Source organism: Pseudomonas sp. PF05, assembly GCF_056521845.1.
Map to the genome: position 1 here is coordinate 401,782 of NZ_JBWLPW010000002.1, position 112,774 is coordinate 514,555.

Consider the following 112,774-nt stretch of genomic DNA (forward strand, 5'->3'; position numbering starts at 1 on the left):
GTCCCGTGGTTCGGCCTTCACTTGCTCACGCAACTCGGCCACGGCCACTTGGGGCTCGGCCCCGGCGATTTGCAGCAAGGCCCGGAAGCAACTGGCGTAGGCGCTTTCACGCTCGTCCAGGCGCGCCGCGAGCAAGGCCAGCAGGTGCTCTACATCGGCCAGTCCCTCGCGGGCCTCGATGTCTTCGCGGGTGGAAAGAAACTCCAGGTACAGCGGGATGTAGTCGGGCAGTTCCTTGACGCCGATGGCGAAACCGGCCTCTTCGTACTGGGCCATCATGTCGACCATGGCCTGGCCACGGTCGCGGGATTCGCCATGGACATGTTCAAACAACAGCAGCGACAGCGAACGGCCGCGGCCGAACAGCGCACCGTAGTGTTCCTGGCCGTCCATCAGGTCCTTGCCACAGATCACCTCGAGCAGTTCGAACAGCCCGGCGCGCTGGTTGGGGCTGATTTCCCGCGTTTGGAGAATCGCTTGTTCCAGCTCATCCCGACCGGCCACCAGGGTCTCGGTCGGGTAGTCGAGCAGCAACGAAATCACCTTGAGAATGCGCATGCTCATTCCTCCCACAACTGCACGGTTTTGATCACGTCGCGGCGGTTGGCCTTCTTGCCACCGAACATGTTGGTGTCGGAGCTGCCACTGCAACCGCTGCCGAAACTGAAACCACAACCGGAGCGCTCGGCGAACGCATCGCTCATGGCGTCTTCGCGGTGGGCGCTTGGCACGACGAAACGATCCTCGTAGTTGGCGATGGCCAGGTAGCGGTACATCTCTTCCACCTGGTTCACGCTCAAGCCGACGTCGGCCAGCACTTGCAGGTCCTGCACGCCGTCGACCTGCTCGGAACGCTTGTAGGCACGCATCGCCAACAGGCGCTTGAGGGCACGTTTGACCGGTTTTTCATCGCCAGCGGTGAGCATGTTCGCCAGGTAGCGCAGCGGGATGCGCAGGCTGTCGACATCCGGGATCACCCCGTTCATGCCCACGGTGCCGGCCGTGGCAGCGTTCTGGATCGGCGACAGTGGCGGCACGTACCAGACCATTGGCAAAGTGCGGTATTCCGGGTGCAGCGGCAGCGCGAGTTTCCAGTCGACGGCCATTTTGTAGACCGGCGAGCGTTGCGCCGAGTCGATCACCGACTGCGGCACGCCATCGGCCAGGGCCTGGCGGATCACCGCCGGGTCGTTCGGGTCGAGGAAGATCTCCAGTTGTTTCTCGTACAGGTCCTGCTCATTGGCGGTGCTCGCCACTTCGCTGATGCGATCGGCGTCATACAGCAATACGCCGAGGTAACGGATGCGGCCAACGCAGGTTTCAGCGCAGACGGTCGGCATCCCGGCCTCGATGCGTGGGTAGCAGAAGATGCATTTTTCCGACTTGCCGCTCTTCCAGTTGAAGTAGATCTTCTTGTACGGGCAGCCGCTGATGCACATGCGCCAGCCGCGGCATTTCTCCTGGTCGATCAGGACGATACCGTCCTCCTCGCGCTTGTAGATCGCCCCGCTCGGGCACGACGCCGCGCACGTCGGGTTCAGGCAGTGCTCGCACAGGCGCGGCAGGTACATCATGAAAGTGTTTTCGTACTCGCCATAGATGTCCGCCTGGATCTTGTCGAAGTTCTTGTCCTTGCGCCGCTTGGCGAATTCGGTGCCGAGGATTTCCTCCCAGTTCGGGCCCCATTCGATTTTCTCCATGCGCTTGCCGGACACCACCGAGCGTGGTCGCGCGGTGGGCTGGTGCTCGCCCAGCGGTGCGGTGTGCAGGTGCTGGTAGTCGAAGTCGAACGGCTCGTAGTAATCGTCCAGGCTTGGCAGGTCCGGGTTGGCGAAGATGTTCGCCAGCACGCGGAACTTACCGCCGATGCGCGGGTTGATCGAACCGTCAGCGTTGCGGATCCAGCCGCCTTTCCACTTGTCCTGGTTCTCCCATTCCTTGGGATAGCCGATGCCGGGCTTGGATTCGACGTTGTTGAACCAGGCGTATTCCATGCCTTCGCGGCTGGTCCAGACGTTCTTGCAGGTAATCGAGCAGGTGTGGCAGCCGATGCATTTGTCCAGGTTCAGGACCATGCCGATTTGTGAGCGAATTTTCATCTCAGTTCTCCTCGATATCAGTCGGCAGTGGACGCGGCAAATCATCGCCACTGGAACCATCGAGCCAATCGACCTTGACCATCTTGCGCACCACGACGAATTCGTCGCGGTTGCAACCGACCGTGCCGTAATAGTTGAAGCCGTAGGCCTGTTGGGCGTAGCCGCCAATCATGTGGGTGGGCTTGAGCACCACGCGGGTCACCGAGTTGTGGTGGCCGCCACGGGTCTTGGTGGTTTCCGAACCCGGCACGTTCACGATCCGTTCCTGGGCGTGATACATCATCACCATGCCTTCCTTGACCCGTTGGCTGACCACCGCACGGGCTGTCAGCGCGCCGTTGACGTTGAAGCATTCGATCCAGTCGTTGTCCTCGATACCGGCGCGCTTGGCGTCGATTTCCGAGAGCCAGACAATCGGTCCGCCACGGCTCAAGGTGAGCATCAGCAGGTTGTCGCTGTAGGTGCTGTGGATGCCCCACTTCTGGTGCGGGGTGATCCAGTTCAGGACGATCTCGGTCTCGCCATTGCTGCGCTTGCCCTTCACGCCGGCGATGGTGCGGGTGTTGACCGGTGGCCGATAGCTCATCAGTTGCTCGCCGAACGCCTGCATCCATGGGTGATCCTGGTAGAACTGCTGGCGACCGGTGATGGTGCGCCATGGGATCGACTCGTGGACGTTGGTGTAGCCGGCGTTGTAGCTCACGTGATCGTCTTCCAGGCCAGACCAGGTCGGGCTGGAAATGATCTTGCGCGGCTGGGCCTGGATGTCACGGAAGCGAATCGCCTCGTGCTCCTTGGAGACGGCCAGGTGGCTGTGGTCGATGCCAGTGAATTCCGACAGCGCTGCCCAGGCTTTCACCGCGACATGGCCGTTGGTTTCCGGCGCCAGGGACAGGATCACTTCGGCAGCGTCGATGGCGCTGTCGATCTTCGGCCGCCCTTGGCTGATACCTGCCTCGACTTCCTTGTGGTTCAGCTCGCCAAGGAATTTAACTTCAGTGTCGGTGTTCCAGTTGATGCCCTTGCCGCCGTTGCCGAGTTTTTCCAGCATCGGGCCCAGGGAGGTGAACTGTTTGTAGATGTTCGGGTAGTCGCGTTCCACCACTTGCAGGTTCGGCGCGTTCTTGCCCGGGATCGGCGCCACACCGGCGCTTTTCCAGTCGGTGCCGCCGAATGGCTGGGCCAACTCGCCGACGCTGTCGTGCATCAGCGGTACGGTGACCAGGTCTTTCTCGACACCCAGGTGGCCGACCGACATGGCGGAGAACGCCTTGGCGATACCCTTGTAGATTTCCCAGTCCGAACGCGATTCCCAGGCCGGATCGATGGCGGCCGACAGTGGGTGAATGAACGGGTGCATGTCCGAAGTGTTCATGTCGTCTTTTTCGTACCAGGTGGCGGTCGGCAAGACGATGTCGGAATACACGCAGGTCGAGGACATGCGGAAGTCCAGGGTGGTCACCAGGTCGAGCTTGCCAATGGCGCCCTCGTCGACCCATTCGGCTTCGGTGGGCTTGCACTCGGTGCCATGGCCAATGTCTTCGTTCATCACGCCGTTCTTGGTGCCCAGCAGGTACTTGAGCATGTACTCGTGGCCCTTGCCCGAGGAGCCCAGCAGGTTGGAACGCCAGATAAACATGTTGCGCGGGAAGTTCACCGGGCTGTCCGGTTGCTCGCAGGCAAAGCGCAGGGAACCGTCCTGCAGCGACTTGACCACGTAGTCCTTGGGCTCCATGCCCGCGGCGGCGGCATCGCGGCAGATGTGCAGCGGGTTGGTGTTGAGCTGCGGTGCGCTCGGCAACCAGCCGGCCCGTTCGGCGCGGATGTTGTAGTCCAGGGCGTGCTCGGGAAATTGCGATTTGTCGGCCAGGGGCGAGAGCACATCGTGCATGCTCATCTTCTCGTGGCGCCATTGCGAACTGTGCCCGTAGAAGAAGCTGGTGCCGTTCATCTGCCGTGGCGGACGGTTCCAGTCCAGGCCAAAGGCCAGGGGCAGCCAGCCGCATTGCGGACGGAGTTTTTCCTGGCCGACATAGTGGGCCCAGCCGCCGCCGGTCTGGCCGACGCAACCGCAGAGCATGAGCATGTTGATCAGCCCGCGGTAGTTCATGTCCATGTGGTACCAGTGGTTCATCGCCGCACCGACGATGATCATCGAGCGTCCACGGGTCTTGTCGGCGTTGTCGGCGAACTCGCGGGCGATCTGGATCGCCTTCTCGCGACTCACACCGGTGATCTGCTCCTGCCAGGCCGGGGTGCCGGGTACCGAAGCGTCGTCATAGTCCTTGGCAACGTTGGCGCCGCCCAGGCCACGGTCGATCGCCAGGTTGGCCGCCGACAGGTCGAACACGGTGGCGACTTTCGCCACGCTGCCATCGGCCAGCACCACGCTGTGCACCGGCACCCGCCGGAACTGCACCGCGTCACCGGCCACGTGCTGGAAGTACTCCTGGGCTTCGCCGGCGAAGTACGGGAACGCCACTTCGGCGACGTCGCCGCCGATCAGGCTCAGCTTGAGGTCGATCTCACGCCCCTCGCCGCCTTCACGGGGCAGGATGTTCCACTTGCCCTTCTCGCCCCAGCGATAGCCGATGGAGCCTTGGGGCGAAACCAGTTCGCCGGCGGCGTCCATGGCGATGGTTTTCCATTCCGGGTTGTTGTCCTGGCCGAGGTTGTCGGTCAGGTCGCTGGCCCGCAGGAAACGGTCCGGCTGGTAACCCGCACCCGGCGCCGCGCCGAGCATTGGCTTGAGCATCACCAGTACCGGCAGGTCGGTGTAGCGCTTGGCGTATTCGGTGAAATAGGCGCTGGGCTTGTCCAGGTGGAACTCTTTGAAGATCACATGGTTGAAGGCCTGGGCCAGCGCGGCGTCGGTGCCCTGCTTGGGGTTGAGCCACAAGTCGGTGAGCTTGGCGACTTCCGAATAGTCCGGGGTGATCGCCACGGTCTTGGTGCCCTTGTAGCGCACCTCGGTGAAGAAGTGGGCGTCAGGGGTACGGGTCTGCGGGACGTTGGAGCCCCAGGCAATGATGTAGTTGGAGTTGTACCAGTCGGCCGATTCCGGCACGTCGGTCTGCTCGCCCCACACCATCGGCGATGCTGGCGGCAAGTCGCAATACCAGTCATAGAAGCTCAGGCACACGCCACCGATCAGCGACAGGTAACGCGAGCCGGCGGCATAGCTGACCATCGACATGGCCGGGATCGGCGAGAAGCCCACCACCCGGTCCGGGCCGTGTTCCTTGACGGTGTAGACGTTGGCTGCGGCGATGATCTCGTTGACTTCTTCCCAGTTGGAACGGATGAAGCCGCCCATGCCGCGCTTGCTTTTATAGGAGTCGGCCTTGGCCTTGTCCTCGACGATGCTGGCCCAGGCTTCCACTGGCGGCAGGGTCTGCCGGGCTTCGCGCCACAGCTTGAGCAATGGCTTGCGGATCTTCGGGTACTTGAGCCGGTTGGCGCTGTAGATGTACCAGCTGTAGCTGGCGCCGCGAGGGCAGCCGCGTGGCTCGTGGTTGGGCAGGTCGTTACGGGTGCGCGGATAGTCGGTCTGCTGGGTTTCCCAGGTGATCAGGCCGTTCTTGACGTAGATCTTCCACGAACACGAACCGGTGCAGTTCACCCCATGGGTGGACCGCACGATCTTGTCGTACTGCCAGCGCGAACGGTAGACGTTCTCCCAGTCCCGGGACTCCTTGCGGGTCTCGCCGTGACCATCGGAAAACTCGCCTTGCTTGCGGTTGAAAAACCGCAGTTGATCCAATAAATGACTCACAGTGTGTTCCTCTCAGGCTTGCTCCGCGGGGTCTGCGCCCCGCCCACGCAGGTTTAGGTTCGGCTTAGCAAGGTGTCGCGGCGCCCTTGCGGGCATACCACCACCAGGTCACCACGATGCAGCTCAGGTAGAAGCCGACGAACATGTAGAAGGCCATCTCCGGGCCGCCGGTCAGGGCCATCGAGGTGCCGAATGATTTGGGAATGAAGAAGGCCCCGAAGGCGCCCATGGCCGAGCTGAAACCCAGCACCGCGGCCGATTCCTTGCCGGCGTTCTTGATCGCTTGTTCACGCAGCTCCGGCTTTTTGCCCAGGGCAGCCTTCTCATGCAGGGTGCGGAAGATCACCGGGATCATGCGGAAGGTCGAACCGTTGCCCACCCCAGTGGTGATGAACAGCAACATGAACATGCCCAGGAAGCCGTAGAAGCTGCCGCCCTGACCGTTCTGCGGAAGAAAGTGCAGGACGCCGAACACCATCACGATCATCAACACGAAGTTCCACAAGGTGACCTTCGCGCCACCGAGCTTGTCCGCCAGCCAGCCGCCCAGCGGCCGTACCAGCGCGCCCACCAGCGGGCCGAGGAAGGCGAATTTCAGGGCGATGACGTCCGGGAACGAGGTCTTGATCAGCAGCGGAAACGCGGCGGAGAAACCGATGAACGAACCGAAGGTGGCCAGGTACAGCCAGCACATCAGCCAGTTGTGCTTGCGCTTGAAGATCACCGCCTGTTCGCTGAACGAAGCGCGGGCGCTGGACAGGTCATTCATGCCGAACCAGGCAATCAGGGTCACGGCGAGGATGAACGGCACCCAAATGAAGCCGGCGTTCTGCAGCCACAGCGAGCTGCCATCAGCCAAGACTTGCGGTTGGCCGCCCATGAAGCCGAACACACCAAAGGAGATCACCAGCGGCACGCTGAACTGCATCACCGACACGCCCAGGTTACCCAGGCCGGCGTTCAAGCCCAGGGCGGTGCCCTGCTGGGACTTGGGGTAGAAGAAGCTGATGTTGGACATGCTCGAGGCGAAGTTGCCGCCACCAAAACCGCACAACAGTGCGATCAGCACGAACACGCTGTAGGGCGTGGCCGGATCCTGCACGGCGAAGCCCATCCACAACGCCGGTATCAGCAACGACGCCGTGCTCAGCGCAGTCCAACGACGCCCGCCGAAGATCGGCACCATGAACGAGTAGAAGATGCGCAAGGTCGCGCCGGACAGCCCCGGCAATGCCGCCAGCCAGAACAACTGGTCGGTGGTGAAGCTGAAGCCGATGGCATTGAGGCGCACGATCACCGTGCTCCAGACCATCCACACCGCGAAGGCCAACAGCAGCGCAGGAATCGAAATCCACAAATTGCGCCGGGCAGTCTGTTTGCCACTTTTGCCCCAGAACGCAGGGTCTTCCGGGCGCCAGTCATGAATGACCGGGCCCTTTTCAGGCGTTTGCAGAACGGACATGTTCTTCTCCTTGGGCAATGCTGGAAAACGGGGATTGAGTGGCCGGCGGCTGTTTACCCAGCAGCGGGCGCTTGCGCATTTCGCTGAAGTACATCCAGGCCAGGGACACCCAGACCACGCCGTACATCAACATGAAGCAGGACGAGCGCACGCCGGTGAGGTCCACCAGGGCGCCGAACATGATCGGCAGCACGAACCCGCCCAGGCCGCCGGCGAGGCCGACGATGCCGGACACCGCGCCCATGTTCTTCGGGTAGTCGTTGGCGATGTACTTGAAGACCGAGGCCTTGCCGAACGCGAAGGCGATGCCCATCACGAACAGCAGCACGGTGAACAGCGTGGGGCTGAGGCCGATGTGGAAATCGACGATGCCGTTGACGGTCTGCACTTGCAGCTGCGTCTGGGGATAGGAGAGCAGGAACAGGCAGATCCAGCTGACCCACAACACCCACCAGGTCACGCTCTGGGCTCCCCAACGGTCGGACATCCAGCCACCGACGGCCCGCAGCACGCCACCGGGCAAGGAGAAACACGCCGCCAGCAGCGCCGCGCTTTGCAGGCTGAAGCCGTATTCCTGCACGTAGTACTTGGTCATCCACAATGCCAGGGCCACGTAGCCGCCGAACACGATCGAGTAGTACTGGCAGTAGCGCCACACGGCGGGCTCTTTCAGGGTTTTCAATTGCTCGCGCAACGTCGCGCCGCCCTTGCCGCTGTGTTCCTTTTTCTCGGTGGTGAGAAACCAGAACAGCAACGCGGTGATGAATAGGATGGCGCTGAACACTTTCGGCACCAGGTGCCAGCTGCCGAACGCGATCAGCGCCGGAGCGAGGAATTTGGTCAGCGCCGCACCGGCGTTGCCGGCGCCGAACACGCCCATGGCGAAACCCTGGTTTTGTTTGTCGAACCACTTGGCGACGTAGGCGATGCCCACCGAGAACGAGCCACCGGCCAGGCCGACGAACAGGCCCAGCACCAGGAACTGCCAGAAGGCCGTGGCGAGGGTGATCAGGTACAGCGGCAATACGCAGCCCAGCATCAGCAGGAAAAACACGATCCGTCCGCCAAAGCGGTCGGTCAGAAGCCCCAGGGGCAGACGCACCAGCGAACCGGTCAGTACCGGCGTGGCGGCCAGCAGGCCAAACTGGGTTTCATTGAGGGCCAGCAGTTCCTTGATCGGAACCCCCAGCACGGCAAACATCATCCAGACCATGAAGCACACGGTGAAGGCCAGGGTACTCATCCCTAGTACCAGCCCTTGTTGCACTTGCGCTCGCATCACGATGCACTCCGTCAGTTCGATTGAGCGCAGCCTAGTGATACGAACCCCGCGAAAACTTGACTTGGGTCAACGTGCCCCGGGGCGGTCCAGGCCTATGCTTGGCCCGTCTACCTCCAAGGAGGTATATCTGGATATTGATACAACCCTTTATTTATCAATACCTTGAACAAGTCTGCCGAAGCTTTTATGGAAATGGAGCGGCCGACAACTCTTTAGAGGTAGTGCGCCCAGGATTGGCTGCTACACCCCCAGGTCCAGGGCGCTACCTATGCTCGCTTCACCGTTTTACCCCGCAGGCCCGCGTCGATGATGCGTTGGCTGCGCAGTTCCCTGCCCGCCCGCGCCGGGCTGGCGGTGATCCTGATCGCCATCCTGGCCCTGGCCAGCTCCTTGAGTGCCGGGTTGATCGCCTGGTTCAGCCAGGGCGACGCTGCCGCCATCAATACCGCTGGTTCCGTGCGCATGGAGACCTACCACCTGAGCTGGAAACTGGCGGCGGGGGCTGACGACGACATCCCGGCGATCATCGCCAGCCTGCAACAACGCCTCGACAGCCCTGCCCTGCGTGCCGTGCTGGAAGATGGGCCGGAAACCTCCCTGCACAAGAGCTATCGCGATCTTGTGCAACGCTGGAACCAGACGTTGCGCCCTGCCATCGAGCGTGGTGACTCGGCATTTTTCCAGGCCAGCGCCAACACCTTCGTCGAGCAACTGGACCAGTTCGTCACCCTGTTGCAACGCCAGAGCGAGCACAAGCAAGGCTGGCAGCAGGTGATCCAGGGCGCGGCGCTGTTCAGCACCATGATCATCCTGCTGATCGGCCTGTATGAATTGCAGTACGGCGTGGTCACGCCCTTGCAGGAGTTGGTGGACGCCACCCAGCGCTTTCGCCGTGGCGAGTTCCAGGTGCGGGTCAATCACCAGTCCGAAGATGAACTGGGCCAGTTGGCGACCAGTTTCAACACCATGGCCGAGACCATCGAGCAATCGCACCGCACCCTGGAAAACCAGGTCCGGCAAAAGACCCTGAACCTGCAACAGGCCAACGCCGCCCTGGAGCTGCTGTACCAGAGCAGTCGCAGCCTGGCGACCCGCCAGGCCAATGCCGAAGGGCTGGATGAATTGATCCGACGCTTCCAGCAGCGCCTGCCAGGCCTGCGCCTGACGTTGTGCCTGCAAGGGCAATTGCAGGCACCGGCCAGGCACTTGCTGGCGTTGCATGGCGCCGACAGCCGCCAGGTCTGCGCCAGCAGCGATTGCGCCAGTTGCCACAAACACAACGCCGCACGCCCGCAGGCCTTCAGCATCAGCAACCAGGGCACCGAACTGGGTGAGCTCAAGGCGCATTTTGTCGATGGCCACACGGCGCAGCCCTGGGAAACCGCATTGATCCAGGCCCTGGCCAACTTGATCGGCACCTCGCTGTCCCTCAAGCGCCAGCGCGAACAGGACCATCGCCTGCTGCTGCTCGATGAACGCACGATCATTGCCCGCGAGCTGCACGATTCCCTGGCCCAGGCCTTGTCGTACATGAAGCTGCAAGTCAGCCGCATGCAGACCCTGATGCGTCGAGGCGAGCCGGTGCAAACCCTGGAGACCGTCACCGGCGAGCTGCGTGAAGGGCTGAACAATGCCTATCGCCAACTGCGCGAATTGCTGACCACTTTCCGCCTGCAGATCCACGACGATGGCCTGGTCGAAGAACTCAAAGACACCGCCGAGGAATTCTCCAACCGAGGGGACTTCAAGGTGCATCTGTTCGTCGACACCCTGGCCTTCGAGCTGTCGGCCAGCGAGCAGATCCACATCCTGCAGATCACTCGTGAGGCCCTGTCCAACTGCCTGCGCCATGCCCATGCCGAAAACGCCTGGCTCGAACTGCGCCAGGAAGGCGAGACCGTGCGGCTGTCGATCGAAGACGATGGTCGCGGCTTCAGCGGCGAGGTGGACCAGCGCGAACACCATGGCCTGAACATCATGAACGAACGAGCCCGCAGCCTGCGCGGCCAATTGCAGATTCTCTCCCGAAGACCCCAGGGCACCCGCATCCAAGTGCATTTCCAACCGGAATTCCTGGGCCAACACACCGAAGGCCTCGCAACATGAACGCCCCCCTGCGCCACACCCTGCTACTGGTCGACGATCATCCGATGATGCGTCGTGGCATCCGCCAGATGCTTGAACTCGAAGACGATTTGCAGATCGTTGGCGAAGCCAGCCACGGCGAAGAAGCCTTGACCCTGATCGAACCGCTCAAGCCCGACCTGGTGCTGCTGGACAACAACATGCCGCAGATGAACGGCATCGAGACCCTGCGCCGGCTGCGCGCCATGCACTACACCGGCAAGGTGCTGCTGTTCACCGTGTCCGATGCCGAGGACGACATCCGCGATGCCTTGCGCCTGGACGCCAACGGTTATCTGCTCAAGGACATGGAGCCGGAGCTGCTGATCCAGTACATCCGCGACGCCCTCAACGGCGCCCTGGTGATCAGCCCCGGCCTGACCCGCGTCATGGCCCAGGCGCTGCGCTCGCCACCGCGCCAGGCCGATGTGGAACTGACCGAGCGCGAACGCCAGGTACTCAAGACGATCGCCGGCGGCTACAGCAACAAGGTCATCGGGCACAAGCTGGGCATCACCGAAGGCACGGTCAAGGTCCACGTGAAGAACCTGCTGCACAAGCTCGGCTTGCGCTCACGGGTCGAAGCCGCCGTGTGGGCGATGGAGCATTTGCGCGGGGCGGGTTAGCCCAGCAAAACACACCAACTGTGAGCAGAGACTGCAGGAAAAAAACCTGTGGGAGCAAAGCTTGCTCGCGATAGCAGTGGTTCAGCTTGCGGAAATGTTGAGCGTGCTGCCGCCATCGCGAGCAAGCTTTGCTCCCACAGGGGATTGGCAGCAGATCTGGATTTCGTCCCCCACAGGATTTGTGTCTTGATCGCGCAGCCCATCCCTCTTCCGAGGTAGGCCTGCCGAGGCATAGGCCGGCGGCGATTTGGGCTCTACCATGACGACACGCGGAGGTACGCCATGCTGACCCACCCTTCCATCGTTTTACTGTTGCGTCGTCATCACCTGTTCAGCCAACTGCCGGAGCGGGTCTTTGAAGATGTCTGCAGCCTGGCCGTCCTCAGGCGCCTGGACTGCAACAGCACGCTCATGCACCAGGGCGACCCGGCCAAGCGGTTTTTCTTGCTGGTCAGTGGCCAGATCAAGCTGTTCCGGGTGACCGGTGAGGGCCAGGAGAACCTGGTGGAAATCATCCAGCCCGGACAGACCTTCGCCGAGGCGCTGCTGTTCAGCCAGGCCCGTTGCTACCCGGTCAGTGCGTCGGCGATCAAGGACAGCGTGCTGGTGAGTATCGAGGGCACCCATTACCGCAAGGCCCTGGAGGACCAGCCCAAGGTCTGCCTGGCGATCCTGGCGAGCATGAGCATCCATCTGCACCAGCGCCTCAAGGACATCGACAACCTGACCTTGGCCAGTGCCAGTCGGCGGGTGATCAATTTCCTGTTGCAGGAGCGGGATCCGCGGGATGGTCAGTTGGTGTTGCAGGTGTCCAAGCGTCTGGTGGCTTCCAAGCTGGGGATTCAGCCGGAGACGTTTTCGCGGATTCTTCATCGGTTGGTGGATGGGGGGTTGATTGCTATGGAGCGGCGTAACATTCGGATCCTAGCTGAAGAAGAGCTTGCTGCTTACCAACAGTAGCCGAGCCAGTCTCGGATTTGACCATGGTCAAGGCGTACTACTGCCGGCCTCGCACACTGGCAGAGTCCATCAGTGGAGAACCCTCATGTCCAATTCAAGCCTTCCCTTGGTCTACTCCTGCTCCGGCTGCTCGAATGTCGCGCAGCTGGCCAATACCCTGGCCCTGCGCCTGGATCGCAGCGGTCTGGCCGAGATGTCCTGCATCGTCGGGGTCGGCGGGCATGTGGCTGCGCTGGTCAATAAAGCGCGCTCGGGACGGAGAATCCTGGCGCTGGACGGCTGCCCGCTGCAATGCGTCGAAGGCTGCCTGAACCAGCACGACCTACATGCCGATGTGCATCTGATCTTGAGCCACCACGGTTTGCGCAAACGCAACGGCGAGGATTGCACCGAGGAGCAGAGTGACGAGTTGTTTGAGGAGATCAAGCGGCTGATTGAAAGCCAGATGATCGAAGCCACCGAGACGGCTTGAGAAGGCTCGAACACCAAAACCTGTGGCGAGGGAGCTTGCTCCCGCTGGACCGCGAAGCGGTCCTAAAACCTGTCTCCGCGGTATGTCAGTTAGAACGCACTTGCTTTTATTCAGTTTTTTTGAAGTCAGCTCAACCGATACTGCAAATCTAATCTTGAGACAACGCGCCAAGAACTTAAAGATTACGGAAATTACTTACAGAAATTTCCAAGACCCATCCTACGACAGCAATATACCTATCCTAAGAGTCAGTAAGCTCATTCCTACAACCAGCACGAACTAACATTTCAGAAAACTCGCCACCTCTCCGCGATAATGCAAAGTCGCAACATCCTGAAATTAATTTTCAGTTGGCGTAATCTCAATCAGCTGCAAATCTCATTGGTGTTGCGCAACAAATTTTCTCAACGCAATATTACGGACAGGATAAATGAAATGGACTCTATAGTTAACGATGCAAACTTCGAGCTTGAACTGGACGCAGAAACCGCGGAGAAGTTTTCCGTCATTCTGAACGATGAAAGCCTGATGCACGCCGGTTTTGTGGCACATCAGTCGAACAACAACGTCTTGACGCTGGCTCTGGCTGAAGACGTTAAAGTTAAAGTCGCAGCCTAAAAAAAACGGGAGGGAAGTCATTCCCTCCCGTTTCTTATTGCGTCAAACATGATGCTTGCTTATACCTTCATCAGTTAAAGGTGGCCAATTATGCAAAGGCTTAGTTCAAGCCTTCGTCGCCGCAGTGCCGAAGAAACATTAAAAAATATCGTCAACAATATGGCCCCGCGCTTGGGCATTACCCGAGTAACCGACACAACTTGGCTGGACCGTATTGGAATTCCGGTATTTGCCAGTATACGACCCGATGCATTGAAGGGTTCGCTGTGCGTAAATGCTGGCAAAGGCCTCAGATCAGCAGAAGCCAAAATAGGCGCGTACATGGAAGCCATCGAGTTCAGCCTTGCGCAATACAACACGGCGCAACTGAAGCTGTTAAAGACCACGCCGAGGCAACTCATTGAAAGCCACGAAGGACGAATAGTTTTCAATCAGTTCTGCATGTTGTATGGCTTCTCTGCCGATGCTGATTCGCTCATCATGGCCATCGAAGTTGAGGATGTATTGCGCAAGCAAAAGGTGCTTGCACCCGCCGAACTGGTGTTCATTCCCTACCCCGAAAACCCCGGGCAACAACTCTTCGGGGAAAGCTCCAGTGGCTTGGCTTCAGGCAATGACTTGGTGGAAGCCTCGGTACACGCTGTTTGCGAACTCATGGAGCGCGATGTCCAAGCCTTTAATCACCTGCATGACCGCTCCTGCCTCGTCAATCTGGACCGCTACAGCGCAGAAACCGACTCCCTCATCAATAAAATCAATGACGCGGGATTAAGCCTGTCGGTTCGTTACACCGAGAACTGTTTTGGCCTGGCCTACTTTCAGGCTTTTATCATGGAAGAATCCTCCCAGGCGCCCATCTCTGTGGCCACCGGTTCAGGGTTACATCCCATCAAGGAAATCGCCTTGATCCGGGCTATCTGCGAGGCGGCCCAAAGCCGTTTAAGCCACATCCACGGGGGCCGGGACGACATCATCGAGCGCGTCAAATACTTCGAGAAGAAGGGCCGTTCGGTCGAACTTCACGCCATCTCACGGTTGCGTACCGTGGCCACTTCCCGGGACCAGATGATTGATTACTCCTCCATCGACTGCCAGGAAGCCGCGATCCCAACGATCGAATCGGCCTGGGAGTTGCTCATTGAGCGGTTGCAAAGTGTCGGGCTCAGTACCGTGCTAAGGGTTTTGCTCAGTAAAGCGACGGACGACATTACTGTGATCAGAATCATAATTCCGGGGCTTGAAGCCTTTGAACCCGGTTTAAAAAGGGTCGGTCCGAGGTTACTTACGTATGTCAAACAATGCGCTTGAGACATGTACGCTGTTTGCGGGCCCCTCCCTGCAAGGAATAGACAATCAGTTACTGTGCGGTGGTGGCTTGGTGTTACGCCCGCCCGTCAAGCGTGGCGATATCGAACGCCTGGTGGCGCAATCGCCCCCTTCGAACCTCGCCATAGTCGATGGCGTGTTCCATGCTCACCCTGCCGTCGGCCATGCCGAGATACTCGACGCCCTGAGTGCGGGTTGGCGCATTTGGGGATTATCCTCCATGGGTGCCATTCGCGCCTGTGAAATGGATACGCTGGGAATGACAGGCTTTGGTGAAGTGTATCGACAATTCGCCAGCGATCCGGACATGTCCGACGACGAAGTGACCCTAATACATCAAGCACAAGAGCCATTTCTTTCGCTCAGCGAACCACTTATTCATATCAGGCAGTTTTTAAGACAGTGGACGACTGAACGGATCATTACGCCGGCACAAGAGCAACACATACTTCATTACCTGAAAAACATGTGGTACGGACATCGAACATTAAATTGCTTGAAAGAAGCCTTGCTGGCACTCCCTGTCGCGGAGAAACAAATAGACAACGCCTTGGCCAATTTTTCCGGCTACAGAATAAAGAGTCTGGACTTGATCGATTTTCTCAAATTACAACCATGGACAAGGACGGTGAAACAGAATGTCGCCATCAGAGATACTGTGTGAAATAAATGGTTTACCCTTTGTGCACCCCATGTTCAATAGCACAAAACTTTTAACGCTCGTCGCCGTTGTACGTAAAAATATCGAGGGAGGCGAGTTGCCTTTAACCACCTATTTGCAACCAGATTTTGCCACCACCCTGTATACTCGGCACGTCGAAGGTTCGCCCTCGTTCCCACCCCATCAAGCCCTCGGTAACGCCGAGCAGATCATGTTGGCCGAAGCGAAGAGCAACCTCAAAGCCTTGCTGCCGGAATGGACCAAATTATTGGACCTGCCGGTGAATATACATAAGTTGCTGACTCAACAAGTCAGTCTGACCAATCCGGTGCTGCCGCAACAAATGTTTCTGGGCGAAGCCGCATTTACCAGCATGACGGACCTTGAAGAGTTACTGGTGCATGAACTGTCCCATATCTGGTCCAGTTTGATCGCTGAGATTTACGACTTCCAGCTCAAGGACAGTTCGAACGACTACATATTGCCATCAGGAACCGGAGGCAAGAACCCTAGGGGTGTCTTGCTGGCTTGCCTGTTTGCGGTCGGCGCCGTGAACTACCACCAGCGGTTGCTGGTCAGCGGTTCCGGGCGAGCTCGTCCCGAACGACTCGACTACTTGCACCAGTACTTCCTCAAAAGTCTGGCCACTCTCCAGGCCTCGGCCGAATTGTCCGAAATCGGAAAACTGATCACCTCCAGGCTGGATGCGTTTTCCAGCGACCTGACAACTAACACCGCTCAAGGATGACCTATGGCCGTCGTACACTTTCCCCGGCAGTTCATGTTTTACACCGAACAGCATAAAACATACGTCACTGAGGGCTTGTGTGTCAGCGATGTACTGAACAATCTGACCGCACGGTTTCCCGACCTGATTGGCCCGGTCTTCTCTGAGGACCTGTACCCGCTGCCGTTCGTGGGGTTGTTCGTCGACGGCATGCCCGTGACCAGTGAGCATGATCGCCGTTGTCCCCTGGACAGCAATGCGCAATTGATTCTGATCAACGCAGTGGCAGGTGGCTGACATGCAATGCAACCTGAAGACAGACACCTCCCGTTACGCCCGCCAAATCATCCTCAGCGAAGTCGGCGCTCAGGGGCAACAGCGTCTCAAAGACAGCAAGGTGCTGGTGGTCGGCGCCGGGGGACTGGGCTGCCCGGTACTCTTGTACCTGGCAGGTGCTGGCGTCGGGACGATCGGCATCGTTGATAACGACATTGTCGACGTGAGCAATCTGCACCGACAAATTCTCTATGCGATTGCCGATGTAGGTGACCTGAAAGTAGTGGCAGCCAAACGTCGCATCAATCAGTTGAACCCCGACATCGTAGTCCACACCGTTGCCACCACGCTGAACCCGGACAACGTCCTTTCGCTGCTGGCGGAATACGACATCATCGTCGACGCTACTGATAACTTCGACGCCAAATACCTCATCAGTGACGCCTGTATCGAGTGTGAAAAACCGATGGTTTACGCCTCAATCAGTCAGTTCGAGGGGCAGGTGTCGGTATTTAATTATTACAACCGGCACACTCAACAACGGGGGCCGTGCTTCCGGGATCTGTTCAAAACACCGCCGCCACCGCACTTGACACAAAACTGTTCGGAAGCGGGCGTTCTTGGCGTCATACCTGGCTTGCTCGGTTGCTTTCAGGCCAACGAAGTACTCAAGCTCATCCTTCGTGCCGGGGAGCCATTGAGCGGGCAATTGTTGTCTATCGACTGCCTGGACAACACCTTCCACCTGTTGAACATCAACAAAAAAACAAGGGACCGTCCCCCTGCGAGAACGCTTGGCGCTACGACCACGCCTGCGTGGCGCGATAGCGACTGGCTATCACCCGACACCCTGCATGACTGGATAGCGACACAAGCGCCATTTCAATTGGTCGATGTGCGCGATGTCAGCGAGCATCAGCAAGGTTCGCTAGGCGGCAGACCGATTCCGCTCAAAGACATCATCAAGCGCCAGGAAGAACTCGATACCGCCCGCCGTATCGTTTTCTATTGCAAATCCGGCATCAGGAGCAAGGCGGCCCTTCTGGCAATTCGTACCGTCAGTCAGGAAGCAGAACTCTATAGCCTTGAGGGTGGCATCGAGCGGTATCTGGAGATTTACCCTAATGAACGTACCTCGTCTTTTTTTGAACACCCCTGATTGCGCAGCCACCTTATCCGGATCAAAGGTACGTCAATGAGTGCAAATTTTTCAGGCATTACGTGGGGCTTTCCCGGCATCGACCGGCGTCTTCTGAAAGTGCAATTCAGCTTTTTGTTGATGGTTCTGGGGGGACGTTGCAATCAACTGGCGGTGGCCTGGTGGGCCTTGCAGGAAACAGGCTCAGCGCTCTATTTCGCCAACATGATTGCCTGTTCCATCGCGACGGAGGTGTTAGCCAAACCCCTGCTGGGATGGCTGGGGGACAAGTACAACAAAATCCTGATCATCAAGCTGGCCTCATGGATTAGCCTGCTGACAGCGCTGTTGATGGTGGTACTGTCCGCCACGGGGTCGTTCAACCCCTGGACGGTGGGCGCGCTGATGATGATCAGCAGTGCGATCGTCGGCGTACGCGACCCTCTCCAGGCTTCGATCATTCCTTTGTTTGCAGACGACGATAAAGTCTCCCTGGCCTTTCGGACCAAAAGCGTGATGTCGTCCTTTTCCATTCTGCTGGGACCGGTACTGGCCAGCGGGTTGATTTACGGATTCGGTATCACGTTCGCCTTTGCCGCCGATTTTTTTGCAATTCTCATCGCCGGGGCGTTGATCGCGACCATCCCGAGCCCCATCGGCGCCACTGACCAAGGCGAAAAAGCCCCGGGTGCCAGCGGCTTTAGCATGATCTATTCCGGCTTCAAAGTAGTTTACGGAGTGAAAGTCGAATTTTACCTGGCCATCATTGCAATGCTGATCAACTTTGCCCTGTTTCCGTTCTTCACCATCCTGATCCCATTGTATGTAAAGGACGTCATCCAATACCCGGTCACTTACATCGGTCTTCTGGATTCGTGCTTCGGACTGGGCATTCTGGCGGGGAGTTACAAGATCATCGGCTGGTTATCCGACCGGGTCCCCCGTGACATGTGTGTGTCCGCAGGTTTCGCATTGCTGGGGTGCAACCTTGTAGTGGTCGGGACCGTTTCATCGTCGTTCATCGTGCCCGCGGCCTTTTTCTGCGGCGGCGTCGGCCTGATGTTGATTAACATCCCCACTTCCGCTGTGAGGTTGCTGGCAACGCCAAAGCTCCATCGCAACCGGATTTTTGCAACGGTTTCATTTCTGTCTGCGGCGGCCAGCCCCTTGGGCAGTTTCGCGATGAACACCCTGATCGCCTCTTTGGGGGTTGCACTGACAATCACGCTGCTGGGCGCCATGGTACTGCTGTTGTCTTTGCTGGTCTTTCTGGTACCCGACTTTAAAACTTTCATGCGCTCCCAGGATACCCAGCTCAATGATGCCTATCTGGACAAATACCCTAAAGCGTTTGCGCACTGACGCGCCTCGCCGTACCCCAGCCTCTTACAAACGGAGTTGCCTTTCAATATGCTGGAATTCAAGGATCGACCTGAATCTGCTCGACATGAACAGATCTTCTGTGGCCAATATTATGACGACATGGGCTGTACCGGTTTTCTGGGCGACCCGTCCAAGGATCGAATCTCGGTGCTGATGCTGGGGCTTTCGGACGGTGTGGCGCTGGCGCCGATCGCAGCCAGCACCAGAGTGGCCAGTCTGTTGGCCGTTGATCTGGACGAGACCTCACTTGTGCGCAGCCTCGACAACCGGAACCGACTTTCAGCGCATATCGACTTTGACAGCGTGGTCGCCGATGCCGCGCACTTCCTGGTCGTCACCCCCGACCGGTACGACGTCATTATTGTCGACCTCTACACCCAGAGCGGTTATGCCCCGATCGTGTTTGATCATGGATTCCACCAACTATTGAAGAGCCGCCTCAACCCTCTTGGTCACGTGGTGTTCAACGGTTTTGGCGTTCCCATGAACCTGGATCCGTTCAACGGCCCTACGCCCCAGGCTTGGCTCGCCCACTGCCTGAACGACAGCTGGGGCGATATTCATCACCTGCCCCATCGACGCAATGCGACGTTCATTATCGGCCCACCGCCATCAACCACACCGCGCACCGCACCTACCGCGGAGGTTTTATGCGCCAGTGACCGGCTCTTTATGGACATCATGAGCCTTCGCCTGCGCTACCTGACACCCACGGTTATCCGTCACGCTCCGATTGCGCCCCCTGCGCTGGACTTCGTCGGGATTGATCTGGAGGTGCAAAAACGCTGGATGGACTCGTTACCGGCCTTGTCTGCGCTGCTTCCGGCCTCACTGAAGCTGAGCAAGCCCAACGATCTTCGAGTGTTACTGGATAACCCGGACGCTTGCCAAGCGCTGCAAGAGCGATTATTGAAGGACAAGTCGTCGCTGCGCACCACCCTGGCGTTACTGATAGCAGGCGAAGTCAATTTCTCGGACCGCGATATGTCATGGCTCCCCGACTGGGTCGTCGCGACACTGGAGAACAGCGTCGAGATCCACCCACGAGACTGGCTGGAGGGTTTATTCCCTTACGCCTATGGCGTCATTACCCACAGAACCCGGGGAGATGTGTCCAAAGTGGAAGGTTTTCGACGAGCGCTAGCCCGATTGTCACCGAGCGTTTCCGTGGGGCGTAGAGATTCAGACTTGATCTGACAGTTACCTAGTGCTCTCTCTGAAATAACTTTCTCACCTAAGTTATGTTTCTGTGGTCAGTCGGTGCTTGGAGTGAACACATGAACTCTCAGGTAAAGGGCTTCGCGCTACCAGGTTATTGCGGGGATACGCGGACAGGTCGGCTGTCAGGCCGCCATCGCGAGCAAGCTCGGCTCCCACATGGATGGGTTACATCCGCAGGAGCCAGGCCGGCTGTGAGGCCACCTATATCGCAGGCAAGCCATACACTGGATCTGCGTCGATCACAGCAACTCAACTTCTCACCCCGCCGCCAACCCCTTCCCTGCCCGCTCCAGATTGCGCCAGAGCCACGGTGGCAGGACGTCCGGATCAAGACTGTCGATCAAATTCTTCAACGCCAACCCCAACTCGGTATCCCCCTCGATCACCAAGCGGCGACGGAAGAACAGCGTGTCAGGGTCTTCCTGACGACTGGCCAGCAACAGGAATTCGCGCCAGTTGCCGCTGATGGTGACCTGGGCCTCGGCCCGTTCGGCAATGCGTAACCCCTCCCGCGCCAAGGTCAGGTACCAGCACAACTTCAGGTCGGGCACGCGCAGGCACAACCAGCGCCCACGCAGCACCTCGAACCCGCCGTCGCGCAGCGGCTCGGCCAGGCAGCGATTGAGCGCCTGCTGCAACGCCAGGCGCTGCACCACAAACGGTACCTTGCCCACCAGCGGCAGCAAGCGGTCGGCACCTTTGAGTGCCCACTTCTTCGGACTCAACACAGGCCCGCCTCCTCTACTTTCAACATGCCGGCATGGCCGTGCCAGTAACCGTTGCAACCGTCCACGAACAGCGGTGGTGCCTCGCCCTGACGCACTTTGTCGAAGGCCGTGACCACCTCGGCCATGCCCTGGGCACGCGGGCTCAGGCGCAGCAGGTCGGCGCCACTGGCCATGAGTGCGTTGTAATCGGCCAGTAGATTCGTCACCTCGCCCGACATCGTCTGGATACCGTTGAGGGTGAACAACTGCTGGCCTTCCTGACTGCTCAACGCCAGGCCGTCGGGGTAGTTGATGCAGCAGAACTGACAGTCGTCCTTGGGGCGGTTTTCGGCTCGGGCGGTAAAGCAGCGCGCCGAGTACGCCAAAGGCAGATGGCCGTAGGCGAATATCTCCACCTCGGGCACCTCGCGGTCCATCTCGCGCACCTGCTCCAGCACATCGCCGATCAGCGCCGCCGAGCACTCCACCGGCGGCACCCAGCGGACCAGGCCGCTGTCGAGCAATTGCCCCAGGGCGTGGCCGTTGTACAGGTTCAACGCCGGGCCTCCCACAAAGGGCAGTTTGCGTTCAGCCATGAACTGCACCGCGCCCATGTCATTGGCTTCCACCATCAACTGGCCGTTGTCGCACAGGCGTCGCAGCGAGGACAGCTCCGAGGCTGCTTCGATCAGCGTCAGGCTCGACAACACAATCTGTGCCTGGCTGCACGCTTGCAGCTCACGCGCCAACCCCAACCATTGATCCAGGGAGAACGCCCGGCGTTTGGAGCACACGGTTTCCCCCAGGTAAATCACGTCCAGCGGCAATGCCGACATCTCGGCATAGAAATTCCCCAGTTGCGCTTTGTCCCAGTAGAACAGGACCGGTCCCAGGCTGAGTTTCATCTGGCCTCCCCTCATTGCCATGATCGATGGTAGGCACCCAGGGTGGTCTGGCTGCCTTCGGACAAGCCAGCCAGCACCTGGCGCCATTCTTCCTGCACCCGGAACCGTTGCGGCGCGACCTGGTGGGCATCCAGTGCCGCGCGCCAGACCCGGGTCACTTGTTCAACGTAGGCTGGGCTGCGTTGGCGACCTTCGATCTTCACCGCTTCGACGCCGATAGCCGCCAGCTCCGGCAGCAGGTCCAGGGTGTCGAGGCTGGTGGGTTCTTCCAGCGCATGGAAACGCTTGCCACCGACCAGGAAGCGGCCTTTGCACAGGGTCGGATATCCGGCCGGTTCTTCGGGGGTGTAGCGGTCGATCAGCACCTCGCTCAGGCGTGCGCTGAGGCCTTGGGCATCCTCGCTCCAGCGCACCGCCTTGGCGGGCGAGCAGACGCCGCACAGGTTCGGTGATTCGCCGGTGATGTAGGAGGACAAGTGGCAACGGCCTTCAGCCATGATGCACAGGCTGCCGAAACCGAAGACTTCGATCGGCACCGGGCTGCCCGCCGCCACCTGTCGCACCTGGGCCAGTGACAGCACCCGTGGCAGCACGGCGCGGCGGATGTCATAGCGCTCGGCGTAAAAAGCCAAAGCCGCGGCGTGTGTCGCCGAGCCTTGTACCGACAGGTGCAACGCCAACTGTGGATGACGCTGGCGGGCGTAGCTGAGCACGCCGGGGTCGGCGGCGATCAGGGCGTCCACGCCGAAATCGGCGGCACGGTCCACCGCCCGTTGCCAGCGCTCCCAACCCTTGGGCTGCGGGTAGGTGTTGACCGCTACGTACAGCTTGCGTTGGTGCTGACGAATGTGTGCGACAGCCGCATCGAACTGTTTGTCGTCCATGTTCAGCCCAGCGAAATGCCGGGCATTGGTGTCATCGCGAAAGCCGACATAGACGGCATCGGCGCCTTGGCGCACCGCCGCTTTGAGGGCAGGCAGATTCCCTGCCGGGCAAACCAGTTGCATGGGGCATCCTCGTGAGAAAACTAAGGGCGCCGCCAGTCTAGCCAGACCTCGGCCGGCCACCTTGACGGCAATCAATTGCCGTCAATGCATCAAGCTCGCGAACGGCAGATACATCACCTTGTCGTGCTTGTGCACTTGCGCCTGGCACTCCACCACGGCCAAGCCATCGGCCCAGCACGCGGCCGCCAACATGGCCGAACTCTGCTGGGGATGCAGCTCGACACACAGCGAGCCATCGGCGCTCGGGGCCAATTTCGCCCGCAGGTACTGCCGTCGCCGGTTGGGCTTTGGCCAGTCGAACCCGGCCGGCAACTGCAACGCCACAGGCAACACGTCCTCCATGCCCTGAGCCCGGAACAGAAACGGGCGCACGATAATCAACATGGTGATCAGCGCCGCCGAAGGGTTACCCGGCAGCCCGATCCAGGGTTTGCCGGCCACCTCGCCAAAGGCCAGGGGTTTGCCCGGCTGGATCGCCAGGCGCCACAGGTCAACGCTACCCAGTGCTTCGATGGCTTGCTTGAGATGATCTTCCTCGCCCACCGACACGCCGCCGGAGGTCAGCAGCAAGTCGCATTCGGCCGCCGCCAGGCTCAAGGCTTGGCGACTGGCGAGCAGTTTGTCGGGCATGACGCCGTAGTCATGTACCTCCAGGCCCCAGCCGCGCAGCAGTGCCGCGAGGCTGTGACGATTGCTGTTGTAGATTTGTCCCGGTGCCAGCGTTTCGCCCGGCTCGCGCAGTTCATCGCCGCTGCTGAGCAGGCCAACCTGCAAGGGTCGATAAACGTCCACCCGCGCAATCCCGGCACCGGCCAGCAACCCCAGCTCCTGGGCCCGCAAGCGTTTTCCGACGGCAAGCAAACGGTCCCCGCGCTGCATTTCCTCGCCTTCCTTGCGCACATGCTCCCCGCCATTGACCGGTGGCAACCAGACCCGCTCCCCTTCCACCCGGCAGCTTTCCTGGGGCACCACGGTGTCGGCCCCCGGTGGCAGCGGCGCGCCGGTGAAAATTCGCACCGCCTGCCCGGCCTGCAACGGTTGGCCCGGTGCCTCTCCGGCGGCAATGCGCCCAACCAAGGTCAGATGCCCCCCGCCGGCCGGCAGGTCGGCGGCCCGCAGGGCATAACCGTCCATGGCGCTGTTGTCCCACGGCGGCAGGTTCATGGGGCTGCGAATGTCTGCCGCCAGCACTCGGCCCAAGGCCTGGTCCAGCGCCACCCGCTGCACCGAAGGCGGCAGCGGTGCCTGATCCAACAGGTAGCGGATAGCTTCATCCACCGGCATCAGCGCGCCGCTGTCACAGGCGCTGCCACACGCGCCGCTGCTCATGAACGCGCCTCACAAGGTTCCAGGGTAATACCGGGTTGCGGCTTGAGGTGGGGTGTGAAATTGCACGGGCCGGTGCGGCTGTCCAGTTGCCCGGCCAGGATCTGCTCCCAACCGGTCCGGCAGGCCCCAGGCGAACCCGGCAAGCAGCACACCAGCACGCCGTTGCTCATGCCCGCCAAGGCGCGCGATTGCAGGGTGGACATGCCGATCTCCGCCAGCGACACCTGGCGGAACAGCTCGCCGAAACCGTCCACGTGTTTGTCCAGCAACGGCGCCACCGCTTGGGGGGTGTTGTCGCGCGGGGTGAACCCGGTGCCGCCGGTCATCAACACCACCTGCACCTTGGGGTCGGCAATCCACTGGGAAACCTGGGCGCGGATCTGGTAGATATCGTCCTTCACCAGCCCACGGTCGATGAGCACATGCCCGGCCGTTTTCAGCAGGTCCGCCAGGGTCTGGCCCGAGGTGTCGGTTTCGAAAGTTCGGGTATCGCTGATGGTGAGCACCGCGATGTTCAGCGGTTGAAAGAGGCGTTGCGTCAGATGGGCCATGATCAGCCGTCCTGTCAGAAAAGATGGCCCAGCCTGAACCGCAATCGTGGCCAGGCCTATTCCTCCTTGGAGGTACCTCCCTCGGCGCCCCATGCAGGAACGATCCTGTCCTGCGTAGGAGCTGCTGTAGGAGCTGCTGTAGGAGCTGTCGAGCGAAGCGAGGCTGCGATCTTTCCCGAGGCACTTGAGTCTCAAGCGAAAGATCAAAAGATCAAAAGATCAAGAGATCGCAGCCTCGCTACGCTCGGCAGCTCCTACAAAAGCATCCATTCAGGGGGCCAGGCGGCTACGTTGCCAGGCACCGTCTTGCAGGCGGTAGTCGAGGCGATCGTGCAAACGGTCGGCGCGGCCCTGCCAGAATTCCAGCCGTTCGGGCCGCAGGCAATAGCCTCCCCAATGGTCGGGGCGTCGCACGGGTTGATCGGCAAAGCGTTTTTCGGTTTGCGCCAGCAAGGTTTCGAGTGCTGCCCTGCCCTCCAGTGGTTGGCTTTGTGGCGACGCCCAGGCGCCCAGGCGACTGGCGACAGAACGGGATTCAAAATAGGCATCCGACAATGCCGGATCGAGTTTGTCGACCGGCCCCTCAATCCGCACTTGCCGCTCCAGCCCTGGCCAGAAAAACGTCATGGCCGCCCAGGAGTTGACCGCCAGATCCTGGCCCTTGCCACTTTGATAATTGCCGAAAAACGAGAAACCTTCGTCGCTGAATCCCTTGAGCAACAAGATCCGGCAATGAGGCCGACCCTGCTCGTCCACCGTCGCCAGGGCCATGCTGTTGGCTTCCACCGGTGGGCTTTCGGTATCGCGGGCCTGTTGCATCCAGAGCCTGAACAAAGCCATGGGGTGGTCGGGTGCCTGGATTTCGTCCAGGCCATCGAGGGTGTACTGACGGCGCATTTTGGCCAGGGAAAGGGGCATGTCGGTGATCTCCACGATGGGTTTGCGCCAGTGTGCGCCTGGCCATCCGGGTCCGACTTGACCACCATCAATGTGGCCTCCCCCTGTAGGAGCTGTCGAGCGCAGCGAGGCTGCGATCTTTAATCTTTCGCTTGAGACTCAAGTGTCCCGGGAAAGATCGCAGCCTCGCTGCGCTCGACAGCTCCTACAGGTCAGGGCCTGACTCAGGAACAGGCGATCAAAGACTCATTTGAGCCCCAACCGCCGCGCCAGCTTGTGCAGGTTGCTCGGGTCAACCTCCAACAGCCGCGCCGCCCCCGCCCAGTTCTGCCCGCAGCGTTCCAGGGCCTTGAGGATCGCCTGTCGCTGGCAACCGTCGACAGCCTCGCTCAAGGGTTGCACGGGTGCATCCAACGCTTGCAGGGCCTGTTCCGGCAGCGCTTGGGCCGAGGCTGCGCTGGCATTGACGTCCAGATCCAGCACCTGCGGTTCCAGGGTCATGATCAGGCTGCGACTGGCGCCGCGGCTCAGTTGCTTGAGCGCCGCGCGACTGATCACGTGTTCCAGCTCCCGCACATTACCAGGCCAGGAGTACGCCAGCAGCGCCTGTTCGGCCGCCGGCGACAGGCGCAACCCACGCAAGCCCAGGCGTGTGCGGTTCAGTTCGAGAAAGTGCCCGGCCAGCATCAACACATCGTGGCCGCGCTCGCGCAGTGGCGGGATCGGCACCGGGTAGACCGAGAGCCGGTGGTACAGGTCGGCGCGAAACAGCCCGTCGCGAATGCTGTCGGGCAGGTGCCGGTTGGTGGCGGCGATGATCCGCACATCGACGTGCAGCGGCTTGTCCGCCCCCAGGCGCTGGATCTCGCCGTTCTGCAGGGTGCGCAGCAGCTTGGCCTGCACGCTCAACGGTAACTCGCCGACCTCATCGAGAAACAGCGTGCCGCCATTGGCCGCATCGAAGCGCCCGGCGCGGTCGCTGGTCGCCCCGGAGAACGCGCCTTTGACGTGGCCGAACAACTCGCTTTCGGCCAGGGACTCGGGCAACGCCGCGCAGTTGACCTGCACCAACGGCTTGTGACCGCGCCGGGACAGGCGATGCAAGCGCCGGGCGAACAACTCCTTGCCGACACCGGTTTCGCCGAGCAACAGCACTGGCAGTTCGGAATCGGCCAATACATCCAGCTCGTTGAGCAACTGCTGCAACCCCTCGCTGCGCCCGAGAATCTCACCCTCCTCTGCGGGCAGGCGCAAGTCCGCCGGATCGCTGCGCGATGCCCGTAAGCTACGGTTTTCCTGCTCGAGCCGAGTGACCCGCACGGCGGCCTCGATCTGCAACGTGCAGCGTTTGAGCTCCTCGCGAGCGCGGCTGTCGAAAGTGCCGGCATGCAACGCATCCAGGGTGATCGCGCCCCAGAGCCGGCCTTCCACGTACAGGCTCACGCCCATGCAGTCATGCACCGGCAGCGGTTCACCGACGTGGTTATCGAGCAAGCCGTCATAAGGGTCCGGCAAACGGCTGTCCGGCTCGAACCAGGTGGGTTCGCGCGACGCCATGATCGCCGCCAGGCGCGGGTGCTGGGCAATCACGAAGCGCCGTCCCAGCGCCTCGTGGACCAGGCCCACGGTGGCCACGGGCCTGAGGCTGTCATCGTCCAGGCGCAGCAGCCCCACGGCGCCACTGTTGAAGTATTCGCGCAGGGTCTGCACCAGGCGCTGCAATCGCACCGCATTGGGCAGCTCGACGATCAGGTCGGCGGCCAGGCTTTCACGCAGCATGGTAGTGATGACCCTCCAGGGTTCGTTTGACCCTTCACAGTCAGGGTGACAATCACCCTGGCAAAAATTTAATGCTTAATTTTCAGTCAGTTACATATGGCACGCTGGCTGCAACGTCCGCTTATCTGTCCCTCCCCGGGATTCAACCCAAGGAAACGTGATGAGCCTCGATCTGCTGGAACAAAGCCTTGGCCAACTGGCCTGCGATATTCCCGGTGCCACGCGCACCTTCCATCATTACAACCTCGACTTCTGCTGTGGTGGGCAAAAATCCTTGCGTGACGCGGCCCTGGGCAAAGGCCTGAACCCGCTGCTGATCGCCGATGCCCTGCGCACGCTGCAAGCTGCCGGCGAACTGGGCCATGACTGGCGCGACGAGCCCCAGGCGACCTTGATTGCCCACATCCTGGAGCGCTACCACGCACGCCATCGCGAACAGCTGCCGGAACTGATCCGCCTGGCCCGGCGCGTCGAGCAGGTCCACGGTGCGCGGCCCAGTTGCCCCAACGGCCTGGCCGATCACCTGCAGGACATGTACCAGGAACTCGAAGGCCACATGCTCAAGGAAGAACAGGTGCTGTTCCCGATGCTGCAACAAGGCCTGGGCGAACGGGCCTCGGCGCCGATCCAGGTGCTGCGCTACGAACACGACCAGCACGGTGAAGCCCTGGAAACCATGCTCGCCCTGACCGACCAGATCACCCCGCCCGCCGACGCCTGCAACACCTGGCGCGCCCTGTATCGCGGGTTGGTGGAGTTTCGTGATGACCTGATGCAGCACATCCACCTGGAAAACAATGTGTTGTTCGTCAATGCGATGAAGCCTGTTCGCTGACCCTCAAACATTGCCCATTACTTCTGTGTTACTCCTGTGGGAGCAAAGCTTGCTCGCGATGGCGTAGTGTCAGTCAATATCAATGTTGACTGATTCACAGCCATCGCGAGCAAGCTTTGCTCCCACAGGCATTTGCAGCTCTCATTTGCACATTTGCAGCTCTAATTTGCCGCCCTCATCCGCAGCTCAAAACTGCCAATAGAACATCGCCTTGGCCAACACCACGATCAGCACCATGTGCCCCAGGATGCTGCGGCGCAACCAGCAGGCGCGGCGCGGCGTCAGGCGACCACTCTTGAGCCAGTACGCCAGCCACAAATAGTGACCGATGATGCTCAGCGCCAGCAGGATCTTCAGGCTCAGCAGCAGGCCAAAGCTGTTGCTCAACGGCTGGCTCAACGCGCCGCGATGCTGCCAGGCCAGGGCCATGCCGGCGCCGTACAGCACCAGCACGACGCCGTGCAGCACGTGCCGCGAGCGCTGGGCAATGGCCTGGTCGGCAGCGTCCCGGGTGCCTTGCGCCAGCGGCCGGCGAGCGCTATGCCAGATAAAGACCTCGAAAAACAGCGTGCCAATGAAGGCGATCGCCGCCAGCAGGTGCGTAACCAGCAAGACCCCGTACATTATCGATTTCCTCCGCCCAACCGGCTCATCCCGGATGCCCATCCACCCGAGCCTTGAGCAGCATCGGCCCATAGCGCCAGGCGTATAGACCGAACGCCAACATCCAGCACAGCGTCGCCAGCCACAGCGCGGCCAACGGCAACAGCAGCACCAACAGCACACGGCTCAGGCACGCCAGGTTCAGCAGGATGAACGCCAGGGTCATGCCCGCTGGCGGCTCAAGGGCGCGCCCGGTATGGCCCAGGCTGACACGGGCGATCATCGCCAGGATCAAACCGGCCATGGCGCCGATGGTCAAGCTGTGCACCGCCAGGCTCGGGTTCACCGGCACGCCGAAGTGCCACAGCGCCATGCCCAGGCACGCCACAGCCAGCCAGGCATAGGCCAGGTGCAACGACCACAGCAGCGGCACTCGCCACAAATCCCGATCATGCCAACGCACCAGTCGAATCCCGTGCCCCACCGCCAACGCGGCGAACAACAGGCCGACCCACACGCTGGCCGCCAGCGCCGGACCGAAGGCATACAGCAACGCCACCAGCGCCGACCCTGCCAGCAACAGGCGATCGAGCCAAGGCCAAGGGGCAACGCCCTCGACCCGACCGAGGCCGCGCTGGGTAAAGAATGGAATCACACGACCGCCGATCAACCCCATCATCGCCGCCACCAGCCACAGGCCGGTGAGCACGCTCTGGCGCTGCAAGCCCTCGTTGTGCTGCACCAGGCCGTATACGGATAACGCATCGGCGGCGGCCAACAGCAGCAATACCAGGACAATCGGGTAATTGCGCTTCTGCCGCACACGCCACAACATCACGCCCATCAACGCCGCGACCGCCAGGGCAAACCCCAACTCCAGCAGCGCCAGTAACGGCCAGGGCGCATCCACCAGCCAGGCCAACCGTGCACCGAGCCACAACGACGCCAGCGCCGCCAAGCGCTTGCCGCTGATCCCCGGGGTACCCGTCCAGGTCTGCACCGCCGTCAGCAGGAACCCGGCGATGATCGCCAGGCCGAAACCGAACAACAGTTCATGCCGGTGCCAGGCCAACCAGCCGCCGGCCGGCTGCCAGGTCGACAACCGTCCGGTGAACGCCGCGAGCCAAAGGGGAACAACCAACAACGCCAATACACACCCGGCCAAAAAGAACGGCCGGAACGCCAGGCGCCACAACGGCAAAATGGCCATGGCCTTGCGACGGTCAAGCACTTGCATACACCACTCCTTTGCCTCGCTGAACCGCCAGCGAGGTACGACAAACCAGGGTTCGAATGATCGGCTATCGACGTCGGCCGGCCTTGTCTCAGATCAAGCCAGCACATCGGCAACCTCCCGCTTCGAACAAGCACTTGCAAGGGGCTTGCCGTTGTGGGAGCAAAGCTTGCTCGCGATGAAGACGCCGCGGTCTACAGCTGGCCCGCGTTATCGTTCATCGCGAGCAAGCTTTGCTCCCACAACGGCTCGCGCCCATAAAGACTGTAGCTGAATGGGGTATTAGTTACCCTTTAATGGTTGTTTTAACCCTAACAGGCCAGGGTCATTTATACCCACATCAGCGCCAGCGCCCAACGAATCAACGCCCGCAGGCCTGGCCCGGCTCTTGCTCAGGCACGGCATCACCTTTCTTGTCGGGGTCATCCATGAAATCTGTCGTCCTACCGCTTACCTGGTTCGTCTTGCTCTCCTGCGTCGTGGCGCTGGCCAGCAGTCTGTCCCTGAACCTGGTCTGACCCCGAACACCTCTTTCGCAATCACAAGGATTCCATGCCATGGTGCTCCACCGCGTCCATCATCAGATTCTGCGCAGCCATCACCTGTTCGAGCCCTTGAACGAAGAAGAGCTCAACGAATTGATGAGTAACAGCCAGTTGCTGAACATCGACAAGGGTGATCCACTGTTCCGCCAGGGAGAACCGGCGCAGGCGTTTTACTTCGTGATTTCCGGGGCGGTGAAAATCTACCGGCTGACCCCGGACGGCCAGGAAAAAGTCTTCGAAGTGATCGGCGAGCGCCAGACCTTCGCCGAAGCCATGATGCTGATGGACACCCCCAACTACGTCGCGTCCGCCGAAGCCGTCGGCCCGACCCAGGTGTATCGGCTGTCCAACGCCACCTACATGCGCCTGCTGCAAAGCAACAGCCGGCTGACCTTCGCCCTGCTCGGCAAGCTCTGCGTGCGCCTGCACCAACGGGTCAACGAGATTGAAACCCTGTCGCTGAAGAACGCCACTCACCGCGTGGTGCGCTACCTGCTGACGCAACTGGTGCGCCTGCAAACCGTGGACAGCCAGTTCGAATTGCCGATGGCCAAGCAATTGATCGCCGGGCACTTGTCGATCCAGCCGGAAACCTTCTCGCGGATCATCCGGCGCCTGATCGATGAAAAAATCATCACTCAGGATGGTCGCCAGATCGCCATTCTCGATCGCCTGCGCCTGGAACAGTTCGAATGACTACACAGCCCACCTGCCTGTATTGCCAACAAGCCAACCCGATACACGAAACCGAATGTCGCCAGTGCGGCATGCCCCTGCCAGTCGAGGCCGCAAAGGCCAGTGAGCGCCGGTTGCGGCGCTTCACCTGGTTTTGTGTCGGCTTGACGATCTTCTGCATCGTCATGTTCTTCTGGCTGCCCCGCGACATCGTCTGAACCCTCAATCCTGAGTCAATTGCCGGTACAACTGCGGTAGACGCAGCGGCAGTTGCTCGGGCTGGCGAATCAAGGTGTAGCCGTTGGCCCCGAACATGTACGGCAGGTAATCCCCCGCTTCGCGATCGATGGTAATGCAGAACGGCGTCAGCCCTTGGCGCCGGGCTTCCAATACCGCCTGGCGGGTGTCTTCCACACCGTAGCGTCCTTCGTAGAGGTCCAGGTCATTGGGCTTGCCGTCACTGAGCAGCAACAACAATTTGCGCCGCCGCTTGCAGCCCGCCAACCGTTGCGTGGCCTGGCGGATCGCCGCGCCCATGCGTGTGTAGTATCCGGGCTTGAGGCCCTGGATGCGTCCGCGGGTGTGGTCGTCATAACGCTGGTTGAACGCCTTGAGTTCATGCATGCGCACCTGCTGGCGGCGCAGGGAAGAGAACCCGTACAAAGCGAAGTCGTCGCCCAACACCGACAGGGTTTCGCCGAACAGCAACAGGCTGTCGCGAATCACATCGATCACACGGTGCTCGTCATTGAGGTGGGCATCGGTGGACATCGACAGGTCCGCCAGCAGCAGGCAGGCCAGGTCGCGGCGGGTCTGGCGCTGGTCCATGAACAGCCCGCGTTCGCTGCACTGCCCGTGCTGGCGCTCGACATGAAAGTCCAGCCAGGCTTGCAGGTCCAGTTCCGAGCCTTGGGTTTGCTGGCGCAACCATTGACGATCGTTGCGCAAGTGTTCGAACTGGCGACGCAAGCGCTGGGCCGAGCTTCGCAGGCGTGCGGGCAACGGCTGGGGCTGGCAATCGCGAGGAGTGAAGGTTTGCAGGCTGACGAAGTCGTCCTGCAACCGTTGCTTGCGGTAGTCCCATTCCGGCAACAGGATGCCTGCGCCCAACGGGATGTCATCCACATCGGCCGGCGGCAGGTCCAGGTGCAGTTTCAAGCCACCGCCCTTGCGCAAGCGGGTGCGCGAAAGCGTCAACTGATCCAAGTCCTCGGCGACACGAGCGGCGTCCGGGTCTTCGCTGTCATCCGCCCAGCGATCCAGGTCCACGTGCTCGGTCCAACTGAAGAGGTTTTCCAGGCGCACGATCAGCAGCCCACCGTCACGGGTAGTGTCGTCGATTCGCTCGGCGCGCTTGCGCCCGCCCTGCTGTTCGCCGGGGGGCGTGGCCAGGTATTGCTCGGACTCCTCAAGGTTGGCGGCCTGGGGATTGGCCAGGTGCTGGGGTGGGTATAGCCACAGCGGCAACGGCCAGGCTGCCCGCTCGCTGCGTGGAAAACGTTCGACACTGCCCGGTTCGCGCAAGGCCTGGCACAACGCCCGCTCCAAGGCGGCTTCGGCCGGGTTGAGCGTGGCCGGATCGGGGCGCAGGGGCAGGTGTGCGTCCACCAGCCGCCGGTAACGAGGGCGCAGCGCCGGGTAGCGTTTCAACAGCGCCAGGGTCCAGCGCTGATTGTCCCGCCCCCAGTGCTTCATCGGCCCCGATTGCGCGGCCAGCAACGCGAGCCAGCGATACAGCTCTTCGTTGAGCCCGACATCGGGGAACGCCGCCAGGCTCGCCGGCAGCCGCAGATTGTCGCCATCGCAACAGGCCAGGGGCACTTGCTTGCAGGTGCCGGCGATCTGCTGCAACAGGTTGCGCCGCAGCAGCAGGTCGCGATCACTGACCGCTTCCACCCCCAGGTGAGGCGCACCGCCGGTGGCGCGAAACAGCACCTGCAACGAGCGTTGCCGGGGGACCAGTTCGACCCGTGCTTCAGGAAAATCGACACTGGCCCGACGGGTGATGAAACGGTGCCAGACACTGCCGACCCATTCTTCCAGCTCGAGGGTGAATGCCATGGTTATCTCCTCTTAAGCCGAACCCATTGTGGCGAGGGGATTTATCCCCGCTGGGCTGCGAAGCAGCCCCAGAAACGTCTGCTACTGCGGTGTTTCAGACAGGATGTAGGGGGCCGCTTCGCGCCCCAGCGGGGATAAACCCCCTCGCCACAAAAGCTCTCTCGCCACGGATTCAGTGGTGACCTGTCAAGAAGGCACCACCGCCGCCGGTGCGCGCAGGGCCGCACGGCCGCGTTGACGGAAGCTGAACAGGTAGCAGAGCAACCCGGCCAGGAAGCCGACGCCGCTGACCAGTCGCGCCCAGAATAGCGGCTTCAAGTGATCCATCGTGGCCATGAACGGCAAGGCACTGCCATCCGTCATCCAGCGTTGCAACCAGACCTGGACGACACCGGCTGCGGTGAGGAACAAGGTGATCATCACCATCGACAAGGTCATCAACCAGAAGCCCCAGATCTCCAGGCGCTGCGAGCGTTCGTCCGCTGCTTCACCCAAGCCGCGCAAGCGTGGCATGGCGTAGCTGATGAGCGTCATCACGATCATGGCGTAGGCACCGTAGAAGGCCAGGTGACCGTGGGCCGCGGTCAGTTGCGAACCGTGGGTGTAGAAGTTGACCGGTGCCAGGGTGTGCAGGAAACCCCAGACGCCCGCGCCGAAGAACGCGGTGACCGTGGTGCCCTTGGCCCACAACGTGGCGGCGCGGTTCGGGTGTTGCCGACGACGGTTTTTCACCATGCTGAAAGCGAAGATCACCATGGCCAGGAACGGTAGCGGTTCCAGCGCCGAGAAGATCGAGCCGACCCACAACCAGACCTCGGGCGCGCCGATCCAGAAGAAGTGGTGGCCGGTGCCGATGATGCCGGTGATCAACGCCATGGCGATAATCACGTAGAGCCACTTCTCGACCACTTCGCGGTCCACGCCGGTGATCTTGATCAGGACAAAGGCAAGCATCGAACCCATGATCAGTTCCCAGACGCCTTCCACCCAAAGATGCACCACCCACCACCAGTAGAACTTGTCACGAGCCAGGTTTTCCGGGTTGTAGAAGGAGAACAGGAAGAACACCGCCAGGCCGATCAGCCCAGTCATCATCACCATGCTGACCGTGGTCTTGCGACCTTTGAGCAGGGTCATGCCGATGTTGTAGAGGAACCCCAGGCACACCACCACGATGCCCATCTTGGTGATGGTCGGCTGCTCCAGGAACTCCCGGCCCATGGTTGGCAGCAAGTCGTTGCCGGTGAATTTCGCCAGCGTCGCATAAGGCACCGAGAGGTAGCCCAGGATCGTCGCCACACCCGCGGCAGCGAACACCCAGAACAGCACGATCGCCAGTTTCGGGCTATGCAGTTCGCGGTCGGCCTCCTCCGGTATCAGGTAATACGCCGCGCCCATGAAGCCGAACAGCAGCCAGACGATCAGCAGGTTGGTGTGGACCATGCGGGCCACGTTGAAAGGGATCAGCGGAAACAGGAAGTCGCCGACCACGTATTGCAGACCCATGATCAAACCGAACAACACCTGCCCCAGGAACAGCATCAAGGCAAACACGAAGTAGGGTTTGGCGACGGCCTGCGAGGCGAATTTCAGATGCGGATTAGCCATGCTCATCTCTCAGCCCTCCTTGTTTGGCGGCCAGCCATTGGTATTGATTTTCGAGCTCCACTTGAGGAACTCAGCGATATCGTCGACTTCCTGCTCGCTCAGGTTGAACTGCGGCATGGCCCGACGGCCCGGAACGTTCAAAGGCTGCATCTTCATCCACGCCTGGAGAAAAGGCTTGAAGGCCTCGTCGCCACCGCGCCGGTTGACCACGTTGCCCAGCTCCGGCGCAAAGTACGCGCCCTCGCCCAGCAGGGTGTGGCAGCCGATGCAGTTGTTGCGCTCCCAGACGCCCTTGCCGCGTATCACCGATTCCGTCAATTGCGCCTGGTTGCTGCGTTCTGGAAAGGTCTGTTCCGTGTGGTAGGTCAGGGCCAGGAATATCAGGAAAAAGAAGATGCTTCCCCCGAAATAAATATTCCTGGCCATGCCTTTGGTGAAGGTATCTGACATGGTCACTTCCTCATTGCTTGGCGTGTTCATTCTAGGAAGCGAGGGGTGTGAAACCGCTTGATGGCGATCAAGAATCTCCGATGGTTTTGGTGGGTTGTTCCAACACAGCCCGAAAGGCGGGTGAGTTTTTGTGGCAAGGGAGCTGCTCCCGCTGGGCCTGTAGGAGCGGTGTAGGAGCTATGTAGGAGCTGACGAGTGCAACGAGGCTGCGATCTTTCCCCAGACACTTGAATCTCAAGCGAAAGATCAAGATCAAGATCAAAAGATCGCAGGCTTCGCCAGCTCCTACAGAGCCCAGCGCGAGTGAGCTCCCTCGCCACAGGGGGTGTGTCGGGATTCAGAGGGCGAACGAGATTACGATCCCTATAACGGTCGCGAGCAGCGCCGCCCAGCTCAACACCAACCGCCGCCACAATCGCGGCGCGTGGCGCAGTTCCATGAAGCCGTCGGCGATCAGCCAGGCCTTGGCTACCGCGACCGCCAGGATGGCGATGGACACCAGCTCGCTAGCCGCGATCTGGCCCAGGGCGACGGTGCCGGTGCTCAGCACGGCCAGCGTCATCCAGCAGGCGATCAAGACACGGGAAGCCGACATGAGCACCTCCGCTCAATCAAGGATGTAGACCACCGGAAACAACACCACCCAGACCAGATCCACCATGTGCCAATACAGCACGCCGGACTCCAGCCCACTGTTGCGCTGCGGCCCATAGCGACGTCGCCGACAACCCTCGGCCAGCCAGGCGAGGATCACCATGCCCAGCAGCACATGCAGGAAGTGGAACGCGGTGAGGATCCAGTACAAGGTAAAGAACGTGTTGTGCTCCATGCCCAGGCCGCTCGCCAACAGATGGGCGTACTCCGTGAGCTTGATCCCCACATAGCCGCAGGCGAGCAACAGCGCCACACACAACAACAGTGCGCCTCGACGCGGCCGGTCCTGCCGGACTTGCTCCTGGGCCAGGGCCGCGAACAGGCCGGCGGTCAGCAGGCTGAGGGTCATCGCCAGGCCCGTGGAGCGGTCCAGCAATTGCCGGCCTTCGCTGAAAGTCTGCGGGTACAACGCTTGGGCGACGGTGAACGCCAGGATCAACAACGCAAACACCGACAGCTCGGCGAGGATGAAAAACCACATCGCCAGGTCCCCGGGCAAACGCCGGGGCACGGCAACGGTTTCAGCCAAAGTGGACATCGACCACATCCATCAACGCAGCGACGGTCTGCGGGTCGTCACTCAATGGCTCGGCCAGGCACGCCAGGCAGGCTTGGCGCGGATCCATGCCGGAGCCGATCATGCGCGCGGCGAAAATCAGCAGGCGCGTCGAGGCGACTTCCTCCAGGTCATGCTGATCGAGCCGGCGCAGCGCCTGTCCCAATCGCACCACCTGGGCCGCCAGGGCCAGATCAACCCCTGCCTCGCGGGCGACGATGCGCTCTTCATCGGCCACCGCCGGATAGCCAAAGCGCATCGCCACGAAACGCTGGCGAGTGCTGGGCTTCATGCCCTTGAGCAGGTTCTGGTAACCGGGGTTGTACGACACCACCAGCATGAAGGACGGCGGCGCCTGCAGCACTTCGCCGGTGCGTTCCAGGTACAGCTGCCGACGATCATCGGCCAGCGGGTGCAATACCACGGCCGTGTCCTGGCGCGCTTCGACCACCTCGTCCAGATAACAGATGCCGCCCTCGCGCACGGCCCGGGTCAAGGGCCCGTCCTGCCACCAGGTGCCCTGGGCGCCGATCAAGTGACGCCCCACCAGGTCGGCCGCGCTCAAGTCGTCGTGGCAGGCCACGGTGTACAGCGGCAGTTTCAGGCGGTGGGCCATGTGCTGGACGAAACGGGTCTTGCCGCAGCCGGTCGGGCCTTTGATCAGCACCGGCATGCCGTGATGCCAGGCCTGTTCGAACATCGCCTGCTCGTTGTCCTGGGGTTGATAAAAGGGTTCGTCGGGGTGCTGCAAAGTGTGGATAGCGTTCATGGCAAGGCCTGATCAGACAACACGATTGCAGGCCACGCTACGGTGCCCTGCGACAACCTGGCAAGGGCTGCGGCCGGCAAACTTGATCGCCGTCAAGCGGCTAACCACCGGCCTGGGCATAGCCTTGCACCGCACCAAGAACCTGCGCGCCGAATGTCAATTACAGCGCAGCGCGGGTCATGCCTGAGGAGAAATGGAATGCTGATCAGCCACAAAAAATCGTGGGCCCTGCGGGTCACAGCGCTGTGTACAGCACTGGCCGCCCCCCACGCCTTCGCCGACCAAACCGCTACGCCGGAACCACCCCGCGTGGTCAAGACCGAAGGCGCGCCAGACCTGAGCCAGGCCGACTTCGACTCGGCCAAGGAGATCTACTTCCAGCGCTGCGCCGGTTGCCACGGTGTGCTACGCAAAGGCGCAACCGGCAAGCCGCTGACCCCCGACATCACCCAATCGCGCGGCCAGGCCTACCTGGAGGCGCTGATCACCTACGGCTCGGCCGCCGGCATGCCGAACTGGGGCACCTCCAATGCCCTGACCAAAGACCAGATCACGGTGATGGCCAAGTTCATCCAGCACACCCCACCGACGCCACCGGAATGGGGCATGGCCGAAACCCTCAAGACCTGGAAAGTACTGGTCAAGCCCGAGGACCGCCCGACCAAACAGCTCAACAACCTCAATCTGCAAAACCTGTTTTCAGTCACCCTGCGCGACGACGGCAAGATTGCCCTGGTCGATGGCGACAGCAAGAAAATCGTCAAGCTGATCGACACCGGGTATGCCGTGCACATCTCGCGCATTTCGGCGTCGGGTCGCTACCTGCTGGTGATCGGCCGGGACGCCAAGATCGACATGATCGACCTGTGGCCGAAAGAGCCGACCAAGGTCGCGCAAATCAAGGTGGGCATCGAAGCCCGCTCGGTGGAAACCTCCAAGTTCAAGGGCTACGAAGACAAGTACACCATCGCCGGTTCCTACTGGCCGCCGCAGTTCACCATCATGGACGGCGAGACCCTGGAACCCAAGCAGATCGTCTCGACCCGGGGCATGACCGTCGACACCCAGCAGTACCATCCTGAGCCACGGGTTGCGGCCATCATCGCCTCCCACGAATGGCCGGAGTTCATCGTCAACGTCAAGGAAACCGGCAAGGTGATGCTGGTCAACTACCAGGACATCAAGAACCTCACCATCACCAGCATCGACGCCGCGCCGTTCCTGCATGACGGCGGTTGGGACAGCAGCCATCGCTATTTCATGACGGCCGCCAACAACTCCAACAAGGTCGCAGTGATCGACTCCAAGGAACGCAAGCTCACCGCCCTGGTGGACGTCGGCAAGACCCCGCACCCGGGACGCGGCGCCAACTTCAACCATCCTCTCTACGGACCAGTCTGGGCCACCAGCCACTTGGGCGATGCCGGGGTTTCGCTGATCGGTACCGACCCGGTCAATCACCCGCAATACGCCTGGAAACAGGTCGACTCGCTCCAGGGCCAGGGTGGCGGCTCGCTGTTCATCAAGACTCACCCCGCGTCTCGTCACCTGTATGTCGACACCACCCTCAACCCCGACGCCAAGCTCAGCCAGTCAGTGGCGGTGTTCAACATCGACAAGCTCGACGCCGGCTACACCGTGCTGCCGATTGCCGAGTACGCCGGTATCAAGAAAGGCGCGTTGCGTGTGGTGCAACCGGAATACAACAAGGCCGGCGACGAGGTCTGGTTCTCGGTCTGGAGTGGCCAGGAAGATGAGTCGGCGCTGGTGGTGATCGACGACAAGACCCTCAAGGTCAAGAACGTGATCAAGGACAAACGCCTGATCACCCCCACTGGAAAATTCAACGTCTACAACACTCAACACGACATCTATTGAGCCCCATCAATAAGAGGAAAAACCATGAAGCCTATTCTGATTGCCTTGGCCTTGACTGCCGCCTCCAGCCTGCCGGCGTTGGCACAAGACGGCCCGACACTGTTCAAGAGCAAGCCCTGCGCGGCCTGCCACTCCATCGACACCAAGGTGGTTGGCCCGGCCCTCAAGGACGTCGCGGCGAAAAACGCCGGCGTCGCCGGAGCACAGGATTTACTCGCCAAGCACATCAAGGAAGGTACGCAAGGCAACTGGGGACCGATGCCGATGCCGGCCAACCCCGTGACGGAAGAAGAAGCCAAGATCCTGGCTGCGTGGGTCTTGACCCTTAAATAACCACCCAAGGGAGCTTGCTCCCGCAGGGCCCTGTAGGAGCTGGCGAAGCCTGCGATCTTTTGATCTTGATCTTGATCTTTCGCTTGATCTTTCGCTTGAGATTCAACTGTCAGGGACAAGATCGCAGCCTCGTTGCACTCGACAGCTCCTACACAGCTCCTACACAGCTCCTACACAGCGTCTACAGGCCCAGCCGCTACAAAGGCAGCACTCTTTCATTCAGGAGGACGTCATGGAACGACACCGCTTTAGCACCGCGATAGCCACCCTCCTCTTCGTTTTCTCTTCCTGCGTGCTGGCCGCTCCCGACAGCCAGCGCCAGGTGCAACTGCAACACCTGCTGGACCAGGATTGTGGCGCCTGCCACGGCCTGTACATGACCGGCGGCCTCGGCCCGCCCCTGACCCACGAAGCCCTGGCCGGAAAATCCCGCGACAGCCTCATCGCCACCGTCACCCTCGGACGGCCCGGCAGCGCCATGCCCGGTTGGGCACCGTTGCTTGCGCCCGCCGACATTCGCTGGCTGGTGGACCGGCTCCTTCAAGGAAAACCCGCCTCATGATCCGTTCTTTCCTGTCCTCCACGGCCATCGCCCTGCTGCTCTGCGGTTGCGCCCAGACACCATTGCGCGGCACCGGCGATCTGGGCGTGGTGGTGGAGCGCGCCACCGGCAGCCTGCAAATCATTGAAAGCGACACCCGCACCGCCCTGGGCCGCGTCGAAGGCCTGGGCGACTTGTCCCACGCCTCGGTGGTGTTCTCCCGCGACCAGCGCTACGCCTACGTGTTCGGCCGCGACGGGGGCCTGAGCAAAGTCGACCTGCTGAGGATGCGCATCGAGCGCCGGATCATCCAGGGCGGCAACAGCATCGGCGGTGCAATCAGCCAGGACGGCAAGCTGATCGCCGTCTCCAACTACGAGCCCGGCGGGGTCAAGGTGTTCGATGCCCAGACCCTGGAACAGGTCGCCGACATCCCGGCCACGCCGTTGCCCGGCGGCCAAAAGCGCTCACGGGTGGTCGGCTTGGTGGACGCGCCCGGACAACGCTTCGTGTTCAGCCTGTTCGACACCGGCGAGATCTGGACCGCCGACTTCAGCCTCGGCCTCACCCCGCGCATCGAGCGTTTCACCGCCATCGGCCAGCAACCCTATGACGCGCTGATCACCCCGGACGGGCGTTATTACATGGCCGGGCTGTTCGGCGAAGACGGCATGGCCCAACTTGACCTGTGGCACCCGGAGCACGGCGTGAAACGGGTGCTGGGGCATTACGGCCGCGGCCAGGAGCGGCTCCCGGTGTACAAGATGCCGCATCTGGAAGGCTGGGCCCTGGCCGACCAGCAAGCCTTCGTGCCTGCCGTCGGGCATCACCAGGTGTTGGTGATGAACGCCCAAAATTGGCAGCAGACCGACGCGATCGCCGTGGCCGGCCAACCGGTGTTCGTCACGGCACGTCCGGACGGTCGGCAGCTGTGGGTCAACTTTGCCTACCCGGACAACGACCGCGTCCAGGTCATCGACACCCAGACCCACGCCATCGTCGCCGACCTGCGGCCCGGCCCAGCGGTGCTGCACATGGAATTCACCGCACGGGGTGACCAGCTGTGGCTGTCCGCCCGGGACGGTGGCCAAGTGCAGGTCTGGGACCCGTATCGACTTGAACGCCTGGGCAGCCTGCCGGCCCTGAGCCCGAGCGGCATTTTCTTCAGCAGTCGCGCGCACAAACCAGGGTACTGACCATGACACACAGCTCACTGGCGCGACGCCTGATCGATCGATTCCAGCACGGCCTGCCGTTGTGCGCCGAGCCCTATCGGGCCATGGCCGAGACCCTGGGCTGCAGCGAAGCCCAGGTCATCGACTGCCTGCAGCACCTGCAAGTGGCCGGGACCTTGTCGCGGGTCGGCCCGGTGTTCGAACACACCCGGGCCGGGGCCAGCACCCTGGCCGCCCTGGCCGTGCCCGAAGACCGCTTGCACCAGGTGGCCGCGCGCATCAGCCAATACCCGGAAGTCAATCACAACTACGCCCGCGAACATCGCTACAACCTGTGGTTCGTGCTGACCGGCCCCAACCGCGCCCACCTGGAAAACATCCTCCAGGAACTGGAGAACGACACCGGTCTCACGCCACTGGACCTGCCCATGCTGACCGCCTACCGCATCGACCTGGGCTTTGCCCTGGAGGCCACCCCATGAAAAACGCCCTGAGCGAACAACAGTCACTGGCACTGCGCCGTCTGCTGGAAACCGGCCTGCCCCTGACTTCGCGTCCCTTCCAGGCCCTGGCCGAGCAGATCGAGGCCAGCGAACAACAGGTGCTCGAGCAGGTGCAGCATTGGCATGGACAGGGGCTGTTCCGCCGTGTCGGCCTGGTGGTCAACCATCGCGCCTTGGGGTTTGCCGCCAACGCCATGCTGGTGCTGGACGTGCCGGACGCCTTGGTCGATGAAGTCGGGCGCCGCCTCGGGCAAGCGCCGGGCATCAGCCTTTGCTACCAACGCCCCAGGCGCCTGCCCCAGTGGCAATACAACCTGTTCTGCATGATCCACGGTCGCCAGCGTGACCGTGTCGAGGCCCATGTCCAGGCGCTGCTTGAAGAGCATCTGCTGGACGACCTGCCCCACCAGTTGCTGTTCAGCACACACCTGTTCAAGCAATGCGGCGGACGTTACGCCGCACCGGTCGGAGCCCGTATCGATGGATGACCTGGACCGCCGCCTGATCAATCGCCTGCAACTGGGCCTGCCGCTGGTGCGTCATCCTTGGCAAGCCCTGGCCCAGGAGCTGGACAGCAGCAGTAGCGAATTGCTCGACCGCCTGCATGAGCTGCTCAACGACGGCGTACTCACCCGTTTCGGCCCGATGTTCGACATCGATCGCCTGGGCGGTGCATTCACCCTGGCGGCGCTGGCGGTGCCCGAGCCGCGCTTCGAGCCCATCGCCGAGTTGCTCGCGGACATGCCCGAGGTCGCCCACAACTACCGCCGCGAGCACACCTGGAACATGTGGTTCGTGCTCGCCTGCCCCAGCGAACAGGCGATCAACGACACCCTGCTGCGCATCGAACACCTGACCGGCCTGGTGCCGCTGAACCTGCCCAAAGAGGAGACCTACCATGTCGGCCTGTATTTCCCCGTCTGAGTCTTTGTGGCAAGCATCGCCACGGCTGGATGAAACACCCTTGGCACTGCGCCTGGTGGAACTGACCCAGGCCGGCCTGCCCTTGCTCGAAGACCCCTGGGCCTGGCTGGCCGAACAACTGGAACTGAGCGTGGAATCGACCCTCGACCTGCTCAAGCGCCTGCAGGCCGAAGGCGCGATCCGCCGCATCGCCGCCGTGCCCAATCATTATCGCCTGGGCTACCGCCACAACGGCATGACGGTGTGGGACGTGGCCGATGCCGACATCTCGCGTCTCGGCACCCTGCTGGGGGCGCAGCCCTTCGTCAGCCACTGCTACCGGCGTCCGCGCCGGCCCGGCTGGCGCTACAACCTGTTTGCCATGGTCCATGGCCGCAGCCGCGAAGAAATCGATAGCTACCGCGAACACCTGCGCTACCTGCTGGGGGACGCCTGCGCCGCCGACGACATGCTGGTGAGCAGCCGCATCCTGAAAAAAACCGGCCTGCGCCTGTCGCCCGTGGGAGCAACGCTTGCTGGCGAAACAGGGGCGTCGGTTTTATGAAGGACCGCATCGGCTTCATCGCGGGCAAGCCTTGCTCGCACCAAGCCTTGCTCCCACAAGGAAGGAGCGCTTTATGTTGAGGATCAGCCACTACCTGCGAGCCCTGGCCGGCCAATGCCCCGCCCCACGTGTCGCGCCACCGGGCAGCAGCCGCCCGCCGGTGGTGATCTGGAACTTGCTCAGGCGTTGCAACCTGACCTGCAAGCACTGCTATGCAACGTCGGCCGACAGCGTGTTTCGCGATGAACTGGACACCGCGGCGGCGCTTAAGGTCATCGATGACCTGCACGATGCCGGCGTGCGCGTGTTGATCCTGTCCGGCGGCGAACCGCTGTTGCGCGAAGACCTGTTCCAACTCAGCGCCTATGCCCGCGACAAAGGTTTTTTCCTCGCCCTCTCCACCAACGGCACGCTGATCGACGCTTCCAATATCGAACAGATTGCGGCGGCGAACTTCGATTACGTGGGCATCAGCATCGACGGCCTGGAAGCGACCCACGATGAGTTCCGGCAGCTCAAGGGCAGTTTCGCCAGTTCCATGGCGGCCATCCGGCTTTGCCGCGAGCAAGGCATCCGGGTCGGGTTGCGCACCACCCTCACCCAGCAAAACCATGCCCAGTTGCCGCGCTTGCTGGACTTGATGAATGAGTACGACGTACAGAAATTCTACCTGTCGCACCTCAACTACAGCGGCCGGGGCAAGCGCAGTCGCAAGCTCGATGCCCATCAGCAGATGAGCCGCGAGGCCATGACCTTGATCTTCGAACGGGCCTGGCGCGACATCGAACAGGGCCATGACAGTGACTTCGTCAGCGGCAACAACGACGCCGACGCGATCCTGTTGCTGCAATGGGTCGCCCGGCGCCTGCCCCAACACTACGGCGCACTGGAGCAGATGCTGCGGGCCTGGGGCGGCAACGCGTCGGGTAGCGGCATCGCCAACATCGACAATACCGGCGAGGTTCATCCCGATACTTACTGGTGGCAGCACTCGGTGGGCAATGTCCGCCAGATGCCATTCAAGACCCTCTGGCTCGATCGCCCCGATGCCCTGCTGCTGAAGCTGCGCGAACACCCAAGGGCCGTGGGCGGCCGCTGCGGGCAATGCCGCTGGCTGGCGATCTGCAACGGCAATACCCGCACCCGGGCCTGGGCCGACGGCGACCTGTGGGGCCAGGACCCCGGCTGCCACCTCAGCGACGAAGAAATCGGCGTGCACGCGATCCCCAGCGTTGCGATGCCCTGCGCCTGATCAACCGACGGCGAACCTGATACCGAACCAAGGAAGTCCCATGCCTGCCTCCATCGTTTTGCCCGCTGCCCTGCAATCTCCTTTCAGACCGGGTGAAGTCGCCCTGGTCGGCGCCGGCCCCGGTGACCCGGGCCTGCTGACATTGCGCGCCTGGAGCCTGTTGATGCAGGCCGACGCGGTGGTCTACGACCGCTTGATCAGCTCGCAATTGCTCGGCCTGATCCCGCTGACCTGCGCCCGGCACTACGTCGGCAAGGCCGCCGGTTGCCACAGCTTGCCCCAGCCACAGATCAACGAACTGCTGGTTGAGCTGGCCGACCAGGGACAACGGGTGGTGCGGCTCAAGGGTGGCGATCCGTTCATCTTCGGTCGCGGCGCCGAGGAGCTGGAGTATCTGCTGGCCCATGGTATCGATTGCCAAGTCGTGCCAGGCATCACCGCCGCGGCCGGTTGCAGCACCTATGCGGGCATTCCCCTGACCCATCGCGACCTGGTCAATTCCTGTCGGTTCATCACCGGTCATTTGCAACGCGAAGGCGACTTGAACCTGCCCTGGCAAAGCCTGGCGGACGACAGCCAGACCCTGGTGTTCTACATGGGCTTGTCGAACCTCGGCACCATCGCCGCACAGCTGATCGCAGCGGGCCTGGCGGCCGATACGCCGGCGGCGCTGATCAGCAACGGCACGCGCCCCGACCAACAGGTCCTGCGCGGCACGCTCGAGCAATTGCCGGACATGGCGCGGGCCTGCGCCGAAGGCCTGCCGACCTTGACGGTGATCGGCAAGGTGGTCGGTTTGTTTGCCCATCAGGTACTGGAGCATCCGGCCCGCCTGCACCCGGCCCTACCGCTCCGGCCAGGTGTCGCGAGGGTGGCCTCATGAGAATCGGCTGGCTTGCCCCATTGCTGTGGATCGGCGCCGTCCACGGCGCCACGGCGCCTGAACCGGACCTGGCGTTGGCCGAACAGAACTACCAGCAACACTGCCAGCAGTGCCACGGGGTGAATCGCATCGGCGGTGCCGGGCCGGCGCTGCTGCCCCAGAGCCTGAGTCGGATCAAGCCCAATGAAATCCGCCAGGTGATCGAAAACGGCCGCCCGGCCAGCCAGATGGCGGCGTTCGGTGCGGTGCTGGCGCCTGCGCAGATCGATGGCCTGACCCACTATCTCCAGCGTCCACCCGCTGTCGAACCGACCTGGAGCGAGGACGACACTCGCCGCAGCCATCGCCTGTTGGCGGATGTCGCCACCCTGCCCGATAAACCCCAGCACAACGCCGACCCGCTGAACCTGTTCGTGGTGGTGGAAGCTGGCGATCATCATATCGATATCGTCGACGGCGATCGCTTCGAGGTCCTGACGCGCTTCGCCTCACACTTTGCGCTGCATGGCGGACCGAAGTTTTCGCCGGACGGACGCTTCGTCTATTTCGCCTCCCGGGACGGCTGGATCAGCCTGTACGACCTGCACAACCTCACGCTCATCGCCGAGGTGCGGGCCGGGCTCAATACCCGCAACCTGGCGGTGAGCAAGGACGGGCGTTGGGTGCTGGTGGGCAACACCCTGCCGGGCAACCTGGTGGTGCTGGATGCCCGCGACCTGTCACTGGTCAAGACGATTGCAACGGTGGGGCTGGACGGCCAGGCGTCGCGGGTCAGTGCGGTCTATACCGCGCCGCCGCGCAACAGCTTCATCGTGGCCTTGAAAGATGTGAAGGAGGTCTGGGAGCTGTCCACCGGCCCGAATCCGGACTTTGTGCCCAGGCGTATCGAGGCCGAGGATTACCTCGATGATTTTTCCTTCTCGCCCGATTACCGACAATTGCTCGCTACCTCGCGCAAGGCCCAGGGCGGCCAGGTGATCGACCTCGACACCGGGCGGATCGTCACCGACATCGCCCTGCCGGGCATGCCGCACCTGGGCTCGGGGACCTATTGGAAACGCGACGGGCGCTGGGTGTTCGCCACGCCCAACATCAGCAAGGGGCTGATCTCGGTGATCGACTTCGACACCTGGAAAGTCATCAAGCAGATCCCCACGCTGGGGCCGGGTTTCTTCCTGCGCAGCCACGCCAACTCGCGCTACGCCTGGACCGACGTGTTCTTCGGCCCGGACAACGATGCCATCCACCTGATCGACAAACAGACCCTGGAAATCGCCCACACCCTGCGGCCGATGCCCGGCAAAACCGCCGCCCACGTCGAGTTCACTCGCGATGGCCGCTACCTGCTGCTGAGCATTTGGGATACCGATGGCGCGCTGATCGTCTACGACAGCAACACCCTCAAGGAAATCAAGCGCCTGCCCATGAACAAGCCTTCGGGCAAGTACAACGTCGGCAACAAGATCGAGTTCGCCGAGGGGACGTCACACTGAAAAAAAGGGGCTGATGCGCAGCCCCCAATAGCAAAGGCCTGTGGGAGCAAGGCTTGCTCCCACAGACGGCGTCGGACCCAAAGGTTCCAACTCTTACCAGGTGAGCACCGCCCCCACCGCAAAGGTATCGGTGTCTTCGTTCTGGGCGCTGGTATCGTGGCCGTTGATTTCGAATTGGTTGTACTCGGCCACGAGCTTGAGGTTGTCGTTGATGTCGTGGAACAGCGCGACGCCACGGGTTTCGTAATCGGCGCCACTGCCCACCACGCCGTTGCCGTCGTCATCGGTCTTGCCGTAGGACAACGCCAGGCGGTTCTTGCCCAGCTTGTAGGAGCCCTGCAACAGGTAGCCCTTGCTGTCGACATTGCGCAGGGTGGCTTCACCGGCATTGTTGGTGAAGAACGGGTTGATACCCTTGGCCTGGAACCCCGAGCCGGTCAGCGACAACCCGCCCATTTTCGCCTGTACACCGTACCCCAGGCCTTTGGAAGTGACCGATTCGACGCTGGCGTCGGTGTTGTCCGAAGTCTGGTAGCTGCCGTTGAGCCAGCTGTAGATCTTCGCCCCGCCCAGGTCGAACTGGTAGGTGATCTCGCTCTCGGTGCGCGGGTTTTCCTGATAGGCCTTGCCCGTGGCGCTGTTGTCGTTGGTGTCCACCGGGTCCATGATCCCCACCGCCACGCGCAAGCCCTCCATCACCGGGGTGCGGTAGGTGATCTGCGAGGTCGGGAACGGATACGGATAACCGCTGCCGATGTTGCCGAACGAGACGCCACCGCCATCCACCAAGCCCAGGGTGTCACTGACCTGGCCGTAACCGGCGAGCAGTTCGTCCAGCAGGATGTTGGAGCGGGCGAACAGGCCGAAGTCCTTGCCGATCAGCACCTCACCCCACTCCGGGTTCGCCACGGTGCCGTAGAACTGGCGCACGTCGATGGCGGTGTCGGTGCCATTGGTTTCACTGTCGTTGATGGTCACCCAGAACGAGGCCCGGGCGCCGAGCTTGAGGTCATCGACCTGCTTGCCCATGTTGAAACCCAGGTAGTTGGGCAAGAAGCCCATCTTGACCCGCGCCTGCCGACGGTCGTACTGCTCACCCGCGCGGTCCACGTCGCTGTTGACGTAAAAGGCGTTGATGTAGCCGTCGGTGGAAAAGGTGGTCTGGTCCTTGTCGTACAGCATGATTTCGGCGTTGGCTCCAGGCATCAGGCCCAGGCTCGAAACACCTACGATGACCGCAGGCAAAAAACGTTGGCGGGTATTTTTATTGTTGTGCATGGCGCGCTCCGCAACAGGGGACGGGATGTCGGAGGCGATTATCGAAAGGCGCCCGGGCGCGTCATACGCTGCCTTGGAGGCAATTGGCGGATGCTTTGGCAGCGCCGGCCCGGCGCGGCAGTTTGGGTGTAAGACTGCGATTGCGACGGGCGCGGTACTTTGGGTGTGGGCCGCAGGGCGGCCTGGGAGGATGTGGGGTTGAGCTTGAATACATTGACCTGTGGCGAGGGGATTTATCCCCGCTGGGCTGCGAAGCAGCCCCTTGGATCTTTCTGGGCGTACCGAGATATCAGGTTTCGGGGCCGCTTCGCGCCCCAGCGGGGATAAATCCCCTCGCCACAACTGCCCCTCGCCTTCGGCTCAGAACCTCGGCTTGACGGTCTTCCAGTCCGGCCGGTAGCGGCGCATCTGGCGCACATCGTCGCGCTGGCGGATGCCGCAACTGAGGAACTGCTCATGCAGCTTGCCCAGTTGATCCCGGTCCAGTTCCAAGCCCAGGCCCGGGGCCCGGGTGATCTTCACGCAACCGTCGACAATCGGCAGCTTGCCGCCCTTGATCACTTCTTCATCCGGCTCCTGCCACGGGTAATGGGTGTCACAGGCGTAGTCCAGGTTCGGCACCGAGGCCGCCACGTGGGCCATGGCCATGAGGCTGATGCCCAGGTGCGAGTTCGAATGCATCGACACGCCCAGGCCGAAGGTGCTGCACATTTTCGCCAAGGCCTGGGTGTCGCGCAGGCCGCCCCAGTAATGGTGGTCGGCCAACACGATCTGCACGCTGTCCAGCGCCACGCTACGACGGAACTCATCGAAGTCGGTGACCACCATATTGGTCGCCAGCGGCAACCCTGTGCGTTTGTGCAGCTCGGCCATGCCTTCCAGTCCTGGCGTCGGGTCTTCGTAATACTGCAGGTCATCCCCCAGCAGCTCGGCCATGCGAATAGAGGTTTCCAGGGACCAGTTGCCATTGGGATCGATGCGCAACGGGTAGCCGGGAAACGCCCGTTTCAGCGCCTTGATGCAGGCAACTTCATGCTCTGGATCGAGGGCGCCGGCCTTGAGCTTGATGCTCTTGAAGCCGTAGTCCTGGATCATCCGCCGGGCCTGGGCAACGATCTGCTGTTCGTCGAGCGCCTCGCCCCAACTGTCGGGCGGATACGGCGAATCGATGTGCTCGGCGTACTTGAAAAACAGATACGCGCTGAACGGAATCTCGTCGCGAATCGCGCCGCCCAGCAAGTCCACCAGCGGTACGTTCAGGTAGTGGGCCTGCAAATCCAGGCAAGCCACTTCGAACGCCGAATAGGCATTGCTCACCGCCTTGCTCGCGTGGGAACCCGGCGCCAGTTCGGCACCGGCAACACTGGCCGGTTTCTGCGCGGCGACGGTCGCCTGGACGATGGCCCGCAACTGGTTGAGGTTGAACGGATCCAGGCCGATCAACTGGCTCTGCAACTGCTGCTGGATCGCCAGGGCTGGCGCATCGCCGTAGCTCTCCCCCAGGCCGATGTAGCCGTTATCGCTCTCGATCTCGATGATCGAGCGCAGCGCGAACGGCTCATGGATGCCACTGGCGTTGAGCAAGGGTGGATCGCGAAAAGCGATGGGGGTGACGGTAACGCGTTTGATCTTCATACAGCGGCTCCTGATAGGCCAGGGGTCAGGCTTGGTTTTTTTCCAGCGGGTCGACGATGATGGACGCGGCGGATTGTTCCCGTCTAATCTAACTTGGCACTTGATTGATACCTGGATTGAATCAATGTTTGAACTGGCCCAGCTACGCTGCTTCACCACCGTGGCGACCGAACTCAACTTCCGTCGCGCCGCCGAACGCCTGAACATGACCCAACCTCCGCTGAGCCGGCAGATCCAATTGCTGGAGCACCACCTGGGCGTCGAGCTGTTCACCCGCAGCACCCGCAGCGTGGCACTCACCGCCGCCGGCCGGGCGTTTTTCATTGAGGCGCAGAACCTGTTGGAACAGGCGCAACAAGCTGCCGTGGCGGCCCGGCGTTTCGCCCAGGGCGACATCGGCTCGGTCACCATCAGCTTCGTCGGCAGCGCGGTGTACGAGTTTCTGCCCAAGGTGATTGCCGAGGCCCGGCTGAAACAGCCCCAGGTCAAAATCGTCCTGGCGGAGATGAACACTTACCAGCAGCACGAAGCCCTGCGCGCTCGGCGCATCGACTTGGGCATCGTCCGCTCGCCGCTGCTGGAAACCGGCTATGCCACCGAATGCCTGGTGCGCGAACCCTTCGTGCTGGCGGTGCCCGCCGGACATCCCCTGGCCAGTGCCGAATCCGTCAGCGTCCAGGACCTGGACGGCCAACCGTTCCTCATGTACTCCCACGCCGCCTACCCGCCCTTCAATGAACTGCTCACCGGCATGCTGCGTTCGGCCCGGGTCGCACCGCATTTCGTGCAATGGCTGGGGTCGTCGCTGACGATCCTGGCCCTGGTCAACGCCGGCATGGGCCTGGCGCTGGTACCGCGTTGCGCCACCAGCGTGGTGTTCAAGCAGGTGGTGTTTCGCGAGATCGACCTGGGCGAAGGGGTGCAAAGCGAATTGCACCTGGTGTGGCGCGAGGACAACGACAACCCGGCGTTCACCCTGTTGCTGGAGGGGATTCGGGGGGCGGTTCGGGAGGGCTTGTGAAGGCGGAGCAACAGGGCCCATGCGGTTGGGCCTGACGGGGGCCAACGTTCCACCGAGCTTCGTGGACTTAGGTTGTGAGGGCGCTTGCCGCGCCCCCCACAACACTCCCTGGCGACTACCCAGGCTTGTGGTTATCCAGTACTCGATTGACCGCTAACTCACCCAACATGATGACCCGTTGCAGCACCAGCATCGTTTGGCGTCTTGGGCCGTCCGTCAATTCGGTGAGGTCGCTGACCATCACGCTGGCGGATGCCAAGGACTCGCACGCCTCAACGAGTAACGTTTCGTCATCCACCGCTGCGTCGATGGTGAAGATCGTGCTGGGCTTGCGGGGCGGTATCTGCGTTTTCGTCGCCCCGGGGTTCAGGTAATGCTTGAGCGCGCGGTCTGCCGCCTCTTTCAACTTTTCGGGGTCGAGAGAGTCGCCGTAGAGTACCGAATCGATATCCGGGGGGTTGGGAGTTACTTTGAACATAAGTGACAATTCCTACATTGGAGCTGCAACCGTTCTCGACTAAAAGAAGGGTGGCGGCTGTACGCAGGTTAGTCGACCGGTAGGAATTGGTAAAACCCGGCGCGCCCGAGGACGCCCTGCGCACAACCACCATTTAGTGCAGGTATATAAATGACCTGACTGAACGGTGCTCAAGCACCTTACCAAACCTGATGGGCGACTAAACCCGACCACTGATGGGCAGTGGCAGGTAAACGATAGAGGCCAGGGGCAAAGCGCACAAGCCGGCGGATTCTGACGCATGCGTAAGTAAGGACGCAAGGTCTCGTAGCCTTTCAGGCGCAATGTGGAATGTATTTAAACGTGTCGCGCTGGATATGTTTACGGAAATTAAACAGGGCGACTTTTCTTCGTTATTTCTTGGGGCTGTATTGATGTAAATACAGGGTCTTACGGGACGCTTTGGCTCATCGATATTAAACAAAGTCATGCCATAGATAATACGTTGACGGATGCTTTGGGGAATTTTCCTACAGTTAACCGGCTACAACTTGTTGCGTTATCAAATGGCACCTTGCCCGATATTTACCTGCGGTTCCTCATAGACCGATCGATATGTATTTTCAGCCTTAAAAATCACAGGTTGCAATTTGTTCCATGAGAGCTTGCTCCCGCTGGGCTGTAGGAGCTGACGAGTGCAACGAGGCTGCGATCTTTCCTCTGTACATTGAGTCCAAAGCGAAAGATCAAGATCAAAAGATCGCAGCCTTCGGCAGCTCCTACACAAGCCCAGCGGGAGCAAGCTCCCTCGCCACATTGTCAGCGCTCTTGAGCCATGCACCCGGCTGGTTTGCCAACATCCCACTCCTAGTTGTACGATGACCGACGAGCACCCATCGCTCGCGCTCCAGATACCTACAAAAATAAGGAAATCCCCATGAAAAAAGCGACATTGGTCATCGGCTTCTTGTGCCTGTTCAGCGGCTACGCAGCGGCAGCCACTTCATCGGCCGAGCAGGAAGTGGCCCAGGCCGTCGACCACCTGACCCAAGCCATGCTGCACAAAGACATCCCACAACTCCAGGCACTGGCCGCCGAGAACCTGACCTACGGGCACTCCAGCGGCAAGATCCAGGACAAGAAAGCCTTCATCGCCGACATCGAAACGGGCAAGAGCGCGTTCAAGACCCTGGAAATGAAGAACCAGAAAATCACCCTATCCGGTGATGTGGCGCTGGTGCGCCACCATTTCTCGGCACAGGCGCTCAAGGGCACTGAGGTGGTACCGACGGAGATCGAGAATTTCCAGGTCTGGCAGAAACAGAAGAATGGTAAGTGGCTGCTGATCGGTCGTCAGGCGTTTCGGTTCTGATGGAGAAATTTTCCGCGCAACGCGTCCTGGCAACTTGAAGCCGCTGTGATTCATTGTGGCGAGGGGATTTAGCGAAACGTCGCACCGCCCCGCTGGGCTGGATCCTGTAGGAGCTGCCGAAGGCTGCGATCTTTTGATTTTTCGCCTGGGACTCAAGCGTCTGGAGAAAAAAGATCGCAGCCTCGTTGCACTCGTCAGCTCCTACAGTGCTCAGCGGGGCGATGCGACGTTTCGCTAGATCCCCTCGCCACAGGTCACAGTGACTTCAATCCGTCGCCCATTGCTGGCGGTACTGCAACAGGAAGTCCACGAAGGCGCGCACCCGTTGCGGCACGTAGCGGCCATGGGGGTACAGCAAGGTGAACGGCCGCGACCGCCCCGCATAAGGCTGGAGTACTTCCACCAAGCTGCCGTTGGCCAGTTCCTGCTCGACGATGAACCTGTAGGTCTGAAACAGCCCAGCGCCATGCCTGGCCAGCGTCACGCCACCAAGCACATCGTCCGAACAGCAATAGCCTCCTTCGCCGAACACCTCCTTTTCCTTGCCATCGACCTTGAACAACCAGGAAATCCGTCGCCCGCTGCTGGGCAATTCGAACTGGATGCACTCGTGGTCGTCCAGGTCCTCGACGGTTTGCGGCGTGCCGGCCTTGCGCAGATAGTCCGGGGACGCGACCACCACCAGTTTTGCGTCTTCCAGCAGCCGGGCGATCATCGAAGAGTCTGGCTGGGCCCGCACCCGGATGGCGAGGTCATAACCTTCGGCCACGAAATCGATGTTTCGATTACTCAGGTGCAGGTCCACAGTCACTTGCGGGTATAGGGCCCGAAAGGTCGGCAGCAAGGGCAGGATGCGGTGATGGCCGTAGGTGGTGGGCAGGCTGATACGCAGCTGCCCGGACGGCACCGATTGCGCGCCCATCATTTCCTGTTGCGCCTCGACCAGTTGCGTCAACGCCTGGCGGCATTGCTCGAAATAGGTCTTGCCGGCTTCGGTCAGGCGAATGCTGCGAGTGGTGCGCACGAAAAGCCGTGAGCCCAGGCGCTCTTCAAGGCGAAAGATCGAGCGGCTCACCGCCGCCGGGGTTACCCCCGCCAACTGCGCCGCCGCCGTGAAGCTGCCCGCCTCCGCCGCCAGGCAGAACAGTTCTATGCTGCCCAATTGCAGGTCTTCGAAATGACGCTTCATGATTCATTACACCGCGTATCAACTGAAGTTTCAAAAAGCCTGTTTATCAGTCTGCGGCGTATAAATACAGTGACCTTCCAACACGCGGGCGTTGTCCTGCGTCCATTTCCCATCAGCTGGAGTGCACCATGCCTTTCGTCAATGTGCGAATTACCCGAGACGGCGTCACCCGTGAACAGAAAGCCCAGGTGATTTCTGAAATCACCGAAACCCTCCAGCGTGTGCTGGGCAAGGATCCGCACTTGACCCATATCGTGATCGAGGAAGTCGACACGGATAATTGGGGATACGCGGGGATGACGACGACGCAGTATCGAAGCCTTCCCAAGGAATAACGCTCTGCCCCTCCCGAGCCCGGTCCGATTGACCGGGCTTTTTTCTGCGCGCCAACCGGACAGCCTGACAAGCCCGCACAGGGATTTATAGGCATTTCAGATTGATTACATGATGTATCAACTCAAGTACCAGAACCCTTGTTTATCAAAACCTGGCGCATCAATACCCTGAGCTCAACCACCGCCAACACAGGCGTACCGGTTCAACTCAATGTGATCAGGAGTCAATCATGAGTCTCAACAAAACCGTCATCATCACCGGCGCGTCCAGCGGGATCGGCCTGGGTTTGGTCAAGGCGTTCCTGGCCCGGGGGTATAACGTGGTGGGCAATGCTCGCTCCCCGTCTGGCCTGGAGGCTGCCGCCGCCGACCTCGGCCACCCGGCCGGTTTCCTCGGCGTGGCCGGCGACATCGCGGACCCGGCCACTTCAACCACCCTCATCACCCAAGCCGTCGAGGTGTTTGGCGCCGTTGACGGGCTGGTGAACAACGCCGGGTTCTTCCTGCCAAAACCCTTCGTCGAATACAGCCCCCAAGACCTGGACGCGCTGCTGGACACCAACCTCAAGGGCCTGGTCTACGCCAGCCAGGCCGCTGCCGCGCACATGATCGGGCGCCAGCAAGGCTTCATCATCAACATTTCGGCCGCCGTGGCCTTGCAACCGAACATCCAGGTGCCAGCAGCGCTGCCGGTGTTGATCAAGGGCGGGGTCAACCAGATGACCCGCGCCCTGGCCCTGGAACTGTCGCCCCACAACATCAAGGTCAACGCGGTCGCCCCCGGCATCATCGACACGCCCATGCACGACCCGGCGCACCGCGAATTCCTCGACAACCTGGCCCCGGCCGGTCGCGTGGGCACCATCGAGGAAATTGCCGAGGCGGTGTTGTACCTGGCGGGCGCTGATTTCACGACGGGCGCGATACTGCCGGTGGACGGCGGGATGAGCACAGGCAAGTGGTAAAGAGGCAAGTGGTAAAAAACAAAAACCCCGAAGGCCGGACCTTCGGGGTTTTCATGAAACACGGAACTCAGAGCGTGTAGGAAATACCAGCCTGCACAGTCCGCGGTGCACCTGGGTAGGCGTAGACGCCACCGAACGCGCCCTCTTCGTAATCGGCGTCGAACAGGTTCTTCAGGTCCAGGTTGAGGCGAATCCGCTCGTTGACCTTGTAGTAGCCGAGCAGGTCGACGACGGTGTAGCTGTCCATGGTAAAGGTGCTGGCTGCCGTATTACCGGCCCGCTCATCGACGTACTTGGCGCCCAGGCCCAGGCCGAGCCCCTTGAGGCCACCGTCCTGGAATTCGTAGACGTTCAACAGGCTGAAGGCATTCCTGGGCACGTTGAGCAAGCGGGTGCCGGACGGGATGCTATTGTCCTTGATCACTTCGGCATCCACATAGGCGTAGCCACCGATCATGCGCCACTGCGGCGTCAAATTACCCGCCACATTCAAGTCGAAACCACGACTGCGCACTTCGCCGGCGGCCACTTTGAAGTCCTGGTCCACTGGATCGGGGGTCAGTACGTTACGCTTTTCGATCTGATACACCGCAGCGTCGACACTCAACTGGCGATCCAGTGCTTCCCACTTGACGCCCATTTCGAAGGACTTGCCTTCTTCCGGCTTGAACCCTCCCCCTGCGCTGCTGCGGCCGGTGTTAGGTTTGAACGAACGAGCGGTATTGGCATACACCGCCACGGTGTCGGTCAGGTCGTAGATCATTCCCAGCCGCGGGGTCACGGCACTGTCGCTCACGTTCCAGTTTCCCGTGTCGGTCACGAACGTCTTGTACTTATGCTCGAACCGCTCAAAACGTGCCCCGGCCAACAATTTCAAACGCTCAGTCAGCGCCACCTGATCCTGGACGAACACACCAAACGTCTTGAGGTTTTCCTGGTCATCGGTGGGCGTGCGCGTCAACGCCGGGCGTGGCTGGCCATACACCGGGTCGAAGATATCGATCGGGTAGGCACCAGCACCTGCGGCGGAACGTTGGATGATGGACTGGTAGTCGTAGTCTTCATACTCGATGCCCGTCAGCAGCGTGTGCTCGAACCCGCCGGTGGAGAAATGCCCGGTGAGGTTGAGCTGGGTGTCGCGATCGGTCCATTCCAGCTTGCGGTAGTTGAAGTTACGACCCAGGCTGCGCCCATCGGCAGCGATGCCGTTGCCTTCCACGGCATTGCCCTGCAGGGTGCCGTCGAGCCATTGGGTACCGCCGGCCAGGGTCCAGTCGTCGTTGAGCATGTGCTCGAAACGCACCTGCAGCATGTTGTTGTCGTTGTGCAGCTTGCCGGCGTCTTTCTCGCCGAAGAACGTATCGCGCGACGCGGTGCCGCGCTGGCCGGCGTAATGGGTCAAGCCGCGGTCCAGAGGAGCGTTGTTGCGCATGAAGTCGCCTTCGAAGGTCAGGCGCGTGGTGTCGTTGACCTGCCAGGTCACCACGGGCGCGATGCCGTAACGCTCGGTCTCGACGTGGTCGCGGAACGTGTCGCCACCCTCGCCGATCACGTTCAAGCGATAAGCCAAGCGCCCTTCTTCATCCAACGGACCAGACGCGTCCAGCGTACCGCGACGCATCCCCTGGTCACTGACCTGGCTGCCCAGGGTCACCGTGCGCTCGGCCAACGGCTGCTTGGACACCACGTTGAAGGTACCGCCCGGGTCGCCACGGCCATAGAGCATGGTGGCCGGACCGCGCAGGACTTCCAGTCGCTCGATGGTGTTGGCGTCCGGCATGTTCGGGTAGCCACGGTTGATCGGGAAACCGTTGCGGTAGAACTCCCCGGTGGTGAAACCGCGTACGGTGAAGGTGGTCAGGCCCTGGCCGCCGAAATTGTTGCCCCGGCCGACCCCGCCGGCATAATCGAGGGCGTCTTGCAGGCGCGTGGCACCCAGGTCTTCGACAACGTCGCGGGACACCACGGAAATGGATTGCGGGGTTTCATGGATCGCCGTGTCGGTGCGGGTCGCACTGGCCGAACGGGTGGCGTGATAGCCCTTCACCGGGCCCTGGGCTGATTCATAGTCTGCAGTGCCGACAATGTCCGTGGCTTGCAGCTCAAGGGTCGACGGGGTGGCAGGGATTGACTCTTCTGCCCAGGTGGAAACGGAATAAGCCTGGAGCACACACAGTGAAACGAGAATCCGACGCATCGATGCACAATCCTAATGGAAAAAAGCCACCACATCTGGAGGCTGACAAGAATGTGTCGCGAAAGATACAACAACTCATTCCCGTTTGATATTTATTCCCATTAACACTGTTATTTTTTTTGTGCCCGTTTAGTCCGCTATCGCGAGCAAGCTTTGCTCCCACAGAGATCTTCAGTGGGTACAAGTCTTGTGACTGGCCCCGGCCCTCCCCTGTGGGAGCAAAGCTTGCTCGCGATGGCGCCAGAACAATCCCCCCATACCCTATTGGCCTACCGCAATCGACTCCTGCTCCACCCGCTGGAAGAACACCTGCGCACGATGATCCTGGGTATAAGCCACGTTCAACCGCAACCAGTCGCACGCCTCGCCCTGGGGCAGGAACGTCGAGCCTTGGGACAGTTGGATTTGCAGTTCCCGGGCGATCTGCTGAACCCGTTGTGCCGCCAGGCGTCGAGGCCTGGCCCAGACGAACAGGCCTCCCATCGGCTCGGCAAATACCTCCCAGTGGGCCGGGTCCAACTGGCGTAGCGTGCTCGCCATCTGCTTGTTCAGGCGCTGGCGCAAGCGCTGGATCAACTTGCGATAAGCACCGTTGGCCAGCAACGTCGCCACCACGTTTTCCGCCAGCAGCGAACACCCGATGCCGGTAATCATCTTGACTTCGGCCAGGCGCTGGATGATTTCGGGGTGAGCGACCACGTAGCCGATGCGCAGCGAACTGGACAGCGTCTTGGAAAAACTCGCCAGGTAGATCACCCGGTCCAGGGCATCCAGGGAGGCCAGGCGTGACGTCGGGCCATTCTGGAAGTCGGCGTAGATGTCATCCTCGATGAGGCGAAAGTCATGGGCCGTTGCCAGCTGCAGCAGACGATAGGCCACGCTCGGCGCCAGGCTGGTCCCGGTGGGGTTCTGGTACATGCTGTTGATGAAGAAATACGAGGGTTTATGCTCGCCGAGAAGCTGTTCCAGGCGGGCGATGTCCGGGCCTTGCGCGGTTCTTGGCACCGCCAGGGTCTGGACCCCATGCAGTTTCAGCAGGTTGAACAGGTTGTAGTAGCCGGGGCTTTCCACCAGCACCAGGTCACCGGGCTTGAGCAGGGTTCGCACCAGCAGGTCGAGGCCCTGGCTGGCGCCTTGGGTGGTGATGATTTGCGCCGGGTCGACATGAATATCGATCAGGCCCAGGCGCTTTTGAAGGTGCAGGCGCAGATGAGGCGAGCCCAACGGGGTGCTGTAGTTGAACAACGCGTGGTTGTCGCTGCGCACCACTTGGCGGATCGCCTGGCCCAGGTCGGTGTCGTCGCGCCAGGCGTCGGGCAGCCAGCCGCAACCGAGCTTGAGCTGCGTCGATTCATTGTCGAACAACCGCCACCGCGCGTTATCCGTTTCGGGTTCCGGCTCCATGGGTCGGCCCCCCTGCTGCGCGACAAAAAAACCGGCGCCATGCCGGGATTCCAGCACCCCACTGGCGACCAATTGGTCATAGGCCTTGATCACGCTCGACAGGCTCAGGCCGTTTTCCCGGGCCAGTTGGCGAATGGATGGCATGCGCGCGCCGGGGCGGATGCCATGGGCGTTGATCCAGCCCATGAGGTGCGTCACGAGCTGCCGGATCACGGGTTCGGCAACGTTGCGATCGATCTTCAGGTCCACGGCTGGCACTCTTGGCTAAGTGTTCTCTAATTTTTAGCGAACAGTTAAGCACAAATGGCCTGGGTCTGTTCCTTGTTTGCGTTGTGCCCGCACGTGATAGTCCCCGGGACTTCATGCACTTCCCTTAAGGAACACCCTTGAACCCACAGCATCGACATTCCTGGGGGCTGGCTTTCGGCCTTTGCCTGATCACCCTTGCGGTCAACCTGCAGGCGCCGCTGTACACCACCTACGCGCAGTTGTCCGGCTACGGCGTCGGCGCCACGGCGGTGGCGTTTTCCGGTTATGTGCTGGGCGTGCTTCCCGTCTTGCTGGCGTTCGGCGGGCTGGCCGACCGGGTGGGACGCAAACCGTTGATCCTGGTCGCCCTCGGGCTGTCGATGCTGGCGACCCTGGTGACGCTGCTCTGGCCAAGCCTGGAGGCGCTGGGTGTGGCGCGCCTGATGTTGGGGGTCGGAACAGGACTGGCCTCGGCCACATCGACCGCCTATATGACCGAGCTCATGGCAACCCGCGATCCCCGCTCGCCGGCCAACCGGGTCACCGCCAGCACCTCCCTGGGGTTTGGCCTGGGCGCGGCGTTGACCAGCCTGTTCCTGTTGGTCCACCACAGCGCCACGCCCGGCAGCTTCTGGTTGCAATTGATGTTGGCCGCCATCGCGATCGTCGTGGTCTGGCGGCTACCGGACCCGGCGCTGAAAATCAAAGACGCACCGCTGCTGCGCCTGCCTTTGTTTCCCGCCGGCAGCCTGCCCTACAGTTTTTCCATGCTGCTGGCCTGGGCGACCTCGGGCCTGGTCATAGCCATATTGCCATCGGTGCTGGCGACCCATGATTTGCAACGTTGGTCGGGCCTGTCGACCTTCACGGTCATCAGTTGCGGCCTGCTCTTCCAGCCCTGGGTTCGGCGCATGCAGCCGGCCAGGGCCACGGGTTTGGGCCTGTTGATCCTGCCCGCGAGCTACGCGTTGCTGGCCTGGGGCGCGAGCGCCGGCTCCCTGCTCGCCGTATTGCTCGGAGCACTGGGCGCCAGCAGCGCTTGCTACGGTTTCCTGTACCTGGGCGGGTTGTCAGCCGTCACAGCCATGGCCGGCACGGAAAAGGCCCGGGTCAGTGCCGGATTCTTCCTGTTCGCCTATGTCGGGTTCAGCATCCCGGTGGTGGTGACCGGGTTGCTGGCCGATCATTTCGGCGCTGACGTGGCATTGATCGTCTTCGGCCTGGCGCTGCTGGCGGGGGCGTCGGTCACCGGATGGCGGATCGTCCGGACAGAGACTTACGTGAGCCACCTGTCCCACAGCTGAACACCCCCCCTGGCAATAGATGCTGCGTAGGAGCTATAAGAATTGTGTAGGAGCTGCGTAGGAGCTGTGTAGGAGCTGTCGAGTGCAACGAGGCTGCGATCTTTCCCCTGCCAATTGAGTCTTGAGCGAACGATCAAAAGATCAAGATCAAAATCAAGATCAAGATCAAGATCAAGATCAAGATCAAGATCAAGATCAAGATCAAGATCAAGATCAAAATCAAAAGATCGCAGGCTTCGCCAGCTCCTACAGAGGCCTACCGTATGAGCTGTAGGAGTTGTGTAGGAGCTGTCGAGTGCAACGAGGCTGCGATCTTTCCACTGCCAATTGAGTTGTGAGCGAAAGATCAAGATCAAAAGATCGCAGGCTTCGCCAGCTCCTACAGAGCCTCCCGGGGACACCGTGCCCGGCAAAGTCGTATACCATATCCCCACCTAAGCCGAACGACCCGCCGCCGTGACTTTATCCAAGTTCAACCTGCCTGACCTGGGCAACACCCCTTCCACCTCGGAAATCATCACCCGCCACCTGCGCGATGCCATCGTGGCCGGGCACTTTGCCGAGGACGAGCCCATTCGCCAGGATGACATCGCCCGGCAGTTCAACGTCAGCAAGATCCCCGTGCGCGAAGCCCTCAAGCGCCTGGAGGCCGAGGGCCTGGTGATGTTCCAGCGCAATCGTGGGGCGATGGTGACGCGCATTTCCGAGGCGGAGCTGGCGCAGATGTTCGAAGTGCGGATGCTGCTGGAAGACAAAGTGCTGCGCCTGGCGATTCCCAACATGACCGAAGCCACCTTCGCCCGCGCCGAAAGCATCTGCCGGGAGTTCGTCGGTGAAGACGACGTCGGGCGCTGGGCCGAGCTGAACTGGCAACTGCATGCCTGCCTCTACGAACCGGCGCAACGGCCCTTCATGGTGGGTTTGATCCGCTCGGTGCACGACAAGCTGGAGCGTTACTTGCGCATGCAGATGAGCCTTTCGGCGGGCAAGGACCGCGCCGATCACGAGCACCGGGAAATCATCAAGGCCTGCCGCGCCGGTGATGTCGAGCGCGCCGTGATGCTGCTGGACGAACACATCGCCGGGGTTTGCGAGACGTTGTTCAAATTCCTGCCTTCAAGCCATTGATGGATCGGCACTGTGCCGATTTCGTCATCGGCGACAGATAAATCCATCAAGCCGTCGCCCCCCGGCGCGGGCCACGCTTGCCGTCACTCATCTGAACGGACGTGGCCCTCCCATGAAACGCATCACCGTGATCGATTCCCATACCGGCGGCGAACCGACCCGACTGGTCACCGACGGTTTTCCTGACCTGGGCCAGGGCAGCATGGCCGAGCGCAAGCAACGCCTGGCCACGGAACACGACGCCTGGCGCACCGCCTGCGTGCTCGAACCCCGGGGCAGCGATGTGCTGGTGGGCGCGTTGCTCTGCGAGCCGGTGGACCCCAGTGCCTGTGCCGGCGTGATCTTTTTCAATAACAGCGGCTACCTGGGCATGTGCGGCCACGGCACCATCGGCCTGGTGGCGTCACTGGCCCACCTGGGCCGGATCGGCCCCGGCGTGCACAGCATCGAAACCCCGGTGGGCACGGTACAGGCCACCTTGCACGAGGACCGCTCGGTCAGCGTGCGCAACGTGCCAGCCTATCGTTACCGCAAGGCACTGGCCCTGGAGGTGCCCGGCATCGGCCAGGTAGTGGGCGATGTGGCCTGGGGCGGCAACTGGTTTTTCCTGATCGCCGAACACGGCCAGCGCGTGGCCGGTGATAACCTCGACCGGTTGACCGCCTACACCTACGCCGTGCAGCAAGCCTTGGAGCAGCAAGGTTTTCGCGGCGAAGACGACGGCCTGATCGACCACATCGAACTGTTCGCCGACGACCCGCAAGCCGACAGCCGCAACTTCGTGCTCTGCCCGGGCAAGGCCTATGACCGCTCCCCTTGCGGCACCGGCACCAGCGCCAAACTGGCGTGCCTGGCGGCCGATGGAAAACTGCAACCCGGCCAGATCTGGCGCCAGGCCAGTGTCATTGGCAGCGAGTTCGAGGGCTCCTATGAGCACTCGGGCGAGCGCATCGTGCCGACCATTCGCGGTCGTGCCTACATCAGCGCCGAAACCACCCTGATCATCGAGGCGGATGACCCGTTCGCCTGGGGCATTCGTCCGTGAGCAACGGCCATGTCGCCGACGTGATCATCATTGGCGCGGGCATCATCGGTGCGGCCTGTGCCCAGGCGTTGGCCCGACGCAACCTCAACGTGTTGGTGCTGGACGCCGGTTGGCACGGCGCCACGGCGGCCGGCATGGGGCATCTGCTGGTGCTCGATGACAACCCGGCGGAGCTGGCCCTCAGTCAATATTCCCTGCAACGCTGGCGCGAACTGGCCCCGGCCCTGCCCGACGGCTGCGCCTGGCGCAACAACGGCACTTTGTGGCTGGCGGCCAATGCCGAAGAAATGGCGGTGGCCCATAGCAAATACCTGAACCTGCTGGCCCATGGCGAAGCCTGTGAACTGATCGGCCATGCCACCCTGCATCAGCGCGAACCCGAACTGCGCCCAGGGCTGGAAGGTGGGCTGCTGATCAAGGGCGATGGCATCCTCTACGCCCCGGCAGCCGCGCGCTGGATGCTGGACGCGCCCAACATTCGCCAGCAACGGGCACAGGTCAGCGAAGTCGACGGTCATCGCGTGCGCCTCGACGACGGTCGCTGGTTGAGCGCCGAAGCGGTGATTCTCGCCAATGGCATCCAGGCCACTGAATTGTGCCCGGAACTGCCGATCGAGCCGAAGAAGGGCCACCTGCTGATCACCGACCGCTACCCCGCCACCGTCACCCACACCCTGGTGGAACTGGGCTACGTCACCAGCGCCCATAACGCCAGTGGGCCGTCGGTGGCATGCAATATCCAACCACGCCCGACCGGACAACTGTTCATCGGCGCCTCGCGGCAGTTCGGCACCGTGGATCCGCAGGTGGAAGGCTGGATGCTGGCGAAGATGCTCAAGCGCGCCGTCGAATACCTGCCAGGGTTGGCGCATCTGAACGGCATCAGGGCCTGGACCGGTTTTCGCGCAGCAAGCCCCGACGGCTTGCCCCTGGTGGGCCAACATCCGCAGCGCCAGGGGCTGTGGCTGGCGGTGGGCCACGAAGGCCTGGGCGTCACCACGGCGCCGGCAACGGCCGACCTGCTCGTCGCGCAGCTGTTCGACGAAACTTCACCACTGGCCGCGCAGCCTTATCTGCCGCAGCGTTTTTTGGGAGAACCGGCCCATGCCTGAAGCCCGACGCACATCCCCAGTGGCGAGGGAGCTTGCTCCCGCAGGGCTCTGTAGGAGCTGGCGAAGCCTGCGATCTTTTGATCTTTCGCTTGAGATTCCAGCTATCAGGAGAAAGATCGCAGCCTCGCTCCGCTCGACAGCTCCTACAGGCCCAGCGGGAGCTAGCTCCCTCGCCACAGGTTCGGGGTGCGCTTCTGACATCCGCTTAGCAAAGGAGGATTGGCCCCATGCCTGACTTGTTCCTGGACGGCCGCCCGCTGTCAGTCGCCAACGGCACCAGCGTCGCGGCGGCATTGGCGTTGGGCGCCGATGGTTGCAGTCGCACCTCGGTCAGCGGCCAGCGCCGTGCGCCCTTGTGCGGCATGGGTATCTGCCAGGAGTGCCGGGTGTTGATCGACGGCCGTCGGCGCCTGGCCTGCCAGACCCTGTGCGACGACGGCATGCAGGTGCAGACCCGACCATGAACGAAGCCACCGACCTGCTGATCATCGGCGCCGGCCCCGCCGGCATGGCCGCCGCCCTCGCCGCAGCCAGCAGCGGCGCGCGCATCGTGCTGCTGGACGACAACCCGCTGCCCGGCGGGCAGATCTGGCGCGACGGCCCCCAGGCCAACCTGCCCAGCGCCGCCCGACGCCTGCGCGAGCAACTGCAAACCTGCGCCAACGTACGCTGCCATGCCGGCACTCGGGTGATCGCCTGCGCGGCGGATAAAACCTTGCTGGTGGAAGATGCCGAGCGCGGCTGGCAGATCACCTACGAGCGCTTGATCCTCTGCACCGGTGCCCGTGAGTTGCTGCTGCCGTTTCCTGGCTGGACACTCCCCGGCGTGACCGGCGCTGGCGGCTTGCAGGCGCTGATCAAGGGGGGCTTGCCGGTGCGCGGCGAACGGCTGGTGATCGCCGGCAGTGGTCCCTTGCTGTTGGCCAGCGCCGCCACGGCAAAACATCAAGGCGCACAGCTGTTGTGCATCGCCGAGCAGGCCAGTCGCACCGCCGTCGCCGGTTTCGCCGCGCAATTGCCACGTTGGCCGGGCAAATTTGTCCAATCGCTCAGTCTGTTCGACCGACACTACCGCACAGGCACCCACGTGCTGGAGGCGCTCGGTCGGGAGCGGCTCGAGGGCGTGCGCCTGCTGCAACAAGGCAAGACGATTGAGTTGGCCTGCGACCGGCTGGCCTGTGGCTTCGGGCTCATTGCCAATACTCAATTAGGCCAGGCCCTGGGCTGCGCGGTTGAAGACCAGGCGCTGGCGGTTGACGCCTGGCAAGCGACCACTCGCCATGAACATTACGCGGCAGGCGAATGCACCGGTTTTGGCGGCAGCGAACTGGCGCTGGTAGAAGGCGCCATCGCCGGCCATGCCGCCGTCGGCAATAGCGCAGCCGCCCGGCACCTGTGGCCGCGCCGCACTCGTTGGCAGGGTTTCGCCGGGGCATTGAACAAGGCCTTCGCCCTCGATCCACGGCTCAAGACACTGGCCCGCTGCGATACCCTGGTCTGCCGCTGCGAAGACGTGCCATATGGCGAACTGGCCGGCCACGAAAACTGGCGCCAAGCGAAGCTGGCAAGCCGCTGCGGCATGGGTGCCTGCCAGGGCCGGGTGTGCGGCGCCGCCCTGGAACACCTGTTCGGCTGGACACCACCGGCGCCCCGTCCACCTTTCAGCCCGGCGCGGATCGACACCTTGCTGAACCTGGAACAGCCCCCACCTACCTGAACCCGACTCTAACCCCCTTGTGGGGCTTGCTCGCGAAGGCGGTCGTTCAGAGTTCCACGCTATCGCGGTACTCCGGCACCGATACCGACCAACCCAATTCGTCGCGAATGCGATGGCGCAAGACATCGGATGCATTGGGCTCGCCATGCACGACATAGGTGTGCCGGGGGGGTGTCTTGAAGCCGCGCAGCCATTGCATGATTTCGTCAGCATCGGCATGGGCCGACAGCGTTTGCATGGACACCACTTCGGCATTGATCGGCACGTCCTTGCCATGGATGCGCACCGCAGGTTCGCCCGCCACAATCCTGGCGCCTCGCGTACCGCCTGCCTGGAAACCGGGCATCAGCAACGTGTTGATGGGGTTGGGCGCCAGGCTCTTGAGGTGATGCAGCACCCTTCCCCCCGTAGCCATGCCACTGGCGGCGATGATCACCGCCGGGGTGCGTTGCAGGTCCAGGGCCATGGAGTCCTTGACCGAGCGCACCGGATGGGCGATGTGGCACATGCCCTCGCACTCTTCCTTGGAGAGGCGATGCTCGTCGCCAAAGCGCTGGTACAACCGGGTGACGTCGATGGCCATGGGGCTGTTGAGATAGATCGGGATATCGGGGATCGCCCGACGTTGCTTCAGGCGATACAGGTGGTACATCAGCAACTGGGCACGGCCGACCGTGAACGAGGGCACCAGGGTGATGCCACGGCGCAGCGCGGTGCGGGTAATGACATCGGCCAATTGATCTTCGGGCAATTGATGTGGGTGCCGACGGTCGCCATAGGTGGACTCCACCAACAGGACATCCGCCTGCTCGATGGTCTGTGGCGCGAACATCACCGGATCCTCGGGTCGCCCCAGGTCCCCGGAACAGACCAGCGTCACCCCACCGGCCTGGACCTGTACCGTCGCGGCCCCCAGGATATGCCCGGCGCGACGCAGCAGGATGGAGATACCCCGGGCGATCTCCACCGGGTGTTCGAAGGCAATCGGGCGCAGCAGTTTCAGCGCGCGTTCAGCGTGTTCGCGGGTGTATAGCGGGAATGCCGGCGTGTGTTTGGAAAACCCCTTGCGGTTGGCGTATTCAGCTTCTTCTTCCTGCAGGCGGGCGCTGTCGCGTAGCAGGATCTTCACCAGCTCGCAGGTCGCCGGCGTGGCGTAGATGGGGCCGCGATAGCCATTGCGCGCCATGACCGGCAAGTACCCGCTGTGGTCCAGATGAGCGTGGGTCAATACGATCGCATCCAGGTCGCGCATCGGCAGTTCGAAGGGATCCCAGTTGTGCAGGCGCAACTGCTTGTAGCCCTGGAACAGGCCGCAATCGATCAGGATGCGCTGTTCGTCGTGTTCCAGCAGGTACTTGCTGCCGGTAACGGTGCCTGCGGCCCCGAGAAATGTCATGCGCATGGCGGTGCTCCTGGGCAATCGATGGAATAGCTATTGGTCGCATTGTTTGCCCAGGCGGGCTTTGATTCCCGTCAATCACTTAGCCGCCAGGGCCCATTTCGTCAGACCGCCAGGACACTGCACTGCACCTGGTACAGGATGTGTTCTGTCGTACTGCCCAGCAGCCCAAACGGATCATGGTGCTGGGATCGGCCCATGACGATCACATCCACGTCATGCTCCAAGGCAAATTCACTGAGCGCCGAGACCGGATGCCCCAGCAAAAACTGCCGGCGCTCGGCAGGCACGCCGAACAGGTTGGCCAGTTCCAGGAAGGATTTTTCCAGGCTGCGGCGCAGTTCCTTGCTGAGCTGCGACAGCGACAACTCGCCGCTCCCCACATCGCCCAGGTGGACCGAAGACACCTCGAAGGCGTGAACCAGATGCAACTCGGCGTCGCATTGCAGCGCCAGGCTCAGCGCCTGGCGAATGATCCGGTCGTTGAGCCCGCTGTTCTGTGCAAATGCACTGGAAGGGTCCACTGCCGCGACCACTTTGCGCGGCAAAGCGTGACCGCCAGCGCCCACCATGTACAACGCAACGGGGCACTTGCGCAGCAGGTGCCAATCCAACGGCGTGTAGAACGCGCGCTTGAGCAGGGATTCATGCTGGACCTGTTTGATCAGCAGGTCGGGGTGGAACTGCTCGACGTGTTGCAGGATCCGCTCACGCATGGCATCGGCCCACGCCACTTCCGTGGTGACCCGCAGCCCTCGACGACGCATTTTGTCGGCTTCTTCCTCCAGCCAATCACGCTGGTCCTGGAAATAGTTCTGGCGCGCGTCTTCGCGAGGCGCCTCTTCAAGCAACGACAGAATGTCCAGCGAGGGTATCAACGCGATGACATGCAAATGCGCCTCGCTGGCGGCCGCCAGGGCGGCGGCGTGATGAAGGGCGGGAGAATGTCGTTGTGCCGGGTTGAGGATCAGCAACAGGCGTTGGTACTGGCTCATGATGGATCTCCAGGGTCGGGCTCGGACGCCGCAGTGCAGCGTCGATGCCGTGATGGTTGCTGGCGGTCATGGCGGCGTGGGCGTCCAGCGCCAGTCCAGGACCTCGGGCAGGTCCTGCCCATGCTCGATGACGTAGAGCTGGTGCCTTTCCATGGTTTCCCAGTATCGATCACGGGCGCTGTCCACCAACGGCTGCAGCCGTGGTACCCGCTGGATAACGTCCAGGGCCAATCGATAACGATCGAGCTGATTGATCACCACCATGTCGAATGGCGTGGTGGTTGCGCCCTGCTCCATGAAGCCGTGGACATGGAAGTTGTCGTGATTGTGGCGCTTATAGACCAGCCGATGGATCAGCGACGGATAGCCATGGAAGGCGAAGATCACCGGCTTGTCCACGGTAAACAGTTCGTCGAACTCCGCATCCGACAATCCATGGGCATGTTGTTGCGGCGGTTGCAGCACCATCAGGTCCACCACATTGATGACCCGTATGCGCAGGTCCGGCACGTATTGGCGCAGCAAGGTGACAGCCGCCAGGGCTTCGAGGGTCGGTACATCACCGGCACAGGCCATGACCACATCCGGGTCATCATCGTCCTTGCAGGCAAAGGCCCAGCGGCCAATGCCGACCATGCAATGGCGAATGGCCGAGTCGATGTCCAGCCACTGCCACTGGGGTTGTTTACCGGCCACGATCACGTTGATGTAGTTGCGGCTCTTGAGGCAGTGATCGGTCACCGACAACAGGCAATTGGCATCAGGAGGCAAGTAGATACGCACCACGTCGGCGCTTTTGTTCGCCACAAGGTCGATGAAGCCTGGGTCCTGATGGGAAAAACCATTGTGATCCTGACGCCAGACGTGGGAGGTGAGCAGGTAATTGAGCGATGCGATCGGTGCGCGCCACGGCACCTGGGCAGCGGTCTTGAGCCACTTGGCGTGCTGGTTGAACATCGAGTCGACGATGTGAATGAACGCTTCATAGCAGGAAAATAACCCATGGCGACCGGTCAGCAGATACCCCTCCAGCCAGCCTTCGCACACCTGCTCACTGAGTATTTCCATTACACGTCCTGCACAGTCGAGGTTGGTATCCCCCGCTTCCAGCGCAGCCATCCAGGTCTTGCCACTGACTTCGTACACTGCATCAAGGCGATTGGAGGCGGTTTCGTCGGGGCCGAACAGACGGAAATTGCCGGCCTTGAGGTTGTGCTTCATCACATCGCGCAGCAATGTGCCCAGCACGCGGGTGCCTTCGGCCTCCACGCCACCGGGCGCGGGGAGCTGTACGGCGTAGTCGGTGAAACGAGGCATCTCCAAGGGCTGCAGGAGCAAGCCACCATTGGCATGGAGGTTGGCGCCCAGACGCCGATGGCCGGTCGGCGCCAGCGCGGCAATCTCGGGCAGCAACGTGCCGTTGGCGTCGAACAACGCTTGCGGCTGGTAGCTTTCGAGCCACTGCTGCAGTTGCGTCAAATGCTGGGGCTGCTCAAGGTGACACAGCGGCACCTGGTGGGCGCGCCAGGTACCTTCGACCTGCTGGCCATCGACAAATTTGGGGCCGGTCCATCCCTTGGGCGTGCGCAATACCAGCATCGGCCAGAGCTGACGCTCCGGGGCAGGCCCCGTCGAACCTGTCCGGGCCTTGCGTTGGATCTCACGAATCTTGAGCAGCATGCTATCTAGGGTGCTGGCCAGCAACTGATGGACGGCGAACGGGTCGTCGCCTTCGACGAAATAGGGATCGTAGCCGTAGCCGTACATCAGGGCGGACAGTTCATCCTCACTGATGCGCGACAACAACGTAGGGTTGGCGATCTTGAAGCCGTTGAGATGGAGGATAGGCAATACAGCGCCGTCGCGCGCGGGGTTGAGAAACTTGTTGGAATGCCAACTCGCCGCCAGCGTACCGGTTTCGGCCTCACCGTCACCGATCACGCAAGCCACGATCAACTCGGGATTGTCGAACGCCGCCCCGTAGGCATGGGCCAGGGAATATCCCAGTTCCCCACCCTCGTGGATGGAGCCGGGTATCTGCGCCGAGACATGGCTGGACAACCCATATGGCCAGGAAAACTGCCGGAACAGGCGCAGCATCCCGTTCTCATTCTGCTCGACGTCTGGATAACACTGGGTGAAGCTGCCCTCCAGGTAACTCTGGGCAACAATGGCCGGGCCGCCATGGCCGGGGCCCGTGACCAGGATCATGTCCAGGTCGTGGGTCTTGATCAGGTGATTGAGGTGCACATAGATCAGGTTCAACCCCGGCGTCGTGCCCCAGTGACCGAGCAGGCGCGGCTTGACGTGGCCATTTTGCAGCGGCTTGCGCAGCAACGGGTTGTCCTTGAGGTAGATCTGACCCACGGCCAGGTAATTGGACGCTCGCCAGTAGGCGTCAATGCCTTCCAGTTGGTCGGGGCTGAGAAAATCGCTCATCACGTCCTCCGTAAAAAACAGGGTTGGCAGGTAGAGCCCGGGCCCCGGGCCGATTCCATTCCGTTGGCTGTCACTCGAACCGTTATTGAACGGCAGCCATGCCTGATTCTGGAACGCGGGAATAAGGGTGACTTGATTTACATCAGAACCAGGGACGCTAAGGTCATACAAGGTGCTTGCTCGATGCTCTGGCACCGCTCACTGGCAGGGCGGGCGCCCGCTCACACAGGAGAATGCTCATGCGCGCCATGGTCCTGCACACGATTGGCCAGCCCTTGCAACTGCAGGAGCGTCCCCAACCGACACCGGCGGCCGGGCAAATGCTGATCAAGGTGCAAGCCTGCGGTGTGTGCCGCACCGACTTGCATCTGTTCGACGGTGAACTGCCCCAGGCCCGGCTGCCTCGGGTGCCGGGCCACGAGATTGTCGGTGAGGTCACCGCCGTTGGCGCGCAGGTGGCCCCGGACTGGATCGGCCGACGGGTGGGTGTGCCCTGGTTGGGATGGACGTGCGGCGTGTGTGAGTTCTGCCGCTCGGGCCGGGAGAACCTCTGCGACCAGGCGCTGTTCACCGGCTGCCAGCTGGACGGCGGCTACGCCGATTACACCGTCGCCGATGCGCGATTCTGTTTCCCCCTCCCCGATACGCTCGAGGCCGCCGAAGCAGCGCCCTTGCTGTGTGCAGGGCTGATCGGTTTCAGGGCCTTGCAGATGGCGCAGAACGCCCCTCACTTGGGCCTTTATGGCTTCGGCGCCGCTGCGCACCTGGCGATCCAGGTCGCCGTGGGCCGGGGCCAGCAAGTCTATGCCTTCACCCGCCCCGGTGATGATAGCGGCCAGGACTATGCCCGTTCGCTGGGCGCAACCTGGGCCGGGGCATCGGATCAGGCGCCGCCACACCTGCTCGACGCCAGCCTGATCTTCGCCCCTGTCGGCGAACTGGTGCCGCTGGCCTTGCAAGCCACCGCCAAAGGCGGTTGCGTGGTGTGCGCCGGCATTCACATGAGCGACATCCCTGCCTTCCCCTATCGCCTGTTGTGGCAGGAGCGCAGCGTGCGTTCAGTGGCCAATCTGACCCGCGCGGACGGCGTGGCGTTTTTCGAGCAGATCCAGCGCACGCCCGTGCATTGCAACGTGACCTGCTACCCATTGGTCCAAGCCAACCACGCCCTGGAACGCTTGAGGAGCGGACAGGTCAACGGGGCCATCGTACTCATCCCTTGACGGCCAGCACACTGCCCGGCACCGAATACAAGGCACGTTCTGTCGTGCTGCCAATCAAACGCTCAAGACCGGCGCGGTGCACAGTGCCCATCACCACGACATCGGTCTCGAATTCGTCGATGAACTCACGGATGACCGGCACCGGCAGACCAACGGTGAAGTGCCGACGTTCCGCCGGTACGCCACAGCGCTCGGCCAGGCTGATGAACGCCGCATGCAGCGATTCGCGCAGGGCGTCGGCAAAGTCGTCATCCCAGGCACCGGCCAGCAGCGAGGCTTCGCCATTGAAAGCCGGCGACAGGTCGCAGGCGTACAGCAGATGCAACGAGGCGTCGCATTGCCGGGCCAGCGTGGCGGCAGTCTGGACGATGTGCTCGTTCAAGGCATTGGCCTGGGGGTCCGAGGGGTCCACCGCCGCCACGACCCGGCGCGGCAAGCCGTGCACCGCCTGGTTGACCAGATGCACGGGCACCGGACAGTCGCGCAACAAGTGACAGTCCAGGGGCGTGGCGAACACTCGCTTGAGCAAAGGTTCAAGGGTCACGTCCTTGATCAGCAGGTCAGGCTGGAACTGCTCGACATAGCGCAGGATGTCCAGCAACGGATGGAGCGTCCACACCACGTGAGTCGTCACATCCAGGCCTTCCTCCTTGAGCAGCGCAGCCTCCTCCACCATCCAGCGCCGATAGCGGTGCACATAGCGTTGCTCATTCGCCTCATCGGTTTTTTCACCCCATAAGTGGGTGCGGGCCTGCGGCTGGACGAACGCGCACAAATGCAGCGCCGCGCCACTGACCCGGGCCAGGGCGCAGGCCCTGCGCATCGCCGCCGAAGGGTGCAGATCAGGTTCGACGATCAATAGCAGACGCTGGTATTGCCCCATCGCACACCTCCATCGGATTGTTCACGCCAATCCAAAACCCTGCACCGGCCATTTTCCGGTACGACCTTCAGCGTGCGCCCATACAGGCTCCAAACGGTTTGATCTGAATCAAGGGCAGGGCAATCGACGGACGGGATACGCGGGCACTGATCCAGATCAGAATCGATCGTCGTGGCGGGCGTAGAACTGTACCGAATGCGTAGATTTTTATCGCACCGCACGTGCACATCCTAGGGAGGATCGCACCATGCTCACTGTCAAAGACCACAACGAACGCGCCGCAGCCCTGTATGCCAGCATCAGTGGCAAGCACTGGATCCAGGCACTCAGGGACGGCCGGCATGTCTTGATCCGGCCGCTCAGGGAGCAGGACCGCCAGCGCGAATACGACTTCATCATGCGCCTGTCGCCGGAGTCCCGGCACATGCGTTTCCTGGCGCAGATCAATGAGCCGGGCACGGCGCTGCTCGATCAATTGATGGATGTCGACTGCAAGTCGCACATGGCCTACATCGCCCTGGTCCATGACAACGGCGAGTTGATCGAGATCGGTGTCAGCCGCTATTGCGCGACCCAGGAACACGAATGCGAGTGCGCGGTGACCGTCGCCGACCCTTGGCAACACCTGGGGCTGGGTACGTTGTTGATGGAACACCTGATCGAGGCCGCACGTAAAAATGGCTTCCACCAGATGTACTCCATCGACTCCGCCAGCAACGCCCCGATGCGCGAGCTTGCCCACAGCCTGGGTTTTGAAACCCGCAGCGATCCCGACGACACTCGGCAGGTCATCCACCGGCTCTACCTTTAGCCCGAACGCTGGTGCGAGGCCTTGGCATGGCCTCGCGTAGCGTTGATCCCGTCATGCTTGCGGCTTGATCGCCAATACGCTGCAGGGCGCCCGTTGCAGCAGGAACTCGGCGGTCGTGCCCAGGCGCTTGTCCAGGCCACGATGTGCGGTGGTGCCCATGACAATAACGTCGATCTGATGATCGGTGGCGAACGTGCAAATGCTGTTCAGCGGTGAGCCTTCGATGAAGTGGCGCTGCTGCGGCGCGACCCCATGCCGCTCGGCCAGGGACTCGAACACCTCATGCTGTGCCTGGCCCAACGCCTCGTAGAGCCCAGTGGCCAGGGGCAGTGCACCAATGCCCATGTCCGAGGCGTAGACGGCCGTCCAATCGAAGGCGTGCAGCAACTCGACCTGGGCGTTGCATTGCTCGGCCAGCTTGACTGCGGCGTCGACGATCTGGTCGTTGAACACCAGGTCCTGGTCTTCGCTGCGCAGCACATCGACAATCGCCAGGACCCGCCGAGGCCGGGGGTGACGCGAATCCGTGACCAGATGCACCGGCACCGGGCAGTCACGCAGCAAGCGCCAGTCCAAGGGCGTGAAAAACACCCGCTTCATTGCCGGTTCCGGCTGCGCGTCCTTGATGATCAACGCCATCGGCATCTCCTTGACGTACTGCTGCAAGGCTTGAAAAGCATCCTTGCTCCAAACCACCTCGCACGTCACCTCGACGCCGTGCCGGCGCGCCAGTTCGGCCTGTTGCCACAGCCAGTGCCGATGGGTTTCCAGATAGCCCTCACGCGCTTGCTTGACCTGCTCCGGGGCAAAAAGACCGGCCACCGAGAGCAACTCCAGGTAGTCGAACGCCACGATGTGCAGGGGCAGGTCCAGCGCCAGGGCCAACTCGGTGGCGCGGTCGAACGCCGGCGTACGGATCATGGCGTCAGGCGCCAATAACAACAAACGTTGAGTCTGGGACATGGAACACCTCGGCACATGGCGACAGCCACTTAAAGGATTGAGGGTTCCAGAATGAACATATGCCAGGGGCGGGACTTGATCTTCATCAAATAGCCATCATTCATTCAAGCTGACAAACTCGGGAGCCACAGTCCCGCCCACATCGCCAGCGTTATCAGCACCTGGCCGGGAATTACATACGCGGCAAACCTTCGCCCGCCACTGAGCCAGGCCACCACGCATTTGCTCAGGGAGTTGCTGCTGAACGCGATCAAGATCGGCACGGCGACGTCGTCGAAGGGCAACAACCCGCCCTTGGCCAGGGAAGCGATGGAGGCTGTCGAGGCATGGGCGTCGAGCAACCCGCTGAAAATCGCAGTGACGGTCACCCCGGCCTGGCCAAACGCATCGAGCATCGCCGACGACAGGACAGTGAGACCGGCCATGGCCAGGACCACCATAAGCGCCAGCTTGAGACTGAACGCCCCGCCATGCCGGATCGGTTCATCGGCCGGCGTCCTGGGACGGGGAAACATCAGCACACCGCTGTAGATCAGGGTCATCAGCACCCCGCACAACAACGCCCCCCACATCCAACGCAACAGCGCAGGTTCCACGGCCGTGAGAATCAGGCCCATTTGCACCACCGTCGCCAGGTTGGATAGCACCGCCGCCGCGCTCAGCACCTTGAGATTGACAGGTTCCTTCCTGGCAATGTTGCCCATGGCTGCAACAGTCGCAGTGGCAGAGGCAAACCCCGAGGCGACGGCACTGGCGGCATAGCCGTAGCGGGTCCCCAGGGTCCGAACCGCGACATGCCCCAGCGCGCCCACCGCCATCAGCATGACGGTGAGCGTGCACAGGTTGCGCAGGTTGATGGCGTCATAAGGCCCGAGGAATCGATCCGGCGCCAGCGGCAGCACGACCAACGCGGCGATCAACAGCACCAGGCCATCGCGCATCTCGGCAGCGGTCAACTGGTTGCGGGCAAAGTGGTGCAACGCCTGGCGACTGGCGAGCAACCCGGCCATCACCACCCCAATCGCGGTCGCCAGGCCCGGGGCGCTCGCACAGAGCGCGCCCAGTGCCAATACGGCGAACAAGGCCACCTCGCTGGTTATCCCCGGGTCCTTGTCGAGGTTTCGCCAATAGGCCACGGTCACCAAGGCGCCCAAAGCGAGGGTCATGCCCCCCAGCAACACGGGACCGCCCGCCTGGATCGCCAGATAGCCGAGCACCGACGTGATGGCGAAGGTGCGCAGGCCGGCAAAATCGCGCCTGTCGCCCTCGCCTTTGCGTCGTTCGCGCTCAAGCCCCACCAGCAGGCCGATTCCCAGCGCGGCGGCGGCATTGGCGAAGGCCAGGGTTTCAGTCATGGGGTTTCAGTCATTGTCACGGCTCTCTGGCACTGCCTGCGGTTGTCACTCAATCCAGCGGCCCGAGCTGGCTGCGCTCGTGCCATGGGGCGACTGATCATGCTCAAACATAGCGCGATTGCCCAGCCGCTGCCGCCTTCGATGCAATGCTTTGAGGCGTGTTTGATGCAAATCAAGTTACCAGACTCCATGACGCTCATGATCAGTGGCAGACACCACGCCGCGCGAAACGTCGCCCGGCGCCAACAGGTCCTTGCCCGGGAGGTTTGTCATGTCTACGCAATCACGCTTGATGCTGGTCGTCTCGCCGCTGATGGAACACAGCCCGGCATTCGACCGGGCGGCCGCACTGGCCAAGGCCGAAGGCGCGGCGCTGCATATCGTCGCTTTTGACTACCTCGAAGGCCTGGCCACGGCCAGCCTGGTCAACGAGCAGGCACTGGAGCAGATGCGCCTGGGCTACATCGAACGCCATCGGCAGTGGCTGGAGGAACAGGCCAGGCCCCTGCGCAAACTCGGTATCGAGGTCACGACAGAAGTGACGTGGGTCGAACGCCCCTTGCAGGAGATCCTGGTCCACCTCAAGGAAGCACCCATGGATGCGCTGATCAAGTCGGTGGGCCATGAGTCCTGGTTTTCCCGGCTGATGTTCACGCCACTGGACGTGCATCTGCTGCGCGAATGCGACGTTCCGTTGCACTTCGTCAACAAGGTCGCCCACGCTCGTCCGCGCAAGATCCTGGCCGCCATCGACCCGTTTCATCAGGACGGACGCTACGAAGGCCTCAATGACCGGATCCTGAGCGAAGCCAACAAGCTGGCCGCCAGCTGCGACGCAACGCTGGAAGTCATCTACGCCTACGATCTTTCGTCCATTACCGCCGCCGAATACGGTTATGGCAACGGTTCGATGTTCTTCTCCTCGACCCTGGCCCGCCAGCTCTACGAATCCCAGGGCGCGGCCTTCGATGCACTGGCCGAACGCAATGGCATCGACCCGGAGCAACGGCGCATGATCATGGGTGATCCGGCCAAGGTGTTGGCGAACTACGCCGCGTCCCATGACATTGATGTCATCGTCATGGGGCGCGTGCACTACGCAGGCCTGGACAAGCTGATCGGCAGCACCGTGGAAGGCTTGCTGTACAAGATGCCGTGCAGCTTGTGGGTGATTGCGCCACAGCAGGTTGATTGAGGGCAGGCCCGCGCCGATGGCCTGCAGAACAACCGCCCCGTGCCCACAGGAATGCGGCTGATGAACCGACCGAGCAACATACCAGCGGCGCCCCCGAAAACGCCCTCGCAGGGCCTGGCTTGGTACACGTTGCCCGCCGAACAGGTGCTCAAACACCTGGGTGTCGATGAGCAAGCCGGGCTGGACATCGCCGAAGTCCGGGCCCGGCTTGAGCGTACGGGTTTCAATCGGCTGTCAGCGTCAGCCCGGCGGCCGGCGTGGCGGCGATTTGTGCTGCAATTTCACAACATCCTGATTTATGTGCTTTTAGGCTCCGCTGCAATCACCGCAACGCTGCAACACCTGTGGGACACGGTGGTCATTCTCGCTGTCGTGGTGGCCAATGCGGTCATTGGCTATGTCCAGGAAGGCAAGGCCGAACAGGCCATGGACGCTATCCGCAACATGCTGGCGCCCCGGGCAACGGTGATACGTGCCGGCGAACGCCTGGGCATTGCAGGTGAAGAACTGGTACCCGGCGACATCGTCTTGCTGGAGGCCGGCGACAAAGTCCCCGCCGATTTGCGCCTGCTGCATGCCAACCGGTTCCAGGTCCAGGAAGCCATCCTGACCGGAGAATCCGCACCCGCTGAAAAAAATACCGAACCGGTGCCCATCGAAGCGGCCCTGGGTGATCGTGCCTGCATGGCCTTCAGTGGCACCCTGGTGACCTGCGGCCAAGCCTCTGGGGTCGTTGTCGCCACCGCAACCTCGACTGAAATCGGGCACATCAGCAACCTGCTGGCGCAAGTGGAGTCCCTGACGACGCCCCTCATACAGCAAATGAATATCTTCGCGCGCTGGCTGACGCTACTGATTTTGCTGATCGCCGGCCTGCTACTCGCTTATGGCCACTTTGTCGGGCATTACGTCTTCACCGAGATATTCATGGTCGTGGTGGGCATGTCGGTCGCTGCCATACCCGAGGGGCTCCCCGCCGTACTCACCATTACCCTGGCGGTGGGCGTGCGGGCGATGGCGCGTCGCAACGCTATCGTTCGGCGCCTGCCGGCCATCGAAACGCTAGGCTCGGTATCGGTCATTTGTACGGACAAGACCGGCACCCTCACCCGCAACGAGATGATGGTAGCGTCCGTCGTCACCAGTGACCTGACCTTCACGGTAGACGGTGTCGGCTACCAGCCCTCGGGCAACATGAACCTTGCCGATCAGTTGATCGATACCTCTCATCACCCGGTGCTGGCCGAACTGGGGCGCGCGACCAGCCTTTGCAATGACGCAAGCTTGAGACAGCACGAAGACGCCTGGAAGGTCGAAGGGGACCCCATGGAGGGTGCATTGCTGGTGTTCTGCGCCAAAGCCGGCATCAACGGCGAAGAGGAACGCGGCACCTGGGCCCGCACCGACGCCATTCCGTTCGACGCCAAACACCGCTTCATGGCGACGCTGCATCACAACCATGAGCGCCAAGCCGCGATCTATGTCAAAGGCGCGCCGGAGCAGATCTTGACCATGTGCACGTGCCAACGCAGCGGCACTGGGGCAACGGCCCCGCTTGATGCCGACTATTGGCACGCGCAGGCCAATGCCATCGCCCGCAAGGGCCAACGCGTATTGGCGCTCGCCGTCAGGTCCGTCCCACCCGAACACGCCATCCTGGAATTTGCCGATGTGCAAGGGACACTGACCTTGCTGGGCCTGGTCGGGATGATCGACCCGCCCCGCCCGGAAACGATCCAGGCGATCAAGCAATGCCATGCGGCCGGCATTGCCGTGAAAATGATCACAGGCGACCACGCCGGCACCGCCTGCGCCATCGGTAATCAGATCGGCCTGCACAACCCCGGCAAGGTACTGACCGGCAGCGACCTGGACGCCATGAACGATGCAACCCTCAGGGAATCGCTCGAACAAGTGAACATCTTCGCGCGTACCAGCCCCGAACATAAGCTTCGGCTGGTGACGTTGCTGCAACTCAACGGCATGACCGTGGCCATGACCGGCGACGGCGTCAACGATGCGCCAGCGCTCAAGCGCGCAGACGCCGGCATCGCCATGGGCGGCAAAGGCAGCGAGGCCGCCAAGGAAGCCGCGGACCTGGTACTGGCGGACGACAACTTCGCCTCCATCGTGGCCGCTGTGCGTGAAGGACGGACGGTCTATGACAACATCAAGAAAGTGCTGAGCTGGACGTTACCCACCAACGCGGGCGAGACAATGACCCTGATTGTCGCGCTGCTGTTTGGCTTTACGTTGCCGGTCACGGCGATACAGATCCTGTGGATCAACCTGATTACCGCTGTCACGCTGGGTGTCGCGCTGGCGTTCGAGCCGACCGAAGACAACACCATGCGCAGGCCACCGCGCTCACGAAAGGAGCCGCTGATCAGCGGCGCACTGGTCTGGCATATGGTGCTCGTTTCCATTCTGTTCCTGTGCGGTGTCTACGGCATTTTTACCTATGCCCTGGACCGAGGCTACTCCGTCGAACTGGCGCGCACCCTGGCGGTGAACACCTTGGTCGTGATGGAAATTTTCCACCTGTTCTTTATCCGCAATCTCTACGGCACGTCGCTGACCTGGAAGGGCGTTCGAGGTACGAAGGTTGTGTGGGCGACCGTCGCGGTGGTGACAGCCGCCCAGCTCGCCATCACTTACGCGCCACCGCTGCAAGCAGTGTTTGCGACCCAAGCGGTCCCCTTCAAGGACGGACTGCTGGTTATCGCGGTGGGCATTGCGCTCTTCGCCATCATCGAGATTGAAAAACAGCTTCGACTGCGTTTAACCGAGTCCGATCGTCAACCGTGACGACCCCACTCCCCGCTCCACCAGCCTGCAAGGAACTGAACCATGAACGCACCCAGACTCGCCGCCCTCGCTCTGACCGCGGTGCTTTTCCCCACGCTGGCCTTTGCCCAGCAAGATACCGACGCCGCCAAGGCGCCCCAGCCGTCAATGAGCGTTGAGCAATTCGACCAGCAGATGGCGACGGCCCAGGAAAACCTGAAAAAAATGCAGGAACAGATGACCCAGATCCAGAACACCAGCGATCCGGCGCAACGCCAGAAACTCATGCAGGATCACCAGGCCACGATGCGGCAAAGCATGCAGACGATGAATGGGATGATGGGGTGTTGCGGGGGAGGCATGATGGGCGGCCACATGAGGGGGAACGGCCCAATGATGGGCTGGAAACAAATGGGCGGCCACTATTCCCAGATGACGCCTGAGCAGATGAAGCAGCACCAGTACATGATGGACAGGTACATGGGCATGCAACAGATGATGATGGAGCAGATGATGCAACAACAGCAAATGAGCCCGCCAGCTCGCTAGGCTGGCCGCTAGCGCCAAGGCTGCCCTACTCACCTGCCGCGTCGGCAGGTGAGTTTTTTGATCACCGTCCGGCCATCGCCGGGCTTTTCATCAGGCTTCAGTGCAACAACGTCAACCCGCCGGCCAGGCTCAGGTGAAGACCAAAGGAACTGTCATGCGTATTGTCACTGCTGTTTTGTTAGGCGCTCTGAGTTTCGGCGCCTTGGCTGAGGATCTGCAAAATCTATCTGCTGAAGGGGCTGCGTTGATCCCGCCGTTCCAGCAGGAACTACTGGGCACAATAAAGGCAGTTATGCAAAGTGGCGGCCCAACCAAGGCTGTAGAGTTCTGTCAGTTGCTGGCCCCAGAGATCGCAGCCAAGCATAGCCAGTCCCCCTGGACAGTTGGTCGTACATCCTTGAAGGTCCGCAATCCGGCCAATGCCCCTGATGCCTGGGAGCGCAAAGTCCTACAGCAGTTCGCCGATCGTGCTGCCGCGGGCGAGCCACTGGCAGAAATGAAGCACGCCGAAATGGTGGGTGGGGAATTCCGACTGATGAAAGCCATCCCTACTGGAGAACCGTGTCTTGCATGCCATGGCAAGGAAATCAAGCCTGAGCTGGCTGCAGTGATCGATCAAAGTTACCCGCAGGATCAAGCGCGAAACTTTGCTCTTGGAGAGCTGCGCGGCGCCTTCAGCCTGCGCCGCATAGTAGAAAAAGATCCTGAATAGCAAAACCATATCAAAGCTTCAGAATTGACCGAGTCAGTCTCGCCCTCTTCCGAGCCCAAAGATGGATTTGATGGAAGAGGGCAAAAGCCATACGACCATACCCGTAGAGCCAGAGCAGTTCACCAAAGAACCTGGCACCAAACGTGCGTTCCTACATTCTCCCGCATAGCACATTACTGGATATTCCATGTGACACAAGGTGTTACTCGAAGATGGGTAAATGCGGCCCCACTATCAGCTTCCCTGCACTAGCCCAAGCGTCGAACCCTCCGGAGATTGACTTTACATACAGGTAGCCCATATCACGTAGCGATCCGGCAGCGAGTGCAGCACGACCACCCGTTTTGCAGTACAGCACGATTTTAAGTTCGCGCAAACTGAGTGCGGTGTCGTTGGAAAGTTTAAATTCCAGCATGCCGCGCGACACGTGCATAGCGCCTGGGAGATGGCCTGCGGCATACTCGTCAGCTTCACGCACATCAATCAGTACATCCGCATTCTGGATAGCCTGATCAATGTCTTCAATTGCAACTTCTTCGATACGCGCTTTAGCGTCAACTACAAGATCATGGGCAGTTTTAATCATGATGTTTTGAAAGAATCCAGTTGGGAGAAATCATTTTCTACAACACCTTAAAAAATCACAGCACTGCGCCCATCAGCATTAATCATATGATCCGCCATTTCGGAAAACATACGTTGCAGCTTGCTATTTAGCGCGATGTCACTCACCTGCTCATCAATTGCCTGACGCATGCACAACATCCATTCGTCGCGTTCGACAATACTGACTGCATAAGGGGCATGTCGCATGCGCAGACGCGGGTGGCCGCGCTCCAGTTGGAATAATGGCGGGCCGCCAAACCAGCCGCTTAGAAACTTAAATAGACTGTCAGCACTGCCGGCGAGACTCGGAGGATGCATTCGACGCACCACTCGCGCATCAGGTAGCGTATCCATCAACTCATAAAAGCGATCGACAAGTTTACGGACGCCTACCTCAGCACCTAACTGGAGATAGGTGCTGGTACTGCCTTTATATTGAGAACTCAAGAGTTCAGTCATGTCATCAGCCCTCAATTGATAAACTTTACCCAGCAAGCCAGTGCCAGCGCGGCAAAGCAGGTCCAGCCCGAGAACAGCCAGCGCCACACGCGCGCGCGCGGCACGAAGCCCACGCCCCTGACAAAGGCCACGCTCATCGCAGTGAACAAGGCCATTGCCAGCCCATGATCAGCTTTACCGTCCGGGGTGGCCATCAGGGGCGGATAGAGCGTACACGCAAGCATGATCGCTACCGCGATAAGCAAGCTCAGCGCGTGAAGGCGTGAGGGTGCCGGGGCGTCGGCGACACGCGGCATCATGGCCGCGGCTCCTCACGGTCGCTCAGGGCCCGACCGGCTTCGTTCTCGCCCCACATCGCATTCAATATGGCCAGTAGCAATGCAAAACCGACCCCCAGCATCCAGGCGAAATACCACATGTTTATTACTCCTTTGCCGGTACTAGTAGGCTGAATGTTCGTTGGCTTTGATCTGTGCGACTGTGACCTTGCCCCGCATAACGCGATAGGCCCACGAGGTGTAAATCACGATCAGTGGCATGAAGATCAACGTAGCCCAGAACATGATGGCCAGGCTTAAATGACTGGAGACGCTGTCCCACACAGTGAGGCTTGCCGCAGGCACTGTTGATGACGGCATGATGAACGGAAACATCGACACACCCGCCGTGCTGATGACGGCGATGACCGCAAGCGATGAGGCAACAAACGCCGAAAGTGTACGACGCATCATCAGCAACATGGCGGCACCTGCTGCGCCAACCAATCCCAGTACGGGCAACAGCCACAACAAAGGATAATGACCATAGTTCGCCATCCAGGCGCCCGCTTCGCGCACTACGGACTTGTCGAGAATATCGGGTAGTCCGGCGGTATCAACGACTGACGTGATGCGATAACCGTCTATGGATTGCAACCAGATACCGGCAATGATGAATGAGCACACCAGCACGATCGCCGCGCCCACAGCACCTTTGATTGCCCTCGCCTGGATAAGACCTTCAGTGCGATGGGCCAGATAAGCGCCGCCTTGCAGGGTAATCATTGCACTGCTCACCACACCCGTCAGTAGCGCAAAGGGATTCAGCAATTGCCAGAAACTCCCCGTATATGTCGATACCAGAAGGTCGTTGAAGTGAAACGGTACGCCCTGCAACAAGTTGCCAAACGCGATGCCGAACACCAGCGGCGGCACGGCCCCACCCACGAAAAGCCCCCAATCCCAGGTACTGCGCCACACCGGGTTGTGGATCTTGCTGCGGTAGTCGAAACCCACCGGGCGGAAGAACAACGCCCAGAGCACCAGGATCATCGCCCAATAGAACCCGCTGAACGCCGTGGCATAGACCACCGGCCATGCGGCGAACAAGGCGCCGCCGGCCGTAATGAACCAGACCTGATTGCCATCCCAATGCGGCCCCACGGTGTTGATCACGACGCGGCGTTCCATGTCATTGCGACCGACAAACGGCAGCAGTGTGCCGACGCCCATGTCGTGGCCGTCCATGATGGCGAAACCTATGAGCAGGACGCCGACCAGCGCCCACCAGATAATCTTGAGCGTGAAGTAATCAAGCATGGTGAAGCTCCTTCAACTTGGCGTCGTGGACATAACGACCTGTACCGAGGCTGCCGGGCCCCTGGCGGGCGAACTTGACCATCAGGAACATTTCCACCGCCAGCAGCACCGTGTAGAAAACGACGAACCCAGCCAGAGAGCCATACAAGTTATCGACGCCGAGGGTGGAAACGCTCATGTGGGTCGGCAACACACCGTAGATGGTCCAGGGTTGGCGGCCGTACTCGGCCACGAACCAGCCCAGTTCGCAGGCAACCCATGGCGCAGGCAGCATCCAGAGCGCCCAACGCAGCAGCCCGCGATGATGTGTGCCACTCGACTTCAAGGTGCTCCAGAAGGCCAGCCCGAACAGCACGAGCATGGCAAAGCCAAGGCCGACCATGATCCGGAACCCCCAGAACATCGGGGTCACGCGCGGCACGGTATCGTTCACAGCCTTGTCGAGGATGGCCGGCGTGGCCTGGGTGACATCCTCGACGTACTTTTTAAGCAGCAGGCCAAAGCCCAGATCGGCCTTGTACGCTTCGAAGGTATCGAACGCGGCCTTATCGGTGCGATCGGCGCGCAACGCTTCAAGCGCTTTGACGGCGGTAATGCCCCGCAGGATGCGCGCGCGGTTTTTCGCCTTGATGTCATGAATCCCTGGGATCTGCTTGCTGACCGAGCGCGTGCCGATCAAGCCCATCACCCACGGCACATCGAATTCCCAGTTATTCCTGGACTCGGCTTCATTAATGCTGGCCACCAGCGTCAGGCCCGCCGGTGCGGGTTTGGTTTCCCACATGGCCTCCATGGCCGCCAGCTTGGTTTGCTGCGCCTCGCCCACCGTATAACCCGACTCGTCCCCCAGTACGATGACGCTCAGCACCGAGGCCAGGCCGAAGGCGGCCGCCACCCGAAAGCTGCGCTTGGCGAACTCGACATCACGCCCCTTGAGCAAGTACCAACTGGAAATCGACAACACAAACATCGAACCGGTGACATAACCGGCAGACACCGTGTGGACGAACTTGGCCTGCGCCACCGGGTTGAAGACCACGGCCCAGAAATCCACCATCTCCATGCGCATGGTGATGTAGCTGAACTCCGAGCCCACCGGGTTCTGCATCCAGCCATTGGCGATCAGAATCCACAGCGCCGACAGGTTGGTACCGATGGCCATCAACAACGTGACCAGCAAATGATGTTCTTTCTTCAGGCGATCCCAACCGAAGAAGAACAAGCCGATCATGGTCGACTCAAGGAAGAACGCCATCAGACCCTCGATGGCCAGCGGGGCTCCGAAGATGTCCCCGACATAGTGCGAGTAGTACGCCCAGTTGGTTCCGAACTGAAACTCCAGGGTGATGCCGGTGGTCACGCCCAAGGCGAAGTTGATACCGAACAATTTGCCCCAAAAGCGAGTCATGTCTTTCCAGATGACATTGCCTGTCATCACATAGACGCTTTCCATGATGACCAGCAGCCACACCATCCCCACGGTGAGCGGTACAAATAGAAAGTGGTACAGCGCTGTGGCTGCGAATTGCAGCCGTGACAGATCCACCAGTTGTTCTGAGATCACTTGCTTGCCCCTTGAGCCGAGGTGGGTACGCCGAACCTGTCACTGATGGTGTTCGAGTCGACGCTGACGCGCGAATCCTTGATGAACAGCCACCACAGCACTGTCAGCACGACCAGTTTGATCAGCACTGCTGTGAGCAGATGGCGACGCAATCGTTTATCGGAAATAGTCATGGGGCATGCATTAGCACGGCGCATGCCAACGCCTGGATTTATTTTTTGTGCTTATAAAACAACAGGTTATCGATAGTCGCTGAAGCTCATCGCCTGGTTTGGCGAGAATAGAACCTGCCAAACTGCCAGGGGCTGGCAGTCATTGGCAGTGAAGGCGTGATGACGTTCAGGCCAGGCCTTGTTCTTTCAACCGCCTGTATAACGTGCGCTCACTCACGCCCAGGTGCCTGGCCAGTTCGCTGCGGGTGCCTTTGAAAGTGGCCACCAGTTGTTCCAGGTCCCTGCTATCGCTGGCAGGCGTCAAGGCCGGGGCGGACAACGCCAAGGGGGGCGCGGGCAGATGCAAGGCGTGAATGACGCCGTCGTCGGCAAACAGCGCAGCTCTTTCCAGGACATTGCGCAGCTCGCGGATATTGCCCGGCCAGGCAAACCGCTGCAATTGCATCAGCGCCTCGGGATCGATGGTCAGCCGACGCTTGCCGATCCCGGAACGTTGCAGGAATGAATCCACCAGCAAGCCGATGTCTTCAAGGCGATGACGCAAAGGCGGTAAATGGATAGGGAAAACGCTGATGCGGTAGTACAAGTCCTGCCTGAACTCGCCCTTCTCCACCATCTTTTCCAGGGGCTTATGGGTCGCGGCCACCAGCCTGAAATCGGCGTGCTGGGTTTCTACACTGCCGACACGGCGATAGGTTCCAGACTCGATCAGTCGCAACAGTTTCACCTGCATGGCCAGGGGAACGTCGCCTATCTCATCGAGAAACAGCGTACCGCCCTGGGCCGTCTCCACCAGGCCCACCTTGCGCGTGGTGGCGCCGGTAAATGCGCCCTTCTCGTGGCCGAACAGCTCGCTCTCGAACAAGGTTTCGGTCAAGCCGGAGCAATCCACCACGACAAAAGGCCCGGCTGCCCGCTCACTGGTTTCATGGACGGCGCGGGCAAACAGCTCCTTGCCGGTACCGGACTCTCCCAGCAACAGCACCGGTAACATCGAGGGCGCTACCCGCTGCAGTTCCAACAGCGCCTGATTAAAGGCCGGTGAACTGCCCACCAGCCCTTCGTTACTGGGCCGGGCCGAGGCGCTACGCACCAAGGTGAGCCGTTCCACATAAGCGGTGATGGCGCCATGTTCATTGAGGATCGGGCGCAGTTCCACATCGACGTGTTCCGGCCCGCGCGGTGTGTGGTGGATGTGCAAGACCCGATCCGGACTGCGCATCTCCCTGGCCTTTTTCATCGGGCAGTTCTCGCCGGCCTGGTCACAAGGCACATCGTAGTGGTGGGAAATCCGATAACACTTATGGCCAATGAACGGTTTGTCGGCGCTGCCGAACTGACGCAAGTAAGCCGTGTTCGCCGCCAGGATGTTGTAATCCGGATCGAGGACGATCATCGGCTGGGGCTCATGCTCCAGAAACGAGACCAGGGACTGCACCTGGTCTGGACGTGGAAGCGGATCTTGGGTGGGCGGCAGGCTGTGTGTCATCGCGGCTCCAGTGAATTCATCCAGCAAGGGTGGCACTGCCACTATGCCAACAAACTCTGCCAATGGCAGTTAAATTGTCTGGACATCGGCCCGAGCCCTGGCGGAGCTTATGAAATTAATCCAATAAAATCATAAGGTTAGACTTATAAAACGACCCGGCATCAACCTGGCAGCATTATTGCTGTGTCTGTTCTTCAAGCGGTTCGATGAGAGCCCCCGAAGGAGACCGTTCATGACCGTAAAACCGCACGTCGAAGGATTTTTCGATCCTGAGACCCATACCGTCAGCTACTTGGTGCTGGACGAAGCGACCCGCCAGTGCGCCTTGATCGACAGCGTCCTGGATTACGACCCCAAATCCGGCCGTACCACAACCACCTCCGCCGACAAGCTGATCGCCAGGGTGATCGAGCTGGAGGCGAAGGTCGAATGGATTCTTGAAACCCACGTCCATGCCGACCACCTTACCGCCGCGCCGTACCTGAAGGAAAAACTCGGCGGCAAGATAGGGATCGGCAGCCAGATTGCGACGGTACAAGAAGTCTTTGGCTCGCTGTTCAACGTCGGTGGGGAGATGTCCCGCGATGGCAGTCAGTTCGATCGTCTGTTCGTCAATGACGAGACGTTTACGCTCGGCACATTGCAATGCCGTGCGCTCCACACACCGGGCCACACCCCTGCCTGCATGACGTACGTCATCAGCGACGGCGAGGAAACAGCGGCGTTCGTGGGCGACACCTTGTTCATGCCCGACTACGGCACCGCACGGTGTGACTTCCCCGGTGGCGACGCGCATACCTTGTTCCGATCCATCAACAAGGTCTTGAGCCTGCCGGCCAACACCCTGCTCTACACCTGTCACGATTACCAACCCGGTGGCCGCGAGGTGCAATTTTCCAGCACCGTCGCCGAGCAACGCGCCGACAATGTTCATGTCCGTAACGGCATCAGTGAACAAGCATTCGTGGCAATGCGCACCCAGCGCGATGCCTCGCTGGAGATGCCGACGCTCATCCTGCCATCGGTCCAGGTCAACATGCGGGCCGGGCATTTCCCGGAGCCGGAATCGAACGGCACGTGCTACCTGAAAATCCCACTCAATCGGCTCTGAAGACCCGCCCCCCTATAAGAAAAACCGTCATCACGGAGACATTCATGGACATCCACCACCTTGCGTCCGGCCTCTCGATCTCGGGGCAGATTCAACCCGACCAAATGAGTGAGATCAAAACCAGCGGCTTTCGCGCCATCATCTGCAACCGTCCTGATGGTGAAGGCAGCGATCAACCTTTGTTTGCCGACATCCAGCGCGCGGCACAAGCGATGGGTATCGAGGCGCACTACCTTGCCGCAGAGTCCGGCAAGGTGACCGATGAGCAGGGCGTTGCCTTCGGCAAATTGCTCGAGTCCTTGCCCAAGCCAGTGTTGGCGTATTGCCGCTCCGGCATGCGCTCGACGACGATGTGGGCACTGTCCCAGGCCGGCCAGCAGCCCTTGCCGCAGATTGTCGAAGCCGCCAGGAAAGCCGGTTTCGACATGAAAGGCGTCATTCGCAGAATTGCCAACGAGGGACGTACGCCTGTTGGCGTGGCCGAGGCCCGACATTCAGTGGTGATTGTCGGCGGCGGCGCGGCGGGCATCGCCACAGCCTCGAGCCTGTTGGCCCGCGAGCCAGGCCTGGACATCGCCATCATCGATCCGGCGGATGTGCATTATTACCAGCCCGGCTGGACCCTCGTCGGCGGTGGCGTGTTCGAGGCACAACAAACCGCCCACACGATGGGTGCGACCATTCCCCGGGGCGTGCACTGGATCAAAGCGGCTGTCGCGGCTTTCGAACCTGAAAACGACGCCATCATTCTCGATGGGTGCCGCGTGGTCCGCTACGAGCAGTTGATCGTATGCCCGGGCCTGAAACTGGATTGGCATGCCATTGAAGGTTTGCCGCAGACATTGGGGCGCAACGGCGTCACCTCGAACTATCTGTACCACCTGGCCCCCTACACCTGGGAACAGGTGCAGCAACTGCGCAGTGGCCGGGCCATTTTCACGCAGCCCCCCATGCCGATCAAATGCGCCGGGGCCCCTCAAAAAGCGATGTACCTGTGCGCCGACCACTGGAAACGCCAAGGCGTACTCGGCGATATCGAGATCGACTTCTGCAGCGCCGGGGCCGTCCTGTTCGGCGTCCCCGACTACGTGCCGGCCCTGATGGAATATGTCCGTGCCTATGGGATCGACCTGAATTTCGGCAGTACGCTGACGTCGGTCGATGGACCGGCACAAACGGCGACCTTCAGGTGCGTCAAGGCCGATGGCAGTACTCACCTGGTGACGCACGACTTCGACCTGCTGCATGTGGTACCCCCTCAGGTTGCGCCGGATTTTATCCGCGTAAGCCCTCTGGCCGATGGGGCGGGCTGGATCGATGTCGATCCCGACAGCTTGCGGCATAAAACCTGGGCGAATATTCACGCACTGGGCGATGCAACCAATACCAGCAACGCAAAAACCGCAGCGGCGGCGCGCAAGCAGGCGCCCGTGGTCGCCCATAATGTGCTGGCGGCCATGGGCAAGGCCAAGGGCAGCGCCCATTATGACGGCTACGGTTCCTGCCCGCTGACCGTGGAACGAGGCAAGGTCGTGCTCGCTGAATTTACCTACGGCGGCAAGCTTGCCCCCAGCTTCCCGTCCTGGCTGATCGACGGTACTCGGCCTTCGAGACTCGCCTGGCTACTTAAAGAGCGAATTCTTCCGCCGCTGTATTGGAAAGCCATGCTCAAGGGCCGTGAGTGGCTGGCGAAACCTGAACTGGCGGACCTATGAAATCAAACCTCTGCTCCAGGAGACCGAGATGATTGCAGTCCTGGTACTGGGTTTTGCGGTAGGCGTGATCCTGGCGCTGACCGGGGCCGGCGGCGGCATACTCGCCGTCCCGTTCCTGGTTTTTGGCGTGGGCTTGAGCATGGCCGAAGCGGGGCCCATCGGTTTGCTGGCAGTGGGCCTGGCCGCCACCCTGGGCGCCGTGATGGGCCTGCGCAACGGCATCGTGCGCTACAAGGCTGCACTGTTGACGGCCAGTGCGGGGGTCATCTGCTCACCGCTGGGCCTTTGGTTGGCGCAGCGCACGCCCAACCGTCCGTTGACGATCCTGTTTGCCTTGTTGCTGATATACGTGGCATTCCGGGCCTTGCAAAAATCACTGCCCGCTCGCGTCGGGGCCAAGGCATCCGCCACGCGCAAACCGCCGCCCTGTGTCCTGGACGAAAATCGCGGCAAGCTGAACTGGACCGGACCTTGCGCATGGGCGCTCACGGCGTCGGGCATGATCGCCGGGGTGCTTTCCGGGCTGCTCGGTGTGGGTGGCGGTTTCGTCATGGTTCCGGCGCTCCAGCGGTACACCAATTTGACCACGCAGTCTGTGCTCGCCACGTCGCTGACCGTCATCGCTTTGGTTTCCATGTCAGGGGTGCTGGCGAGTTCGGCGATGGGCCACCTGCAATGGCCAATAGCGCTACCCTTTTCCATGGGGGCCATCGTCGGCATGCTCGGCGGGCGCCTGGTCGCTGCGAGGTTGCCGGAACCCTACCTGCAAAGAGGCTTCGCCCTTGTGTCCACGCTGGTAGCGGTCGCGCTGCTGGTAAAAGCCCTGGGTTGAATCGCCTGGTGCAATATCAACGATTGTGCATTGGAGAACGCTGATGAATCTTGACTGGCTCAACTTTACGCCGTGGTCATCCCTGGCCGGCGGCATGTTGATTGGCCTGGCGGCCAGCCTGTTCGTGGTCGCCAACGGCCGGATCGCCGGCATCAGCGGGCTGATCGGCAGCCTGCTGCAGCGGGGCAGCGAAGGCCTGGGCGAAAAGGCCCTGTTTCTCCTGGGCCTGCTCGTCGCGCCGCTGGTATGGGGCGTGTTTGCGACCTTGCCGCCCATCGAGTTCCAGAACGGCTGGTTCGGCCTCACTGTCGCCGGCCTGTTGGTGGGTGTCGGCACTCGTTACGGTTCAGGCTGCACCAGTGGCCATGGCGTGTGCGGCCTGTCACGCCTTTCACCGCGTTCGATGGTCGCCACCGCGTGTTTCATGCTCAGCGGTTTCGCCACGGTATTTGTCCTGCGTCACGTGATGGGGGTTTGAACATGCGCAAACTGACGGCATTCATCGCGGGCTTGCTCTTTGGCTTCGGGCTGCTCCTGGCAGGCATGGCCAACCCGAAAAAGGTGTTGGGTTTTCTGGATCTGGCCGGCACTTGGGACCCGTCCCTGGCGCTGGTGATGATCGGGGCGATTGGCACCGCCATTGTCCCGCTGGCCTGGGCGCGACAACAGACTCATTCGCTGCTGGGCAGCCCCATGCAGTTGCCGGTCAAGCGAGAACTGGACCCACGCCTGATTGGCGGCAGCCTGGTGTTCGGCATCGGCTGGGGCATCGCCGGCATCTGCCCTGGCCCCGCCGTGGCCATCCTGCTGACCGGACACTGGCAAGCCGTTGTGTTCATGCTGGCCATGTTGGCGGGCATGTTGCTGTTCACCGCGCTGGAAACCCGGCGCGTTCATTGATCGGGAGAGTGCCATGAAAGCTAACATTGGAACCATTGACCGGGGCGCACGTATTGCCGTGGGGCTTGTCCTCATCATCCTGAGCCTGACGGGCTTGATCGGCGCGTGGGGCTGGATTGGCCTGGTGCCACTGGCCACGGGTATCTTTCGCTTCTGCCCGCTCTATTCGTTGCTGGGCATCAAGACCTGCAAACGTTGCTGAGGCGCACAGCGGCCTTTCTCCTGGAACGGCCATTGACCTTGCAAGCCCCTCTTGGAGCCTTGCAACTGGCTCCCTCAACCGAAGGATTCGCCGCCATGCCCTGCTCACAGCCCGAGACATTTGACGTTGTCATCGTCGGTGGGGGCCAAGCAGCCTTGGCGGTGGCCTATTTCCTGCGACGCACGCCTCTGTCGTTCGTCCTTCTCGACGCCCAGGCAGAACCCGGTGGTGCCTGGCGCCACGGCTGGAACTCGCTACGACTCTTTTCCCCGGCGACCTGGAGTTCGATCCCCGGCTGGATGATGCCCCCCACACAGGATGGCAATCCGTCACGAGACCATGTGATCGACTACCTCACGCAGTATGAACAGCGCTATGGATTGCCCGTGGTACGGCCGGTACAAGTCACGCGTGTGGAACGCACAGCAAAGGGTTTGCGCGTACATTCCCCGGACAGGCAATGGGACGCCCGGGTCGTGGTCAGTGCAACGGGCACGTGGAGCAACCCCTACATCCCTCACTACCCTGATGCGGCCTTGTTCGCCGGCCAGCAGGTGCATTCGGCGGACTATGTCGAGGCGTCCCCTTTCGCCGGCAAGAAAGTCCTGGTGGTGGGTGGCGGTAATTCAGGGGCGCAGATTCTGGCCGAGGTGTCGAAAATCGCCGAGACCACTTGGGTCACTCCCGTCGAGCCGCTGTTCCTTCCCGACGAAGTGGATGGACGGGTGTTGTTCGAGCGTGCAACCGAGCGCTGGAAGGCCCAGCAGGAAGGTCGCGTCATCGACCAACCCGTGGGAGGCTTGGGTGACATCGTCATGGTGCCGTCGGTGGTCGAGGCCCGTGAACGCAACGCCCTGCAGTCGGTCAGGCCATTCGTGCGCTTTAGCCGCAACGGTGTGATCTGGGCCGACGGCCGCGAATCGGCGGTGGACGTGGTGATCTGGTGCACCGGCTTCAGGCCTGCCCTGCAGCACCTTGATGCGCTGGGGGTGCTCAACAACGAAGGTCGCGTGGCGGTCGAGGGCACCCGCTCGACACAAGAGCCCAGGCTGTGGCTGGTCGGCTACGGCGAGTGGACGGGTTCGGCTTCCGCCACCCTGATCGGCGTTACACGTACCGCTCGCAGCACGGTCGGCGAGATCGTCGACTTTCTCGCCGAACAACCCAGGGGCGACGCGCCCGCTTGAACCACCCGATGAGGTCGGCAACCTGTCATGGCGCCGAAGAATCGCCTAGAAGCGCCCTATTTCCAAGGTCGCGCACAGCCCGCCCTCGGCACGATTTTCCAAGCGTATGCGCCCCCCCAGACGAGCCGCGATGGTGCGCACGATCGTCAGCCCCAACCCCGCCCCCTGGTCGTTGCCGCGACTGTAGAACCGCTCGAAGAGCCGCTCCCGCTCGGCCTCGTCGATACCTGGCCCCTGGTCTTCGACTGACAACTCGTAGTGATCGTCCTTCCTGACCAGTCGTACGGTGATCGTGCCGTTGGCCGGAGAAAAATTGGCCGCGTTGGTCACCAGGTTGTTCAAGGCGATGTCGATGGCCACCGGGTCGATTCGAACCGGGCCGATGTCATCGCTGACATCCAGCACCGGCTCGAGTCCCTTGCTCAACAACCAGGGCGTCAGTTGAACCAGGCTGGCACGAACCGTGGCGGGCAAATCTATGACTGCCGGTGTCGGAACACCTGCCTGCGGTTCGACCCGCGCCATGGTGAGCAGTTGATTGACCAGACGCGTGGTGCGATCGACGCCAGCGATCAGGTGTTCCAGGGACTCGCGACGGCTTTGCTCGCTCCCCGCCTCCATCAGGTTCTGTGCATGCACCCGCAGCACGGCCAAGGGCGTACGCATTTCATGGGCGGCGTCGGCGATGAAGCGCCGCTCACGGCCCATCACCTCCTGGATTTGCGCCAATACGCGGTTGAGCGCCGCCTGCATGGGCTCAAGCTCCGTAGGGAGCGGCATCATTTGCAGGGGTTCAAGTGAGCCGGGATGCCTGGCCCGCAACTTTGCCGCCATATCGACCAGAGGCTTGAGCCCCCAGCCGATGGCCAACCAGATCACCACGGCAAGCACCACGCTGCCGATCAGGTTCGGCACGACGGTGTGGCGAACAATGCGATCGACCAGGTCGGCACGCACGTCGTCGCGCTCGCCTACCCAGATCTTCAAGCCGTATTGCGCATCGTCCAGGACGAACGCCCGCCACTTACGGTTGTTCCGGTCCACGATGTCACTGAAGCCCGGTGCGCCAGGCGGTGAGGTGAACGACGGTGCGCTGGACGTATGAACCAGCACCGAACCTTGGGAGTTCCAGACCTGGAAAGCGATCTTGCTTTCATAGGGATGACCGTCAACTTTAGGCACCGCCTGCCCCAATGCCGAATTGAACGCCTGGTACAACTCGGCGTGCTCCTTGCTCGCCATCGGCATGCGCATCACGCCCTGCAGCAGCCGGGCATTCTGCGCCAACTGGGCATCGTAGACCTCGGCGATTTCGTGGTTGCTGTCATGCAGGTTGAAGACGGTGATGATCAACAGGCCAAGGAACAGCAGGCCGAGAATCAACGTGAGGGTGCGGCGCCGGATCGAACTCATCGGCGCTCCTCCACCAGGTAACCGACACCGCGGATGGTACGGATCAGGTCCGTGGAGAATTTCTTGCGCAGGTGATGGATGTGCACTTCCAGGGTGTTGCTCTCGGCCTCCTCGCTCCAGCCATAGAGCAACTGCATCAGATGATCGCGGGTCATGACACGGCCCGGTGGCGAGAGCAGTTCATGGAGCAGCTGATATTCCTTGGGCGTCAGGGCCACCGGCTTGCCTTGGTAACTGACTTGCTGGGTGCCGGGGTTCAGGCTGATGCCGGCATGTTCGATCAACGCTTGGGCGCGGCCGGCGCTGCGGCGCAACAAGGCCCTGAGCCGGGCCTTGAGTTCTGCCAGGTCGAACGGTTTGATCAGATAGTCATCGGCTCCGGCGTCCAACCCGGCAATGCGATCCTCGGTGGCATCCCGGGCCGTGAGGATCAGCACCGGCAGGTTGGAACCACTGTCACGCAAGCGCCGCAATACTTGCAGGCCATCCATGCGTGGCAGGCCCAGGTCGAGCACCGCCAGGTCGAAGGCTTCACTGAGCAATGAATGCAAGGCGCTGCTGCCGTCCTGCACCCAGTCGACGGTATAGCCTTCGCGACTCAGGGCCTGATGGATGCCTTCGCCCAAGGCCACGTCATCCTCGATCAGTAATAAACGCACATACGCTCCTGTCAGTTCAGTTGCTTGTTCACATTCACCAGTAAAGCGTCGATCTCCTTGCGGCGCCCGGCATCGGCCGTTTCTCGACCCGGCCGCGGTGCTGCCTGCAAGGCTTTTTGAAGCGCTGCCTTGGCTTCGCCATAGCGCTTTTGACGGTAGAGGTGATCGCCCCAAAAGTACAGGCTGTCGATGCCGTTGGGGTTGAGTTGCAACGCCTGCTGGAGCAATTGCTCGGCCTTGTCCGAGTCGCCGAATCCCAGGGGCCAGCCCGGCACTCGGTCGTAGAGTGCGCCGAGGCTGGTGTAGGCCGAGCCTTGCAGGGCCTTGGGGTCCAGGGTCAGGGCTTTTTCCAGGTCACCCTTGGCATCCTTGACCTTGCCCAGCGCGCCGATCCCACCCTTGGCGCCGGCCCAACTGCTGTTGACGATGCCGGACCAGATCCACGCTTCGGCCACCGACTGGCGCTCCTGCTTGAACGCCGAGGCCTGGACGGCGAGCTTTTCGAACGCATCGGCACGCTGGCCTTCGGGCAATTCATATTGAATGTGGGCCCAACGCTGCTGGATGTCACTGAGACGTTGCTGGTCGGCCGCCTCCAACGCCCAGACGCTTTGGCTCAGGGTGCCGATCAATAGGTAAGCGAGGATTTTTTTCATGGTTTGAGGTGCTCGTTTTCAGGTTTGTGACTGAGGCGGCGCACCAGCGGCAATTGCTTGCGCAGGCCACGGTCCACCAAGTTGGGCAGCAGGCTGTTGAGGCCGACAAAAAAGCGTTCAGGCCAGCCCAGATACAGTTCGCGTCGGTCGCCGATGATCGCGTGGATCACCGCCGCCGCTACGGTTTGCGGGTCGTCGACGTTGGCCTTCAGGGCCTGGTTGAGCGCGTCGGCCGCCGGGCTGTTCATCGAGGTACGGGTGGCCCGGGGCGCTACATAGAGCACCCCGACACGGGTATCGGCCAACTCCCGGCGCAAGGCTTCGGAAAAACCGCGCAAGGCAAACTTGCTGGCGCAATAGCTGGCGTAGCCCGGGTAGCCGATCGATCCATAGGTCGAACCGACGTTGACCACCATCGCGCTGTCAGCCTGCTTGAGCAGCGGCAAGAGCAGTTTGGTCAGGCAGATCGGCGCGCTGATGTTCAACGCCAGCATGGCGTTGATCTCGCTGTCGTCGAGTTGTTCGAGCATGGCGAAATGGTTCACGCCAGCGGCATTGATCAGCAGGTTGATGCCGCCCTGGGCCTCGGCGGCGACCAGCACTTTGCGCCGGTCGGCGAGCAAGGTCAGGTCAGCTTCGACCCAGCTCAATTGCTGCGGATACTGCTCCAGCAACGGCTGCAAGGCTTCGCGATGCCTGGCCACGGCCAGCACCCGCGCGCCACTGGCGCACAGGGCGGCGGCGATGGCCTGGCCGATTCCGCCGCTGGCGCCAGTCAGCACGACACGGGCATCACACAGGCGCATGTTCATGCTCCCCGTCGCGCGGCAGGCCCCGGAACATGTCGGTGTACAACCGGTACACCACCTTGGAGGCATGGATCACCGCAGCCTGGTCCGCCGGATCGTCCAGCCGGTTCATCAGGCCGCGATAAGTCTGCATATGCTCGATGTCCAGCGATCCATGGGAGCTGAGGTAACTGAACGCCGTAGGCGGCAATTCCAGGCGCTGGCGGATACTGTCGGCGGCATGGGTCGCCAGGGCGATACTGGTGCCCTCCAGCACATTGACCATGCCGAACAGGCCTACCGGGTTGCCTCGGGCGATCAAGTCGTAGAGGTAACTGACCATCAGCTCAATGGGCAACGAAGGTTGGCCGTTGCGCACCGCCTCCTTATCGCCACCGCACACGGCAATGTCATCCAGCACCCATTGTTCATGGCCGTACTCTTCGTCGATGTATTCGCACACCGCCTTGCGCAGCCATTCCAGGTGCGTTGGCAGGCGCGCTCCGCAGGCCATCATCAATGGCACCGTATGGCGCACGTGGTAATACGCCTGGATCAGGAAACCCCGGTAACTGGCCAGGCTGACCTGGCCGTCGAGGGCGTCACGGATGATTGGCAGATTGAACAGGGTCTGGCGCTCTTGCTGGGTGGCTTCTTGCAACGTGTCAAAAAAACTCATGATGCGGATTCCTCGGACAAGACAGATGAAGTGAGCTGCGCGCGGTAATGCTCGACGATGGCCTCCCGGCGGGGCCGGCCATTGGCGGTGAGCATGCCGTTGGCAGCGCTGAAAGGTTGGTCCAGGCGCGTCCAGCGATGGACCCGTGCGTAATCGGGCAGCGTGTCGTTGGCCTTGGCCACGGCCAGCTCCAACGTTTGATCCGTGCAGTCGGCCCGGGCGGGCCAGAGCAGCGCATGGTTGTGCGGCAAGGCTTCGCCATAAACGAAGGCCTGGGCAATGTCACCGCCCTGGGTGAGTTCGGCTTCAACCCATTCGGGGTTCACGTTGCGACCGAAACTGGTGACGAACTGGTGCTTCTTGCGACCGCGCAGGTAAAGAAAACCGTCTTCGTCGAATTCACCCAGGTCGCCGCTGGGCCACCACTCGCCGGTGTGCAGGGGTTCACCCAGATAACCCAGCAGGGTCGAGCCCTTGATCAGGACTTCGCCGTCATCGGCCAAGCGGATCTCCACATGGGGCAGCGGCTGGCCGACACTGCCGGCACGATGGGCCTGGGGCCGATTGAGGCAGACCACCGAGGCGCATTCCGACAGCCCATAGCCTTCAAACACTGGCAGGCCAACACGCTGGGCCCGCTGCAACAAATCGTGGGACACCCGTGCCCCGCCAACGGCGGCGAAGCGCACGATGTGCGGGTTGAACATCTTCTGTTCGGCTGCCGTGACCAACATCAACAGCAGCTGCGGAACCAGGATCAGGCTGTGCGCCCGACGCTCGGCCAGGCATCCCAGCAGGCGCGTCGGGTCGACCCCGCTGGCGCCCTGGATGCCGAGGGTCTTCTGGCTGGGCAGGCTCAGCATGGCTCCGGCATACAACGCCGCGTAGCAGCCAAGGTTTTCCAGCAGAATCGCCAAGGGCAATAACGCCAGGTGATGCCTGGCCTCGACCGGTTGGCTGGCCTGCTCCAGTTCACGGGCCACCCGCAACAGGCTGTCGGCGCTCAAGCAGACGCCTTTGGGCGTGCCGGTGGTGCCGGAGGTGAATGTCAGTTTGGCGGTGCCTGCCGGCAGACGGCTCGGCCCGTCGAAGTGCCGCCGCCAGAATTCGCCACTGTGCTGGTACCCGGCAGCTTGCAGTTCTGCGTCGAACGCAGGCTCGGCAATCACTCGCTCGGCCTGGCTCTGTTCCAGGCAGTGCCGACGTTGAGCCTGGCTGAAAAAACCGGGCAGGATGACACAGGTCAGCCCTTCGAACAGTGCGGCAAGGTCCCAGAGCATCGCTTCGATGCCGTTGTCCAGGGCCAGGGCGACCACGCTGATGTGCTCATCGCGCAGGCGCTGCTGGCGGTACACCACTTCGGAATAGAGTGTCGCGTAGTCGAGCTGCGAGCCGTCGCCCCACAGCGCCACGGCATGGCCCCTGCGTTCAGCGTGCCCGCGCAGGGTGCGCTTGAAGCGTTCCATTTCAGGCGACATGGCTGGTTTCTCCGAGGTCCGTAGGCAGTCCCAGGCGATTGAACAGGCCGCTATTGCGCAAATGAATGAAACCGGCGCGGATGTTGCCGACATGAACCCACGGCTGGCTCTCGTAGTAGCGACCCCAGAGATGGCGGTCCTCGCCGAGGCGCTGCGGGTCGGCCGGGCACAGCGTCACAGGCTTGAGGCCCAGGCGATGAAAGCTGTTGACCAGGCCGATATTGCCGGTGAACGCGACCCACTCCAGGCCGCCCATGGCCAACAGATAAGTGATCGCGATGATGCTCAGCCGGGCGCTGCCCGTGTCGCTGGCGGCCAGGTTGCCAACCTCGACGATGCCGGCGCGGTCCACCGGACGGTCGGCGGCGGCGCTGATCAAAGGCTCGATGGGGCTGTCCAGATATCGTTCGAGGAACAGCGGCCCCTGTACGGCCCGGCGCACGCCAGCGGCTGCGCAGAGCGTGCCGTGGACATCGTCGAGCCCGAACAGCTCCGGCATGAAGTGACGAATATCGGCGCCATGGACCTGGCGAAAACGCTGCTGGATGAACGCTTCGAACTCTGCGCGCCGTGGGTGGTCCGGCAGGGCCCGGTACAAGTGGCGAACCGGCGGGCCGGCGTCACCGAAGGCCAGCGGCAAGTGGATGTTCCAGTCGAAATCGGGCATGGGTCAACGTTCTCCCTCGGGCTATTGGGAGAAAGTATCGAGGCCGTTTCTTAACGAAGTCTGAAGGTGGCAGATTTTGGATCGTTCCAGAGACAGTCCGGTCAAACCTGAACTGCCCCTGATCGCCATTCCGTAGTACAGTGCGCAAGTCCGATAAATATCCACTTTGAGATGACCTGAAGTCTCAGGAGCAACTTCAATGGACCCGAACACCCCGCCATCCCTCTGCCGCGGCGCTAACAGCATGATCGAAATCACCGAAGCCTCCATTGCCCAATTGCGCGCTGCGCTGGAGTCGGGCCAGACAACGGCGGTAGCGCTTGTCCAGGCCTACCTCGCCAGGATCGATGCCTATGACGGCCCCGATACGCCCACCGCCCTCAACGCGGTGGTGGTGCGCAACCCCGATGCATTGAAAGAGGCCCAGGCCTGCGATGCTCGTCGGGCCAGCGGCCAGACCCTGGGGCCGCTTGACGGCATTCCCTACACGGCCAAGGACAGTTACCTGGTCAAGGGGCTCACCGCCGCTTCCGGCAGCCCGGCGTTCAAGGACCTGGTTGCCTATCGCGATGCGTTCACCATCGAACGGCTTCGTGCCGCCGGGGCCATTTGCCTGGGCAAGACCAACATGCCGCCCATGGCCAACGGCGGCATGCAGCGCGGGGTGTATGGCCGTGCCGAGAGCCCGTACAACGGCGACTACCTCACTGCCCCCTTTGCCTCCGGCTCCTCGAACGGTGCGGGCACGGCAACTGCCGCCAGTTTCGCGGCGTTCGGCCTTGCCGAAGAAACCTGGTCGAGCGGGCGCGGTCCAGCGTCGAACAATGGCTTGTGCGCGTATACGCCGTCGCGCGGCGTGATCTCGGTGCGTGGCAACTGGCCGTTGACGCCGACGATGGACGTCGTCGTGCCCTACGCCAGGACCATGGCCGACCTGCTCGAAGTGCTGGACATAGTGGTCGCCGAGGACCCGGACACCCGTGGCGACCTGTGGCGCCTGCAACCCTGGGTGCCGATTCCGAGCGTTGACTCGGTTCGTCCGGCCTCGTATCCAAGCCTTGCCAGCCCCCCCGGTGCGCTGGCAGGCGTTCGGTTCGGCGTGCCTCGGATGTACATCAACGCCGATCCTGAAGCGGGCACGGCCCAGGCCCCCGGCATCGGTGGCCCGACGGGGCAGCGAATCATCACCCGCGCCTCGGTGATCGAGCTCTGGGAGCAAGCGCGCAAGGCGCTTGAGGCCTGTGGCGCCGAAGTGGTCGAGGTGGATTTCCCCCTGGTGTCCAATTGCGAGGGCGATCGTCCTGGCGCACCCACGGTATTCACCCGCGGCCTGGTTTCCAAAGAGTTCCTGCACCATGAATTGTGGGACCTGTCGGCCTGGGCATTCGATGATTTCCTGCGGGCCAACGGCGATCCAGCGTTGAATCGCCTGGCCGACGTCGACGGGCCGAAGATCTTCCCCCACGACCCGGGCACCCTGCCCAACCGAGAGGACGATCTGGCCGCCGGCATGGATGAATACGTGAAGATGGCCCAACGCGGCATCACGCCGTGGGACCAGATCCCGACCCTGCCCGACGGCCTGCGTGGGCTTGAAGAGACACGGCGAATCGATCTGGAAGACTGGATGGAGCGGCTGGGCCTGGACGCGGTGATCTTCCCCACCGTCGCCGACGTCGGGCCGGCCGATGCGGACATCAACCCGGCGTCTGCCGATATCGCCTGGAGCAACGGCGTCTGGGTCGCCAATGGCAACCTTGCCATCCGCCATCTGGGCGTGCCGACTGTCACCGTGCCGATGGGCGTCATGGCGGACATCGGCATGCCCGTCGGGCTCACGTTCGCTGGCCGCGCCTATGACGATTCGACGCTGTTGCGACTGGCTTCGGCGTTTGAATCGATTGGTTCAAAACGCCTGATCCCGCCGCGGACGCCGCCGCTGTCGGCATGACCTAGCCATGGGGGAGCTTGGGGTTGCTGCGCAGCCCAGCGGGAGCAAGCTCCCTCGCCACAAAAGCAGCGCTCGACTTCATTTTTGAGTACGGGCGCAACCCCGTGGCGAGGGAGCTTGCTCCCGCTGGACGGCGCAGCAGTCCCTGGACCGGTTCTACAGCCGGAAATACTGTTGCATGGCACGGGAAAGCAGGTTCACCGCCTCATCGGCGTGTGATGCCTGGGCTCGCATGAACACCACCTCGTGCTCCGCGATGACCGGCAGGCCTTCGAGGATCTGCATCGCATCCGTCACCCGGGCACGGTCTATCAGGCTGATCGCCAACCCGGCCTCCACACACGCCTTGACGGCTTGGTTGGAGGGGCTTTCCAGGACGACTCGGGTCCTGCGGCCGCTTTGCCTGAGGGCCTCCATCATCGCTTGCCGATAAGGGCATTGCGCCGCATGCACCGCCAGCGGCAGCGGCTCCATCGAAACCACCGTCGCGTGGACCGGCCCGACCCAGACCGGCGTGGTGGAAACCAGCACCTGCCCGCCAGCACTGACCTGCCCCTTCGGCTGCGCAACGACCGCTGCCTGGAGTTTGCCGCGCTGCACCAGGTCACGGAGTGCGTAGCTCGGCGCGGTCTTGAGTTCCAGCACCACGTTGGGCCACGCGGCGGCGAAGGTCGGAAGGATGTCGCGGATGACATGCTCGGCGTATTCATCCGGCACGCCCAAGGTGATGCGTCCCGCCAGCCGGGTTCCGTGCAGGTCGGCCAGCACCCGGTCATGGGTGCTCAGCAGTTCCGTCGTCGCCACGAGCAAACGCTTGCCCAACGCGGTGAGGGACACCGATTGATTGTCCCGGTTGAGCAGGCGCCCGCCAGCGACCGCTTCCAGGCGCTGAATATGCACGCTGACCGCCGCCGGGCTTTTGTGCAGCTGTTCTGCCGCCGCACTGAATTTGCCGATCCGCGCCACCGCATGAAAGGTACGTATCAAGTCGATATCAAGTATGGCTGTCATGATTCAATTTTCGCGAATGACTGATGCATTACATTTTGATTTATTAGATTACGCGGGTTTCGTAGCCTGTGGTCATGAACCCGAATAAATCGATGAGCTGCACTTCACTGCCCAAGCCCGACTGGCTCTGGCTGATTCCATTGCCATTGCTCGAGGCGGCGTTGCTGCTGACGTGGAGCTCCGGCTTCGTCGGCGCGCGCTTCTCCATTGATTACGCACCAGCATTGCTGGTGGTGTTCTGGCGCTGCGTCGTGGTCACGCTGGTCCTGTTACCCTTCGTCGCCAGAGCGCTGCGCCGAACGTCACCCATCGTGCTGTTGAAAAATGCCGGCATCGGCCTTCTGGCGATGGCGGGCTACCTGGCCGGTATCACCCAAGGCATCGCCCTGGGTGTGCCGACGGGCCTGGCCGCGCTTGTCGCCGACCTGCTGCCGATGGGCCTGGCGCTGTTGGCTGCGGGCGTACTGCGGCAACGACTGGCCTGGCAGGTCTGGGCCGGGCTGCTCATCGGCCTGCTCGGCGTCATGCTGGTGACCCAAGGTGCGCTGGCGTGGGGCAGCGCGCCCTGGTGGGCCTATGGCCTGCCGCTGCTTGGCATGCTCTCGCTCGCCGTCGCGACCCTGTGGCAGAAATATCTACCCCCCGCGCAATCGCTGGGCCTGTTGCCTAACTTGTGGCTGCAATGCTGCGTTTCGGGCCTGGCCTTCGCCTTGGTCGAAGGCGCCCATGGCAGCCTGGCGCCAGTACCCAGCACCGGATTTGCACTGAGCGTCTTGTGGACGGCTGGCCTGTCGACGATGGGCGGCTATGGGCTCTACTGGCTGTGCCTGCGCCGCGCGACCGCAACCCGGGTCGCCAGCGTCCTGTATCTCAGCCCGCCCATTACGATGCTCTGGGCCTGGGCGATGTTCAACGAACCGCTTTCATGGCAGATGGTGTTGGGGATGGCGGTATCCGCAATCGGCATCTGGCTGGTCGTCGGCACCGAAGCCCGGCAAGCCAGGCATCGAGCGTCTGAGCACGAGTCTTAACAGCCGGGGCTTGGCAGCGTGATGATTGCTGTGGCAGCGTACGTAGGCGTTTCAAACATTCCTCGCGCCCACAGGCAAAACGGTAGCCATCATGATCTCGCATGTTTTTCTAGGTATCGCCGACTTTGATCGCGCCTTCGTGTTCTATTCAAAACTCATGGACGGACTGGGCCTTACATTGAAATTCAGCGATGCCAGTAAAGGCTGGGCTGGATGGATTGCCGAGCATTCACCGCGTCCGATCTTCGTGATTGGAAAACCCTTTGATGGCAAAGCGCACGAACCCGGCAACGGACAGATGGTGGCCCTGCTTGCGCCCAGCCGGGAAGCCGTCAGGAACAGCTACGCAACAGCACTGGCACTGGGTGGGACGTGTGAGGGAGAACCCGGTTTGAGGCCCCACTACCACCCCGATTATTACGGCGCCTACTTTCGAGACCTCGATGGCAACAAGCTGTGCGTCTGCTGCCATGATGCGGTGTCGACTTAGTCGGGGCACCAAGGGCAAGAACTTCTATAGCCGTTGCGCCCGCCCTCCTGCCGCCTGAGCCAAACTGGCCGTCAGCGCATCCAATAAAGCCGCGACCTTGGGCAGCGTCCCACGGTTTTTCTGCCAGCCAAGATTGATCGCCATTCCATCAGTTGCACACTGGGGCAGCACTTCAACCAATGTCCCCTCATCCAGTTGCCGCTGGACCAACCAGGACGGTAATTGGGCAATACCGCAACCTGCCAATACCGCCATCACCAGGCCCTCGCCATCGCCCACCACCAACGTTGGCGCAACCTGTTTGCTGACCGTTTCGCCCCGGTGGCGCCCGGCAAAATTCCAGGGGCTGACGTTTCCATCCGGCCAACCGTAGGCGATGCACTGGTGATGTTCCAGATCGAGGTCGATCAGGGGCGTGCCATGCCTGGCCAGATACGCAGGTGATGCACAGAAAATATGCCATTCGCGGCCAAGATAGCGATGCCCCCAGGTGGCCGGCCAAATGTCCGCGCCGCCCAAACGGATCACAATGTCCACCCCTTCCTGCACAGGGTCGATGAAGCCATCGGAGAACGAAATGTGTGGCACCAGTTGCGGGTAGTCCTGCAGGCATCGCAAGACGATAGGCAGCACCTGGGATCGGCCGAAGGCCCCGGGAAGATCGATTCGAACTCTGCCACGTGGCTCGGCGTTTTCAGCGTGCAGCGATAATTCAGCCTCTTCCAGGTCTGCCAGCACACCTGTGCAGGTGCGAAGGAAGGCGCGCCCTGCATCAGTCAGCGAAACACGTCGAGTCGTGCGATCGAACAGTCGAACCCCAAGCCGGCTCTCCAGGCGCGCAACGCTTTTGCTGATCGCAGAACTGGTCAGGCTCATCCGCTCTGCGGCGGCCTTGAAGCTGCCGGACTCGGCAACGCAGACAAATACATCGAGCCCCTTCAATCGCTCCGAGGAAAACATGGGCATCCTTAATTCGTGAATTGAGTTCAACCAATACGGGAAAAAACATCATAAATCAGAACGTGATTCCTCAGTAAGCTTGGCAGCCGCGTGTCCGTCCGCGAGACGACGCTGGCCCTCCCATAAACATCTGCGGTCGTATGAGGCAAGGATGCTCGCTACCCTTAAACGCTATCCCACGTCAGTCAATTTGCTGCTTTCAGCGTCACTCATCCTGACGCTGGCCCGGGCAATCACACTGCCCTACCTGGTCATCTACCTGTCGGACAGCTTTGGACTGAACGTTGCCGATATCGGCCTGGTGATCGGCAGCACATTGATCATCGGCTCCTTGTTGAGCCTCTACGGCGGCTTCCTGGTGGACAACGTGCCCAGCCACCGGCTCATCCTGGGGTTCAGCGGACTGTTCACGGCGGGTTTTCTCGGAACGTTCCTGGCTCGCGATCTCTGGTTGTTCTACAGCTGCCTGGTGCTGATCAACCTGGCTTATGCCGTCATCGATATCGCGGTCAAGGCCGGATTTGGCAGCTTGCTGCCAGTCGCCGAGCGCAGCGAAGCGTTCTCGATCAAATACACGCTGACCAACATCGGCTATGCCGTTGGGCCATTTCTCGGTGCGGGGATAGCCGAGCTGGATATCAGCCTTCCATTCCTGTTGTCCGGCATGCTGGGTGCCGGATTCTGCCTGGTCTATTTCCGCTGGGGCGACAGGGGCCTGGCGGTCGTCGATGCGAGCCACTGTGGGAGCGAGCTTGCTCGCGAAAGCGGTAAACCCGCACCTTTCCTGGCCGTAGGCAAACTTCTGCTGCGCGATTACCGCCTGGTGTGCTTCACCCTCGGCGGCCTGCTCAGCGCGGTGGTCTTCGGCCAGTTCACGGCCTATCTCTCACAGTACCTGGTGGTCACGACTACAGCGCAGTTCACCTACCGCATCATCAGCGCCCTTGTGACGACCAACGCGCTGATGGTGATCAGCCTGCAATACGCCATCGGCCGAAAGATTTCCCACCGTCATCTGAACCTGTGGCTGGCGGCGGGGCTGAGCCTGTTCATCCTCGGCTTGGCCGGTTTCGCCCTGGCCGACACCCTCCTGGTGTGGGTGATCGCCATGGCGGTGTTCACGGTGGGTGAGATCATCGTCTTCCCCGCTGAATACATGTTCATCGACAACATCGCCCCCGACCATCTGCGCGGCATGTACTACGCCGCGCAGAATCTCGGCAACCTCGGCGCCGCCTCCGGACCGGTGCTGTGTGGCGTCGTATTGGCAACGCAGCCGCCTCACTACATCTTCTACATGCTCGCCCTGTTCATTGTTGCCGGTGGTGTGTTTTATTTCCTGGGGACTTGCCGGCTGATCGACGCGCCGGCCAAGACCTAATGCATGGCCTGTCACCAGGCTGGGCGCTCAAGACAGCAAGATCGGTCGAGCGCATTTTGCTTGTCGGCCTCATGCTGGTGTCCTCAACGGGAGAAAACCATGACCGACACACACAAGCGCTACCAGTCCCGGATGCAGAAGGTGCTCGATTACATTGACCTGCATCTTGATGACTGCCTGGACCTGGATACGTTGAGTGGCGTTGCGGCTTTTTCGAAATACCATTTTCACCGGCAGTTCATGGCGAAGTTCAATTTGCCCTTGAATCGCTATGTCCAACTCGCCCGCATGAAACGCGCCTCCTACAAGCTGGCATTTCGCGAACGTGAAACGATCACGGATATCGCCATGGACGCTGGTTACACCGCACCTGATGCCTTTGCCCGTGTATTTCGACAACGCGTGGGACAACAACCATCGAGTTTCCGCAAGGCTCCCGACTGGGAGCGCTGGAGTACGACGTTCAAGCCATTGCACATAGCGAGGAACAGTCTCATGCCCACCCTCTATCAGCCCAGCGACGTACAGATCCGCAGGGTTGCGGCGACAACCGTCGCGATCATGGAACACCGAGGCGATCCCTCGACGCTCGGTACGACGATCCAACGTTTCATTGCCTGGCGGCGCAGTGTCGGCCTGATCCCGCCGATCAGTCCGACCTTCAACGTATTTCACGCTGACCCGCATACGACGCCCCCGGAAGACTATCGCTTGGATTTATGCGCTGGAACGGACCAGCCGATCATGCCGAACGGGCAAGCGATCAAGGAAGGCTGCATTCCGGCCAGTCGCTGTGCAGTCCTGCGGGTCGAGGGTGCAGGCGATGATCTCGAACCCGCCGCGTCGTTTCTGTACAGGGAGTGGCTGCCGGCCAGTGGTGAGGAACCGGGAAATTTCCCGCTCTATTGCCAGCGCATGACGTTCTTTCCGGACGTTGCAGAGAACGAAACCATTACCGAGCTTTTTCTGCCGCTGAGGTGATCGTTTATCCGGCGCTTGCTCAAGCTTGGGTTGCAGGGTATGACAGCTTCAACCCTTGCACCTTCGCGGCAGGATTCAATACGGCTTTGTTGGCCTTGTCTTTGTCCATGATATGGAAGACCTCCCTGTCACGGAGCAATAGGTAGTCCGCGATGATCCGCCGATGGCAACGCCACCAGACTGCTTCGGCACACATGATGGCGCATCGTCGGGTCCGGCTGAGGGTCATGAGCCGTTCAAGCCCCTTCTCGAACTCGTCCGACAACGCGTAATCCGCGTAATTGTGAAAGCTGCGATTTTCCCAGAACCCATTGAGGTCATCGGGAACGATCCTGGATTTTTTCCGCAGTCCGCCCAGTTCCCGAATCTGCTCATGCTCGATACCGAAGGGCGACAACTGTTCCGGGAGCGTATCGAGGTTGTACTGAGGGTTTGTCCGCGATCTGGGAACGGTCCTGACGTCGACGATCATCTCGACGTTGAAGCTTTTCAATGTCTGCACAAACTGCTCAATGCTCCTGGTTGAATGACCGATTGTGTAGACACTGACATTTTCCATTGGCGCGACCCGCACGTTGATCCTGGTATTTGTATTAGGAGCAATGGCTTGATGGGTTAGTTCTCTACATTGAAATGGAGGAGCTCTCCTCGCCATGGGTTCTGCGTTATCTGATCGGCGTTTGCTTCAGCATCCGCATCACAAAGACGCCAGCCTTCGCCAGCAATTTGAGGGGTGTTGTGTGTATATCCGTTGCCGCAGCAACGGATATACACACATACAAATCACACCGGCGCTTTCAGCATGTCATACGCCTCAAGCGAGCGCAGCGAGTAGATATAGGCCGCCCCCGCATTCAACGAAATCGCGGTTGCCAAGGCCGCTGCGACCTCCTCGCGACTCGCGCCGGCTTTGATCGCCGCGTCCGTGTGGGCGGCGATGCAACCGTCGCAGCGGGTGGTGACGGCGATGGCGATCGAGATCAGCTCGCGGGTCTTGGCATCGAGTACATTGTTTTCGCTGGCGGCTTCTCCTAGCGCCATATAGGCCTTGACCATTTTCGGGTTGCTGCGGCCCAGCGCGCCGAAAGCTTTCTGAATGGTGGGCAACATTTCGGACCAGTTATTGAACATGGCATTAACTCCTGAGTGGGTTGGGTGTACTGTTTTGACGCCCTCAGTTTTCCACCCTGGCGCCACTCGGGTTTGCTCAATGCGCTCAGTTTTTTTTGGCGAAACGCTCAAATGAATGCGATCGATAAACTCATCAGCCTGGCCAACGTGCGCGGCAGCCTGGACCTGCGCTGTCAGTTCCAGGGTGACTGGGCCCTGGATCACGGGCAGCAAGCCCTGGGCATAGCGCCCTATCACATCGTGCTGGCCGGTGAATGCCGTGTCGAGCTTGCCGATGGGCAGCGCTTGCCCATGCGCGCCGGTGACATCCTGCTGTTGCCGCGAGGCGCGCCCCACCTCATGCACAGCCCTGGCAAAACAGTGACGCCGACCTCCCCCCGAGTTGTGACCGGGGGCACCTTGCCGATTCATCGCATTGGCGGCGCCAGCGCGGAGCTGGACATGCTTTGCGGGGGCTTTCATTTCAACCGGGCTTCGTTGCTGTTCGGTGCCTTGCCCGAATACCTGGTGATTCCCAGCGGCGCATTACCGGCCAATGGACCGTTACCGGCGCTGGTGGCGGTCATGCGCGCAGAAGCGGATGGGGACAAGGTCGGCGCGCGCTTCTTGCTCGATGCCCTGTCCCAGGCGCTGTTCACCCTGATCCTGCGTGCACACCTGGCCAGCCAGGGTCAGGACAGCGGCTCGCTGGCCCTGCTCGGCGATAAACGCCTGGGCCGGGCCTGGCAGGCGATGCTGGCGGACCCTGCGCACGAGTGGACCATCCAAGGCCTGGCGGACATCGCGAGCATGTCCCGGGCCAACTTCATGCGCGCATTCGTCAAGGTGGCCGGCGTCTCGCCGTGGGTGTTGTTGACGCAAGTACGCATGGAGTTGGCCTTCAGCCTGCTCAGCCACTCACACTTGGGGCTGAGCGATATTGCCGTACAGGTTGGCTACCAATCCCAGGCCGCGTTCAGCAAGAAATTCAAGGAACTCTACGGCGAGGCGCCAGGACGCGTGCGCCGCGGGATGCTGGGCCCAAGCGCGAGCTGACACTCAAGAAACATTCGCTCGCAGGGCCGGGTGCTCGCGCAGGCGCTCGACGATGTAGTCCGAGCGTTGGCAGGCCAACAGCGAGAGCATCAGCTCGACACGATGGGCCTGCCCCGACAGCGGGTGGAGATAAAGTTCGAGCGCTTTCTCAGACATGACGTACTCCATGTTTTTTTCGCCCGAAGCGGTGATCGCGTCGATGGCGCTATCCTCTGCTCCTGTCCCGGACAGCGGAATAACCCGCTTTTACAAGCCACCCTTTCACCTGGTGAAACAGCCAGGCCGCCTAAACCTCAAGCACCAACGGCTCGCTCCCCTGGGCCGGTACGGCGCAACAGATCAGCACCTCACCTTCACCAACCGGTTCGGCCGGCAGGCTCAAGTAGTGCACCTGACCGCGGCTCAAGCGGGTTTTGCAGGTTCCACAGGAACCGCCGCGGCAACTGAATTCCGGGTTCAGGCCGCGCGCTTCGGCCAGTTCCAGCAGCGTCCCACTGCCGGGCTCCCAACGTGCCTCCTTGCCAGAGCTGGCGAACAAGACCTTCACCGCTTCACTCGCAACCGGCACTTGCTGGGGCGCTGGCATGCTGACTTCGAGATCCCGCACAAGTGTGGAGGGGCCGAAGGTTTCCGCGTGGATGCGATCGTCAGGGATGCGCAGCTTGCGCAGCCCGTCGTACAGCGCCTGGGTAAAGCTGCCCGGCCCGCACAAATAGAAGTCGTAGTCGTTGAGCGGCAGCAGTTTCTTGAGCAGCTCCACATCGATCCGGCCCGCCAGGTCATAGCCTTCGGCGTCCTCTCTCTCGGTGGGCGGTTGGCTGACCATGCGCACAACCTTGAGCTTGTCGCCAGCACGGGCGGCCAGTTCGTCGATTTCGTCACGGAACGCCAGATCGGCCACCGAGCGAGCGCTTTGCACCAGCCAGACCGGGCGCATGCGGCTGATACGTTGCCCCTGGTAAACCACCTCGCGCAGCATCGACAACAGCGGCGTAATGCCCACCCCTGCGGCCAACAAGACCAATGGGCGTCGCTCGGTGGCCTGGACGGTGAAATGGCCCTGAGGCGCCCGCGCCTCGATCTCGTGCAGCGCTTGCACTTGATCATGCAGATGGGACGACACCGAGCCATCGCGCTTGACGCTGATGCGCAAGAAATCATCCGACGGCGCACTGGATACGCTGTAGGTCCGGATCGATGGTGCGTTCTGCCCTTCCAGCAGGATCCGCACCGGCAAATGTTGCCCGGCTTCAAACCGGGGCAAACCCAAGCCATCGCTCGCCTGCAAGTAGAACGAGCGAATGTTGTGGCTCTCATCCACCACCCGCGCGACCCGCAACGCACGCCAGCGGCTACGCAGCGCCTCGGCCTGCAAGCGCTCGGCGGCCTGCTCCCAACTGCCGGTCATCAATGAATTGGGCGAGTCGCCTTCGTCCTGGTCCGTCCAGCGCAGCGCAATGGCGGCTGGGCGATAAACGATGCGTTGCGGGATAAAGCGCAACAGCCGCTCGGCGCCTTGGAACGCGCTGATCTCGGGATCGTCCAGCAGCACTTGCGCCGAGCCACTCATTTGCAGCAGATCGCCCGTCTGGAAATCGACGAACACCAGCCCGGCCCGTGGGTTGAGCAGGATGTTGCCCAGCGTGTTGAAGAACAGGTTGCCGGAAAAGTCCGGAATGGTCAGCGATCCGTCTTCATCCATGCGCACAAACCCCGGCTTGCCGCCACGGTGAGACGCATCGACCTGCCGCTCGCCATCGCGCACCACATAGGTGGCGATATAGAACGAGTCGGCCGCCGTCACCAGGCGCCGCACCAGCGGGTCTGACACGGTCAGTTGACGCGGCGCCACGGCCTGCGCGTCGACAAAGTGATACTGGCGCAGGTTGATGTAGCGAGGGCAGTTGCCATACGCCTGGCTCACTGAAATCTCGAGCCCCGGGGCAAGCTGACGACGTACGACACCGTTCATGCGGTTGCGCCGGCGGGTGTGCAACTCGATGCCCAGCATCCCGATGGCATCGCCCTCGCCCATGCCCTCCTGGGCCGGGTCGTTCGGCTCAGGCGCAAGGTTGATGTGCAGGGTCTGCGGATCGGGCGAGTTCATGAAGCCCGGTTGCCCAGCGCGCAGGGTCGCCCAGACGTCGCCTTGCCGATTCACCGCCCCCAGCACCACGAAAGGCAACTGGGCATAGAACTCCCGGTGCTGGTCCGGCATCCACGTGCGCGCCAATTGCCGTTGACCGACACTGGCCATCATGTCGACTGCCCCGACGGAGCGCTGCAAGGCCAGCTCTCCTTCGTGCCAGGGCGAGGTTTTTGCTTGCAAGGCTTCGTCCATCAGCTACTCCTCGCGCTCGCAGCATGAACGCCTGCGCCAGTGCGCTTCGGTTTGGGATTCTCCGCCATCGTTTGCACGGTTGTGCAAGTGGCTGGGGTCATCTTCTGCCCAAAGCGGCGGCGCAGGAATACGCACAAACTGCAATCCACCGTTTCATGAAATGGAATGGTGGAAGAACGAGGAATGGCCCGAACAGATGTCAGGTCCTGACGCTGGCAAAGTTCTTGGTCAGCTCGAGCAAGGTCGCCCGCAACTCCGGAGGCCGCACGGGCTTGGCCAGGATCGAAATGTTCATGTGGTGCAGCGCATGGCGAATTCTTTCGATTTCATGGCCGGTCATGATCATGGCGGGGACTTCCCAACCCCGTTGTTCGCGAATCGCGGCGATGCATTCGGAACCGGAGACCTTCGTGCCCAGGTCGAAGTCGGCAATGATGATGTCGCAGTCGCTGGTCACGCCCACCCCGTCGCTGTGGGTTTGCACTTCGCACCCCCACTTCTCCAATAGCGCGGAGGTCGCCATCAGCACGTTGGCGTCATCCTCCACCAGGCACACTCGCAGCCCTTGCAAACGGCTATGGGTGGACACCGGCCTGTCCACCATCGCCCTTGGCGCGACCGTTTCCAGCCCCTGGATCATCGCGCGGGTACCTCTGCCGAGCCGGGAGTCCAGTTGGATGTCCAGATTGATCAGGTGGCTGATTCGCTTGACGATGGACAACCCCAGGCCCAACCCCTCGACGTCTTTGTCACGGACGTGGCGCACCCGATAGAACTCCTTGAACACCTCGGGCAGGTGTTCGGCGGCAATGCCCCGGCCCTTGTCGTAGATGACGATGGCCAGGCCGCTGCCTTTCGGCCGCACGCCGATCAACACCGGTTGGCCGGAGGCATATTTGAGTGTGTTGGAGACCAGGTTCTGCACCATGGTCGCCAACAGGCCGGCGTTGACATTGACCCAATGCCGGCAAGGCCGCAGGCGCAACTCGACACCGGCCCAGCGCGCCGCTTCGGTGTTCTGCTTGACCACGTCCTGCAGCAACGCGCCCAAGTGTACGGGCTCGGCCTGCGGCTCAAGCTGCCCGTTATCGAGGGTGTAGATATCGAGGATGGAACGAAACAGCTGCGAGACGATGTGCAACGAGCGGTCGATGTTGTCCACCAGTCGCAACTCTTCCTGGCCCAACCGGGCATCGCGCAGGCAGGCGGTGAACAAGCCGATCGAGTGGATCGGTTGGCGCAGGTCATGGCTGGCCTGGGCCAGGAAGCGGGATTTCTCCTGGTTCGCGGCAATCGCCTCCTCCGAAGCGATGCGGGTTCGGGTCAGCAGGATATGCGCGTAGGCAGGCACCACGATGGTGGTGACGATCAGCATCAGGAACAGGTAGGGCTGGCCACGCCAGAACGGCGTGAGCAGGAAAATCACCACCAGGGTCGACAGCGCGATAACGGTTGCCAGCGCCAGGTAGCGCGAGCCGAAGCGCATGCCATTGCCCAGCGTGACCCAGAGCAATGCAGCGTAGACCGGTAGCGTGCCTTCTCCACCCACGATCAAGGCGAAGGCGAGGCTTGCATAGTCGAGGGTCATGGCAAAAAGACGACGCAGGAAGAAGTGCCCGGGCCAGCGCTTGATCGCCATGCGCAGCGGGACCGCGACGCCGAAGAAAAAGGCCATGTACCACAGGATCGGTACATAGGTATCGAAGTCACTGGCCAGACAGGCCACCACAATGACGTAGAGTGAAGC

Annotated in this window: 109 protein-coding genes (2 of these 109 running past the window's edge); 55 read left to right on the forward strand and 54 right to left on the reverse strand. The window is 61.5% G+C overall.

Annotated elements, in window-relative coordinates; all coding sequences use genetic code 11:
- The 5 genes from narJ to AC09SL_RS06840 all read right to left on the reverse strand — a co-directional run.
- A protein-coding gene (gene narJ, locus AC09SL_RS06820) for a nitrate reductase molybdenum cofactor assembly chaperone (RefSeq protein WP_058546162.1) crosses the window boundary here: on the reverse strand, nt 1-558 show its 5' portion. 198 nt of this gene lie to the left of the window's left edge; the window shows 558 of its 756 coding nt (coding positions 1-558); it begins with the start codon at nt 556-558; the stop codon falls past the left edge of the window.
- Nucleotides 559-560: 2 nt separating this feature from the next.
- A complete protein-coding gene (narH, locus tag AC09SL_RS06825; RefSeq protein WP_064106811.1) occupies nt 561-2,099 on the reverse strand; it encodes a nitrate reductase subunit beta in 1,539 nt (512 codons plus the stop codon).
- 1 nt (nt 2,100) lies between these two features.
- Nucleotides 2,101-5,874 (reverse strand): nitrate reductase subunit alpha, encoded by a 3,774-nt coding sequence (locus AC09SL_RS06830; protein WP_058542417.1) that lies wholly within the window; start codon nt 5,872-5,874, stop codon nt 2,101-2,103.
- 64 nt (nt 5,875-5,938) lie between these two features.
- The gene (locus AC09SL_RS06835) at nt 5,939-7,336 is read right to left on the reverse strand and encodes a NarK family nitrate/nitrite MFS transporter (protein ID WP_058542416.1); all 1,398 of its coding nucleotides are present in this window, start codon (nt 7,334-7,336) and stop codon (nt 5,939-5,941) included.
- Nucleotides 7,314-8,615 (reverse strand): MFS transporter, encoded by a 1,302-nt coding sequence (locus tag AC09SL_RS06840; protein ID WP_419555125.1) that lies wholly within the window; start codon nt 8,613-8,615, stop codon nt 7,314-7,316. Before AC09SL_RS06840 ends, AC09SL_RS06835 begins: the two co-directional genes overlap by 23 nt.
- Before the next feature lie 309 nt (nt 8,616-8,924).
- On the opposite strand from AC09SL_RS06840, the gene AC09SL_RS06845 reads away from it, so the two are divergent.
- From AC09SL_RS06845 to AC09SL_RS06900, 12 genes are all read left to right on the forward strand, one after another.
- Nucleotides 8,925-10,724 carry a HAMP domain-containing protein gene (locus AC09SL_RS06845; RefSeq protein WP_058542414.1) on the forward strand — a complete coding sequence of 600 codons (1,800 nt, stop codon included), beginning with the start codon at nt 8,925-8,927 and terminating at the stop codon, nt 10,722-10,724.
- Nucleotides 10,721-11,368 carry a two-component system response regulator NarL gene (gene narL, locus AC09SL_RS06850; protein ID WP_003202460.1) on the forward strand — a complete coding sequence of 216 codons (648 nt, stop codon included), beginning with the start codon at nt 10,721-10,723 and terminating at the stop codon, nt 11,366-11,368. Before AC09SL_RS06845 ends, narL begins: the two co-directional genes overlap by 4 nt.
- A 282-nt stretch (nt 11,369-11,650) precedes the next feature.
- A complete protein-coding gene (locus tag AC09SL_RS06855; protein WP_058542413.1) occupies nt 11,651-12,328 on the forward strand; it encodes a Crp/Fnr family transcriptional regulator in 678 nt (225 codons plus the stop codon).
- A gap of 85 nt (nt 12,329-12,413) precedes the next feature.
- On the forward strand, nt 12,414-12,800 hold the full coding sequence (locus tag AC09SL_RS06860) for a putative zinc-binding protein (RefSeq protein WP_058542412.1): 387 nt from the start codon (nt 12,414-12,416) through the stop codon (nt 12,798-12,800).
- A gap of 435 nt (nt 12,801-13,235) precedes the next feature.
- On the forward strand, nt 13,236-13,418 hold the full coding sequence (locus tag AC09SL_RS06865; RefSeq protein WP_058542411.1) for a hypothetical protein: 183 nt from the start codon (nt 13,236-13,238) through the stop codon (nt 13,416-13,418).
- Nucleotides 13,419-13,508: 90 nt separating this feature from the next.
- Complete coding sequence (locus AC09SL_RS06870) at nt 13,509-14,726, forward strand: YcaO-like family protein (RefSeq protein WP_058542410.1); 1,218 nt, start codon at nt 13,509-13,511, stop codon at nt 14,724-14,726.
- Nucleotides 14,707-15,408 carry a TfuA-like protein gene (locus AC09SL_RS06875; RefSeq protein ID WP_077505737.1) on the forward strand — a complete coding sequence of 234 codons (702 nt, stop codon included), beginning with the start codon at nt 14,707-14,709 and terminating at the stop codon, nt 15,406-15,408. The genes AC09SL_RS06870 and AC09SL_RS06875 overlap by 20 nt, the downstream gene beginning before the upstream one ends.
- Nucleotides 15,409-15,436: 28 nt before the next feature.
- On the forward strand, nt 15,437-16,153 hold the full coding sequence (locus AC09SL_RS06880) for a hypothetical protein (protein WP_153388117.1): 717 nt from the start codon (nt 15,437-15,439) through the stop codon (nt 16,151-16,153).
- A gap of 3 nt (nt 16,154-16,156) precedes the next feature.
- Complete coding sequence (locus tag AC09SL_RS06885; protein WP_058542407.1) at nt 16,157-16,429, forward strand: MoaD/ThiS family protein; 273 nt, start codon at nt 16,157-16,159, stop codon at nt 16,427-16,429.
- 1 nt (nt 16,430) lies between these two features.
- Entirely contained in the window at nt 16,431-17,567 is a 1,137-nt protein-coding gene (gene moeB / locus AC09SL_RS06890) for a HesA/MoeB/ThiF family protein (RefSeq protein ID WP_058542406.1), read from the forward strand.
- Between the two features lie 36 nt (nt 17,568-17,603).
- Complete coding sequence (locus AC09SL_RS06895; RefSeq protein WP_058542405.1) at nt 17,604-18,908, forward strand: MFS transporter; 1,305 nt, start codon at nt 17,604-17,606, stop codon at nt 18,906-18,908.
- A gap of 48 nt (nt 18,909-18,956) precedes the next feature.
- Nucleotides 18,957-20,126 carry a spermidine synthase gene (locus AC09SL_RS06900; protein ID WP_058542404.1) on the forward strand — a complete coding sequence of 390 codons (1,170 nt, stop codon included), beginning with the start codon at nt 18,957-18,959 and terminating at the stop codon, nt 20,124-20,126.
- A gap of 281 nt (nt 20,127-20,407) precedes the next feature.
- Here AC09SL_RS06900 and ubiT read toward each other — a convergent pair whose 3' ends face one another.
- The 7 genes from ubiT to norR form a co-directional block, all read right to left on the reverse strand.
- Nucleotides 20,408-20,878 (reverse strand): ubiquinone anaerobic biosynthesis accessory factor UbiT, encoded by a 471-nt coding sequence (gene ubiT, locus AC09SL_RS06905; RefSeq protein WP_058542403.1) that lies wholly within the window; start codon nt 20,876-20,878, stop codon nt 20,408-20,410.
- Nucleotides 20,872-21,762, reverse strand: a complete 891-nt coding sequence (locus AC09SL_RS06910) for a U32 family peptidase (RefSeq protein ID WP_058542402.1) — start codon at nt 21,760-21,762, stop codon at nt 20,872-20,874. The genes ubiT and AC09SL_RS06910 overlap by 7 nt, the downstream gene beginning before the upstream one ends.
- A gap of 11 nt (nt 21,763-21,773) precedes the next feature.
- A complete protein-coding gene (gene ubiU, locus AC09SL_RS06915) occupies nt 21,774-22,769 on the reverse strand; it encodes a ubiquinone anaerobic biosynthesis protein UbiU (RefSeq protein WP_058542401.1) in 996 nt (331 codons plus the stop codon).
- An 81-nt stretch (nt 22,770-22,850) separates the two neighbouring features.
- Complete coding sequence (locus AC09SL_RS06920) at nt 22,851-24,098, reverse strand: molybdopterin molybdotransferase MoeA (RefSeq protein WP_058542400.1); 1,248 nt, start codon at nt 24,096-24,098, stop codon at nt 22,851-22,853.
- A complete protein-coding gene (moaB, locus tag AC09SL_RS06925) occupies nt 24,095-24,649 on the reverse strand; it encodes a molybdenum cofactor biosynthesis protein B (protein WP_058542399.1) in 555 nt (184 codons plus the stop codon). Before moaB ends, AC09SL_RS06920 begins: the two co-directional genes overlap by 4 nt.
- Before the next feature lie 270 nt (nt 24,650-24,919).
- Nucleotides 24,920-25,567, reverse strand: coding sequence for a pyridoxamine 5'-phosphate oxidase (pdxH, locus tag AC09SL_RS06930; protein WP_058542398.1), 648 nt, complete (start codon nt 25,565-25,567; stop codon nt 24,920-24,922).
- 225 nt (nt 25,568-25,792) lie between these two features.
- Nucleotides 25,793-27,325 (reverse strand): nitric oxide reductase transcriptional regulator NorR, encoded by a 1,533-nt coding sequence (gene norR, locus AC09SL_RS06935; RefSeq protein WP_058546357.1) that lies wholly within the window; start codon nt 27,323-27,325, stop codon nt 25,793-25,795.
- Between the two features lie 160 nt (nt 27,326-27,485).
- Between norR and ytfE the strand changes: the two genes are divergently transcribed.
- Nucleotides 27,486-28,160 (forward strand): iron-sulfur cluster repair protein YtfE, encoded by a 675-nt coding sequence (gene ytfE, locus AC09SL_RS06940; protein WP_058546356.1) that lies wholly within the window; start codon nt 27,486-27,488, stop codon nt 28,158-28,160.
- Between the two features lie 186 nt (nt 28,161-28,346).
- Here ytfE and AC09SL_RS06945 read toward each other — a convergent pair whose 3' ends face one another.
- Both AC09SL_RS06945 and AC09SL_RS06950 read right to left on the reverse strand, forming a co-directional pair.
- Nucleotides 28,347-28,784 (reverse strand): hypothetical protein, encoded by a 438-nt coding sequence (locus AC09SL_RS06945; protein WP_058546355.1) that lies wholly within the window; start codon nt 28,782-28,784, stop codon nt 28,347-28,349.
- A 25-nt stretch (nt 28,785-28,809) separates the two neighbouring features.
- Nucleotides 28,810-30,000 carry an NnrS family protein gene (locus AC09SL_RS06950; RefSeq protein WP_058546354.1) on the reverse strand — a complete coding sequence of 397 codons (1,191 nt, stop codon included), beginning with the start codon at nt 29,998-30,000 and terminating at the stop codon, nt 28,810-28,812.
- Between the two features lie 554 nt (nt 30,001-30,554).
- Between AC09SL_RS06950 and AC09SL_RS06955 the strand changes: the two genes are divergently transcribed.
- Both AC09SL_RS06955 and AC09SL_RS06960 read left to right on the forward strand, forming a co-directional pair.
- Nucleotides 30,555-31,238 carry a Crp/Fnr family transcriptional regulator gene (locus tag AC09SL_RS06955; RefSeq protein ID WP_046065833.1) on the forward strand — a complete coding sequence of 228 codons (684 nt, stop codon included), beginning with the start codon at nt 30,555-30,557 and terminating at the stop codon, nt 31,236-31,238.
- Nucleotides 31,235-31,435 (forward strand): hypothetical protein, encoded by a 201-nt coding sequence (locus tag AC09SL_RS06960; protein ID WP_003202489.1) that lies wholly within the window; start codon nt 31,235-31,237, stop codon nt 31,433-31,435. The genes AC09SL_RS06955 and AC09SL_RS06960 overlap by 4 nt, the downstream gene beginning before the upstream one ends.
- 4 nt (nt 31,436-31,439) lie before the next feature.
- Here the strand turns inward: AC09SL_RS06960 and AC09SL_RS06965 are convergent, their stop codons facing one another.
- The 6 genes from AC09SL_RS06965 to AC09SL_RS06990 form a co-directional block, all read right to left on the reverse strand.
- Complete coding sequence (locus tag AC09SL_RS06965; RefSeq protein ID WP_058546352.1) at nt 31,440-33,278, reverse strand: nitric oxide reductase activation protein NorD; 1,839 nt, start codon at nt 33,276-33,278, stop codon at nt 31,440-31,442.
- 186 nt (nt 33,279-33,464) lie between these two features.
- A complete protein-coding gene (locus AC09SL_RS06970) occupies nt 33,465-34,892 on the reverse strand; it encodes a cbb3-type cytochrome c oxidase subunit I (RefSeq protein WP_058546351.1) in 1,428 nt (475 codons plus the stop codon).
- Nucleotides 34,893-34,895: 3 nt separating this feature from the next.
- On the reverse strand, nt 34,896-35,336 hold the full coding sequence (locus AC09SL_RS06975; RefSeq protein ID WP_003202495.1) for a c-type cytochrome: 441 nt from the start codon (nt 35,334-35,336) through the stop codon (nt 34,896-34,898).
- 337 nt (nt 35,337-35,673) lie between these two features.
- Nucleotides 35,674-35,931: a cytochrome C oxidase subunit IV family protein gene (locus AC09SL_RS06980; RefSeq protein ID WP_058546350.1), complete on the reverse strand. Its 258-nt coding sequence runs from the start codon at nt 35,929-35,931 to the stop codon at nt 35,674-35,676.
- Nucleotides 35,932-35,943: 12 nt separating this feature from the next.
- Entirely contained in the window at nt 35,944-36,528 is a 585-nt protein-coding gene (locus AC09SL_RS06985) for a cytochrome c oxidase subunit 3 family protein (protein ID WP_058546349.1), read from the reverse strand.
- Nucleotides 36,512-37,246, reverse strand: a complete 735-nt coding sequence (locus AC09SL_RS06990; protein WP_371856181.1) for a CbbQ/NirQ/NorQ/GpvN family protein — start codon at nt 37,244-37,246, stop codon at nt 36,512-36,514. The genes AC09SL_RS06985 and AC09SL_RS06990 overlap by 17 nt, the downstream gene beginning before the upstream one ends.
- A 267-nt stretch (nt 37,247-37,513) precedes the next feature.
- Here AC09SL_RS06990 and AC09SL_RS06995 point away from each other — a divergent pair, with 267 nt between their 5' ends.
- From AC09SL_RS06995 to AC09SL_RS07045, 11 genes are all read left to right on the forward strand, one after another.
- Complete coding sequence (locus tag AC09SL_RS06995; RefSeq protein WP_058546348.1) at nt 37,514-39,193, forward strand: cytochrome D1 domain-containing protein; 1,680 nt, start codon at nt 37,514-37,516, stop codon at nt 39,191-39,193.
- Nucleotides 39,194-39,217: 24 nt separating this feature from the next.
- Nucleotides 39,218-39,526: a c-type cytochrome gene (locus AC09SL_RS07000; RefSeq protein ID WP_058546347.1), complete on the forward strand. Its 309-nt coding sequence runs from the start codon at nt 39,218-39,220 to the stop codon at nt 39,524-39,526.
- A 232-nt stretch (nt 39,527-39,758) separates the two neighbouring features.
- Nucleotides 39,759-40,088, forward strand: a complete 330-nt coding sequence (locus tag AC09SL_RS07005) for a c-type cytochrome (protein WP_058546346.1) — start codon at nt 39,759-39,761, stop codon at nt 40,086-40,088.
- Nucleotides 40,085-41,263, forward strand: coding sequence for a cytochrome D1 domain-containing protein (locus AC09SL_RS07010; RefSeq protein WP_058546345.1), 1,179 nt, complete (start codon nt 40,085-40,087; stop codon nt 41,261-41,263). Before AC09SL_RS07005 ends, AC09SL_RS07010 begins: the two co-directional genes overlap by 4 nt.
- A gap of 2 nt (nt 41,264-41,265) precedes the next feature.
- The gene (locus tag AC09SL_RS07015; protein ID WP_058546344.1) at nt 41,266-41,724 is read left to right on the forward strand and encodes an Lrp/AsnC family transcriptional regulator; all 459 of its coding nucleotides are present in this window, start codon (nt 41,266-41,268) and stop codon (nt 41,722-41,724) included.
- Nucleotides 41,721-42,233, forward strand: coding sequence for a siroheme decarboxylase subunit beta (gene ahbB / locus AC09SL_RS07020; protein ID WP_058546343.1), 513 nt, complete (start codon nt 41,721-41,723; stop codon nt 42,231-42,233). The genes AC09SL_RS07015 and ahbB (AC09SL_RS07020) overlap by 4 nt, the downstream gene beginning before the upstream one ends.
- A complete protein-coding gene (locus AC09SL_RS07025) occupies nt 42,226-42,669 on the forward strand; it encodes an Lrp/AsnC family transcriptional regulator (RefSeq protein WP_058546342.1) in 444 nt (147 codons plus the stop codon). The genes ahbB (AC09SL_RS07020) and AC09SL_RS07025 overlap by 8 nt, the downstream gene beginning before the upstream one ends.
- Entirely contained in the window at nt 42,644-43,213 is a 570-nt protein-coding gene (gene ahbB / locus AC09SL_RS07030; RefSeq protein WP_081264406.1) for a siroheme decarboxylase subunit beta, read from the forward strand. Before AC09SL_RS07025 ends, ahbB (AC09SL_RS07030) begins: the two co-directional genes overlap by 26 nt.
- A 73-nt stretch (nt 43,214-43,286) precedes the next feature.
- The gene (gene nirJ, locus AC09SL_RS07035; RefSeq protein WP_058546341.1) at nt 43,287-44,465 is read left to right on the forward strand and encodes a heme d1 biosynthesis radical SAM protein NirJ; all 1,179 of its coding nucleotides are present in this window, start codon (nt 43,287-43,289) and stop codon (nt 44,463-44,465) included.
- A gap of 40 nt (nt 44,466-44,505) precedes the next feature.
- Nucleotides 44,506-45,348: a uroporphyrinogen-III C-methyltransferase gene (gene cobA / locus AC09SL_RS07040; protein ID WP_064106809.1), complete on the forward strand. Its 843-nt coding sequence runs from the start codon at nt 44,506-44,508 to the stop codon at nt 45,346-45,348.
- Nucleotides 45,345-46,841: a nitrite reductase gene (locus AC09SL_RS07045; protein WP_058546340.1), complete on the forward strand. Its 1,497-nt coding sequence runs from the start codon at nt 45,345-45,347 to the stop codon at nt 46,839-46,841. Before cobA ends, AC09SL_RS07045 begins: the two co-directional genes overlap by 4 nt.
- 93 nt (nt 46,842-46,934) lie before the next feature.
- On the opposite strand, the gene AC09SL_RS07050 is transcribed toward AC09SL_RS07045, so the two are convergent.
- Both AC09SL_RS07050 and AC09SL_RS07055 read right to left on the reverse strand, forming a co-directional pair.
- The gene (locus AC09SL_RS07050) at nt 46,935-48,119 is read right to left on the reverse strand and encodes a porin (protein WP_058546339.1); all 1,185 of its coding nucleotides are present in this window, start codon (nt 48,117-48,119) and stop codon (nt 46,935-46,937) included.
- Between the two features lie 360 nt (nt 48,120-48,479).
- Nucleotides 48,480-49,754, reverse strand: coding sequence for a glucarate dehydratase family protein (locus tag AC09SL_RS07055; RefSeq protein ID WP_058546338.1), 1,275 nt, complete (start codon nt 49,752-49,754; stop codon nt 48,480-48,482).
- 124 nt (nt 49,755-49,878) lie between these two features.
- Here AC09SL_RS07055 and AC09SL_RS07060 point away from each other — a divergent pair, with 124 nt between their 5' ends.
- Nucleotides 49,879-50,775 (forward strand): LysR family transcriptional regulator, encoded by an 897-nt coding sequence (locus AC09SL_RS07060; RefSeq protein WP_058546337.1) that lies wholly within the window; start codon nt 49,879-49,881, stop codon nt 50,773-50,775.
- Nucleotides 50,776-50,890: 115 nt separating this feature from the next.
- Here the strand turns inward: AC09SL_RS07060 and AC09SL_RS07065 are convergent, their stop codons facing one another.
- Nucleotides 50,891-51,253 carry a DUF6124 family protein gene (locus tag AC09SL_RS07065; RefSeq protein WP_058546336.1) on the reverse strand — a complete coding sequence of 121 codons (363 nt, stop codon included), beginning with the start codon at nt 51,251-51,253 and terminating at the stop codon, nt 50,891-50,893.
- Nucleotides 51,254-52,169: 916 nt separating this feature from the next.
- Here AC09SL_RS07065 and AC09SL_RS07070 point away from each other — a divergent pair.
- Nucleotides 52,170-52,604: a nuclear transport factor 2 family protein gene (locus AC09SL_RS07070; RefSeq protein WP_058546335.1), complete on the forward strand. Its 435-nt coding sequence runs from the start codon at nt 52,170-52,172 to the stop codon at nt 52,602-52,604.
- 265 nt (nt 52,605-52,869) lie between these two features.
- On the opposite strand, the gene AC09SL_RS07075 is transcribed toward AC09SL_RS07070, so the two are convergent.
- The gene (locus AC09SL_RS07075; protein ID WP_058546334.1) at nt 52,870-53,793 is read right to left on the reverse strand and encodes a LysR family transcriptional regulator; all 924 of its coding nucleotides are present in this window, start codon (nt 53,791-53,793) and stop codon (nt 52,870-52,872) included.
- Between the two features lie 128 nt (nt 53,794-53,921).
- Between AC09SL_RS07075 and AC09SL_RS07080 the strand changes: the two genes are divergently transcribed.
- Nucleotides 53,922-54,128 (forward strand): tautomerase family protein, encoded by a 207-nt coding sequence (locus tag AC09SL_RS07080; protein ID WP_003202537.1) that lies wholly within the window; start codon nt 53,922-53,924, stop codon nt 54,126-54,128.
- A 230-nt stretch (nt 54,129-54,358) separates the two neighbouring features.
- Nucleotides 54,359-55,093, forward strand: a complete 735-nt coding sequence (locus tag AC09SL_RS07085; protein ID WP_058546333.1) for an SDR family NAD(P)-dependent oxidoreductase — start codon at nt 54,359-54,361, stop codon at nt 55,091-55,093.
- 67 nt (nt 55,094-55,160) lie between these two features.
- Here AC09SL_RS07085 and AC09SL_RS07090 read toward each other — a convergent pair whose 3' ends face one another.
- Together AC09SL_RS07090 and AC09SL_RS07095 are read right to left on the reverse strand one after the other, a co-directional pair.
- Nucleotides 55,161-57,290 carry a TonB-dependent siderophore receptor gene (locus AC09SL_RS07090; RefSeq protein ID WP_058546332.1) on the reverse strand — a complete coding sequence of 710 codons (2,130 nt, stop codon included), beginning with the start codon at nt 57,288-57,290 and terminating at the stop codon, nt 55,161-55,163.
- A 261-nt stretch (nt 57,291-57,551) separates the two neighbouring features.
- The gene (locus AC09SL_RS07095) at nt 57,552-58,943 is read right to left on the reverse strand and encodes an aminotransferase-like domain-containing protein (RefSeq protein ID WP_058546331.1); all 1,392 of its coding nucleotides are present in this window, start codon (nt 58,941-58,943) and stop codon (nt 57,552-57,554) included.
- 137 nt (nt 58,944-59,080) lie between these two features.
- Between AC09SL_RS07095 and AC09SL_RS07100 the strand changes: the two genes are divergently transcribed.
- From AC09SL_RS07100 to AC09SL_RS07125, 6 genes are all read left to right on the forward strand, one after another.
- Nucleotides 59,081-60,247, forward strand: a complete 1,167-nt coding sequence (locus tag AC09SL_RS07100) for an MFS transporter (protein WP_058546330.1) — start codon at nt 59,081-59,083, stop codon at nt 60,245-60,247.
- A gap of 456 nt (nt 60,248-60,703) precedes the next feature.
- On the forward strand, nt 60,704-61,375 hold the full coding sequence (locus AC09SL_RS07105; protein WP_058545651.1) for a GntR family transcriptional regulator: 672 nt from the start codon (nt 60,704-60,706) through the stop codon (nt 61,373-61,375).
- Between the two features lie 112 nt (nt 61,376-61,487).
- On the forward strand, nt 61,488-62,420 hold the full coding sequence (locus tag AC09SL_RS07110) for a 4-hydroxyproline epimerase (RefSeq protein WP_058545652.1): 933 nt from the start codon (nt 61,488-61,490) through the stop codon (nt 62,418-62,420).
- Nucleotides 62,417-63,532 (forward strand): NAD(P)/FAD-dependent oxidoreductase, encoded by a 1,116-nt coding sequence (locus tag AC09SL_RS07115; protein WP_058545653.1) that lies wholly within the window; start codon nt 62,417-62,419, stop codon nt 63,530-63,532. The genes AC09SL_RS07110 and AC09SL_RS07115 overlap by 4 nt, the downstream gene beginning before the upstream one ends.
- Before the next feature lie 227 nt (nt 63,533-63,759).
- The gene (locus AC09SL_RS07120; RefSeq protein WP_058545654.1) at nt 63,760-63,996 is read left to right on the forward strand and encodes a 2Fe-2S iron-sulfur cluster-binding protein; all 237 of its coding nucleotides are present in this window, start codon (nt 63,760-63,762) and stop codon (nt 63,994-63,996) included.
- A complete protein-coding gene (locus tag AC09SL_RS07125; RefSeq protein ID WP_058545655.1) occupies nt 63,993-65,249 on the forward strand; it encodes an NAD(P)/FAD-dependent oxidoreductase in 1,257 nt (418 codons plus the stop codon). The genes AC09SL_RS07120 and AC09SL_RS07125 overlap by 4 nt, the downstream gene beginning before the upstream one ends.
- A gap of 46 nt (nt 65,250-65,295) precedes the next feature.
- On the opposite strand, the gene AC09SL_RS07130 is transcribed toward AC09SL_RS07125, so the two are convergent.
- The 3 genes from AC09SL_RS07130 to AC09SL_RS07140 form a co-directional block, all read right to left on the reverse strand.
- Entirely contained in the window at nt 65,296-66,651 is a 1,356-nt protein-coding gene (locus tag AC09SL_RS07130) for an MBL fold metallo-hydrolase RNA specificity domain-containing protein (protein ID WP_058545656.1), read from the reverse strand.
- 101 nt (nt 66,652-66,752) lie between these two features.
- Nucleotides 66,753-67,643, reverse strand: coding sequence for a universal stress protein (locus AC09SL_RS07135; protein WP_064106808.1), 891 nt, complete (start codon nt 67,641-67,643; stop codon nt 66,753-66,755).
- 66 nt (nt 67,644-67,709) lie between these two features.
- Complete coding sequence (locus AC09SL_RS07140; RefSeq protein WP_064106807.1) at nt 67,710-70,082, reverse strand: phosphoketolase family protein; 2,373 nt, start codon at nt 70,080-70,082, stop codon at nt 67,710-67,712.
- A gap of 239 nt (nt 70,083-70,321) precedes the next feature.
- On the opposite strand from AC09SL_RS07140, the gene AC09SL_RS07145 reads away from it, so the two are divergent.
- Complete coding sequence (locus AC09SL_RS07145) at nt 70,322-71,305, forward strand: zinc-dependent alcohol dehydrogenase family protein (RefSeq protein WP_058543466.1); 984 nt, start codon at nt 70,322-70,324, stop codon at nt 71,303-71,305.
- Here the strand turns inward: AC09SL_RS07145 and AC09SL_RS07150 are convergent.
- The gene (locus AC09SL_RS07150) at nt 71,295-72,188 is read right to left on the reverse strand and encodes a universal stress protein (protein WP_058543467.1); all 894 of its coding nucleotides are present in this window, start codon (nt 72,186-72,188) and stop codon (nt 71,295-71,297) included. The two genes, AC09SL_RS07145 and AC09SL_RS07150, sit on opposite strands and share 11 nt — an antisense overlap.
- 247 nt (nt 72,189-72,435) lie before the next feature.
- Here AC09SL_RS07150 and AC09SL_RS07155 point away from each other — a divergent pair, with 247 nt between their 5' ends.
- Entirely contained in the window at nt 72,436-72,999 is a 564-nt protein-coding gene (locus tag AC09SL_RS07155; RefSeq protein WP_058543468.1) for a GNAT family N-acetyltransferase, read from the forward strand.
- A 51-nt stretch (nt 73,000-73,050) separates the two neighbouring features.
- Here the strand turns inward: AC09SL_RS07155 and AC09SL_RS07160 are convergent, their stop codons facing one another.
- Together AC09SL_RS07160 and AC09SL_RS07165 are read right to left on the reverse strand one after the other, a co-directional pair.
- Entirely contained in the window at nt 73,051-73,962 is a 912-nt protein-coding gene (locus AC09SL_RS07160) for a universal stress protein (RefSeq protein WP_058543469.1), read from the reverse strand.
- A 104-nt stretch (nt 73,963-74,066) separates the two neighbouring features.
- A complete protein-coding gene (locus AC09SL_RS07165; protein WP_058543470.1) occupies nt 74,067-75,317 on the reverse strand; it encodes an MgtC/SapB family protein in 1,251 nt (416 codons plus the stop codon).
- Between the two features lie 271 nt (nt 75,318-75,588).
- Between AC09SL_RS07165 and AC09SL_RS07170 the strand changes: the two genes are divergently transcribed.
- The 4 genes from AC09SL_RS07170 (at nt 75,589) to AC09SL_RS07185 (ending at nt 80,560) form a co-directional block, all read left to right on the forward strand.
- Nucleotides 75,589-76,512 (forward strand): universal stress protein, encoded by a 924-nt coding sequence (locus AC09SL_RS07170; RefSeq protein ID WP_058543471.1) that lies wholly within the window; start codon nt 75,589-75,591, stop codon nt 76,510-76,512.
- A 60-nt stretch (nt 76,513-76,572) separates the two neighbouring features.
- Complete coding sequence (locus AC09SL_RS07175; protein ID WP_058543472.1) at nt 76,573-79,320, forward strand: cation-transporting P-type ATPase; 2,748 nt, start codon at nt 76,573-76,575, stop codon at nt 79,318-79,320.
- A gap of 42 nt (nt 79,321-79,362) precedes the next feature.
- Nucleotides 79,363-79,848 (forward strand): hypothetical protein, encoded by a 486-nt coding sequence (locus AC09SL_RS07180; RefSeq protein ID WP_058543473.1) that lies wholly within the window; start codon nt 79,363-79,365, stop codon nt 79,846-79,848.
- Between the two features lie 154 nt (nt 79,849-80,002).
- Complete coding sequence (locus tag AC09SL_RS07185; protein ID WP_058543474.1) at nt 80,003-80,560, forward strand: Tll0287-like domain-containing protein; 558 nt, start codon at nt 80,003-80,005, stop codon at nt 80,558-80,560.
- A gap of 202 nt (nt 80,561-80,762) precedes the next feature.
- Here AC09SL_RS07185 and AC09SL_RS07190 read toward each other — a convergent pair whose 3' ends face one another.
- The 8 genes from AC09SL_RS07190 to AC09SL_RS07225 all read right to left on the reverse strand — a co-directional run bounded on the left by AC09SL_RS07190 (nt 80,763) and on the right by AC09SL_RS07225 (nt 86,428).
- On the reverse strand, nt 80,763-81,143 hold the full coding sequence (locus tag AC09SL_RS07190) for a rhodanese-like domain-containing protein (RefSeq protein ID WP_058543494.1): 381 nt from the start codon (nt 81,141-81,143) through the stop codon (nt 80,763-80,765).
- A gap of 50 nt (nt 81,144-81,193) precedes the next feature.
- Nucleotides 81,194-81,625 carry a group II truncated hemoglobin gene (locus AC09SL_RS07195; protein WP_058543475.1) on the reverse strand — a complete coding sequence of 144 codons (432 nt, stop codon included), beginning with the start codon at nt 81,623-81,625 and terminating at the stop codon, nt 81,194-81,196.
- Between the two features lie 11 nt (nt 81,626-81,636).
- On the reverse strand, nt 81,637-81,924 hold the full coding sequence (locus AC09SL_RS07200) for a cyd operon YbgE family protein (protein ID WP_058543476.1): 288 nt from the start codon (nt 81,922-81,924) through the stop codon (nt 81,637-81,639).
- On the reverse strand, nt 81,921-82,043 hold the full coding sequence (gene cydX / locus AC09SL_RS07205) for a cytochrome bd-I oxidase subunit CydX (protein ID WP_017847575.1): 123 nt from the start codon (nt 82,041-82,043) through the stop codon (nt 81,921-81,923). Before cydX ends, AC09SL_RS07200 begins: the two co-directional genes overlap by 4 nt.
- A 22-nt stretch (nt 82,044-82,065) precedes the next feature.
- The gene (gene cydB / locus AC09SL_RS07210; RefSeq protein ID WP_058543477.1) at nt 82,066-83,202 is read right to left on the reverse strand and encodes a cytochrome d ubiquinol oxidase subunit II; all 1,137 of its coding nucleotides are present in this window, start codon (nt 83,200-83,202) and stop codon (nt 82,066-82,068) included.
- Entirely contained in the window at nt 83,195-84,766 is a 1,572-nt protein-coding gene (locus AC09SL_RS07215; protein WP_058543478.1) for a cytochrome ubiquinol oxidase subunit I, read from the reverse strand. The genes cydB and AC09SL_RS07215 overlap by 8 nt, the downstream gene beginning before the upstream one ends.
- Entirely contained in the window at nt 84,763-84,939 is a 177-nt protein-coding gene (cydP, locus tag AC09SL_RS07220; protein WP_014338536.1) for a cytochrome oxidase putative small subunit CydP, read from the reverse strand. The genes AC09SL_RS07215 and cydP overlap by 4 nt, the downstream gene beginning before the upstream one ends.
- 166 nt (nt 84,940-85,105) lie before the next feature.
- Nucleotides 85,106-86,428 (reverse strand): sigma-54 interaction domain-containing protein, encoded by a 1,323-nt coding sequence (locus AC09SL_RS07225; RefSeq protein WP_058543479.1) that lies wholly within the window; start codon nt 86,426-86,428, stop codon nt 85,106-85,108.
- Nucleotides 86,429-86,660: 232 nt separating this feature from the next.
- On the opposite strand from AC09SL_RS07225, the gene AC09SL_RS07230 reads away from it, so the two are divergent.
- From AC09SL_RS07230 to AC09SL_RS07260, 7 genes are all read left to right on the forward strand, one after another.
- Nucleotides 86,661-87,539, forward strand: a complete 879-nt coding sequence (locus AC09SL_RS07230) for an MBL fold metallo-hydrolase (protein WP_058543480.1) — start codon at nt 86,661-86,663, stop codon at nt 87,537-87,539.
- A 44-nt stretch (nt 87,540-87,583) separates the two neighbouring features.
- Nucleotides 87,584-89,254 (forward strand): bifunctional protein tyrosine phosphatase family protein/NAD(P)/FAD-dependent oxidoreductase, encoded by a 1,671-nt coding sequence (locus AC09SL_RS07235; protein ID WP_058543481.1) that lies wholly within the window; start codon nt 87,584-87,586, stop codon nt 89,252-89,254.
- Nucleotides 89,255-89,282: 28 nt separating this feature from the next.
- A complete protein-coding gene (locus AC09SL_RS07240) occupies nt 89,283-90,086 on the forward strand; it encodes a sulfite exporter TauE/SafE family protein (RefSeq protein ID WP_058543482.1) in 804 nt (267 codons plus the stop codon).
- Between the two features lie 43 nt (nt 90,087-90,129).
- On the forward strand, nt 90,130-90,564 hold the full coding sequence (locus AC09SL_RS07245; RefSeq protein WP_058543483.1) for a YeeE/YedE family protein: 435 nt from the start codon (nt 90,130-90,132) through the stop codon (nt 90,562-90,564).
- Between the two features lie 2 nt (nt 90,565-90,566).
- Nucleotides 90,567-90,986, forward strand: coding sequence for a DUF6691 family protein (locus tag AC09SL_RS07250; RefSeq protein WP_058543484.1), 420 nt, complete (start codon nt 90,567-90,569; stop codon nt 90,984-90,986).
- Between the two features lie 13 nt (nt 90,987-90,999).
- Nucleotides 91,000-91,188: a YgaP family membrane protein gene (locus AC09SL_RS07255; protein ID WP_058543485.1), complete on the forward strand. Its 189-nt coding sequence runs from the start codon at nt 91,000-91,002 to the stop codon at nt 91,186-91,188.
- A 95-nt stretch (nt 91,189-91,283) separates the two neighbouring features.
- On the forward strand, nt 91,284-92,375 hold the full coding sequence (locus tag AC09SL_RS07260; RefSeq protein WP_058543486.1) for an ArsO family NAD(P)H-dependent flavin-containing monooxygenase: 1,092 nt from the start codon (nt 91,284-91,286) through the stop codon (nt 92,373-92,375).
- A gap of 45 nt (nt 92,376-92,420) precedes the next feature.
- Here the strand turns inward: AC09SL_RS07260 and AC09SL_RS07265 are convergent, their stop codons facing one another.
- From AC09SL_RS07265 to AC09SL_RS07295, 7 genes are read right to left on the reverse strand one after another with little or no spacing between them, the layout of a single operon-like run.
- Nucleotides 92,421-93,788, reverse strand: coding sequence for a sensor histidine kinase (locus AC09SL_RS07265; RefSeq protein WP_058543487.1), 1,368 nt, complete (start codon nt 93,786-93,788; stop codon nt 92,421-92,423).
- The gene (locus AC09SL_RS07270) at nt 93,785-94,447 is read right to left on the reverse strand and encodes a response regulator (protein WP_058543488.1); all 663 of its coding nucleotides are present in this window, start codon (nt 94,445-94,447) and stop codon (nt 93,785-93,787) included. The genes AC09SL_RS07265 and AC09SL_RS07270 overlap by 4 nt, the downstream gene beginning before the upstream one ends.
- 11 nt (nt 94,448-94,458) lie before the next feature.
- On the reverse strand, nt 94,459-95,103 hold the full coding sequence (locus AC09SL_RS07275; RefSeq protein WP_058543489.1) for a tetratricopeptide repeat protein: 645 nt from the start codon (nt 95,101-95,103) through the stop codon (nt 94,459-94,461).
- The gene (locus AC09SL_RS07280; protein WP_058543490.1) at nt 95,100-95,909 is read right to left on the reverse strand and encodes an SDR family oxidoreductase; all 810 of its coding nucleotides are present in this window, start codon (nt 95,907-95,909) and stop codon (nt 95,100-95,102) included. The genes AC09SL_RS07275 and AC09SL_RS07280 overlap by 4 nt, the downstream gene beginning before the upstream one ends.
- Nucleotides 95,896-96,570 carry an iron-containing redox enzyme family protein gene (locus AC09SL_RS07285; RefSeq protein WP_058543491.1) on the reverse strand — a complete coding sequence of 225 codons (675 nt, stop codon included), beginning with the start codon at nt 96,568-96,570 and terminating at the stop codon, nt 95,896-95,898. The genes AC09SL_RS07280 and AC09SL_RS07285 overlap by 14 nt, the downstream gene beginning before the upstream one ends.
- Nucleotides 96,567-98,048 carry an AMP-binding protein gene (locus tag AC09SL_RS07290; RefSeq protein WP_058543492.1) on the reverse strand — a complete coding sequence of 494 codons (1,482 nt, stop codon included), beginning with the start codon at nt 98,046-98,048 and terminating at the stop codon, nt 96,567-96,569. The genes AC09SL_RS07285 and AC09SL_RS07290 overlap by 4 nt, the downstream gene beginning before the upstream one ends.
- Nucleotides 98,038-98,715 carry a thermostable hemolysin gene (locus AC09SL_RS07295; protein ID WP_058543493.1) on the reverse strand — a complete coding sequence of 226 codons (678 nt, stop codon included), beginning with the start codon at nt 98,713-98,715 and terminating at the stop codon, nt 98,038-98,040. Before AC09SL_RS07295 ends, AC09SL_RS07290 begins: the two co-directional genes overlap by 11 nt.
- A 244-nt stretch (nt 98,716-98,959) precedes the next feature.
- On the opposite strand from AC09SL_RS07295, the gene AC09SL_RS07300 reads away from it, so the two are divergent.
- Nucleotides 98,960-100,666, forward strand: coding sequence for an amidase (locus AC09SL_RS07300; RefSeq protein WP_058543495.1), 1,707 nt, complete (start codon nt 98,960-98,962; stop codon nt 100,664-100,666).
- A gap of 156 nt (nt 100,667-100,822) precedes the next feature.
- Here the strand turns inward: AC09SL_RS07300 and AC09SL_RS07305 are convergent, their stop codons facing one another.
- Entirely contained in the window at nt 100,823-101,677 is an 855-nt protein-coding gene (locus tag AC09SL_RS07305; protein ID WP_058545386.1) for a LysR family transcriptional regulator, read from the reverse strand.
- 74 nt (nt 101,678-101,751) lie between these two features.
- Between AC09SL_RS07305 and AC09SL_RS07310 the strand changes: the two genes are divergently transcribed.
- Together AC09SL_RS07310 and AC09SL_RS07315 are read left to right on the forward strand one after the other, a co-directional pair.
- Nucleotides 101,752-102,708 (forward strand): DMT family transporter, encoded by a 957-nt coding sequence (locus tag AC09SL_RS07310; protein ID WP_058545387.1) that lies wholly within the window; start codon nt 101,752-101,754, stop codon nt 102,706-102,708.
- A gap of 91 nt (nt 102,709-102,799) precedes the next feature.
- Nucleotides 102,800-103,198, forward strand: coding sequence for a VOC family protein (locus tag AC09SL_RS07315; RefSeq protein ID WP_058545388.1), 399 nt, complete (start codon nt 102,800-102,802; stop codon nt 103,196-103,198).
- A 24-nt stretch (nt 103,199-103,222) separates the two neighbouring features.
- Here AC09SL_RS07315 and AC09SL_RS07320 read toward each other — a convergent pair whose 3' ends face one another.
- Nucleotides 103,223-104,158 (reverse strand): LysR family transcriptional regulator, encoded by a 936-nt coding sequence (locus AC09SL_RS07320; RefSeq protein WP_058545389.1) that lies wholly within the window; start codon nt 104,156-104,158, stop codon nt 103,223-103,225.
- A gap of 151 nt (nt 104,159-104,309) precedes the next feature.
- On the opposite strand from AC09SL_RS07320, the gene AC09SL_RS07325 reads away from it, so the two are divergent.
- Complete coding sequence (locus AC09SL_RS07325) at nt 104,310-105,539, forward strand: MFS transporter (RefSeq protein WP_058545390.1); 1,230 nt, start codon at nt 104,310-104,312, stop codon at nt 105,537-105,539.
- 99 nt (nt 105,540-105,638) lie between these two features.
- Nucleotides 105,639-106,520: an AraC family transcriptional regulator gene (locus AC09SL_RS07330; protein ID WP_058545391.1), complete on the forward strand. Its 882-nt coding sequence runs from the start codon at nt 105,639-105,641 to the stop codon at nt 106,518-106,520.
- 19 nt (nt 106,521-106,539) lie between these two features.
- Here the strand turns inward: AC09SL_RS07330 and AC09SL_RS07335 are convergent, their stop codons facing one another.
- Nucleotides 106,540-107,079 carry a DUF488 domain-containing protein gene (locus AC09SL_RS07335; protein ID WP_058545392.1) on the reverse strand — a complete coding sequence of 180 codons (540 nt, stop codon included), beginning with the start codon at nt 107,077-107,079 and terminating at the stop codon, nt 106,540-106,542.
- 224 nt (nt 107,080-107,303) lie between these two features.
- Nucleotides 107,304-107,651: a carboxymuconolactone decarboxylase family protein gene (locus AC09SL_RS07340; protein ID WP_058545393.1), complete on the reverse strand. Its 348-nt coding sequence runs from the start codon at nt 107,649-107,651 to the stop codon at nt 107,304-107,306.
- Nucleotides 107,652-107,762: 111 nt separating this feature from the next.
- Here AC09SL_RS07340 and AC09SL_RS07345 point away from each other — a divergent pair, with 111 nt between their 5' ends.
- Nucleotides 107,763-108,686: an AraC family transcriptional regulator gene (locus tag AC09SL_RS07345; protein WP_058545394.1), complete on the forward strand. Its 924-nt coding sequence runs from the start codon at nt 107,763-107,765 to the stop codon at nt 108,684-108,686.
- A gap of 3 nt (nt 108,687-108,689) precedes the next feature.
- Here the strand turns inward: AC09SL_RS07345 and AC09SL_RS07350 are convergent, their stop codons facing one another.
- From AC09SL_RS07350 to AC09SL_RS07360, 3 genes are all read right to left on the reverse strand, one after another.
- Entirely contained in the window at nt 108,690-108,842 is a 153-nt protein-coding gene (locus tag AC09SL_RS07350) for a thioredoxin domain-containing protein (protein ID WP_231139226.1), read from the reverse strand.
- 130 nt (nt 108,843-108,972) lie between these two features.
- The gene (locus AC09SL_RS07355; RefSeq protein ID WP_058545395.1) at nt 108,973-111,027 is read right to left on the reverse strand and encodes a 2Fe-2S iron-sulfur cluster-binding protein; all 2,055 of its coding nucleotides are present in this window, start codon (nt 111,025-111,027) and stop codon (nt 108,973-108,975) included.
- A 199-nt stretch (nt 111,028-111,226) separates the two neighbouring features.
- Nucleotides 111,227-112,774 carry the 3' portion of an ATP-binding response regulator gene (locus tag AC09SL_RS07360; protein WP_058545396.1) on the reverse strand. Its footprint extends 60 nt past the window's final position, so only the last 1,548 of its 1,608 coding nucleotides appear in the window; the start codon falls outside the window, past its right edge; it ends in the stop codon at nt 111,227-111,229.

What these genes read in the sequence shown, in the direction of transcription:
- AC09SL_RS07130 (WP_058545656.1), bottom strand. Translation starts at nt 66,651, where the DNA reads ATGCGCATGACATTTCTCGGGGCCGCAGGCACCGTTACCGGCAGCAAG.
- AC09SL_RS07320 (WP_058545389.1), bottom strand. Translation starts at nt 104,158, where the DNA reads ATGTTTTCCTCGGAGCGATTGAAGGGGCTCGATGTATTTGTCTGCGTT.
- AC09SL_RS07045 (WP_058546340.1), top strand. Translation starts at nt 45,345, where the DNA reads ATGAGAATCGGCTGGCTTGCCCCATTGCTGTGGATCGGCGCCGTCCAC.
- AC09SL_RS06970 (WP_058546351.1), bottom strand. Translation starts at nt 34,892, where the DNA reads ATGAGCATGGCTAATCCGCATCTGAAATTCGCCTCGCAGGCCGTCGCC.
- AC09SL_RS07245 (WP_058543483.1), top strand. Translation starts at nt 90,130, where the DNA reads ATGAATCTTGACTGGCTCAACTTTACGCCGTGGTCATCCCTGGCCGGC.
- AC09SL_RS07015 (WP_058546344.1), top strand. Translation starts at nt 41,266, where the DNA reads ATGACACACAGCTCACTGGCGCGACGCCTGATCGATCGATTCCAGCAC.
- AC09SL_RS06840 (WP_419555125.1), bottom strand. Translation starts at nt 8,615, where the DNA reads ATGCGAGCGCAAGTGCAACAAGGGCTGGTACTAGGGATGAGTACCCTG.
- AC09SL_RS06860 (WP_058542412.1), top strand. Translation starts at nt 12,414, where the DNA reads ATGTCCAATTCAAGCCTTCCCTTGGTCTACTCCTGCTCCGGCTGCTCG.
- AC09SL_RS06995 (WP_058546348.1), top strand. Translation starts at nt 37,514, where the DNA reads ATGCTGATCAGCCACAAAAAATCGTGGGCCCTGCGGGTCACAGCGCTG.
- AC09SL_RS07070 (WP_058546335.1), top strand. Translation starts at nt 52,170, where the DNA reads ATGAAAAAAGCGACATTGGTCATCGGCTTCTTGTGCCTGTTCAGCGGC.
- AC09SL_RS06945 (WP_058546355.1), bottom strand. Translation starts at nt 28,784, where the DNA reads ATGTACGGGGTCTTGCTGGTTACGCACCTGCTGGCGGCGATCGCCTTC.
- AC09SL_RS07330 (WP_058545391.1), top strand. Translation starts at nt 105,639, where the DNA reads ATGACCGACACACACAAGCGCTACCAGTCCCGGATGCAGAAGGTGCTC.
- AC09SL_RS07080 (WP_003202537.1), top strand. Translation starts at nt 53,922, where the DNA reads ATGCCTTTCGTCAATGTGCGAATTACCCGAGACGGCGTCACCCGTGAA.
- AC09SL_RS07150 (WP_058543467.1), bottom strand. Translation starts at nt 72,188, where the DNA reads ATGGGGCAATACCAGCGTCTGCTATTGATCGTCGAACCTGATCTGCAC.
- AC09SL_RS07185 (WP_058543474.1), top strand. Translation starts at nt 80,003, where the DNA reads ATGCGTATTGTCACTGCTGTTTTGTTAGGCGCTCTGAGTTTCGGCGCC.
- cydX (WP_017847575.1), bottom strand. Translation starts at nt 82,043, where the DNA reads ATGTGGTATTTCGCCTGGATGCTGGGGGTCGGTTTTGCATTGCTACTG.
- AC09SL_RS07340 (WP_058545393.1), bottom strand. Translation starts at nt 107,651, where the DNA reads ATGTTCAATAACTGGTCCGAAATGTTGCCCACCATTCAGAAAGCTTTC.
- AC09SL_RS07250 (WP_058543484.1), top strand. Translation starts at nt 90,567, where the DNA reads ATGCGCAAACTGACGGCATTCATCGCGGGCTTGCTCTTTGGCTTCGGG.
- AC09SL_RS06855 (WP_058542413.1), top strand. Translation starts at nt 11,651, where the DNA reads ATGCTGACCCACCCTTCCATCGTTTTACTGTTGCGTCGTCATCACCTG.
- moeB (WP_058542406.1), top strand. Translation starts at nt 16,431, where the DNA reads ATGCAATGCAACCTGAAGACAGACACCTCCCGTTACGCCCGCCAAATC.
- AC09SL_RS07350 (WP_231139226.1), bottom strand. Translation starts at nt 108,842, where the DNA reads ATGTCTGAGAAAGCGCTCGAACTTTATCTCCACCCGCTGTCGGGGCAG.
- AC09SL_RS06870 (WP_058542410.1), top strand. Translation starts at nt 13,509, where the DNA reads ATGCAAAGGCTTAGTTCAAGCCTTCGTCGCCGCAGTGCCGAAGAAACA.
- AC09SL_RS07010 (WP_058546345.1), top strand. Translation starts at nt 40,085, where the DNA reads ATGATCCGTTCTTTCCTGTCCTCCACGGCCATCGCCCTGCTGCTCTGC.
- AC09SL_RS07180 (WP_058543473.1), top strand. Translation starts at nt 79,363, where the DNA reads ATGAACGCACCCAGACTCGCCGCCCTCGCTCTGACCGCGGTGCTTTTC.
- AC09SL_RS07325 (WP_058545390.1), top strand. Translation starts at nt 104,310, where the DNA reads ATGCTCGCTACCCTTAAACGCTATCCCACGTCAGTCAATTTGCTGCTT.
- AC09SL_RS07290 (WP_058543492.1), bottom strand. Translation starts at nt 98,048, where the DNA reads ATGTCGCCTGAAATGGAACGCTTCAAGCGCACCCTGCGCGGGCACGCT.
- AC09SL_RS07160 (WP_058543469.1), bottom strand. Translation starts at nt 73,962, where the DNA reads ATGTCCCAGACTCAACGTTTGTTGTTATTGGCGCCTGACGCCATGATC.
- AC09SL_RS06835 (WP_058542416.1), bottom strand. Translation starts at nt 7,336, where the DNA reads ATGTCCGTTCTGCAAACGCCTGAAAAGGGCCCGGTCATTCATGACTGG.
- AC09SL_RS07235 (WP_058543481.1), top strand. Translation starts at nt 87,584, where the DNA reads ATGGACATCCACCACCTTGCGTCCGGCCTCTCGATCTCGGGGCAGATT.
- AC09SL_RS06895 (WP_058542405.1), top strand. Translation starts at nt 17,604, where the DNA reads ATGAGTGCAAATTTTTCAGGCATTACGTGGGGCTTTCCCGGCATCGAC.
- AC09SL_RS07165 (WP_058543470.1), bottom strand. Translation starts at nt 75,317, where the DNA reads ATGACTGAAACCCTGGCCTTCGCCAATGCCGCCGCCGCGCTGGGAATC.
- AC09SL_RS07075 (WP_058546334.1), bottom strand. Translation starts at nt 53,793, where the DNA reads ATGAAGCGTCATTTCGAAGACCTGCAATTGGGCAGCATAGAACTGTTC.
- AC09SL_RS06950 (WP_058546354.1), bottom strand. Translation starts at nt 30,000, where the DNA reads ATGCAAGTGCTTGACCGTCGCAAGGCCATGGCCATTTTGCCGTTGTGG.
- AC09SL_RS07315 (WP_058545388.1), top strand. Translation starts at nt 102,800, where the DNA reads ATGATCTCGCATGTTTTTCTAGGTATCGCCGACTTTGATCGCGCCTTC.
- AC09SL_RS06955 (WP_046065833.1), top strand. Translation starts at nt 30,555, where the DNA reads ATGGTGCTCCACCGCGTCCATCATCAGATTCTGCGCAGCCATCACCTG.
- AC09SL_RS06875 (WP_077505737.1), top strand. Translation starts at nt 14,707, where the DNA reads ATGTCAAACAATGCGCTTGAGACATGTACGCTGTTTGCGGGCCCCTCC.
- moaB (WP_058542399.1), bottom strand. Translation starts at nt 24,649, where the DNA reads ATGGCCCATCTGACGCAACGCCTCTTTCAACCGCTGAACATCGCGGTG.
- AC09SL_RS07305 (WP_058545386.1), bottom strand. Translation starts at nt 101,677, where the DNA reads ATGACAGCCATACTTGATATCGACTTGATACGTACCTTTCATGCGGTG.
- nirJ (WP_058546341.1), top strand. Translation starts at nt 43,287, where the DNA reads ATGTTGAGGATCAGCCACTACCTGCGAGCCCTGGCCGGCCAATGCCCC.
- cydP (WP_014338536.1), bottom strand. Translation starts at nt 84,939, where the DNA reads ATGACTATTTCCGATAAACGATTGCGTCGCCATCTGCTCACAGCAGTG.
- ytfE (WP_058546356.1), top strand. Translation starts at nt 27,486, where the DNA reads ATGAGCCTCGATCTGCTGGAACAAAGCCTTGGCCAACTGGCCTGCGAT.
- AC09SL_RS07025 (WP_058546342.1), top strand. Translation starts at nt 42,226, where the DNA reads ATGGATGACCTGGACCGCCGCCTGATCAATCGCCTGCAACTGGGCCTG.
- ahbB (WP_081264406.1), top strand. Translation starts at nt 42,644, where the DNA reads ATGTCGGCCTGTATTTCCCCGTCTGAGTCTTTGTGGCAAGCATCGCCA.
- AC09SL_RS07260 (WP_058543486.1), top strand. Translation starts at nt 91,284, where the DNA reads ATGCCCTGCTCACAGCCCGAGACATTTGACGTTGTCATCGTCGGTGGG.
- AC09SL_RS07300 (WP_058543495.1), top strand. Translation starts at nt 98,960, where the DNA reads ATGATCGAAATCACCGAAGCCTCCATTGCCCAATTGCGCGCTGCGCTG.
- cobA (WP_064106809.1), top strand. Translation starts at nt 44,506, where the DNA reads ATGCCTGCCTCCATCGTTTTGCCCGCTGCCCTGCAATCTCCTTTCAGA.
- AC09SL_RS07155 (WP_058543468.1), top strand. Translation starts at nt 72,436, where the DNA reads ATGCTCACTGTCAAAGACCACAACGAACGCGCCGCAGCCCTGTATGCC.
- AC09SL_RS07005 (WP_058546346.1), top strand. Translation starts at nt 39,759, where the DNA reads ATGGAACGACACCGCTTTAGCACCGCGATAGCCACCCTCCTCTTCGTT.
- AC09SL_RS07225 (WP_058543479.1), bottom strand. Translation starts at nt 86,428, where the DNA reads ATGACACACAGCCTGCCGCCCACCCAAGATCCGCTTCCACGTCCAGAC.
- AC09SL_RS07345 (WP_058545394.1), top strand. Translation starts at nt 107,763, where the DNA reads ATGAATGCGATCGATAAACTCATCAGCCTGGCCAACGTGCGCGGCAGC.
- AC09SL_RS07275 (WP_058543489.1), bottom strand. Translation starts at nt 95,103, where the DNA reads ATGAAAAAAATCCTCGCTTACCTATTGATCGGCACCCTGAGCCAAAGC.
- AC09SL_RS06990 (WP_371856181.1), bottom strand. Translation starts at nt 37,246, where the DNA reads ATGTTCGAACAGGCCTGGCATCACGGCATGCCGGTGCTGATCAAAGGC.
- AC09SL_RS07240 (WP_058543482.1), top strand. Translation starts at nt 89,283, where the DNA reads ATGATTGCAGTCCTGGTACTGGGTTTTGCGGTAGGCGTGATCCTGGCG.
- AC09SL_RS06985 (WP_058546349.1), bottom strand. Translation starts at nt 36,528, where the DNA reads ATGTCCACTTTGGCTGAAACCGTTGCCGTGCCCCGGCGTTTGCCCGGG.
- ahbB (WP_058546343.1), top strand. Translation starts at nt 41,721, where the DNA reads ATGAAAAACGCCCTGAGCGAACAACAGTCACTGGCACTGCGCCGTCTG.
- AC09SL_RS06880 (WP_153388117.1), top strand. Translation starts at nt 15,437, where the DNA reads ATGTTCAATAGCACAAAACTTTTAACGCTCGTCGCCGTTGTACGTAAA.
- AC09SL_RS06980 (WP_058546350.1), bottom strand. Translation starts at nt 35,931, where the DNA reads ATGTCGGCTTCCCGTGTCTTGATCGCCTGCTGGATGACGCTGGCCGTG.
- AC09SL_RS07170 (WP_058543471.1), top strand. Translation starts at nt 75,589, where the DNA reads ATGTCTACGCAATCACGCTTGATGCTGGTCGTCTCGCCGCTGATGGAA.
- AC09SL_RS07195 (WP_058543475.1), bottom strand. Translation starts at nt 81,625, where the DNA reads ATGACTGAACTCTTGAGTTCTCAATATAAAGGCAGTACCAGCACCTAT.
- AC09SL_RS07255 (WP_058543485.1), top strand. Translation starts at nt 91,000, where the DNA reads ATGAAAGCTAACATTGGAACCATTGACCGGGGCGCACGTATTGCCGTG.
- AC09SL_RS07085 (WP_058546333.1), top strand. Translation starts at nt 54,359, where the DNA reads ATGAGTCTCAACAAAACCGTCATCATCACCGGCGCGTCCAGCGGGATC.
- AC09SL_RS07060 (WP_058546337.1), top strand. Translation starts at nt 49,879, where the DNA reads ATGTTTGAACTGGCCCAGCTACGCTGCTTCACCACCGTGGCGACCGAA.
- AC09SL_RS07110 (WP_058545652.1), top strand. Translation starts at nt 61,488, where the DNA reads ATGAAACGCATCACCGTGATCGATTCCCATACCGGCGGCGAACCGACC.
- ubiU (WP_058542401.1), bottom strand. Translation starts at nt 22,769, where the DNA reads ATGCAACTGGTTTGCCCGGCAGGGAATCTGCCTGCCCTCAAAGCGGCG.
- AC09SL_RS07065 (WP_058546336.1), bottom strand. Translation starts at nt 51,253, where the DNA reads ATGTTCAAAGTAACTCCCAACCCCCCGGATATCGATTCGGTACTCTAC.
- AC09SL_RS07200 (WP_058543476.1), bottom strand. Translation starts at nt 81,924, where the DNA reads ATGATGCCGCGTGTCGCCGACGCCCCGGCACCCTCACGCCTTCACGCG.
- AC09SL_RS06960 (WP_003202489.1), top strand. Translation starts at nt 31,235, where the DNA reads ATGACTACACAGCCCACCTGCCTGTATTGCCAACAAGCCAACCCGATA.
- AC09SL_RS06975 (WP_003202495.1), bottom strand. Translation starts at nt 35,336, where the DNA reads ATGTCAGATACCTTCACCAAAGGCATGGCCAGGAATATTTATTTCGGG.
- AC09SL_RS07285 (WP_058543491.1), bottom strand. Translation starts at nt 96,570, where the DNA reads ATGAGTTTTTTTGACACGTTGCAAGAAGCCACCCAGCAAGAGCGCCAG.
- AC09SL_RS06900 (WP_058542404.1), top strand. Translation starts at nt 18,957, where the DNA reads ATGCTGGAATTCAAGGATCGACCTGAATCTGCTCGACATGAACAGATC.
- AC09SL_RS07230 (WP_058543480.1), top strand. Translation starts at nt 86,661, where the DNA reads ATGACCGTAAAACCGCACGTCGAAGGATTTTTCGATCCTGAGACCCAT.
- AC09SL_RS07265 (WP_058543487.1), bottom strand. Translation starts at nt 93,788, where the DNA reads ATGAGTTCGATCCGGCGCCGCACCCTCACGTTGATTCTCGGCCTGCTG.
- AC09SL_RS07280 (WP_058543490.1), bottom strand. Translation starts at nt 95,909, where the DNA reads ATGCGCCTGTGTGATGCCCGTGTCGTGCTGACTGGCGCCAGCGGCGGA.
- AC09SL_RS07055 (WP_058546338.1), bottom strand. Translation starts at nt 49,754, where the DNA reads ATGAAGATCAAACGCGTTACCGTCACCCCCATCGCTTTTCGCGATCCA.
- AC09SL_RS07140 (WP_064106807.1), bottom strand. Translation starts at nt 70,082, where the DNA reads ATGAGCGATTTTCTCAGCCCCGACCAACTGGAAGGCATTGACGCCTAC.
- AC09SL_RS06865 (WP_058542411.1), top strand. Translation starts at nt 13,236, where the DNA reads ATGGACTCTATAGTTAACGATGCAAACTTCGAGCTTGAACTGGACGCA.
- AC09SL_RS06920 (WP_058542400.1), bottom strand. Translation starts at nt 24,098, where the DNA reads ATGAGCAGCGGCGCGTGTGGCAGCGCCTGTGACAGCGGCGCGCTGATG.
- pdxH (WP_058542398.1), bottom strand. Translation starts at nt 25,567, where the DNA reads ATGCCCCTTTCCCTGGCCAAAATGCGCCGTCAGTACACCCTCGATGGC.
- AC09SL_RS07145 (WP_058543466.1), top strand. Translation starts at nt 70,322, where the DNA reads ATGCGCGCCATGGTCCTGCACACGATTGGCCAGCCCTTGCAACTGCAG.
- norR (WP_058546357.1), bottom strand. Translation starts at nt 27,325, where the DNA reads ATGCTGCGTGAAAGCCTGGCCGCCGACCTGATCGTCGAGCTGCCCAAT.
- narH (WP_064106811.1), bottom strand. Translation starts at nt 2,099, where the DNA reads ATGAAAATTCGCTCACAAATCGGCATGGTCCTGAACCTGGACAAATGC.
- AC09SL_RS07125 (WP_058545655.1), top strand. Translation starts at nt 63,993, where the DNA reads ATGAACGAAGCCACCGACCTGCTGATCATCGGCGCCGGCCCCGCCGGC.
- AC09SL_RS06965 (WP_058546352.1), bottom strand. Translation starts at nt 33,278, where the DNA reads ATGGCATTCACCCTCGAGCTGGAAGAATGGGTCGGCAGTGTCTGGCAC.
- AC09SL_RS07000 (WP_058546347.1), top strand. Translation starts at nt 39,218, where the DNA reads ATGAAGCCTATTCTGATTGCCTTGGCCTTGACTGCCGCCTCCAGCCTG.
- AC09SL_RS07120 (WP_058545654.1), top strand. Translation starts at nt 63,760, where the DNA reads ATGCCTGACTTGTTCCTGGACGGCCGCCCGCTGTCAGTCGCCAACGGC.
- AC09SL_RS07050 (WP_058546339.1), bottom strand. Translation starts at nt 48,119, where the DNA reads ATGCACAACAATAAAAATACCCGCCAACGTTTTTTGCCTGCGGTCATC.
- AC09SL_RS07175 (WP_058543472.1), top strand. Translation starts at nt 76,573, where the DNA reads ATGAACCGACCGAGCAACATACCAGCGGCGCCCCCGAAAACGCCCTCG.
- AC09SL_RS06845 (WP_058542414.1), top strand. Translation starts at nt 8,925, where the DNA reads ATGATGCGTTGGCTGCGCAGTTCCCTGCCCGCCCGCGCCGGGCTGGCG.
- narL (WP_003202460.1), top strand. Translation starts at nt 10,721, where the DNA reads ATGAACGCCCCCCTGCGCCACACCCTGCTACTGGTCGACGATCATCCG.
- AC09SL_RS07335 (WP_058545392.1), bottom strand. Translation starts at nt 107,079, where the DNA reads ATGGAAAATGTCAGTGTCTACACAATCGGTCATTCAACCAGGAGCATT.
- AC09SL_RS07135 (WP_064106808.1), bottom strand. Translation starts at nt 67,643, where the DNA reads ATGAGCCAGTACCAACGCCTGTTGCTGATCCTCAACCCGGCACAACGA.
- AC09SL_RS06885 (WP_058542407.1), top strand. Translation starts at nt 16,157, where the DNA reads ATGGCCGTCGTACACTTTCCCCGGCAGTTCATGTTTTACACCGAACAG.
- cydB (WP_058543477.1), bottom strand. Translation starts at nt 83,202, where the DNA reads ATGCTTGATTACTTCACGCTCAAGATTATCTGGTGGGCGCTGGTCGGC.
- AC09SL_RS07295 (WP_058543493.1), bottom strand. Translation starts at nt 98,715, where the DNA reads ATGCCCGATTTCGACTGGAACATCCACTTGCCGCTGGCCTTCGGTGAC.
- AC09SL_RS06910 (WP_058542402.1), bottom strand. Translation starts at nt 21,762, where the DNA reads ATGAAACTCAGCCTGGGACCGGTCCTGTTCTACTGGGACAAAGCGCAA.
- AC09SL_RS07355 (WP_058545395.1), bottom strand. Translation starts at nt 111,027, where the DNA reads ATGGACGAAGCCTTGCAAGCAAAAACCTCGCCCTGGCACGAAGGAGAG.
- AC09SL_RS07310 (WP_058545387.1), top strand. Translation starts at nt 101,752, where the DNA reads ATGAACCCGAATAAATCGATGAGCTGCACTTCACTGCCCAAGCCCGAC.
- AC09SL_RS07090 (WP_058546332.1), bottom strand. Translation starts at nt 57,290, where the DNA reads ATGCGTCGGATTCTCGTTTCACTGTGTGTGCTCCAGGCTTATTCCGTT.